Origin of the sequence: Marinospirillum minutulum DSM 6287 (genome assembly GCF_000422325.1) — a bacterium.
GTDB classification, from domain to species: Bacteria; Pseudomonadota; Gammaproteobacteria; order Pseudomonadales; family Halomonadaceae; genus Marinospirillum; species Marinospirillum minutulum.
Map to the genome: position 1 here is coordinate 288358 of NZ_AULO01000008.1, position 87931 is coordinate 376288.

The 87931-nt window shown below is 43.3% G+C and carries 87 protein-coding genes, 1 tRNA gene and 1 riboswitch (1 of these 89 cut by a window edge); of the genes, 29 read left to right on the forward strand and 59 right to left on the reverse strand.

Annotation, left to right across the window (positions count from 1 at the left end; genetic code table 11):
- A protein-coding gene (locus H571_RS0101385; protein ID WP_027847734.1) for an ABC transporter substrate-binding protein crosses the window boundary here: on the reverse strand, positions 1–661 show its 5' portion. 494 nt of this gene lie to the left of the window's left edge; 661 of the gene's 1155 nt are visible here — the first part of the coding sequence; it begins with the start codon at positions 659–661; its stop codon lies off the left edge, out of view.
- A 398-nt stretch (positions 662–1059) separates the two neighbouring features.
- On the opposite strand from H571_RS0101385, the gene paaX reads away from it, so the two are divergent.
- Together paaX and H571_RS0101395 are read left to right on the forward strand one after the other, a co-directional pair.
- A complete protein-coding gene (gene paaX, locus H571_RS0101390) occupies positions 1060–1983 on the forward strand; it encodes a phenylacetic acid degradation operon negative regulatory protein PaaX (protein WP_027847735.1) in 924 nt (307 codons plus the stop codon).
- Between the two features lie 150 nt (positions 1984–2133).
- The gene (locus H571_RS0101395) at positions 2134–4074 is read left to right on the forward strand and encodes a methyl-accepting chemotaxis protein (RefSeq protein WP_027847736.1); all 1941 of its coding nucleotides are present in this window, start codon (positions 2134–2136) and stop codon (positions 4072–4074) included.
- A gap of 77 nt (positions 4075–4151) precedes the next feature.
- Here the strand turns inward: H571_RS0101395 and fghA are convergent, their stop codons facing one another.
- From fghA to H571_RS0101420, 5 genes are all read right to left on the reverse strand, one after another.
- Positions 4152–4994, reverse strand: coding sequence for an S-formylglutathione hydrolase (gene fghA / locus H571_RS0101400; RefSeq protein WP_036217066.1), 843 nt, complete (start codon positions 4992–4994; stop codon positions 4152–4154).
- Positions 4995–5020: 26 nt separating this feature from the next.
- Positions 5021–6145: an S-(hydroxymethyl)glutathione dehydrogenase/class III alcohol dehydrogenase gene (locus tag H571_RS0101405; RefSeq protein ID WP_027847738.1), complete on the reverse strand. Its 1125-nt coding sequence runs from the start codon at positions 6143–6145 to the stop codon at positions 5021–5023.
- A 313-nt stretch (positions 6146–6458) separates the two neighbouring features.
- Positions 6459–6546, reverse strand: a tRNA-Ser gene (locus tag H571_RS0101410).
- Between the two features lie 75 nt (positions 6547–6621).
- The gene (locus H571_RS0101415; RefSeq protein ID WP_027847739.1) at positions 6622–7074 is read right to left on the reverse strand and encodes a YiiD C-terminal domain-containing protein; all 453 of its coding nucleotides are present in this window, start codon (positions 7072–7074) and stop codon (positions 6622–6624) included.
- The gene (locus tag H571_RS0101420; protein ID WP_027847740.1) at positions 7075–7632 is read right to left on the reverse strand and encodes a nitroreductase family protein; all 558 of its coding nucleotides are present in this window, start codon (positions 7630–7632) and stop codon (positions 7075–7077) included. It lies immediately after the preceding gene.
- Positions 7633–7744: 112 nt separating this feature from the next.
- On the opposite strand from H571_RS0101420, the gene H571_RS0101425 reads away from it, so the two are divergent.
- Entirely contained in the window at positions 7745–8350 is a 606-nt protein-coding gene (locus H571_RS0101425; protein WP_027847741.1) for a hypothetical protein, read from the forward strand.
- 4 nt (positions 8351–8354) lie between these two features.
- Here the strand turns inward: H571_RS0101425 and H571_RS0101430 are convergent, their stop codons facing one another.
- From H571_RS0101430 to rarD, 3 genes are read right to left on the reverse strand one after another with little or no spacing between them, the layout of a single operon-like run.
- Positions 8355–9131 (reverse strand): ABC transporter permease, encoded by a 777-nt coding sequence (locus H571_RS0101430; RefSeq protein WP_027847742.1) that lies wholly within the window; start codon positions 9129–9131, stop codon positions 8355–8357.
- Positions 9131–10090, reverse strand: a complete 960-nt coding sequence (locus H571_RS0101435; protein WP_027847743.1) for an ABC transporter ATP-binding protein — start codon at positions 10088–10090, stop codon at positions 9131–9133. The genes H571_RS0101430 and H571_RS0101435 overlap by 1 nt, the downstream gene beginning before the upstream one ends.
- A gap of 55 nt (positions 10091–10145) precedes the next feature.
- Complete coding sequence (rarD, locus tag H571_RS0101440; protein ID WP_245562302.1) at positions 10146–11066, reverse strand: EamA family transporter RarD; 921 nt, start codon at positions 11064–11066, stop codon at positions 10146–10148.
- Between the two features lie 92 nt (positions 11067–11158).
- On the opposite strand from rarD, the gene H571_RS0101445 reads away from it, so the two are divergent.
- Positions 11159–12370, forward strand: coding sequence for a YbfB/YjiJ family MFS transporter (locus tag H571_RS0101445; RefSeq protein ID WP_027847745.1), 1212 nt, complete (start codon positions 11159–11161; stop codon positions 12368–12370).
- Position 12371: 1 nt separating this feature from the next.
- On the opposite strand, the gene H571_RS15390 is transcribed toward H571_RS0101445, so the two are convergent.
- From H571_RS15390 to H571_RS0101485, 8 genes are all read right to left on the reverse strand, one after another.
- On the reverse strand, positions 12372–14864 hold the full coding sequence (locus H571_RS15390; RefSeq protein ID WP_051168057.1) for a bifunctional diguanylate cyclase/phosphodiesterase: 2493 nt from the start codon (positions 14862–14864) through the stop codon (positions 12372–12374).
- Positions 14865–14882: 18 nt separating this feature from the next.
- Positions 14883–17120, reverse strand: coding sequence for a bifunctional prephenate dehydrogenase/3-phosphoshikimate 1-carboxyvinyltransferase (locus H571_RS0101455; protein WP_027847746.1), 2238 nt, complete (start codon positions 17118–17120; stop codon positions 14883–14885).
- 3 nt (positions 17121–17123) lie between these two features.
- Positions 17124–18224 (reverse strand): histidinol-phosphate transaminase, encoded by a 1101-nt coding sequence (gene hisC / locus H571_RS0101460; RefSeq protein WP_027847747.1) that lies wholly within the window; start codon positions 18222–18224, stop codon positions 17124–17126.
- Between the two features lie 33 nt (positions 18225–18257).
- Positions 18258–19358: a prephenate dehydratase gene (pheA, locus tag H571_RS0101465; protein WP_027847748.1), complete on the reverse strand. Its 1101-nt coding sequence runs from the start codon at positions 19356–19358 to the stop codon at positions 18258–18260.
- 6 nt (positions 19359–19364) lie between these two features.
- Positions 19365–20450 carry a 3-phosphoserine/phosphohydroxythreonine transaminase gene (serC, locus tag H571_RS0101470; RefSeq protein ID WP_027847749.1) on the reverse strand — a complete coding sequence of 362 codons (1086 nt, stop codon included), beginning with the start codon at positions 20448–20450 and terminating at the stop codon, positions 19365–19367.
- Positions 20451–20554: 104 nt separating this feature from the next.
- Positions 20555–21172: an ATP-binding cassette domain-containing protein gene (locus H571_RS0101475; protein ID WP_027847750.1), complete on the reverse strand. Its 618-nt coding sequence runs from the start codon at positions 21170–21172 to the stop codon at positions 20555–20557.
- A 22-nt stretch (positions 21173–21194) separates the two neighbouring features.
- Positions 21195–22511 (reverse strand): type II toxin-antitoxin system HipA family toxin, encoded by a 1317-nt coding sequence (locus H571_RS0101480; RefSeq protein ID WP_027847751.1) that lies wholly within the window; start codon positions 22509–22511, stop codon positions 21195–21197.
- Entirely contained in the window at positions 22505–22819 is a 315-nt protein-coding gene (locus H571_RS0101485; protein WP_245562307.1) for a helix-turn-helix transcriptional regulator, read from the reverse strand. The genes H571_RS0101480 and H571_RS0101485 overlap by 7 nt, the downstream gene beginning before the upstream one ends.
- 262 nt (positions 22820–23081) lie before the next feature.
- Between H571_RS0101485 and yafN the strand changes: the two genes are divergently transcribed.
- Positions 23082–23384 (forward strand): type I toxin-antitoxin system antitoxin YafN, encoded by a 303-nt coding sequence (yafN, locus tag H571_RS0101490; protein WP_027847753.1) that lies wholly within the window; start codon positions 23082–23084, stop codon positions 23382–23384.
- Positions 23385–23457: 73 nt separating this feature from the next.
- Complete coding sequence (locus tag H571_RS0101495) at positions 23458–23673, forward strand: hypothetical protein (protein ID WP_027847754.1); 216 nt, start codon at positions 23458–23460, stop codon at positions 23671–23673.
- Between the two features lie 81 nt (positions 23674–23754).
- Here H571_RS0101495 and H571_RS0101500 read toward each other — a convergent pair whose 3' ends face one another.
- Both H571_RS0101500 and thiB read right to left on the reverse strand, forming a co-directional pair.
- A complete protein-coding gene (locus H571_RS0101500) occupies positions 23755–25362 on the reverse strand; it encodes an ABC transporter permease family protein (protein WP_169445754.1) in 1608 nt (535 codons plus the stop codon).
- Positions 25363–25379: 17 nt separating this feature from the next.
- Positions 25380–26402 carry a thiamine ABC transporter substrate binding subunit gene (gene thiB, locus H571_RS0101505; protein WP_245562303.1) on the reverse strand — a complete coding sequence of 341 codons (1023 nt, stop codon included), beginning with the start codon at positions 26400–26402 and terminating at the stop codon, positions 25380–25382.
- Positions 26391–26496: riboswitch (TPP riboswitch) on the reverse strand. Its footprint overlaps the gene before it by 12 nt.
- Between thiB and H571_RS0101510 the strand changes: the two genes are divergently transcribed.
- On the forward strand, positions 26487–27251 hold the full coding sequence (locus H571_RS0101510) for a phosphotransferase (protein WP_027847757.1): 765 nt from the start codon (positions 26487–26489) through the stop codon (positions 27249–27251). Its footprint overlaps the riboswitch before it by 10 nt.
- Here the strand turns inward: H571_RS0101510 and rlmKL are convergent.
- A complete protein-coding gene (gene rlmKL, locus H571_RS0101515; RefSeq protein ID WP_027847758.1) occupies positions 27238–29472 on the reverse strand; it encodes a bifunctional 23S rRNA (guanine(2069)-N(7))-methyltransferase RlmK/23S rRNA (guanine(2445)-N(2))-methyltransferase RlmL in 2235 nt (744 codons plus the stop codon). The two genes, H571_RS0101510 and rlmKL, sit on opposite strands and share 14 nt — an antisense overlap.
- Before the next feature lie 172 nt (positions 29473–29644).
- Here rlmKL and rmf point away from each other — a divergent pair, with 172 nt between their 5' ends.
- The 5 genes from rmf to gloA all read left to right on the forward strand — a co-directional run bounded on the left by rmf (position 29645) and on the right by gloA (position 33763).
- Positions 29645–29863: a ribosome modulation factor gene (rmf, locus tag H571_RS0101520; RefSeq protein WP_027847759.1), complete on the forward strand. Its 219-nt coding sequence runs from the start codon at positions 29645–29647 to the stop codon at positions 29861–29863.
- Between the two features lie 167 nt (positions 29864–30030).
- Entirely contained in the window at positions 30031–30948 is a 918-nt protein-coding gene (locus H571_RS13830) for a recombination-associated protein RdgC (protein WP_051168059.1), read from the forward strand.
- A 22-nt stretch (positions 30949–30970) separates the two neighbouring features.
- Complete coding sequence (locus H571_RS0101530; protein WP_027847760.1) at positions 30971–32128, forward strand: 1-acyl-sn-glycerol-3-phosphate acyltransferase; 1158 nt, start codon at positions 30971–30973, stop codon at positions 32126–32128.
- A gap of 12 nt (positions 32129–32140) precedes the next feature.
- Positions 32141–33352: a cation diffusion facilitator family transporter gene (locus H571_RS13835; RefSeq protein ID WP_084482586.1), complete on the forward strand. Its 1212-nt coding sequence runs from the start codon at positions 32141–32143 to the stop codon at positions 33350–33352.
- Positions 33353–33355: 3 nt separating this feature from the next.
- Positions 33356–33763, forward strand: a complete 408-nt coding sequence (gloA, locus tag H571_RS0101540; protein ID WP_027847761.1) for a lactoylglutathione lyase — start codon at positions 33356–33358, stop codon at positions 33761–33763.
- Between the two features lie 64 nt (positions 33764–33827).
- On the opposite strand, the gene H571_RS0101545 is transcribed toward gloA, so the two are convergent.
- The 13 genes from H571_RS0101545 to H571_RS0101605 all read right to left on the reverse strand — a co-directional run bounded on the left by H571_RS0101545 (position 33828) and on the right by H571_RS0101605 (position 46939).
- Positions 33828–35783 (reverse strand): methyl-accepting chemotaxis protein, encoded by a 1956-nt coding sequence (locus tag H571_RS0101545; protein WP_027847762.1) that lies wholly within the window; start codon positions 35781–35783, stop codon positions 33828–33830.
- Between the two features lie 241 nt (positions 35784–36024).
- Positions 36025–36990, reverse strand: a complete 966-nt coding sequence (lipA, locus tag H571_RS0101550; RefSeq protein WP_027847763.1) for a lipoyl synthase — start codon at positions 36988–36990, stop codon at positions 36025–36027.
- A gap of 2 nt (positions 36991–36992) precedes the next feature.
- The gene (gene lipB / locus H571_RS0101555; RefSeq protein ID WP_027847764.1) at positions 36993–37646 is read right to left on the reverse strand and encodes a lipoyl(octanoyl) transferase LipB; all 654 of its coding nucleotides are present in this window, start codon (positions 37644–37646) and stop codon (positions 36993–36995) included.
- Complete coding sequence (locus H571_RS0101560) at positions 37646–37933, reverse strand: HP0495 family protein (RefSeq protein ID WP_027847765.1); 288 nt, start codon at positions 37931–37933, stop codon at positions 37646–37648. Before H571_RS0101560 ends, lipB begins: the two co-directional genes overlap by 1 nt.
- A gap of 78 nt (positions 37934–38011) precedes the next feature.
- Positions 38012–39190, reverse strand: coding sequence for a D-alanyl-D-alanine carboxypeptidase family protein (locus H571_RS0101565; RefSeq protein ID WP_036217070.1), 1179 nt, complete (start codon positions 39188–39190; stop codon positions 38012–38014).
- Positions 39191–39250: 60 nt separating this feature from the next.
- Entirely contained in the window at positions 39251–40150 is a 900-nt protein-coding gene (locus H571_RS0101570) for a septal ring lytic transglycosylase RlpA family protein (RefSeq protein ID WP_027847767.1), read from the reverse strand.
- A gap of 3 nt (positions 40151–40153) precedes the next feature.
- The gene (gene mltB, locus H571_RS0101575) at positions 40154–41137 is read right to left on the reverse strand and encodes a lytic murein transglycosylase B (RefSeq protein WP_051168060.1); all 984 of its coding nucleotides are present in this window, start codon (positions 41135–41137) and stop codon (positions 40154–40156) included.
- Positions 41138–41163: 26 nt separating this feature from the next.
- A complete protein-coding gene (rodA, locus tag H571_RS0101580; protein WP_027847769.1) occupies positions 41164–42306 on the reverse strand; it encodes a rod shape-determining protein RodA in 1143 nt (380 codons plus the stop codon).
- Complete coding sequence (gene mrdA / locus H571_RS13840; RefSeq protein WP_051168061.1) at positions 42293–44167, reverse strand: penicillin-binding protein 2; 1875 nt, start codon at positions 44165–44167, stop codon at positions 42293–42295. The genes rodA and mrdA overlap by 14 nt, the downstream gene beginning before the upstream one ends.
- Before the next feature lie 6 nt (positions 44168–44173).
- A complete protein-coding gene (gene rlmH, locus H571_RS0101590; RefSeq protein ID WP_027847770.1) occupies positions 44174–44644 on the reverse strand; it encodes a 23S rRNA (pseudouridine(1915)-N(3))-methyltransferase RlmH in 471 nt (156 codons plus the stop codon).
- Between the two features lie 3 nt (positions 44645–44647).
- On the reverse strand, positions 44648–44995 hold the full coding sequence (rsfS, locus tag H571_RS0101595) for a ribosome silencing factor (RefSeq protein WP_027847771.1): 348 nt from the start codon (positions 44993–44995) through the stop codon (positions 44648–44650).
- Positions 44996–44997: 2 nt separating this feature from the next.
- Entirely contained in the window at positions 44998–45702 is a 705-nt protein-coding gene (nadD, locus tag H571_RS0101600; RefSeq protein ID WP_027847772.1) for a nicotinate-nucleotide adenylyltransferase, read from the reverse strand.
- Positions 45683–46939, reverse strand: a complete 1257-nt coding sequence (locus H571_RS0101605) for a glutamate-5-semialdehyde dehydrogenase (RefSeq protein WP_027847773.1) — start codon at positions 46937–46939, stop codon at positions 45683–45685. The genes nadD and H571_RS0101605 overlap by 20 nt, the downstream gene beginning before the upstream one ends.
- Before the next feature lie 238 nt (positions 46940–47177).
- Between H571_RS0101605 and H571_RS0101610 the strand changes: the two genes are divergently transcribed.
- Together H571_RS0101610 and H571_RS0101615 are read left to right on the forward strand one after the other, a co-directional pair.
- Complete coding sequence (locus H571_RS0101610) at positions 47178–48053, forward strand: hypothetical protein (RefSeq protein ID WP_156887822.1); 876 nt, start codon at positions 47178–47180, stop codon at positions 48051–48053.
- Entirely contained in the window at positions 48050–49033 is a 984-nt protein-coding gene (locus H571_RS0101615) for a GGDEF domain-containing protein (RefSeq protein WP_027847775.1), read from the forward strand. Before H571_RS0101610 ends, H571_RS0101615 begins: the two co-directional genes overlap by 4 nt.
- A 3-nt stretch (positions 49034–49036) precedes the next feature.
- On the opposite strand, the gene H571_RS0101620 is transcribed toward H571_RS0101615, so the two are convergent.
- Both H571_RS0101620 and mpl read right to left on the reverse strand, forming a co-directional pair.
- A complete protein-coding gene (locus H571_RS0101620) occupies positions 49037–49657 on the reverse strand; it encodes a flavin prenyltransferase UbiX (protein ID WP_027847776.1) in 621 nt (206 codons plus the stop codon).
- Positions 49654–51048 carry a UDP-N-acetylmuramate:L-alanyl-gamma-D-glutamyl-meso-diaminopimelate ligase gene (gene mpl / locus H571_RS0101625; protein WP_027847777.1) on the reverse strand — a complete coding sequence of 465 codons (1395 nt, stop codon included), beginning with the start codon at positions 51046–51048 and terminating at the stop codon, positions 49654–49656. Before mpl ends, H571_RS0101620 begins: the two co-directional genes overlap by 4 nt.
- 218 nt (positions 51049–51266) lie before the next feature.
- Here mpl and H571_RS0101630 point away from each other — a divergent pair, with 218 nt between their 5' ends.
- On the forward strand, positions 51267–52526 hold the full coding sequence (locus H571_RS0101630) for a 6-phosphofructokinase (protein ID WP_027847778.1): 1260 nt from the start codon (positions 51267–51269) through the stop codon (positions 52524–52526).
- 84 nt (positions 52527–52610) lie between these two features.
- Here the strand turns inward: H571_RS0101630 and H571_RS0101635 are convergent, their stop codons facing one another.
- Both H571_RS0101635 and H571_RS0101640 read right to left on the reverse strand, forming a co-directional pair.
- A complete protein-coding gene (locus tag H571_RS0101635; protein WP_027847779.1) occupies positions 52611–52988 on the reverse strand; it encodes a holo-ACP synthase in 378 nt (125 codons plus the stop codon).
- Complete coding sequence (locus tag H571_RS0101640; protein WP_027847780.1) at positions 52988–53473, reverse strand: YajQ family cyclic di-GMP-binding protein; 486 nt, start codon at positions 53471–53473, stop codon at positions 52988–52990. The genes H571_RS0101635 and H571_RS0101640 overlap by 1 nt, the downstream gene beginning before the upstream one ends.
- 127 nt (positions 53474–53600) lie before the next feature.
- Here H571_RS0101640 and rfaH point away from each other — a divergent pair, with 127 nt between their 5' ends.
- A complete protein-coding gene (gene rfaH, locus H571_RS0101645) occupies positions 53601–54089 on the forward strand; it encodes a transcription/translation regulatory transformer protein RfaH (RefSeq protein WP_027847781.1) in 489 nt (162 codons plus the stop codon).
- On the opposite strand, the gene H571_RS13845 is transcribed toward rfaH, so the two are convergent.
- The 13 genes from H571_RS13845 to rpoE form a co-directional block, all read right to left on the reverse strand.
- Complete coding sequence (locus H571_RS13845) at positions 54064–54984, reverse strand: ketopantoate reductase family protein (RefSeq protein WP_051168063.1); 921 nt, start codon at positions 54982–54984, stop codon at positions 54064–54066. The genes rfaH and H571_RS13845 overlap by 26 nt on opposite strands.
- A gap of 2 nt (positions 54985–54986) precedes the next feature.
- Positions 54987–56894, reverse strand: coding sequence for a hypothetical protein (locus tag H571_RS0101655; protein ID WP_051168064.1), 1908 nt, complete (start codon positions 56892–56894; stop codon positions 54987–54989).
- Positions 56894–58300, reverse strand: a complete 1407-nt coding sequence (locus H571_RS0101660) for an AmpG family muropeptide MFS transporter (protein WP_084482588.1) — start codon at positions 58298–58300, stop codon at positions 56894–56896. The genes H571_RS0101655 and H571_RS0101660 overlap by 1 nt, the downstream gene beginning before the upstream one ends.
- Complete coding sequence (gene pdxJ / locus H571_RS0101665; RefSeq protein WP_027847784.1) at positions 58294–59034, reverse strand: pyridoxine 5'-phosphate synthase; 741 nt, start codon at positions 59032–59034, stop codon at positions 58294–58296. Before pdxJ ends, H571_RS0101660 begins: the two co-directional genes overlap by 7 nt.
- Positions 59035–59058: 24 nt before the next feature.
- Positions 59059–59781: a DNA repair protein RecO gene (recO, locus tag H571_RS0101670; protein ID WP_027847785.1), complete on the reverse strand. Its 723-nt coding sequence runs from the start codon at positions 59779–59781 to the stop codon at positions 59059–59061.
- Positions 59782–59786: 5 nt separating this feature from the next.
- On the reverse strand, positions 59787–60692 hold the full coding sequence (gene era / locus H571_RS0101675; RefSeq protein WP_027847786.1) for a GTPase Era: 906 nt from the start codon (positions 60690–60692) through the stop codon (positions 59787–59789).
- Entirely contained in the window at positions 60689–61372 is a 684-nt protein-coding gene (gene rnc, locus H571_RS0101680) for a ribonuclease III (RefSeq protein WP_027847787.1), read from the reverse strand. Before rnc ends, era begins: the two co-directional genes overlap by 4 nt.
- A gap of 5 nt (positions 61373–61377) precedes the next feature.
- Positions 61378–62217 carry a signal peptidase I gene (lepB, locus tag H571_RS0101685; protein ID WP_027847788.1) on the reverse strand — a complete coding sequence of 280 codons (840 nt, stop codon included), beginning with the start codon at positions 62215–62217 and terminating at the stop codon, positions 61378–61380.
- Between the two features lie 20 nt (positions 62218–62237).
- Positions 62238–64037 (reverse strand): translation elongation factor 4, encoded by a 1800-nt coding sequence (gene lepA / locus H571_RS0101690; RefSeq protein ID WP_027847789.1) that lies wholly within the window; start codon positions 64035–64037, stop codon positions 62238–62240.
- A gap of 137 nt (positions 64038–64174) precedes the next feature.
- The gene (locus H571_RS0101695; protein ID WP_027847790.1) at positions 64175–65578 is read right to left on the reverse strand and encodes a DegQ family serine endoprotease; all 1404 of its coding nucleotides are present in this window, start codon (positions 65576–65578) and stop codon (positions 64175–64177) included.
- Complete coding sequence (locus H571_RS15395; protein ID WP_051168066.1) at positions 65568–66044, reverse strand: SoxR reducing system RseC family protein; 477 nt, start codon at positions 66042–66044, stop codon at positions 65568–65570. Before H571_RS15395 ends, H571_RS0101695 begins: the two co-directional genes overlap by 11 nt.
- A 17-nt stretch (positions 66045–66061) precedes the next feature.
- Positions 66062–66760 carry a sigma-E factor negative regulatory protein gene (locus tag H571_RS0101705; protein WP_027847791.1) on the reverse strand — a complete coding sequence of 233 codons (699 nt, stop codon included), beginning with the start codon at positions 66758–66760 and terminating at the stop codon, positions 66062–66064.
- Positions 66761–66886: 126 nt separating this feature from the next.
- Entirely contained in the window at positions 66887–67483 is a 597-nt protein-coding gene (rpoE, locus tag H571_RS0101710) for an RNA polymerase sigma factor RpoE (protein WP_027847792.1), read from the reverse strand.
- A gap of 152 nt (positions 67484–67635) precedes the next feature.
- Here rpoE and nadB point away from each other — a divergent pair, with 152 nt between their 5' ends.
- Complete coding sequence (gene nadB, locus H571_RS0101715; protein ID WP_027847793.1) at positions 67636–69261, forward strand: L-aspartate oxidase; 1626 nt, start codon at positions 67636–67638, stop codon at positions 69259–69261.
- An 8-nt stretch (positions 69262–69269) separates the two neighbouring features.
- Here nadB and H571_RS0101720 read toward each other — a convergent pair whose 3' ends face one another.
- Together H571_RS0101720 and H571_RS0101725 are read right to left on the reverse strand one after the other, a co-directional pair.
- Complete coding sequence (locus H571_RS0101720) at positions 69270–69668, reverse strand: protein YgfX (RefSeq protein WP_156887823.1); 399 nt, start codon at positions 69666–69668, stop codon at positions 69270–69272.
- Positions 69628–69939, reverse strand: coding sequence for an FAD assembly factor SdhE (locus H571_RS0101725; RefSeq protein WP_036217078.1), 312 nt, complete (start codon positions 69937–69939; stop codon positions 69628–69630). Before H571_RS0101725 ends, H571_RS0101720 begins: the two co-directional genes overlap by 41 nt.
- A gap of 190 nt (positions 69940–70129) precedes the next feature.
- Between H571_RS0101725 and H571_RS0101730 the strand changes: the two genes are divergently transcribed.
- Genes H571_RS0101730 through lapB form a run of 3 tightly spaced genes read left to right on the forward strand, consistent with a single transcriptional unit; the run spans position 70130 to position 71949 of the window.
- Positions 70130–70411 carry an integration host factor subunit beta gene (locus H571_RS0101730; RefSeq protein WP_027847796.1) on the forward strand — a complete coding sequence of 94 codons (282 nt, stop codon included), beginning with the start codon at positions 70130–70132 and terminating at the stop codon, positions 70409–70411.
- 23 nt (positions 70412–70434) lie between these two features.
- Entirely contained in the window at positions 70435–70740 is a 306-nt protein-coding gene (locus H571_RS0101735) for a LapA family protein (protein WP_027847797.1), read from the forward strand.
- 27 nt (positions 70741–70767) lie between these two features.
- Complete coding sequence (lapB, locus tag H571_RS0101740; protein ID WP_027847798.1) at positions 70768–71949, forward strand: lipopolysaccharide assembly protein LapB; 1182 nt, start codon at positions 70768–70770, stop codon at positions 71947–71949.
- Here lapB and pyrF read toward each other — a convergent pair.
- Positions 71927–72616 (reverse strand): orotidine-5'-phosphate decarboxylase, encoded by a 690-nt coding sequence (gene pyrF, locus H571_RS0101745; RefSeq protein ID WP_245562304.1) that lies wholly within the window; start codon positions 72614–72616, stop codon positions 71927–71929. The genes lapB and pyrF overlap by 23 nt on opposite strands.
- 188 nt (positions 72617–72804) lie before the next feature.
- On the opposite strand from pyrF, the gene H571_RS0101750 reads away from it, so the two are divergent.
- Positions 72805–73131, forward strand: coding sequence for a ComEA family DNA-binding protein (locus H571_RS0101750; protein ID WP_036217082.1), 327 nt, complete (start codon positions 72805–72807; stop codon positions 73129–73131).
- A gap of 58 nt (positions 73132–73189) precedes the next feature.
- Here H571_RS0101750 and H571_RS0101755 read toward each other — a convergent pair whose 3' ends face one another.
- Positions 73190–73951, reverse strand: coding sequence for an SDR family oxidoreductase (locus tag H571_RS0101755; protein ID WP_027847801.1), 762 nt, complete (start codon positions 73949–73951; stop codon positions 73190–73192).
- A gap of 220 nt (positions 73952–74171) precedes the next feature.
- On the opposite strand from H571_RS0101755, the gene H571_RS13855 reads away from it, so the two are divergent.
- The 6 genes from H571_RS13855 to parE all read left to right on the forward strand — a co-directional run bounded on the left by H571_RS13855 (position 74172) and on the right by parE (position 80258).
- Positions 74172–74648 carry an FxsA family protein gene (locus tag H571_RS13855; RefSeq protein WP_051168067.1) on the forward strand — a complete coding sequence of 159 codons (477 nt, stop codon included), beginning with the start codon at positions 74172–74174 and terminating at the stop codon, positions 74646–74648.
- A 146-nt stretch (positions 74649–74794) separates the two neighbouring features.
- Entirely contained in the window at positions 74795–75082 is a 288-nt protein-coding gene (locus H571_RS0101765; protein ID WP_027847802.1) for a co-chaperone GroES, read from the forward strand.
- A gap of 60 nt (positions 75083–75142) precedes the next feature.
- Positions 75143–76798 carry a chaperonin GroEL gene (gene groL / locus H571_RS0101770; protein WP_027847803.1) on the forward strand — a complete coding sequence of 552 codons (1656 nt, stop codon included), beginning with the start codon at positions 75143–75145 and terminating at the stop codon, positions 76796–76798.
- Positions 76799–76948: 150 nt separating this feature from the next.
- Entirely contained in the window at positions 76949–77407 is a 459-nt protein-coding gene (locus tag H571_RS0101775) for an NfeD family protein (RefSeq protein ID WP_027847804.1), read from the forward strand.
- A 19-nt stretch (positions 77408–77426) separates the two neighbouring features.
- The gene (locus tag H571_RS0101780; protein WP_027847805.1) at positions 77427–78356 is read left to right on the forward strand and encodes an SPFH domain-containing protein; all 930 of its coding nucleotides are present in this window, start codon (positions 77427–77429) and stop codon (positions 78354–78356) included.
- Between the two features lie 3 nt (positions 78357–78359).
- Positions 78360–80258, forward strand: a complete 1899-nt coding sequence (gene parE, locus H571_RS0101785; RefSeq protein ID WP_027847806.1) for a DNA topoisomerase IV subunit B — start codon at positions 78360–78362, stop codon at positions 80256–80258.
- 14 nt (positions 80259–80272) lie between these two features.
- Here the strand turns inward: parE and H571_RS0101790 are convergent, their stop codons facing one another.
- Complete coding sequence (locus H571_RS0101790; RefSeq protein WP_027847807.1) at positions 80273–81073, reverse strand: nuclease-related domain-containing protein; 801 nt, start codon at positions 81071–81073, stop codon at positions 80273–80275.
- 210 nt (positions 81074–81283) lie between these two features.
- On the opposite strand from H571_RS0101790, the gene parC reads away from it, so the two are divergent.
- Positions 81284–83545, forward strand: coding sequence for a DNA topoisomerase IV subunit A (parC, locus tag H571_RS0101795; protein ID WP_027847808.1), 2262 nt, complete (start codon positions 81284–81286; stop codon positions 83543–83545).
- Here the strand turns inward: parC and H571_RS0101800 are convergent.
- On the reverse strand, positions 83542–83745 hold the full coding sequence (locus H571_RS0101800; RefSeq protein ID WP_027847809.1) for a hypothetical protein: 204 nt from the start codon (positions 83743–83745) through the stop codon (positions 83542–83544). The two genes, parC and H571_RS0101800, sit on opposite strands and share 4 nt — an antisense overlap.
- A 91-nt stretch (positions 83746–83836) precedes the next feature.
- Between H571_RS0101800 and H571_RS0101805 the strand changes: the two genes are divergently transcribed.
- A complete protein-coding gene (locus tag H571_RS0101805; protein ID WP_281167260.1) occupies positions 83837–85687 on the forward strand; it encodes an ABC transporter ATP-binding protein in 1851 nt (616 codons plus the stop codon).
- Positions 85688–85971: 284 nt separating this feature from the next.
- Here H571_RS0101805 and H571_RS0101810 read toward each other — a convergent pair whose 3' ends face one another.
- The 3 genes from H571_RS0101810 to H571_RS13860 all read right to left on the reverse strand — a co-directional run.
- Positions 85972–86625, reverse strand: coding sequence for a competence protein CoiA family protein (locus tag H571_RS0101810; protein ID WP_027847811.1), 654 nt, complete (start codon positions 86623–86625; stop codon positions 85972–85974).
- A gap of 98 nt (positions 86626–86723) precedes the next feature.
- Positions 86724–87452, reverse strand: a complete 729-nt coding sequence (locus H571_RS0101815; protein WP_027847812.1) for a hypothetical protein — start codon at positions 87450–87452, stop codon at positions 86724–86726.
- Positions 87453–87670: 218 nt separating this feature from the next.
- The coding region (locus H571_RS13860) for a transposase (RefSeq protein WP_036217217.1) at positions 87671–87931 on the reverse strand (261 nt) is incomplete at its 5' end.

Here is an 87931-nt window from a genome sequence, read left to right on the forward strand (position 1 = left end):
CACCTGGAGTGTTACGAATACGCGTTAACTGGGCAGTCATATCGGTATCAGAAGGGCTGTAGGTTACATCGGCCACAACTTCCATACCCATTTTACCAACCATGGCTAGGGTTTGCTCACGACCCGAACGGCCAAAACCACCCGTTCCTGAAATTAAGCCAACCTTAGTAATACCACGGCTTTTCATGTCTTGTAAGACACGTTCTGCTGCTGCACGGTCAGACTGAGGCGTTTTAAATACCCACTTTTTAACTGGGTCAGTAATTACTACAGCACCCGCTAAAGAGATAAAAGGCATACGCGCCTGCTCAATTAAAGGCACAGCAGCCATGGTTGCACCTGTAGTACTACCACCAACAATGATATCAACACGGTCTGAACGAACTAGGCGACTAGCAAAGTTACGCGCAGCCGATGCATCACCAGCATCATCGTAGTGAACTAATTCTAAAGGACGACCAATAACACCACCCGCAGCATTAATACGTTCTACGTACAATTCTAGGGTTTTTAGTTCAGGGTCACCTAAGAAAGAAGCAGGGCCAGTTACAGATAGGAAGGATCCAATTTTAATTGGCTCAGCAGCTTGAGCACCAGTAAAGATACTTGCTGCCAAGGTTGCGGCTAGAAAGCCCGCACGACGTAAGATTTTCTTACTCATTATTTTTATTCTCCAAGATTGGGGTAGTGACTACCCTCATTTATTTTTGTTTCCAAATACAGCTTACAGCAATTATTTTTTAAACATGTATCACTTAGCTCTAACACTAAAAGTAACTGACTTAGGTACCTAGCCAGCTGATATTTAGAATCAGAACCACTCCCGGCTCATTTAGCCATCAAATGAATCAAAAAAAGTGACACATTTGATGAGCTATATCAAAAACTATTGTATCACGACCTGCATGTCAACCAGTTTTGCCGCTAAAAATCAGCCCACAAAACCTAACATATGTCATGAAAATAGCTTAAGGCTTGATATATAAAGGTTTACCTCTTGTTAAAGCGCGGCATAATAGGCCAACCCTCTTTTTCCCTTTGTATAGAATTTTTGAGTGTATGACTGCAAAAAACCAACTGGACTTATTAGTCCATAATTTTCAGCAAAAGCGCCCCTTACGTGCTGGTTCATTAATTATTACTCTCTACGGTGATGCTATTGTTCCTCGCGGCGGCACTGTTTGGTTAGGTAGTTTAATGAAGCTGCTAGAACCTATGGGCATTAGTGAGCGCCTAGTTCGCACTTCAATATTTCGCTTAACCAAAGAGTCTTGGGTTCAAGCTGACAAAGTTGGCCGCCGCAGCTATTACAGTCTTACCGGCCCAGGGTTAAGGCGTTTTGAACAAGCTTTTAAACAGGTTTACAACACGAATAGTGAGCAGTGGGTAGGTCGCTGGTGTTTAGTCTTTTTATCTCAGCTTGAAAACAATAAACGCCGTATCATAAAAGAAGAATTAGAGTGGATGGGGTTTGGTTGTCTAGCACCCAATGTTATGGCACACCCTCGTTTAGAACGCGCTGAAATTTTACCGCTACTTCAAGAGCGTGAAGCGATAGATGACACCATAGTAATGCAGTGCGAACCACAAGAACTTTTAACCTCACGCGCACTACGTTTGCAGGTAAAAGAAAGCTGGAACTTAGAACACCTAGCCAAAAGTTATGCCAAGTTTATCAATCAGTTTCGTCCTCTCTGGCAAGAGCTTAGCAATAAAAACACCCTAACCCCTGAAGAATGCTTTATTACGCGCACCCTACTTATTCATGAATACCGCAAGGTGCTTTTGCGTGATCCTCAATTACCCGATGAGCTACTACCAGGCGACTGGGAAGGCCGCAGTGCTAAACAGCTTTGCCGTAATCTTTACCGTATTATTTATCAGTGTGCTGAACTTTGGTTAGATGAAAACCTAGAAAATGCTTCTGGTCCTCTACCCTCACCTAATGCCAACTTTTTTCAGCGTTTTGGTGGACTAAAATAACGTCAGCAAGAAGCGATACAGAAAAAACCATAAAGAACACAAAAAGCTATCACTTATTGGTAGCTTTTTTTTGACTTTAGTCTAGTATTCAACCTCGAAAATAGGACATTCCTCCCGGCTCCCAATAATAATTATCAGAGGAAAGTCGCTATGCTAACGCTAGTGCGTAACTTATCTGTTCGCATCAAACTCTTATTAATGGTCGTTCCGCCACTACTTGGCATGTTGGTTTATGCTGGGTTAAGTACGCGTAATGACTTGCAACTTTATACTGACTTGCAGTTTCAACAGCAGTTGGTTAATGCCCGTGTGCAACTTAATTTAACGGCGAGTGAATACCAAAAACTACGTACTACTTTAATGCTAGAAGGCACAACTTCAGATCAACAGCTGCAAACGAGTTTAGCCAAGCTAGGTGATTTAACTAAAAATTTACCTGAGGAGCTGCACCCTTACCTAAATGGCCTAGACCTTTTAGCTAAGCAAGCCAGCCAGCAAAAACTAGATTTAACTGCTTTGCTAAATTCTAGTTCTGCTTTAGCTACGCTTGGTTTGCGTTTAGAGCTTTACTCTAACCAGTTAGCAGGCTATTCCAACGGTCTAACAACGCGTTCGCATTCTGCACATCATGCCTTAATGTTAGCGGTAAGCCGTTTACATGAAGAACAGCTAATTATGGCGCAAGCTTTTGCCGCCAGTTATTTTCCTACGGGGGCTTATCCACGTTTTGTACGTTTGCTAAGTGAACAAAGCGTATTTTTTGCTAACTACAATAATAACCTGCCCGCAACTTCTGATTTGGGGTTAAAAGAATGGCAACAAAGCGATGATTACCAGCAGCTAACACGGGTAAGAGCAACTGCTGAACAAATTTACCTAGATGGTAACTTTGGTTTAAGCACTTCTACCCAAGAGTGGATGACGCTAACCAACAGGCTACTGAAAAACCCAATTGAGCAGCAAGAAAAACTGCTTCAACAATTAAGTGCACGCGTAGATGATCAGCTGAACTCTGCTTGGCAGCGTTTATTGGTTATTGGTTTATCTAACCTCTTGTTGGTTTTAACGGGTGCGCTAATTACTTGGTTTATTTACCGACAAATTAGCCTTCCCATGTTGCAGCTAACTCGCACCATGGAAAAGGTTGCTGAAGATTTAAACCTAACTCGAAAAATGGCTTTAGTGGGAGAAGATGAAACAGCTCAAGCAGCTCGTGCTTTTGACCGAATGCTTGAACAAGTAAGACTCTTATTGCAACAGGTTATTAGTGCCACCAACGAGGTGTCGTCTAGCTCTAGTTTAGGTAAGCGTGTTGCTTCAAATTTAGAAGGTCAGGTTCAACAAGGCCAGCAACGTTTAAGTGAAATGCTTACAAGTGTTGAAGAGCTGCATCAGGCCATTCATGGTATAGCAGCCAACGCAGAAACCAGCCAAGATGCTTCACTAAATGCTAGCCAACTTGCCGCCCAAGGTAAGCAGCTAATTCAACATTTAGAAGAAAACAACGCTGCTTTATCAACTAGCCTGCAAAACTCTGGCAATAAGGTCAATGAGTTAGCAGAACACAGTGCCAAGATAGACAGTATTTTAGAGGTAATTAATGCCATAGCGGAACAGACCAACCTTTTGGCATTAAATGCTGCCATAGAAGCCGCTAGAGCAGGAGAAGCTGGCAGGGGTTTTGCTGTGGTAGCCGATGAGGTTAGGTCACTGGCGGGGCGTTCTCGTGAAGCTACAGTAGAAATCAGCCGTTTACTCGACAGTAACCGCTTGGCAGCTACAGATGCTGTAGAGCAGATGAATACTAGCTTGAAACAGGCCGATCAAGTGAGTCAGCAGCTAAAGCAGGCAGATTTATCTTTACAGCAAATTAACACAGCAGTCGAAGGCATTCATTCAGCTAATGTAGAAACAGCTGCCGCAGCGAACCAACAGCGTGCAACTGCGGACCAGTTAAGCAGTAATGCCACTGCAATGAATAGTCTCTACCAAGAAACAACAGATGTGGTTACAGAGCTTGAAAATAATAGCCAAGGACTAGAAAGTTTACTTACTAGGTTAGAGCAACAGCTTAAACGCTTTAAAACTTAAACTAAGGTTATCATTTTTCTTGCCAAACTCAGCCCCAAAAGCCTAGCTTTTGGGGCTTTATTAATCACCTACTAAAACTAATCAGCAATTAAAAAAGATTGATGAAATTTTAAATGTTCATCTATAAAACTAGCTATAAAGTAATAGCTATGATCATAGCCTTCTTGCATTCGTAGCTTTAATGGATAACCCACTTCTTTAGCCGCTGCCACTAAATTTTCTGGTTTTAACTGCTCAGCTAAAAAGTTATCACCTTCACCTTGGTCAATTAACATAGGTAAATGCACCTTAGCTTTAGCGATTAACTCGCAGCTATCGTAGGCTTTCCAAGCTTCACGGTTATCACCTAAATAGGCAGTAAAGGCTTTTTCACCCCAAGGCACCTTGATAGGATTAACAATTGGGCTAAAAGCCGAAACCGAGGTAAAGCGCTCAGGGTTTTTAAGTGCCAAGGTTAAAGCGCCATGACCACCCATAGAGTGCCCACTAATCGCACGTTTATCCGTTACTGGAAAAACGGACTCTATTAGTTCAGGCAGTTCATTTAATACATAATCTTCCATTTGGTAATGCTTAGCCCAAGGTTCTTGAGTAGCATTCAAATAAAAACCAGCACCCTGCCCTAAATCATAAGCAGCATCATTGGCGACCCCTTCACCCCTTGGGCTAGTATCTGGCGCAACAATGGCAATGCCTAATTCTGCAGCCATGCGATGTGCACCGGCTTTTTGCATAAAGTTTTCATCAGTACAGGTTAAGCCCGAAAGCCAATAAAGCACAGGCACCGACTGAGTGGCTGCCTGCGGTGGTAAATAAATAGCAAAACGCATATCACAGCCTAAAACTGTCGAAGCATGGCTGTATTGCTTGTGCCAACCGCCAAAGCTACGGTTCTGACTAATGTTTTTTAAACGATCCATAAGCACCTCTCTTAAATAGATACCACTTAAAAATGAATCACACTACGTATGGATTTACCTTCGTGCATTAAATCAAACGCTTCATTAATTTTTTCAAGCGGCAAGGTGTAGCTAATAAAATCATTCAGCGCAAACTTACCCGCCATGTAATCTTCAACAATGCCTGGTAATTCTGAGCGGCCTTTTACTCCACCAAAAGCCGAGCCACGCCAAACTCTGCCGGTAACCAACTGGAAAGGACGAGTAGTAATTTCTTGCCCAGCACCTGCGACACCAATAATCACCGACTCGCCCCAACCCTTATGGCAGCACTCAAGCGCAGAACGCATCACATCAACATTACCTATGCACTCAAAAGAATAATCGACACCGCCATCGGTCAACTCAACAATTACTTCCTGAATGGGCTTGTCGTAATCCTTGGGGTTAATGCAATCGGTAGCACCCAGTTTTTTAGCCAGCTCAAACTTAGACTCATTAATATCCACAGCAATAATTCGGCTAGCTTTGGCCATCACTGCACCAATAATCGCTGACAAACCAATACCGCCAATACCAAAGATAGCCACGGTTGAACCTTCTTCTACCTTGGCGGTATTTAATACCGCACCCATGCCAGTAGTTACGCCACAACCTAAGAGGCAAATTTCTTCTAAAGGTGCTTCTTTATTCACCTTGGCTAAAGAGATTTCTGGTAAAACCGTGTATTCAGAAAAAGTTGAACAACCCATGTAGTGATAAATAGGCTGACCATCTTTATAAAAACGCGTTGTGCCATCGGGCATTAAACCCTTACCTTGGGTTTCACGGATTTTCTGACACAGGTTAGTTTTGCCCGATAGACAAAACTTACACTCACCACACTCAGGGGTATAAAGCGGAATAACATGATCGCCCACTGCAACACTGGTAACACCCTCGCCAATTGCTTCAACAATACCGCCACCTTCATGCCCTAAAATGGCAGGAAAAACACCTTCGGGGTCTTCACCCGATAAAGTGAAAGCATCAGTATGACAAACACCCGTGGCAATAATTTTCACTAACACTTCGCCAGCTTGTGGCGGCATTACATCCACTTCTTCAATAGAAAGCGGTTGGCCAGGGCCCCAAGCAATCGCGGCACGGGATTTAATCATGGGTTGAGTCATAAATTTCTCCAAAATAAATTAGCAGGCTAGGCCTGAACCTTTTAAGCATAGCTATTACTGTAGAAAGGGTAATAGATAAAATATAAAATAAATTTTGCTGACTGGTAACAATCAAGTGGAAACGATAAGGAAAGGTAAATGAATTGAGAGGGCGTAAATGAATTTGTTGCAGTTTATGGAGGTATTTGAGCACTCTACCCACAAAACCGACTTTTATCACCCAAAGTACGCCTGCTAGTCGACTATTTGAAAAAAGAACTGGATGGTTACAAATAAAAAAGCCCCTGATAAATCAAGGGCTTAAAAGATTTTGTGGCGGAGAAGAAGAGATTCGAACTCTTGATACGTTGCCGTATATCCGCTTTCCAGGCGAACGCCTTCGACCACTCGGCCACTTCTCCGCATACTTAGTTACAAGCCATTAAGCTTGAACCAGTGGCGCGTATAATACTGATAGATAAGACTTATTGCAAGCTTCAGCCCTTACCTAAAGCAACGTAAGTGCCTTCATAACTAAAAGTGGTCACCCCCTCTTGCTCAACCCAAACCTTAAGCTTCAATCTGGCACGGCCTTTTTGGTTAAACTCTTGCAAAAAATCCTCTTTAAAATTGGAATCAACGGCTTCGCAATACATAACAAAATTGTTAGTAATAGGTGCAGTAAAAGCATTACTAGAATCTCTAACAACTACCGGACAGCGCTGTTGAGTTTCATCTAACAAAAGAGTTACAAAACACCAGCCTAGCAGGGTTGCCAAGCCAGCTACACCACCACCAAAGCCTGTACCTTTGTCATTCACTAAAGGTGCTAAAGCTAAATTAAATACTAATTGATCACCTTTCCAGTCTAGGGACTGAATACCCAGATGCTCAACTAGGGGTATTGCTTCTTTTAACCAAGGCAAAAAAGCCTCATTAACTGGCTGCATTTATTTCCACTTCTCTACAAAATCGGTTGTTTTATATTCTGGTAAAGTTTTACGTCGACCGACAGGGCTACCCATATAAATAAAGCCTAACAACTCATCCGCTTGTTGCATTTTTAAGGCTTGTTTTACTTGCGGATCAAAGCACAAAGAACCTGAACGCCACATGGCAGCAAAACCTTCAGCTTCAGCAGCTAAGAGTAAGCCATGCGCTACACAAGCTGCTGAAAGAAGCTGCTCACTTGCTGGCACTTTAGGGTGCGTTTGCATTTTGGCTATCACTGCAATGACTAAAGGAGCACGGTGGGTCATAGTACGTAAGCGGTTTAAATCTTCAATACTAGCACCTGGGTCTTCATGCAGTTTTGCTTGAGCAAATATTTCACCTAGCTCATTTAAACCTTCACCCCGAAACTCAATGAGTCGCCAAGGTGTTAACCTTGCATGGTCTGGTGCTCTTAAAGAAGCTTGATAAATTCGCTGCATCACCTGCCCTTCTGGAGCAGGCTCTATTAGCCTAGGATGGGAGTTTCTACCTAACAACAGCTCCATAGCTTGCATAAATTAACCTCTGAGTTGCAAAATTTAATGACTCGGTGGTTGCTAGTAACTCTATAGAAGCTTAATCTTTATAGAATTTCTACTAACATCAGCACTTTGAGGACAGCTTACCATGGCGTTATCACCCTTGGCAGTCATGTTACTAGCCCAACTAGGATTAGTGATGTTGGCAGTTATTTTTTTTCAGAAGCTACAAAAACGCCGCCTAATCAAAGAGATTGAAAATCTTAAATCACCTAGCCGCCCCTTTTTTGCCAAAGAAAAAGATAACCAAGCTGACGGTTTTGACCAAGCCCAAGTCGAACTGTTAATGAATCGTATTTTTCAAAAGGCTCAACTTATTATTTCTGAAGCACCAGCAGCTAAAGCCCTTTCCTTAGAACAGCAAGAATTATTACACACCCTTGGTGAAACTTTAGGTGTTACTTTAGATTCTTCAAAAGATAAAAACACCATTAATCCAGCATTAAATGAAAATGAAGATATTATTACTCAGCAAGAAATAGACTCTGCGCTAGGCAGAGAGGAAGCATTGGAAGAGTTTGAAATGGATGATTTTGAAGACTTGGAAACCAGTGCTGATGCTACAGAAACAAATGTCGATTTAACCGAAGAGGAATATGAGCTACCCGAAGACAGTGTTCAGGTAGCTCTAGATAACCTAGATGACTTAGATATGGATGACTTTGAAAATGAACTTAATAAAATTGATAGCTAAGCATCTATTGGCGCAGGCCACGTCCTCTCTCTAAAAGCCACAAAGCCAAACTAAACAAAAGAACAATAAACACACAAATAGCTGCCAAGGCTGTCCACTGGTTTATATCGGAAACACCCAAAATACCAAAACGGAAGGTATTAACCATATAAAGCACAGGGTTGAATAAAGAAACCTTCTGCCAAAACTCAGGTAATAACTGAATAGAGTAGAACACCCCACCCAAGTAAGTTAGCGGTGTTAAAATAAATGTTGGAATAATAGAAACATCATCAAAACTACGTGCAAATAGGGCATTAATAAAACCACCCGTTGCAAAGAGTACAGCAGTTAAAAACACCACTGTAATAGTCACAAATAAGTTGTGAACAGTTAGTTCAGTAAAAAATAACGCTAAAATAGTTACTATTAAACCAACCAGCAAGCCACGCGCTACTCCCCCCAAAACAAAACCAGTTAAAATAACCCAGCTAGGTACAGGTGCCACCAGCATTTCTTCTATGGATTTTTGAAACTTACTACTAAAAAAGGATGAAGTAACATTAGAATAACTGTTAGTAATAACAGACATCATAATTAAACCTGGCATAATAAATTGCATATAGTTAAAGCCACCCATTTCACCAATTCGGCTGCCAATTAAGTTACCAAAAATCACAAAATAAAGTGCCATAGTAATAGCAGGGGGTAAAAGTGTTTGCGCCCAAATACGCGTAAAGCGACGCACTTCTTTAATTAAAATGGTAGTAAAAGCAACCCAGTAAATACGAACAGAATTCATCAGACACTCACTTCAGTAGTAATTTTTTCAGCTTTAAAGCCACTTGCAGCCGTTTTATCAACCAGAGAAACAAACAGCTCTTCAAGGCGGTTTGCCTTATTACGTAGACTTAGTACTTCTATTTTATGCTCTAACAAGAGTGCAAAAACCTGGCTAACGCTTTGGCCTTTTTGAATTTCAATTTCTAAGGTAGTGGCATCTTCTAACCGTGTTACAAAGCCTGCCAATTGAGGTGTTTCTTTTAAGGGTTGAACCAAGTCTAATACAAAGGTTTCACTACTAAGCTCACCGAGTAAAGACTTCATACTGGTGTTTTTAATGATTTCACCCTTATCAATAATAGCGATATTTCGACACAGGCTTTCTGCTTCTTCTAAATAGTGAGTTGTTAAAATAATAGTGGTGCCTTGGCGGTTAATTTCCTGCATAAAACTCCACATAGAACGGCGCAGTTCTATATCAACACCGGCAGTTGGCTCATCTAAAATAAGCAGTTTAGGCCGGTGCACTAGCGCTCTTGCAATCATTAAGCGGCGTTTCATACCACCCGATAACATACGCGCTTGGGCATGGCGTTTATCCCACAAGCCTAAATCACGCAATAGCTGTTCAGCGCGTGGACGGGCTTCTTTCTGAGTTAACCCTTGATAACCAGCAGAAGTTAAAACGATGTCTTCAACCTTTTCAAACACACCAAAATTAAATTCTTGAGGCACTACACCAATAAGTTGTTTAGCTTTGGCAAAATCTTCGTCTATATCTACGCCAAAAATACTCACTTTACCGCTGGTTTTGCGAATCAAGGAGCAAACAATACCTAAAGTGGTCGATTTACCCGCACCATTAGGACCAAGCAAAGCAAAAAAATCGCCCTCTTTTACATCTAGGCTAATGCCTTTTAAAGCTTCAAAACCATTGCCATAGGTTTTTTGTAAATTTTGTATCGAAAGTGCTTTCATACTGAATTCTTTTCCTCCGAACTCGCACAGGGTTAATTAGTTGAGATGAAGGGTATTAGTTAGTTTGCTGCTCTGCTAAGCGCTGCTGTTTTAATAGCCGTCTTGCTTGCCACAAACCCCACATAAACAGCAACATAGCCGCCCAAATTAATGCAAAAGTAATTAAACGCTCTGGTGGGTAGTCTTCTTTAAGAATAACCACCGCAGAAATAAACTGCATGGTGGGGTTGATATACATGATAAAGCCGACAACTGATAAATCCAATCGCTGGGCTGCTGCTGCAAAAAGTAACAAGGGTGCAGCTGTCATAATGCCAGAAGCCATTAGTAGCAGGCTTATTTGCCAAGAACTGCCATAACCAACTGGTGCTTGACTAATAAAAGCCCAGCCCAACCAAAGAAAAGCTAAAGGCAGCATCCAGAGGGTTTCTGCGGTTAAGCCATGTAAAGCATCAACAGGGTGTTGTTTACGTACCAAACCATAAAAACCAAAGGTTAAGGCTAAAGAAAGTGGTATCCAAGGCAAGCTACCAAGACTAACCAGCTCCCAAGCCACTGCTATGCCAGCTAACCAGCCCGCTGCAGCCTGCCAAAAATGAAGTTTTTCTTTTAAGAAAATACGCGCCAGTACCAAGCTAACTAAAGGTGTTAAAAAATAGCCTAAGCTGGCTTCCATAACGCGTTGCTGACCAACTGCCCAAATAAAAATAAGCCAGTTGGTGGCAATAAGCAGGGAAGACAAGGCTAGCCAGCTTAAAGCAACCCGCTGTTTAAACAAGGCTAATAAGCCTCTACCTCGCTTGAAAAGCAAGCTTATTAATAGCGTAGCAACTAACGACCAGATGACTCGATGCACCAAAACTTCACTAGCAGTTACCGAGCTAAGCAAACTAAAAAACAGCGGAAAACAACCCCAAATCATATAGGCTGCAAGTGCTAACCCAAGACCCTGCATAATTTTTCTCACTCGGTTCATTAAATAAAACTAATAAGTCATCTAAGCTTCTTGCCTTTTAACTTAGCTGCTTTAAAGTGTAGACGCAGCAGTCTAACAAAAAGGATAATAACATGCTCACGTCCCAACGCATTAGGGTTCTTTTGGCCGGTATTTTTAGTCAAATTTTATGTGTCGGCGTTGCTCGCTTTGCCTACACTCCCTTACTACCCATTATGCAAGAACAAACCTGGATGGGCGATGCCGCCGGAGGTTGGTTAGCGGCTGTTAACTATCTAGGTTACATAAGTGGCGCACTTATTGCCGCTTCTATAAATGATCTCAAGCTTAAAGATACGCTTTACCGTATTGGCTTGATTTTAGCGGTAACAACTACCGCTGCCATGGCCATGACTGAAAACCTTACGCTATGGATGCTACTCCGTTATCTATCAGGTTTAGCGAGTGCTGGCTCTATGCTGATAGCTTCAGGCTTAATTTTAAACTGGCTAATTCGCCACGATCACCGTGGCGAGCTAGGCATTCACTTTGCAGGTATTGGTTTAGGTATTGCTATAGCTGCTTTAGCGGTAGAGCTAATGATGTACCTAAGGCAAGGCTGGGCTGAACAGTGGTTGTGGTTATCCCTGCTAGGCTTAATTTTAGCTATTCCTGCTTGGTCCTGGTTGCCGCGTCCAGAAGTTGGGAACACTACTTCAAGCGGCACAACCCTAGTGGATAACCCACCGACTAACCGCTTTATGTGGTTAATGCTGGCGGCCTATTTTTGTGCTGGCTATGGCTATGTTATTACCGCCACCTTTATTGTGGCTTTTGTAGAACGCCAACCAGAGCTTGTTGGCATGGGTCCTATGGCTTTTGTACTAGTAGGTTTGGCAGCTGCTCCAGCCGTTATGCTGTGGGATATAATTGCTAGGCACACAGGCTACCTTAATGCCTTGTTGCTTACTTTGGTGTTGCAGGTAGGTGGTATTCTCTTACCTGTTGTTTTCCCCACCCTATCCGTAGTTTTCCTTAGTGCCATGTTGTTCGGCGGTACTTTTATTGGTTCGGTTAGCTTGGTTTTAACCATGGCAGGTCGCCTCTATCCAACCAAACCCGCCAAGTTAATGGGTAAAATGACCATTTCTTATGGCTCTGCACAGGTAATTGCACCAGCACTCACAGGTATGCTTGCCGCTAAACTAGGTAATTACGACTTAGGCTTGTGGATAGCCGGTGGATTTGTAGTTGTTGGCCTACTGCTTGTGCTTTGGTTGAAGTTTACTGACCAAACAGCCCAGCAATTAGATGCTTCAGCCAAACTAAGCAACGCAACTAGGTAACCTATTCGCTTCTTGCCTGTAGATAGTTTACTAACTCATCTGCAGGCATAGGCTTAGCAAAATAATAGCCCTGAAACTCATCACATTTTAGCTCTGCTAACATCTGCATTTGCTGTTCTGTTTCTACACCCTCTGCCGTTACCCTTAAACCTAGGCTATGGGCTAACTGAATTATGGCTGTTACTAGGGCGTAATCATCTGTGTCATTTTCCATATCACGCACAAAAGACTGGTCTACCTTTAATTTATCAACTGCAAAGCGTTTTAAGTAAGAGAGGTTAGAATAACCCGTACCAAAGTCATCAATAGACAACTTCACTCCTAAAGCTTTTAGTTGCTGTAGCATTTCAAGTAAATAGTGTTGGTCTTTAAGTAGTAGACTTTCTGTTAGTTCTAAATCTAGGTAATTAGGGTCTAGGCCACTCGTTTTTAATGCATTTTTAACAACAGCTACTAAATTACCTTTGCGGAACTGTATAGCAGAAATATTCACCGACATAACAAAGGGTTCTATACCTAGCTGCTGCATTTTAACGGCCTGTACACAAGCTTGATTAAGCACCCACTCGCCTATAGATATAATTAACCCACTATCTTCTGCTAAAGGAATAAAACGGGCAGGTGAAACAAAACCGAGTTCTGGGTGATTCCAGCGTAACAGAGCTTCAGCACCTATCATTTTAGTACCGGTATAATCGTATTGTGGCTGATAATTAAGGCTTAACTCTTGGTTATCTAAAGCTACCCTCAACTTATTAAGTAGACTAATACGTTCTTGTACCTCTACTTGCATACCCGCTTCAAAAAACTGATAGCTATTACGGCCATCGGCTTTTACTGCGTACATAGCCGAGCTTGCATTGCGAAACAGCGTTTTAAAGTCTTGGCCATCATTGGGATAAACAGAGATACCCACGGACGAGGTGGTAACCAAATCATAAGAGTCAATGTTAACCGGATGAGCTAAATGCTGCTGCAAGTTTTTTACAAAGTCAGCAAGAAAAGTTCTGCTTGGTATATCTTTAACTAATACTAAAAACTCATCACCACTGTACCGACAGAGCAAACCTTCATTGGCAACAAGTAGTTCTAATTTTTTTGCTAACACACAAAGAAACTTATCGCCCATCTCATGGCCAAGCGAGTCGTTAACATCTTTAAAGTGGTCTAGGTCGATATAAACTAAAGCACAATTACAGGTCTTATTCTGGCAATGTTCTAAAAGCTCTTGTGCTTGCTGCATAAAGTAAGTTTTATTAGGCAGCCCTGTCAGTGGGTCGTAGTGAGCCAAATGTTCTATGTGTTCGCGGCTAACTTTTTGCTCGGTAACATCAGTCACTATAGTGCCACTACCCAATAATCGTCCTTCTGGGTCAGTAACTGGAAAGTGAATCATTTCAAAGTGATGCAGTTGATTATTAAACACTTCTTCTTCATTAGATAGAAATGGAAGACCAACTTCTTTTACCCGTCTGACATTTTCTGCCATTCTTTGCGCAAGTTTCTTAGGTAAAACTTCACAAATAGTTTTACCTAAGATACTACTTTTTGTTTTATTAACTAGGTGCTCAAAAGCTGGATTAATTAGGGTGTATTGATTATTAAGGTCTTTAACTGAAATAACAGAGGGGATATTATCTATAAAAGCTGTATTTAGTGCTTGAGATTCACGTAGTTTAGCCGTGCGTTCTGCTACTAGGCTTTCTAGGCGCTGTTCATTCTTTTTTAAATCTAAAAATAGTAGTTCATAAGGCGTTAATAAGCCTGTAACTAAAATAGCCCGATAAATTAAGTAGGTAGATATTAGTAATAAGTGATGACCAAGCTGGTTAGCAAAATCGAAGACCCCTACATATTGAGTAAAAGCAAAACTACTTAAGGCATTACAAAAGATAGAGGCGGCTAATAGCCAGCGCACCTCTTTTTCTAGGTGTTGTTTGTCTTGTAATAGCCACAGCATACTGACCATAAAGACCAGAATCATCACCCATTCGCTGTAGATTTTAAAAGCCGTTAAACCTTCCCCTTCAACAAAAGCATCGGGGAAGTCACCTGTAAAAATGGTGATACAAAAAAGGGAGGTTAAAATTCCAAAAACCAAGAAGTTAAAGCCTATATTAACTTTTTTACCCAAAGATAAAACGGCAATTAATATTGCTAAAGCTTCTAAAAAACGAAAGCTTAACCATAGCTGGGTAGGTATATTAGGGTCTTCAACAGTTAATACGCCCATACCTTTATAGGTTAAGGCATGGAGTAATTCTAAAACTCCAATAAAAGCAGCGCCTAGTGCAAAAATTAGTAGGGCGCTACTTTCAACCCAACGACGTGTATGCCAACCTAAAACAAAAATACTGCCTAAAACCACAACCCTTAATAGCTCGGCTAGGGTATGGTAAAAAAGAAAGTTAAAACTAGCTAAAAGACTTAAAGCTATAAGGGTAACTAGCAGTACACCTGCTTGACGCCAACCAAATAGAAGTTTGCGAATCATGCCCTAGCCTCGGTATTTTTATTTTTGCTCAACGAGTAGCTTACCACCCACACTGGTTAACAGCTCTGCAAAACCTGGAAAAGAAGTATTTACTACCGCGCAGTCTTTAATAAGGATATTACCACTAGCACGCAAACCAGCCACAGCAAAACTCATGGCAATACGGTGGTCGTGGTGGCAAATAATTTCTGCTGAACCAAACACTTCTGCTTGTTCACCTTTACCAATGATTTGAATACCATCATCTAAAACCGTGCATTCCACACCTAAATCTAGCAGACCGTCGGCCATCACTTGAATGCGGTCTGACTCTTTAACCCTTAACTCTTCTGCACCACTTAAAGTGGTTACACCATCGGCACAAGCAGCAGCAATAAATAGCGCTGGAAACTCATCAATGGCTAAAGGCACTTGGTCTTCTGGAATGGCAATGCCTTTTAAGGGTGCATAACGCACACGAATATCGGCTACGGGTTCACCGCCAACTTCTCGCTGGTTAATTAGCTCTAAGTTAGCACCCATTAAACGTAAAATATTAATCACGCCATCACGCGTGGGATTAATGCCAACGTGTTCTAGGGTTAAATCGCTGCCTGGCATAATGGCTGCGGCAACCATAAAAAAGGTCGCTGAAGAAATATCCGCTGGAATATCAATTTCTGTGGCGGTTAGCTTGCCACCACCGGTTAAGCTTGCCGTTGCACCTTCTTGGCGCACTTGATAGCCAAAGCCATTTAACATGCGTTCAGTATGGTCACGTGTTGGTGCTGGTTCGGTTACTTGCGTTTCACCTTCTGCCCACAAACCGGCTAAGAGCAAACAAGACTTAACCTGCGCTGAAGCCATAGGCAAATCGTAGCTGATGCCTTTTAAAGGCTTACCGCCAGTAATTTTTAACGGTGGGCGACCATTTTCTGCAGTGGCAATTTGTGCACCCATTAAACGTAAAGGGTCGGCAACACGATTCATCGGGCGTTTGCTTAAGGAGGCATCGCCAGTTAGTTCGGTGTCAAAGGGTTGTGCAGCTAACAAACCCGCTAACAAGCGCATAGTGGTGCCAGAATTACCTAAATAAAGCGGTCCTTGGGGCTTTTTCAAACCGTTCATACCCACGCCATGAATGGTAACTTGGCCGTTATGCGGGCCTTCAATTAATACGCCCATATCACGGAAAGTTTGCAGTGTAGCCAGCGCATCTTCACCTTCTAAAAAGCCTTTAACCTGGGTAACACCTTCGGCTAAAGAACCAAGCATAATGGAACGGTGTGAAATGGATTTATCGCCCGGCACACGAATTTTGCCTTTAATGGTTTTAGCGCCTGGCTGAGTTATAAAATTAAGTGTTGTTGTTTGCATGGTTTGATAGCCCGTTTCATTCAGCAGAGCGGTAAAATAATCACGTGCCGATTTTGCCTTAGTAAAAGTACTGACAAGTGCTTCAGCATCCTGAGATTCAACAGCCGTTTTTAGCCGTTGCACCCCTTCCAAAAATTCATCCAATGCCTCGAGAGTGGCATCACGATTGGCTAGAAAAATATCCCGCCACATAACAGGGTCGCTGGCGGCGACTCGAGTAAAATCACGAAAACCACCGGCGGCATAACGAAAAATTTCTAAACGCTCATCTTTACGCGCCAGCGTTTCGACTAAAGAAAAAGCTAATAGATGGGGTAAATGGCTAGTACGTGCCAATACCTGATCGTGTTTAATCACGTCCATTTCGATGACTTCAGCACCACAAGCCTGCCAAAGCTGAGTTACCAAGGCTAGCGCTTCTGGGTCGTTATTAGCAGTCGGTGTTAAAATAACTTTGCGGCCTGCAAATAAATCAACCTGCGAGGCAAGTACACCGCTTTTTTCAGCGCCTGCGATAGGGTGGCCTAAAATTAAGCGAGGTGGCAATTTGTTAAAAACTTTTTTGGCGGCTTCAAGCACTACCGCTTTGGCTGAACCTACGTCAGTCACTACAGCAGTGGGTTTTAGATGGGGTTTTAAAGCCGTTAGCACAGGTTCCATAGCTAAAACTGGCACGGCTAACAGAATAAAATCAGCATCAGGCACTAACTCTGCTAAAGAGGCGCTGACTTGATCAACTACACCTAACGAAATAGCGCCTTGGCGTTCTTCATAAGCTAGATCGACACCCAAATAGGTATTGGCAAAACCAGCACGTCTAGCGGCTAGGGCAACCGATCCGCCGATTAACCCTAGTCCAACAATTAGCAGCTTATTAACGGCTTGGTTAGCTTCTAGCACGAATTAAATTACCTTACGCAGTGCATCAATAAAGCGTTGGTTTTCTTCAGGCAAGCCAATACTTACACGCAGATGTTCATTCATGCGGTAAGGACGTAGCGGGCGCACAATAATGCCTTCTTTTAACAAAGCATTATTCACCGCTTCAGCATCACCTACTTCGACACAAATAAAATTGCCCACTGATGGAATATAAGACAGACCTAGCTCACGAAAAGCGGTTTCTAACTGCAACATACCGGCTTGGTTAGTCACAATTGATTGCTGTAAATATTCATCATCATGTAATGCAGCTAAAGACGCTTCAAGAGCTAGGGAATTAACATTAAACGGCTGGCGAATACGGTTGAGGGTTTCAGCAATGGCAACCGAAGAAACACTGTAACCCACACGTAAAGCAGCCAAACCATAGGCTTTAGAAAAAGTACGGCAAACAACAATGTTAGCAAAGTCGTTCAACAGCTTTAAGGTATCAGGGTAGGCTTGCTCATCCACGTATTCAGAATAGGCTTCATCTAAAACCACCAGTACGTTTTCTGGTACACGCTGCATAAATTCACGCAGTTCTTTTTCTGCTAACCAAGTACCCGTTGGGTTATTAGGGTTGGCGATAAAGACTAGACTGGTGTTTTCATCAATGGCTGCTGCCATAGCAGGCAAGTCGTGCCCCCAGTTTTTAGCCGGAACCACTTTATGCTCAGCGCCCATGGCTTGGGTAGTAATAGGGTAAACGGCAAAGCTATATTCACTGTAAACAGCATTGCGCCCCGGTGCTAACCAGCAGCGACCAATTAAATCTAACAAGTCATTAGAGCCATTACCCAAGGTAATTTGGCGAGTGCTTAGATCAAACTTTTTAGCCAAAGCAGCTTTTAAACGGTAGCCACTGCCATCGGGGTAACGGGTTAACTCTGCTAATTCTTGCTGAATCGCCGCTAAGGCTTTTGGGCTAGGGCCCTGCGGGTTTTCGTTACTGGCAAGTTTAACTATGCTGTTGGGGTCTAGGTTTAACTCTCGGGCTACTTCATCAACCGGCTTACCTGGCTGATAAGGCATAAGACCTTGCACACCTGCATTGGCTAGTTTAAAAAAATCGCAGCTCATTACTTTGTCTCTTTTAAGTCGATAATAGGTGTTTTATAAAACGCCTTTAGGGTAAGAACCAAGTACTTTCATATCAGCGGCTCCTTCGGCAATTTCTTTTAATACAGGCTGAACCCTTGGCTCATCAATATGCCCATCAAAGTCGATAAAGAACACATAATTCCAAGCTCCTGAGCGGCTAGGACGACTTTCGACTCGTGTCATATCTATATTATAGGTATTAAATGGCTCTAGAATTTGGTGCAGCGCACCCGGCTGATTACGCATAGAAACCATGAGTGAGGTTTTATCATCGCCAGAAGCGGGTACTTTTTCACGGCCAATAATTAAAAAGCGTGTTGAATTATCAGGCGTATCTTCAATGTTTTCGGCAAGGCGTTTTAAGCCATACAACTCTGCTGCCATATCACCAGCAATCGCTGCCGAATGCCATTCACTTTTTACTTTGCGAGCGGCTTCAGCATTGGAAGGCATCGCTACCCGCTCAATACCTGGGTAATGGGCATCGAGCCATTTGCGGCATTGGGCTAAAGATGAGGTGTGCGAATAGATAGTCGAGATTTTATCGGGGCGGGTATTTTCGCCTAACAATAAATGCTGGTGAATACGCAGCACCACTTCGCCACTAATTTGTAAGCCAGAATCCATAAAGCTATCAAGCGTGTGGCTAATCACCCCTTCAGTGGAGTTTTCAATCGGCACTACACCGTAATCAACAGCACCCGCTTCCACTTCACGAAACACTTCATCAATGGCAGCAAAGGGCACACATATTGCTGAATGACCAAAATGCTTGATAGTTGCTTGCTGAGTAAAGGTACCTTCTGGCCCTAAATAAGCCACTTTTAAGGGACGCTCTAAAGCCAAACAAGCTGACATGATTTCACGGAACAAACGGGCAATTTCTTCATTCGACAAAGGCCCTTGGTTGCGTTCCATGACCGCACGTAAAACTTGCGCTTCACGTTCGGGGCGATAAAAAACTGCATCTTTACCATCTTCTGCCACTTTAACTTGGGCAACCTGTTGTGCGCACTTGGCACGTTGGTTAATTAACTGATGGAGCTGTTGGTCTATCGCATCAATTTCTTTTCTAACTTCCGCCAAATCTGGCAGTGATTTATCCTGAGTCATTCAGGCTTAACCTCTATTTTTAGCAAAGTCATTCATAAATTCGATAAGCGCATCCACCGCTGCTTCGGGCACGGCATTATAAATACTGGCACGCATACCACCCACACTGCGGTGACCAGCAAGGTTTAATAAGCCCGCTTTATCGGCTTCTTCTAAGAAAAGCTTATCTAAACTAGGGTCGGCTAAACGAAAAGGTACGTTCATAATGGAACGGTTTTCTAAGGCATTAGGGTTGCTGTAAAAATCGTTACCATCTATAGCAGCATAAAGCTTGGCGGCTTTACGGCGGTTAATGGTGGCCATATTTTCCAAGCCACCTACTTCTGTTTTTAACCAATCAAAGACCAAGCCCGACAAGTACCAAGCAAAGGTGGGCGGCGTGTTGTACATAGAGGCATTTTCAGCACACACCTTATAATTAAACATGGTGGGTATTTCAGCTTTGGCTTGGTCGAGCAAATCATCACGCACTATCACTAGTGTTAAACCGGCAGGACCAATGTTCTTTTGAGCGCCAGCATAAATAAGCCCAAACTGGCTGACATCCATAGGCGTGCTAAGAATATCCGATGACATATCGCACACTAGCGGCACATCAGTCGTTGGCACGTAATCGAACTCTAAACCGCCGATAGTTTCGTTGCTGGTGTAGTGCAAATAAGCAGCATCTTGGCTGGTTTGAATTTCAAACTGACGCGGCACACGGCTTAAACCATCTACCCTGCTACTGCTAGCCGCTAGGTGAATGGGCAAATAACGCTTGCCTTCTTGGATGGCTTTTTCGCCCCAAATACCGGTATTAATGTAGTTAGCTGTACCGCCTTTACCACCTAGATTTAAAGGCACCATAGCAAACTGGCTAGAAGCACCGCCCTGCATAAATAACACTTTATAGTTAGCAGGAATGTTTAGCAGATCACGCAGATCAGCTTCGGCTTTTTCGGCAATGCTTACAAACTCATCGCTGCGGTGGCTCATTTCCATGACTGACAGGCCCTTGCCCTGCCAATCGAGCATTTCGTCACGGGCTTTTTGTAATACTGCTTCAGGTAAGGCCGCTGGCCCAGCACAAAAATTGAATTTACGGCTCATCAGATTGCACTCTCAGTCTAAAATCTTGTGTAAAACACCTAAATTAATTGGCTGTAATGATACAGTAAAATACACCTTGTCGCTGCTAGGCGTTAATAGAAGAGCTAACTACCTTCTAAAATCAATAGCTGATCTGCCAAGGCATCGGCATCGGCTTGCCTGTGGGTTACAAGAAGCGCCACCCGACCGGAGTTTTTTATTTCATCTTGCAGCCACTTGCCTGCCACTTGGCGCAAACCATCATCGAGCGCACTAAAAGGTTCATCTAATAACACCACGGGCATCGGCCTAAGCACACTGCGAATTAAAGCTAAACGCTGTTGTTGCCCGCCCGAAAGCTTGCTAGGTAAACGCTTTAACAAGGGGGTAACTTCTAATAAATCACAAGCTTTAAGTACCTGCTGCCACTCTGCTTGGCTGGGTTTTCCTTTAGCAAAACCCAGTTTTAAATTGGTTTCTATACTGAGGTGTTCAAAAAAATTCTGCTGTTGAAATAAATAAGACACGGGGCGCTCTTCTGGCGGCAAGTCCTGAATAGCCTGCCCCTTAACCAAAATACTGCCTGATGCAACGGGTAAAAAACCAGCAATTGCATTCAACAGGGTACTTTTACCACTACCACTACCACCCATAATCACCACCAGCTCACCCGCTTCCACCTGCAAATGGTGCTGCCAAGTTTGCTCGCCTAGCTTTAATTCAAGGTGATTAATTTTTAGCATTTAACTTCACTCTGAACTTCTCCTAAATTCTCAACCTAAGATTATGAGCCACTTCAGCAATCAAGAGTTTTGGAACCTGAACATCAGCTGCAAGTTTTTCCCAGCTAGCTACTTTTTCGATAGTTTCGTCAATAACACTATTAATAAAGTTCCGATTGAAAAGCGAACTCATCCTTTCTAGTGAATAAAAATCTTCGCGCACAAAATCATCGCGTTTACCGTTCAGGCTCATCCAGTGGCTATTTACCCACTTGCTACCAGGTTTATAGCTGTAAGCTAAATCATAAGCAGGTGCTAAAACCCACTTGTTTTCTTGCAACATAAAGCCAAAGTTTTTTGCATGGTCATCATGGTTGCGAGCCACAATATTGAATACCATACGCCGAAATAGCTGTTCAGCATCAACAGCAGATAATTTTAGCTTTCTCAACACACTAAACAGCTCAGCGTAAGAAAAAGAACCTGGTTTTTTGTAATCAACATGTGCAAGACCATTTAACGTTTGCACATGAACTTTCTCATTACCCGTACGATCAAAACGCTGAGTAACAAAGTGTCTGCGGTGACCTTCAGGCAGTAAATGGCAGGGCATCATGTCGATACCACAGTCTTTAGCCATCAAATAATAGACAAACTCCATCGCACCAAAACCAAGTGGATCACCAAAAGTTTCTTGGTTTTTATTCTGCTCACTAACACCATCAAACTTCATTAAATAATGTGTAAAGCCTTCAGGTGCGGCTGCTTGTCCAGAACGAGCCTGAGTGAAGTCAGTATTAAATGCCAGCACCGCTTTTGGTCTTGCTCCGCCTGCGCTCATGCCTACAGATAGCAGTGAAAGCATTGCTTCTCGGTCATCTTGATTGTTTTTATTAAGTTCTACAGAAAAATCACTACGGGTATTTAAAATGTCTTGGGCAATTAAAACTAAGGAATTAACTTCCACTTGCTGTGACGCATTAAGACTTTGAATCTGCGTAGCTGGTACATATTCAAGCGCGCCCATACCACGCGTTCCGGTGTATTGTAGACGTTGCAAAGGCGTAATATCATTTGGCGATTTACCACGCATTGCCACCCAAGCATTCAGCACGGCATTACCAAAATCATCCGGCAGGGAATCGGCAATCAAACCAGGCAGGCCTTTAAAGGTATTAAAGTCTAATTCAGGAAAGCTATAAATACGCTGTGCTAAAGGCATTTTTAATGGCGATAATTCAATACCTGTTTTAATAAAGCTTGGCTCATACTCAAAAGCACCTAAGCCTGTCTGGGTATCGAAGCTGACAGCACCCACATCCTGCTGCTTAAAACGCACCTTGATAACTTCCATTACCATTCAGACTTATCCTCTTCATCAGATTTTTTTTGACCTGAAGCACGTTGCCGCTGACGACCTTGCAACCGAGCAAGCTGGATAGGAGATATTTGCTGTTTAGGTAGAAAAAGTTCTAAATGACTGGTTAAATTTAATGCCGCTAAAATAGCCACAAACACCTCAAGATGGGCTTTGCCTTTTTCTGCATTCATCACCAACCTACGATTTATGCCTACAGATTCAGCTACTTCAGCCTGAGTCATATTTTGATTCAACCGCGCTTGCTTTAAGCGCTCGCCTAGCTCTTCTGTAATTGCAGACACCGACATTCCTGAGAGGCTCATAAGGTACCTTTAAACACACTTAATGACTCAATTTAACTATTTAAGTACAGAATATAGCACCTTATACAGACCGTCAAAGAGCTTATGTGAACTAGGTGTAAAATTGGTGTGAAACGAAACTTTCAGATTTTTGCGCTAAACTTAGATTAACTCACTTCTTTATAGCTAGTTTGCTCAAGTAGCCTAACAAGAATATAGTGCGTTATATTGTACTTAATTTTGTACAAATAATCATGCGAGGTTTACCATGAAAACCAATTTAATTTTAGCGGAAAAGTCAGTTAGCATTTCTGCGTTACGTAACAACCCAGCACAATACTTTGGAAATGAGCCAGTGGCGGTACTGAATCATAATAAACCAGCTGGCTACCTAGTGGGTGCAGCTTTATTTGAAGAGATGGTTAAAATGCTTAGTGCCTTGGAAGAGTCCCAAGCGGTTATAGGTCGCTTCCAGCCTAGGGGAGCAGACCTTGCTGAACTTTGCAAAAAGGGAGCAGATTTAATGCTAGAAGCAACCCAAGAAGAAATGAAACACTTTGCTGAATCGTGAAAAACACATAAACAGGTGAGGCTTTAAGGTTTTTTTACACTAAACTTAAATTAACTTTTGGTGAGGTAAAATTATGCAAACACTACTCTTAAGAGCAAATGAACAAGTCATTCAAAAGCTTATGTCAAGTATTAACAAACTGGCAAAAGAAGGTAATGATATCGAAATACTAGACAACCTAGTCTACGAAAAAGAAAAAAAACTAGTAGCAATTGCCTTAGAACAAGTTGAAAAAGGAGAAGTTTTTTCTCATGAAGAAGTATGGAAGGAGCTTCTACAAGCTTATTAAGCTTAATGAAAGCAAGCTACTAGAAAACCCTAGTAGTGAATAAAAGTTTTTTGAGCTGCTTAACAAAAATCTTGCTCCACCTCACTTCCTTTCCAGCAGCATTAAACCTATAAAAGCCAATCCTAATAACCATAAAGAAGCCAAAGCCGCTGCGGCTAGTTGATAACTGCCAGCTAGCTCGTAAATTAACCAAGGCAGGGTGGTGTAGTCTGGCTGTCCAAAAATCCCAAAAATAGCAAAGTCGCCTAGGGTTAATACCAAAGCAATGGCTGCGACTCTTTGCAAGGCGGGTTTTAAGTAAGGCAAGACAACGCGCCACCAATAAACACCTAAGGGCAAGGCTAAGCTGGCGGCTAATCGCTGGTAACTGGCTTGGTAGGTAAACACCGCAGGTTTAAGTTGCGAAAATGCAAAGGGCAAAGCTATTAAAGCATTCAGCCAAATAATCGCTAGCCAACCCCAGTCCATCCAGTTAATTAGCGGCATAAAGAAAATATACAAACCCACACTTAATACCATGCCGGGGATAATTAAATGGTGCAGTGCTGCTACAGGCACTAGGCGAGTTAACCCGCTTATTTTTTGTTGTGTTCCTACTTGCTGCTGATTGCTAGCCACCCAAGTTAACTGCAACGACATAAGCACCGCTAACAGGCTGGCAGTTAAAGCAAAAACCAACGACCAACCACTGGCTTTAAATAGCTTTAACCAAGGCAAACCAGCTAAGCCCTGACTAATTGCCGTCGGTAATAAACCTAATACTGGCAGGGTTAAATAAAGTGCTATCAATAAATAACTGATTCGACCCAACCAACAACTTGTTGTGCTTAACTCAGGTCGCCAAGTTTGACCAGCCGTTGCCGGTGCTAACCATTCTAACTTTCCCCAACGGCTAAACAGCCAAAAGCAACTACCCGCCACTAAGAGCTGAGTGACGGCTAAAAAAAGCGCTTCGGAGGGATTAAAGTTATATTTTAAGGCCTGAAAAATAGCCACTTCCAAAGTAGTTGCCGCAGGGCCACCACCTAAAGCTAAAACTACCGCAAAGCTGTTAAAACATAATAAAAAAATAAAACCTAATAAGGCAGGTAACACACTACGCAGGGCTGGCCATTCCACTAATAAAAATCGCTGCCAGCCTGTTAGATGTAACTGGGCGGCCATTTTCCAAACACTAGAAGGAATGCTGCCCCACTGAGACGTTAACACGCGAATCGCCAAGGGCAGGTTTAAAAATACGTGCGCCAGCAAAATACCGGTTAAACCATACAGCGACCAGCTCTCACCAAACACCCGATTCAAAAAAGGGGTTAGCCAGCCAGTAAAACCAAACATGACTACCAAGCCAGTAATTAAAATGAGGCTAGGCATCACAAAGCACAACAAACACCAGCGTAAAAAAGCGGCTTTGGCTGGTAGCTGTGCATCCATCACCAAAGCCCTAGCTAAAGGCAAAGCTAAGACCACCGAAAGCAAGCTGCTTAATACGGCTTGCCAAAGGGTGAATTTTAAAACCTGCCAAAACCAAGGGTCTTGCCATAGCTGAACTTCAGGCGCAGTTTGCCAGCCCGTTAGCGCCAGCAAAGCCAAACCACTACTGCCTAATAAAAGTGCCAGCAGCAGCCCTAAAGCTAAATAGCTTAAACTTTGACGACTTAAAGCCGCAGGTTTTAAAAATACAGTTTTCAAAGAAACTCTAGTAGGCATTAACGACTAACAGCAGTGCGCCAAGCTCTAATCCAAGCCTGTCTTTGCTGGTGGATTGCTTCGGGAGTAAAACCTATGGCTTCAGGCTGTATGAGCTGTGAAAAAGCTTCGGGTAATTCCACGCCTTCACGAGCGGGCAGCATCCAATTATTCACCGCAATAATTTGCTGTGCTTTTTCGCTTAGTAAAAAGGTTAAAAACTTTTGGCCCAGTTCAAGCTGTTTAGAAGACTGTACCAAAGCCGCCACTTCCACTTGTCTGGCATGGCCTTCACTAAATAAAGCTGCAGCATAACGGTCCGATTGCTCTGCAATTAAATGGTAAGCCGGTGAGCTGGAATAGCTAAGCACGTAGTCGGCTTCACCCTGCAAAAAAAGGTTATAGGCTTCTGACCAACCCTTGGTAACTGTAACAGTGCGTTGGCGCATTTTTTGCCAAGCTTGGTCGGCTTGTTCGCCATAAATCGCCTGCATCCAAATTAATAAACCCTGCCCCGGTGTGCTGGTGCGTGGGTCTTGGTAAATAATTCGTGCATCACTCGTTAATAGTTCTGCCATAGAGCTAACTGGCTGCGTTTTTTCAGCATCATAAACAAAGGCAAAATAGCCTAAATCGAAGGGTACAAAATCTGCGGCTTGCCAGTTGAGTTCTGGTTTTAGTTTTAAATCGGCTAAATCCAAACCATGCGGCTGCACTAAACCTAGGCTGCGTGTTTCGGTCATCAGTGCATCGTCTAGGCCAACCACCACATCTGCTTGGGTATTTTTGCCTTCCAAACGTAAACGATTAAGCAGGCTAACCCCATCATCACTGCTGATATACTTGAGTTCACAAGCACATTCTTCTTCAAAGGCCTTTTTTAACTTAGGTCCTGGCCCCCAATCGCTGGTAAAAGAAGAATAGGTATAAACATTTAAGGTGGCAGCCGATAAACTACCCACAAAGAAGAAGGGCAATAGCAAAAAGCTACGCCATAAAAAATAAGAGAAGTGTTGCTTCATGATTAGAATTACCTTGTCCATCCCACTCCCTACGCCGGTATTAGCCGGATCAGGTTCAGCGGGTAGATTTTCTCAGCCACACAAGTACAAACCGTGGGCACCCCGATGAGACAGACCCATTCTAACTCAAAAATAGTATTACAGCTGCCCGACTTGCCCGCTGATTATCGTCCTTTAAAAGAACCTGAGTTTTTTGCAGAAGGAACAGGCAATAGCCATTGGCTGATTACTAGCCCTGTGGGTAAGTTGGTGTGGCGGCAATTTGGGCAAGCGCCAGGCGTAGACCATCAGCGAGAAACAAAACTATTAACCTGTTTGCAAAACAAAGCTTGGGTGCCACGTTTATTACTGGTTGCGGGTGATCTAGGTGTGTTAATGCGTTTAGCTGAAGGTGAGCATCCTAAAACCACTCAATTAAGTAGTACTGCAAGGCAAAGGCTGATTAACCTAACCATTGAACTTTGGCAAAACCCTTGTCCTATTGCGCCACAAAATTACCCACAACTGCTGAATAGTTATTGGCAACTAGCTGGTAGCAAAACAGCCAACCGACCTCTGTTAGAGCAGCTGGTTTATGAAAGCTTACGCTGGCCTACCAGTTGTTATCGCTTAACCCACCATGACTTACACGCTGGCAACCTTTTGTTGAATAACGAAAGGTGGATACTGCTCGATTGGGAGTATGCAGCCCTAGGGAACCCTTGGCTAGATGCAGTTTCTTTAGACAGATTTATGAACTTAACTGCTGATGAAAAAGCGCAGCTAGAGGCAGCCTTGCCACCCCTAGCTGTTTACACTAATCCTTGGCGAAGTCTAGGCCGCTGGTTAACAGACCTAGATTTGCTATGGAAAAGTGCTATAGATGCCTAATTTCAAAACATTGGTGAATTTTGCTGTTGCGCTCAAAGTCAGGATCGAGCGTTTTACGGGTAATATCCACCACTTCATATTTTTCTAAAATTTCTGGACTAATTTTAAAGCCACGCAGGTTGTTAGAAAAAATCAATAAACCGTCGGTGCTTAAACGTGCCATGGCTAAATCAACCAATTCATCTTGGTCACGCTGAATATCTAAAGTACCCTGCATTCGCTTAGAGTTAGAAAAAGTGGGTGGATCCATAAAGATAAGGTCGTAAGCATTGCCTTCTTGCTTCAACCATTCACGGCAATCGGCTTGCACACGAGTGTGGCGTTTTAAATCCATACGGTTTAAACGCAAGTTTCTTTCTAACCAATCCAAATAGGTTTTAGATAAATCCACACTGGTGGTATGAATCGCGCCGCCCACTGCCGCATGAATCGTCGCCGCGCCGGTATAACAAAACAGGTTTAAAAAGCGCGTACCTTGGGCTTCTTTAGCAAGACGTAAACGTATGGGGCGGTGATCTAAAAACACGCCGGTATCTAGGTAGTCCGTTAGGTTAACTAACAACTCTACCTGCCCTTCACGCACTGGAAAAAACACCCCTTGACCAGCAAATTTTTCATACTGCCTTTTACCGGTTTGTTTACGGCGGGTTTTTAAATGGATTTTGTCAGCAGCCACATGCAACACACTAGGAATGGCTTGCAGCGCCTCCATTAAACGCCTTTGTGCCTTGCTTTCATCTATGCTGGCAGGTGGTGCATATTCTTGAACATGCACTTGGTCGCCATACACATCCACTGCCAAAGCGTATTCGGGCATATCAGCATCATAAACACGGTAGCAATCAATGTTTTCACGCTTCACCCAACGAGAAAACTTTTTCAAGTTTTTAGCCAAGCGGTTGGCAAACATTTGTGCACCTTCGCTTAAAGCCCTCGGGGCTACATTTACAACAGGGGCGACCTTGACAACTGGCTCAGCTGTTGCCTGATCAACACTGGTTTCTTCACTTGCATTAGAAGCTGATGAATTAATTGCACCACCCTTGGCTTCAGGCACTTCAAACAAGTACAAGCGGCAATCTAAGGTGGCATTGTTAATTGGGTAGCTTTTATAAGGGCGCAAAGGAATGCGGTAGGCCAATTCTTGGTTATTGGTATAAAGCGCAAATTTCCACTGGGCATAATCTTGGCAAACCTGCTGACCTAGTTCGGCATACAGCTTTGCTAGCTGGGGTAAGTTATCTAAACGCTCACCGTAAGGCGGATTGGTAATAACTAAGCCACGGAGCGCAAATGCAGGCGGTAATTCATTTAAAGGCCGTACCAATAAACGCACTCTGTCTAACAAGCCAGCACGTTCTAAGTTGTCTTTGGCCATTTGAATCACTCGGGCATCTTGGTCGCTGCCTTCAAAATTCAATACTTTACCTGCACCAGCAGTGCGCCTTGCTTCTGCTTCATCCACCAACGCTTGCCACACGCTAGGATGGTGGCCTAACCAAGTTTCTAAACCGTGCCAAGGGCGCAATAAACCCGGTGCAACGTCTAAAGCAATAAAAGCGGCTTCGGCTAACAAAGTACCCGAACCACAGAAAGGATCGAGCAATACCGCTGTTTCTGCTTCCGCCGCCATAGCAGGCCAACCGGCACGCAGCAATAAAGCAGCAGCTAGGTTTTCTTTTAAAGGGGCTAAACCTGCCTGTAAGCGATATCCCCGCTGGTGCAGGCTAACGCCGCTTAAATCTAGGCTTAAAACGGCTTTTTGGCCTTTATCAAAACGCAAGTGAAAACGCACATCAGGGCGCACTTTATCCACCGAAGGGCGGCGATCTTGCTGCTGCTTGAAGTAATCAACAACAGCATCTTTTACTCGCAAGGCAGTGTCGTGGCTGTTGCGTAAGTGGGGCGTTGTACCAGAAACTTCAACAAATAAAGTGCCATCACCTAGTAGGTGCTCGCTCCAATCAACCAAAGCTAACCAGTTGCTTAGCTCTTCTGCCGTTTCAACAAAGGCTTCATCTAGTTGTAATAAAACCCGATTAGCAAGGCGTGACCACAAGATAGCACGGTAAGCACTTTCTATCGTTGCTTCACCCGTTACCCGCCCTACCCTTGCACGAGGGTCTATAAAGCCCAGTGTTTCTAACTCTTCAGCCAGTAGCTGTTCAAGGCCACGAGAGCAGGTAACATGGACGGTGTAAGTAGCATTTAAAGATGTCATGGTAACGCCTTTTAAGGTGGAGCAATTATATTGAACAATTAGAAGTGCAATAACGATAAATAAATAAAGCTATCAATCTTAACGCATCTAGCCTATCAATAGGGGTGAGGCATTCAAGTGACCTGCCGTAGAAGAAAGCACTATCTTAACAATAAACAAGAGGCTGTACTCTATGAAGCGTCAAAAACGTGATCGTACCCATAGCGTTTATACTCGTGGTTATAAAGTTGGACTAGCAGGGCAATCAAGAGAAAAGTGCCCTAGTCAGCAAGAAGACCTACGCACTAGCTGGATGAATGGCTGGCGTGAAGGTAGAGAAGATAGATGGGCAGGAATGAGTGGTGTATCTGCTATTCATAAAAACCCAGCCGTTACCATCGGCAGCTCCTGAGACCCTCCTCTTTAGGTTTACTCCTATCAGATTCGATCACACTGTATCGAACAACCTAACTAAGGGCCCATGCTAAAGCGTGGGTCTTTTGCATTGCTAGCAACAGTGTAGCTTCATCCTTCAGGATCATGGATAATACCGCACTAATCGAATGAAGGATTTCTTGAATGTGGTTTAAAGCCTTACGTATATATCAGGCGCGTAGCAAGCAGCCTTGGAGCAGCGACTCCTTAGAAACAGCCCTAGCAACTAAACCCTTTCGTGCTTGCACTAGCACTGAAGAAAGTACTGCTGGCTGGGTTTCGCCATCGAATAGCTCCATGCTAGTGCATAGCCAAGGTGACCATTGGTTACTTAAGCTCAAAATAGAAGAAAAAATTCTTCCTGCCAGCGTTGTTCGTGAACAGTTAATAGAAGAAGTTGAAGCTTTAGAAGCCGCTGAAAACCGTCGTATAGGTCGAAAAGAACGTAAAGACCTAACAGACGAAGTGCGTTTAAGCCTTTTACCTAAAGCCTTTACTCGTTCACGTTATGTATGGGTTTGGCTCGATGGGCAAAACAATCGCGTTATGCTAGATACCACCACAGACAAGCAGGCAGACCTAGCTTTAAACTTGTTACGTGAAGGCTTAGGTAGCTTGCCAGTGATTCCTTTAAATACCCAGTTAGCACCCGTACAAGTAATGACTGAATGGGTTGCCAAACAGCCACCTAAGGGTATAGAACTACTTGATACTTGTGAGCTACGCGATGCCGAAGACGATAAATCCATTATGCGTTGCCGTGGGCAAGATTTAGCCAGCGATGAAATTCAGCAACTCCTAGCAGCAGATAAACGCGTAACCCAGCTAGGTTTAAACTGGCAAGAACAACTCAGCTTTACACTAACCGATACATTAATGTTAAAAAGCTTAAACTTTGCTGAGCAACTTTTAGAAGAAGCGGCTGACGTTAACCCAGATCAAGACCCTTTAGTTGCACTTGATGCTGAATTTATCTTAATGAGCAATACACTAGTCACGCTAATTGACCAACTGGTAAGTTACCACCAGGGTCTAAGCGATAATCTACAGTCAGACGAATAAAAACCTGAGGTTTGTTCTAACGATGGAAACCAGCTTAATGAATGCCTCACCTGAGGCTTTTGATGAAATACGCCCCTACCGCGATGAAGAAGTTCGTGAAGTTGTTGATCGTCTTGTTAAAGATACTGAATTTAAAAATATTATTTTACGTTTTAAATTTCCAAAACTAGCAAATTCCCTTTTAGCTTTGCCACTTGGTTGGCTAGTGGGTCGTGAACTAAAAAAACGCTTGGCAAAAATTAACTCCATTCACGATCTGCAAGTCTATGTTGAAAGCTATATGGCACAAATGATAGCCAATACCACCCAAGGCTTTACCGTAGAAGGCTTAGATAAACTCAAAGCAGATGAAAGCTATTTATTTATTAGCAACCACCGTGACATTGCCATGGACCCTGCTTTTGTAAACTATGCCTTGCACGTTAATGGTAGAAATACTGTACGCATTGCCATAGGCGATAACCTGCTAAAAAAGAATTACGTTAATGATTTAATGCGCCTAAATAAAAGCTTTATAGTGCAGCGTTCAGCCAAGGGCGTTAGGCAAATGATGGCTGCCTTTAATCTACTATCTCGTTACATTCACCACAGCATTAAAGAAGAAAATCAGTCCATTTGGATAGCACAAAAAGAAGGTCGTGCCAAAGATGGTATCGACAAAACCGATCCAGCCATTATTAAAATGTTTTGTATGGCAGAAAAAAAATCAGGCAAGCCTTTTGGTGAGACAATCGCCAGCTTAAAAATTGTACCCGTTGCACTTAGCTATGAATACGACCCGCTTGATATAGAAAAATCACGCGAAATGGTACAAAAAGAACAAGAAGGCCACTACGCTAAGGGTGAGTTTGAAGACATAACCAGCATTGCCCAGGGTATTGCTGGGTTTAAAGGCAAGGTGCAAGTAGCTTTTGGTGAGCCTCTTAGCAGTGATTATGCCGATGCTGATGCCGTAGCAGCAGAAGTCGACAAACAAATTCGCCAGCTTTACAAGCTTTACCCTAGTAACTACCTAGCCTTAGAAGCATTAAATGAAGCGGAAGATTTTACTATTCCTACTTTTGATGCACGCACTAAAGCTGAATTTACTCAACGCCTAGCTACCTGCCCTGAAGCTTATAAAGAACAGTGGCTAAGACTTTACGCTAATCCGGTAAAAAACCACCTAGGCCGACTCTAACAGGTAATAAAAATGCCTAACAATCGAGCAGCAGAAACACGCGCTGCCCACAAAGTTACTTTAATAGGCATGTTAGTTAATGCCCTTAATGCCCTAGCAAAATTGCTGGTTGGTTTTTGGGCTAACTCCAGTGCTTTAATAGCCGATGCCATCCACTCTTTATCTGATTTACTTAGTGACCTGCTCGTTTTAGCAGCGACTCATTTTGGGCGACGCAAGCCTGACGAAGATCACCCTTACGGTCATGACCGTTACGAAACCCTAGCAACCCTACTCCTAGGGACTATTTTAATTGCCGTTGCTGGTGCCTTGGTTTGGGATAGTATTGGCCGCCTACTCAAACCTGGCGAGCTAATTATTCCCAGCGCCTTAGCCTTACTTATTGCAGCAGCATCGGTATTAAGTAAAGAATGGATTTATCGCTACACCTTAAAAATAGCCAAAAAAATCAATTCCAAGCTATTAGAAGCCAACGCTTGGCACCACCGTACCGATGCACTCTCATCCATAGTGGTGTTTATAGCCATTCTAGGTAGCTTATTTGGCTTAACCTGGTTAGACCAACTAGCTGCAGTAATAGTTGGGGTGATGGTTGCTAAAATGGGTTCAGAGCTTATTTGGGAAAGCTTAAAAGAACTGGTTGATACCGCCTTACCGCCTGAAGAAACAGAACAAATTTATGCTGCCGCTAAAAGCATAGCGGGTGTGCGTGATGTTCACCACCTACGCACACGTACTATGGGTAGCCGTACTTTGCTTGATATTCACCTACAGGTTGCACCCTACCTTAGTGTTTCTGAAGGTCACGAAATTGGTGTTTGGGTAGCAAAAAAATTGCGTGATGAGTTCGAGCATATTTCTGATGTCACCTTTCATATAGACCCTGAAGATGATGAAGAAACTGATACACCAGACCCAGCCAACATGCTTCCACTACGCCCTACAATACTTGCCAAGCTAAAAGCGTGTTGGGAAGGTGATGAAGACTACGACCTACCACACAATACTACCTTGCATTACTTAGATTTAAGCATAGATGTCGACCTTTTCTTTTCTTTAGATCAAATAGATACAACCCAAATAAGAGATTTAGAAGAACGCCTTAAAGCTAAAGCAGCACACCTTCCTTGGTTAAGAGAAGTTAAGGTTTGGGTTGGCGAGTTAACAACCCGCAATTCAGCTAAAGGCCAGCAAATTTACTGTGTTAAAGAAATTAAGGAATAAACCATGAGATTACTCCACACCATGCTTCGCGTGGGCGATTTAGATAAATCGCTACATTTTTATACTGAAGTGATGGGCATGAAACTATTACGCACCAGTAAAAATGAAGAATACCGCTACACCCTAGCCTTTGTAGGTTACGGCGATGAAGCCAACACTACAGTGCTAGAACTTACCTACAACTGGGATACCGATAACTACGACCTAGGTACTGGCTACGGTCATATAGCTATTGAAGTCGAGGATGTTTATACCAGCTGCGACAAGCTGCGTGCTGCTGGCGCAAAAATTACCCGAGAACCTGGTCCAGTACTAGGTGGCACGACAGAAATAGCTTTTGTTGAAGACCCAGACGGCTACAAAATAGAATTGATAGCTAAGAAAGGTGCAGGCAAAGGTTTAGAAGGCTAAACAACTACCCCCCAAAAGCTAGCTTTTAGGGGGTAGTTAATTCAGCATGAATAAGTGTTATTTCTTAGATAGAACGGGCAACCTTTTCCATTTGCTGTCCAGCTTCTGCTACTGAAGCACTTTGCTGGGTAATTTCAGAGGTTTCGTTTTGCAAGATGGCCACAGCTTCAGCTAGGTGCCTAATGTTACTGTTCACTTCTTCCATAGTAGCCTGCTGCTGAACCGTAGTGCTAGCTATCTGCAAGTTCATCTGCTCTAACTGACTAACAGCCTGCTGAATATCCGTAAGGGCTTGCTCTGCTTCTTGAGAATACTCAACGGTTTCAGTTGCTTGTTTAGCACCAGCATCCATAGTACTGATGGCTTGCACAATTAAGCCCCGTAGATTTTGAATAACATCTTGGGTACGTTCTGTCGATTCTCTAGTTTGCTCTGCTAAGGTACGCACTTCATCGGCTACTACAGCAAAACCTCGCCCATGCTCACCTGCACGAGCCGCTTCTATGGCTGCGTTAAGTGCGAGTAAATTGGTTTGTTCTGCAATGTTTGTAATGCTATCAAGGACTTCACCTATCTGCTCACTTGAATGGTGTAGCTCTTGCAACTCTTTAGCCGCATCACTTATGCGATCTGACAAAGCGCTAATTTGCTTCTGATTATGAACCAAGGCTTCGTGGCCTCTATTGGCCTGTTCTTTCACACGAATGCTCTCATCAGAAGCTAATTTTGCATGTTGAGCCACTTCTTCAAAGGTGTGGGTCAACTCGCTTGCAGCAGAAGCAACTTGATCCATCTCTTGCGATTGCTTGCTAACCTGCTGACTAAGGGTTGTACCGGTACTTTCTAAGGTTTTTGAAGCCTGAGTTAAACCCTCTGCCACCTGAATAATACTATTCACTGATTGCCCTAACTTCTCCATAAAGAAATTGAAGTGAGTAGTCACTGCACGAATTTCTCTTGGACCTGAAGCAGCAAGACGAGCATTAATGCCATTATCATTACTGGCTAGGTTTTGCATTGCCTCAGCCAACTTAGCAATAGGCTTGGCCTGAGACAGACTTGATAAAACAACCAAAACAATAATAAGCCCTAAACCAAACAGCATAATAATAACCAAAGTACCTGAAAGTCGGGTAGCACTGGCATAAAGTTCAGCGGTAGGAACAGAAATACCAAAAGTCCAACCGGGTGTATTGGCAATTTGTGAAAAGATCATAGTGACCGATTCACCTTGAATATTAAGTATATCGCCCGTACCACTTTCACCTGCAATCATACGCTTGCCATGAAAATCTAAGCCTGTAAAACCACTTTTATCTGCATCGGTTACATTAATAGTCATACGTGCTTTTTCTGAAGGGTGGGCTACCAATAAGCCTGTACCATCAACTATCCAAGCATAACTACGGTCTGTTAATTTAATTTTGTCTGTAATTTCACTTAGCATTTCTAAAGTGACTGTTATAGCCAAAGCACCCACAATGTTACCTTGTTCATCTTTTACCACTTTTGCAATAACAGAAATAGGCTGCTTGGTGGCGGTAGATATAACGGGATTGGTTAAAACTTCAGTTAGGCGCCCACTAAGCAGGTCTTTAACATACTGGCGTTTACTCAGATTTGCCTGCCCCATTTTGCCGTCTCTTGTTACAAAAGTGGCATCATAGTTGGTATCAACAAAGAACAGCATTTCTGCCAACTTCAATTCAGCAATGTTACCTCTAAACCAAGCGGGTAATTCTGCATCTCTATTTTCTGAAGCTAGCAGTTGAGCTGTAGCTAAAACAGCGACTTCTTCTTGCAAACCAGACAGGATAGCAGCAACTTCAGCAGCATGCCCTTGAACGACCTGCTCACCTGAGTTCAGCATAATATCTGAGGTTTCAGATTTAATTTCGTTATAAATCCAGAAGGTTAGCGCACTCATCAAAACAATAATGGGCAGCATAACTGTCAAAAGCATTTGGGTTAAAAGCGGTGTACCAGACGTAGACGTTACAGCAGTGCTTTTGGTGGGCATATCAAACTATCTCCATGTTTACAGCTTCAAATTGTTGTTTTTTTCTTCTGCTTAGCTATTTAAAACCCATTAGTTAATGTTTGAAATCGTTTAGATAACTAATTGTTACATCTTATGGAAAAACCTTACACAAGTCGACTTGAATTCAGCTAAAAAAAGGTTAATTAAAACAAAAAAAGGTCAGACTTTTGTCTAAGCCTGACCTTTTGCCTTGTTCGCTAATGCTTACTTATTAAGTAAACTAGCTCACTTTTTCTCCACCTGCTTGTTTGTCTGCATGGTAAGAGGAACGCACTAGGGGGCCAGAGGCAACGTGTTTAAAGCCCATTTTATAGGCTTCTTCTCCTAACCAGTCAAACTCTTCTGGTGTTACCCAGCGGTCTATCGCTAGGTGATTTTTAGAAGGCTGCATATACTGACCTAAGGTTAGCATATCAACATCGTGAGCACGTAGATCACGCATTACTTCTAAAATTTCTTCATTGGTTTCGCCTATACCTAGCATTAAACCAGATTTGGTTCTTACCTCCGGGCAGCGTTCTTTGTAGCGTTTAAGTAGGGTTAAGGACCACTGATAATCTGCACCTGGACGCACCTTACGGTAAAGGCTAGCAACTGTTTCTAGGTTGTGGTTGAACACATCGGGCGGCGTGACTTCTAAAATATCGAGCGCAACATCCATACGACCACGGAAATCAGGTACTAGCACTTCAATTTCCAGTTCAGGCAAACGCTGACGAAGTTCGCTAATGCACTGGGCAAAGTGATCTGCCCCTCCATCACGTAAATCATCACGGTCAACTGAAGTGATAACCACGTACTTTAATTTCATTTCGGCTATGGCTTCAGCCATTTCTCTGGGTTCGTCAGCATTCAGCGGATTAGGACGCCCGGTGGCAACATCACAGAAGGGACAGCGGCGAGTGCAAATATCACCCATAATCATAAAGGTTGCTGTGCCACCGTGGAAACATTCACCTAAGTTGGGGCAAGAGGCTTCTTCACAAACCGTATTAAGTTTATGTTTACGCAGTGTTTCTTTAATACGTGCCACTTCAGGTGAGATGTGCATTCTAACCCTAAGCCAATCTGGCTTAGTAGGCAGGGTTTCAGTTGGAATCACTTTTACCGGGATACGATCAGTTTTATCAGCGCCCCGTAGCTTTTCACCTTGGACAACTTTCTTTTTCTGAGTGCTCGCGGTCATACCTACTCCTGCCCATTTAAATAAATAATTTGTGTGTGGCCTAAACGGCGAATAAGAATTGCTAAAAGGGCATCTTGTGCCTGTTGAAAAGTTACCTTAGGAACCAAGTCAATTAAACGTGCTACTGGCATTCCAGCGTAACCACAAGGGTTGATTCGTTGAAAGGGACTTAAATCGCAATTTATATTGAAGCTTAATCCATGAAAACTACATCCACGGCGTATTTTTAAGCCGAGTGCTGCAATTTTTGCTCCAGCTAGTGAACCTTCTTGAAGATAAACACCTGGAGCATCTGGCCTAGCTTCGGCAGCAACACCCAGACTCGCCAAGTATTCAATAAGGCTTTCTTCTATAAGATTAACCAGATGCCGCACACCATAGTTGATACGACGCACATCTAGCAGCAGGTAAATCACCAGTTGACCAGGACCATGCCAAGTTACCTGCCCGCCACGATCAACTTTTACAACGGGAATGTCACCTGGGTTAAGTAGGTGTTCTGCCTTACCTGCTTGACCCTGAGTGAATACTGAATCGTGCTGAACAACCCAGAGTTCATCGGTGGTTGTTTCATCACGATTAGCAGTAAAGTCTTGCATGGACTGCCACACAGGCAGGTAAGGCTGCTGACCTAATAACCGGATTTTTAATGGCATTAAAGAACCATTTGTACTCGACCCGTGTTTTTTAGGCATTGGTGCAAGCTAGATAAATGGTCTTCGCTTTGTGCCTTAATAGTTACACGAACTGATTGAAAACGACCATTACGGCTATCAACTACAGCAACGCTTTCACGCATAAAGCTAGTCTCTGATTCAACTAAAACATCTAAGATACAAGCTTTGAAATCAGGCGCTGCTGGACCCATCACTTTAATAGGGTATTCACAAGGAAACTCAATTTTGGGTGGGTTATCTAAAGGGCAAACACTTGGGTTTTGCATGGGATCACCATAATTCTGACTAATTTAATCAAGTATAACGCTTCTTAAGCTTTTAGTGCAGCTTAAGAAGCTTAGAAATTAACTAAAAAGGCTGATAAAAAACATAACTAGGCTATGCCAAAGGCTTTTAAAGAAGCCTGCCTTATCAACATTCTCTAAGGCAACTAAAGGCTTTTCAGTAATAATATCATCACCTAGGCGTATCACTAATCTACCTAACTGATCACCTGCACGAATAGGCGCTTGAATATTAGGGTTAATCTGCATATCAGCATTAAGGCTGTCAACATGGCCACGTGGCAAGGTTGCATAAAGGTCTTCTGTTACACCCAACTGTAAGGTATCTTCAACACCCTTCCAGAGTTTTACATTGTTTAGAACTTGGTACTGTTCGTACAAGCGGGTTGTTTCAAAGTACCTAAAACCATAGGTTAAAAGCTTTTGACTTTCTTGTGCTCTGCCCTCTTCACTACGTGCTCCCATAACAACAGAAATAAGGCGCATATCATCTCGTATTGCTGAAGCAGCTAAGCAATAACCAGCATCATCGGTATGGCCTGTTTTTAAGCCATCAACTGAGTTGTCGCGCCACAAGAGGCGATTGCGGTTAGATTGGGTAATATTGTTATAGGTGAATTCTCTCTCAGAGTAGATTGCATAGTGGTCTGGGTAATCTTGAATTTTAACCTTGGATAAAAGTGCTAAATCTCTTGCGCTAGAATAGTGATCTTTTTCTGGTAAGCCAGTGGCATTTCTAAACTGGGTATTTTTCATACCTAGTGCACGGGCATGTTGGTTCATCATATCCGCAAAGCTTTCTTCACTACCTGCTAGGTGTTCTGCTACTGCAACTGAGGCATCATTGCCGGATTGAATAATAACGCCTCTTAAAAGGTCGCTAATAGAAACAAAGGTTCCTTCCCTAATAAACATGCGTGAACCTGGCATACGCCAAGCTTTGACGCTAACCCGAACCATATCTTCTAAGCTCACATTGCCTTGCTTTAGCTCATATTCCAGCAGGTAGCTAGTCATCATTTTGGTTAGGCTAGCAGGAGGAATGCGCTTATCGGCATTGTGTTCAGCAATCACTTTACCACTATTAGCATCAATTAAAATCCAAGCAGTAGCAGATAATTGCGGTGCTGCCGGAATCATTACTTGTGCTTGAGCAAATGGAGTAGCAAGAAGCGCAACCAGTAAAGCCAAGGCGCTTAAGAAGGTAACAGGCAATCTTTTGAAACTTAAAACAAACATTTGACAATCAAACCTCTTTTGAAAAAGTCTTTCTTACTAACCTTTAACTTAATTATAAATTTAATGACGTACCATTAAAGGACGGCCTAAATCAGTTGCTTCTAGCTGCTGTATTGCAGTTTCTACTGAGGTTCCTTCTTGCAAGGGTCCTACCTGAACACGGTAGAGGGTAGGTACACCTTGAGACAAAACCCTTACGGGTGCTTGGGTAAGCTGACGAACACGGTGTTCTAACCGCTTGGCAGCTTGCGCATCACCTAGGGCAGCAACCTGTAGAAAAACACTTGTTGGTGAATTAGTAGAAGCCACTGCACGATTATTTCTTGCATTTTGAGCCTGCCATTGTACAGGATCTATAGCTTCTATTCTGACTCTAGCTGTGCCTGTTTTAATCATATCTAGGCGGTAGGCTGCAGCATAAGAAAGATCAATAATGCGGTTACCAACAAAAGGGCCACGATCATTTACTCGCACTATTACTTGGCGATTATTGTCTAAATTGGTTACTTTTACATAGGTCGGTAAAGGCAGACGAGTATGAGCCGCACTCATGGTGTACATATCATAAACTTCGCCATTGGAAGTTAGATGTCCATGAAATTTTTTACCATACCAAGAAGCCGTTCCTGTTTGGGTAAAACCACGACTAGAATTTAATACGCGGTAGGACTGACCAAAAACCACATAACTGGAGGCATTACCTCCCCTGCTTTTGGGTTCTGGTTTGGGTACTGCATCTGGAACGCGTGAAACATCGGGTGGGTTAGCAGGTAAGCTATCTGTACGCTGAGTATAACGGCCTTTGCCTGAACTGGTTATTCTATCTTGCAGAGTATAACCGCCCCGCTCTGTATTATAGGCACCGTAAACCCCGCCCCCCTTACCTACCGAACAGCCAGCTAGGAAGATGGAAGGAAGCAGCAAACAAAGCAAATATAAGTTAATACGTAACGCTTGCATGGTTTAGTTTCGCAAAGCCTCAGCTAGTTCATAAACAGCGAGAGCATACATTCGACTATGATTGTAGCGTGTTATGACATAAAAATTTTGCCTGCCCAACAAATAGAGTTCTTTGTCTTCTAGTGCAAAAGCCATAGGAATAACGTTTAAATCATCGGCAAGTTGCTGGTTAGTGGGTTCTATTCCTGCGGCTTTTGCCTCAGCTAAAGTTAGACGATTAAAGCGATTCAGCCTTAATTCAGTTAGGCTATTATCTTCTTTTAGCGTTTTAACTGCAGCTACAACTGGTTGATTTTTTTGCCAGCCATGAGCCACAAAATAATTTGCAACCGAGCCAATCGCATCAACGGGGTTAGTCCAAATATCAGCAAAACCATCACCGTCATAGTCCACCGCAAAATCACGGTAACTGGTTGGTATAAATTGCGGGTAACCCATTGCCCCAGCATAAGAACCCATGGGCAATAAAGGGTTTAAACCTTCTTTATTGGTTAGGTTTAAAAACTCTACTAATTGACCTCGAAAAAACTTAGCTCTGGGTGGGTAGTCAAATGATAAGGTTGCCAAGGCATCAATTACCCTGTGACGCCCCTTGTTGCCACCATAAAAAGTTTCTACACCAATAATGGAGGTAATAACTTCTGCAGGCACACCATACTCTTGCTCAGCACGCTTTAAAGCTTCTGCGTACTTAGCCATAAACTTTTTACCACCTTCAATACGATTTTGGGTAATAAATATTTTTCTGTACTCATGCCAAACCAACACCCTTTCTGCAGGGCGAGAAATTAAATCTAAAATATCTTGGCGTTTATTAACCTCTTTAAACAGTGCTTGTAAATGAGCTGCATCCATTTCATGCTCATTTACCATCTCATCAATAAACTCAGATACATCTTGCCTTAGTGCAGGATTATAATTACTAGCAGCCACCTGACTTAATGGCAGAAAACTCAATAGCACAAGACTTAAAAAACGCAAAAACATTTTCTCTACCCCTGAAAATCACTAACCTAGCCAACAGCCATACTCTTATGAGTATGAATTGACATTAAAATTCCAAAACCAGCCATTAAGGTGATACTTGATGTTCCCCCAAAGCTCACTAAAGGTAAGGGAACACCAACAACGGGCAGCAAACCGCTAACCATGCCTATATTAACAAAAACATACACAAAGAAGGTTAAAATTACAGCCGATGCCATAAGGCGGCTGAAAGTATCACTCACCGATAAGGCAATCAACATTCCTCGCCAAATAATTAACATATAAAGGGTAAGTAACAGCGTAACACCAACCAGCCCGGTTTCTTCTGCTAGAACTGCAATAATAAAGTCGGTATGCCTTTCAGGTAAAAACTCTAACCTAGATTGTGTTCCTTCTAACCAGCCTTTGCCGTGTAAACCACCTGAACCTATCGCTGTTTTAGACTGAATAATATTCCAACCTGTTCCTAGAGGATCACTTTCAGGATTTAAAAAGGTTTTAACGCGGTTCTTTTGATAATCATGCATCACCATCCACAAAGCAGGAAGTGCCGCTAAGGCCAAGGCAAAAAATGAGGCAATTAAGCGCCAGCTTAAGCCAGCTAAAAAAAGCACTACCAAGCCAGCCCCTGCAACAAGAATAGATGTACCTAAATCGGGTTGAACCGCAATTAAACCTATAGGAATAATCATTAGTGCTAGGGCTATAAATAGATTTTTCCAACGGGGTGGCAAGTGGCATTTAGATAAATAAGCAGCAAGCATTAGGGGTAAGGCCAGCTTCATTAATTCTGAAGGTTGAACTCTAAATGCACCAAAAGAAATCCAGCGCTGAGCACCTTTTGCATCTATACCTAAAATCAAAACGGCAAGCAGCATTAGTAGTGTAAAACCATAAATTGCAGGTGCCCAACGCTGCATATAGCGTGGAGGAATTTGGGCGATAACCACCATGCCTAGTAATGCCAAGCCAAAGCGTGAGGCTTGCCCAAGTGTTGCATCTAGACTACCACCTGTTGCACTGTAAAGAATAAACAACCCACTACCCATTAGAAGAAGTAGACCTAACAATAACCAGCCATCTAGGTGCACTCTAGCAAGCAAGCTTTCTTTACGGCGCAGGTCACGATGCCCGTCTGGCAAACTCCATAAAAAATCACGGGGCACGATGAGTCTCCTTCGCTGCTAGTCGCTCTGGGGTAAGATAAAAATCTAAAATTTGACGCGCCAAGGGTGCTGCTACTTTACTACCACCACCCGCATTTTCGACAACGATGGCTAGGGCTATTTGTGGGTTTTCTACGGGTGCAAAGCCAACAAATACAGCATGGTCTCTTAGGTGTTCTGGTAATTCCGTTTCCGTTGTATCTTTTTCTTGGCTTAGGCTATAAACCTGCGAGGTACCCGTTTTACCGGCAATACGATATTGCGCTCCACGCCCAGAAAAACGCGCTGTTCCTTCAAAGCCATGCATTACATCCGCCATAGCATCAAAAATATAATTCCAATTTTCATTATCTTTGAGTTGGATATCTTGTTTAGTTACTTTCTTGGGCAGTAACCCTGTCTCTGTTGCCCTACTTGCCAAAAATCTTGGTTGTACCCATTCACCACGATTAGCAAGTACAGCAGTGGCAGTAGCTAGCTGCAAGGGTGTGGTTAGCCAATAACCTTGCCCTATACCTGTACTTAGGGTTTCACCCGGAAACCAAGGTTGTTTTTGGGTTATTTTTTTCCATTCTCGGCTAGGCATTAACCCTTCACGAGCGCTATTAACATCTAGCGCAGTGCTTTCACCAAAACCAAAGCGGCGCATAAAGGCGGACATTTCATCTATACCCAAGTTATAAGCAAGGTTATAAAAAAAGGTATTGTTGGATACGGCTATGGCTCTGGCTAGGTCGACTGTGCCATGACCTGTTCTTTTCCAGTTACGGTACAAGCGATCATCGTTAGGCAGCTGAAAATAACCACGATCTAGCAGTTCGTAATCACGCGTTACTATGTCATTTTCAAGTGCAGCTATGCCCAGCATAGGCTTAATAGTTGAACCTGGAGCGTACTGACCTCGACTTGCCCTATCAAATAAAGGGAGTTTAGGGTCTCTACGTAAACCGTTAAATTCAGTTGAATCTAACATGCCAATAAATACATTGGGGTCATAGCCAGGTGAGCTAACTAAAGAAAGTATTCCACCTGTTTTAGGTTCTATCGCAACAACGGCTGCTTTTCGGTTATCAAGCAAAGCGTAAATTTTCTGCTGGAGTTCCGCATCTAAATAAAGAACCAAGTCTTCGCCGGGAATCGGCAGCTCTGATTCCACAACTTTAATAACTCGACCCCGCGCATTGGTTTCTACCTTGCGATAGCCTACCTTGCCATGCAGTTGATCTTCATAAAAACGCTCTACACCCGTTTTACCTAAATAGTGCGTGCCGCTATAAGCACGCCTATCTAGAGTCAACATATCTTCTTCACTAATTCGACCAACATAGCCGAGCGCATGCGATAGGGCTTCTCCGCCAGGGTAGTTTCTTAATAGTTGGGCTGAAATATCAACACCCGGTAAAAGGTGACGATTAACTGCAATGCGAGCAATTTGCTCTTCTGTTAGCTGATCTACCAGCAGGGCAGGTTCAAAGGGGCGGCGACGTTGGTAACTACGCTCAGTTAGTGTTTCTTGGCAGGCTGCATCCAGTTCTAGCAGCATACAAATGCGTGCGACTACCAGCTTTACGTCTTCGGTTAGTTCGCGGGTAAGGGTTAAACTGTGACTAGGTAAGTTATCTGCTAGCAGCTTACCTTGCCGGTCATAAATTAAACCTCGAGTTGGGGGAATGGCTTCTACACTAGTGCGATTGCGTTCCGATCTAAGGGTGTAAATATCGTATTGAAACACCTGGAGATAAGCCATTCGCCCTAGCAGCACAAACATTAGCAGTACGACAAAAAAAAGCAGTAGGCGTCCACGAAATAGAAAGATGCGGCTTTCTTTTTCAGGGTCTTTAATTTGGCGTCTAAATTCAGTCATGGTAACTCAGCGATGATAAGGATGACCCGAAAGTAGTGTCCAAGCACGGTAAAGCTGCTCTGCTAAAAGCACTCTTACTAATGGATGGGGTAGGGTTAATGCAGAAAGCGACCAGCGTTGCTCGGCTAGCTGTAGGCATTCATCAGACAGCCCATCTGGACCGCCAATAAGCAGGGCAATATCGCGCCCTTCCATCCGCCAGCCTTCAGCTGCTTTAGCTAAGGCTTCGCTACTCCATGCTTTGCCTAATACATCTAAGGCTATCACTTTTTCTTTGCTATTTTTTAATCGAGCTAAAACAGCAGCAGATTCTTGCTGCATGGCTTTTTTTAAATCGCTACCTGGCCGCCTTGCACCCAGTGGAATTTCTTCAAACTCAACTTTAAAGTCATGTGGCAGACGCTTGGTGTACTCAGCAACGCCTTGTTCCACCCACGCGGGCATTTTTTGCCCTACAGCAAGAATTCGTATTTTCAAAACCTAAGCCTGATGGTTAATGGGGTTAGCAAACTCGCCCCAAAGCTTTTCTAAATCATAAAGCTCTCGAATTTGAGGCTGCATTAGGTGAACGAGAATATCGCCTAAATCAACAAGCACCCATTCACCTGCATCTAACCCTTCCATACCGAGCAACTCAACATCTAACTCTTTTGCTGTACTTTGCACATTACGCGCTAAGGCCATGACTTGTCGTGATGAAGTACCACTAGCAATAATCATATAGTCGGTAACACTGGTTGCGGCTTTAACATCTAAAATAGTTAAATCTTGTGCTTTTAAATCTTCTAAGGCTGCGACTATTTTTTGCTTCAATTGTTCTATGTGCATTTCTACTCCGAAGAGAAAACAGCAGGTGAGTGCTTAGGTTGGTAAAGCTTCTGCTGATGAATAAAATCTAAAACCGTATCTGGCAATAAATAACGTGCTGATAAGTTGTTAGCTAAAAGTCTGCGTATGTGTGTTGCTGAAACCTCAAAGGCGCTGGGTAAGCTTAAACGTAAAATACGTCCCGCTGGACTAGCGTTTAGGTTTTCACCTGCGCTTAATTCATGTTTTTCTAAAAGCTGTAAAATTGCTTCTGCTGGTTCATGCATTTGCCCTGGACGCGCTAGCACAATTAAATGAGCTAGCTCTAATATTCGCTCATTCCGTGACCAGCTAGGTAAACCAAGAAAAGCATCCCAACCAAGAAGCATAGCTAAGGGTTGCGCTTCACCATAGTCTTGCCGCAAGCTTTCTAAAGTATCGACTGACCAAGAAGGCCCAGTTCTTTTCAGCTCTCGATCATCGCTATACAGCAAGGGTTCATGCTGAATTGCCAAATTCAACATAGCAAATCGCTGCGCTGCTGTAGCAGAAGGCTGACCACGATGCGCGGGTAGCTGGCAAGGCACTAGGTGTACTTTTTTTACTGGTAGCACTTGGGTTAACTCCAAAGCACTACGCAAATGCCCATGATGAATTGGGTCGAAAGTACCGCCAAACATTAACACTAAAGAAGGCATTTTGGCATCTTTAGCCACGTATTTGCCCATCACCTAGCACTATATATTTTTGTGAGGTCAGTCCGTTAAGCCCTACTGGGCCTCGTGCATGAATTTTATCTGTTGAAATGCCTACTTCTGCACCTAAACCGTATTCAAACCCATCTGCAAAACGTGTAGAGGCATTAACCATAACAGAGCTTGAATCTACAACAGCCATAAAGCGTCTGGCACGCGTATAGTTTTCAGTAATAATTGCATCGGTATGATGTGAACCGTAGGTATTGATATGAACCATGGCTTCATCTAAGCAGTCAACTAGCTTAACAGCCAAAATAGGGGCTAGGTATTCAGCAGTCCAGTCAGAATCTATCGCAGCCAACATGCCAGGTACTACCACTCGGCTGCGTGCGCAACCTCGCAGCTCTACACCCTTAGCTTCATAGGCTTCAGCTAAAGCAGGTAATAAACTTGCTGCTTGTGATTCATGCACTAAAAGCGTTTCCATGGTATTGCAAGTACCATAACGGTGCGTTTTAGCATTAATAGCAATAGCTAAAGCTTTTTCTCGATCAGCATAACGGTCGACATAAACGTGGCAAACACCATCTAGGTGTTTAATAACCGGTATTTTTGCATCGGCGGTTATCCGCTCTATTAACCCTTTACCACCTCTGGGTACTAGCACATCAATGTATTCACTTAGTGTAATCATTTGCGCTACCGCTTCACGGTCAATGGTTTCTACCACCTGCACCGAAGCTTCGGGTAAGCCAGCAGCTTTTAACCCCTGCATCAGACATTTAGCTATAGCTTGATTTGAGCCTATTGCTTCTGATCCACCACGTAAAATTGCTGCATTGCCTGCTTTTAAACAAAGACTAGCTGCCTCAACTGTAACATTAGGGCGTGACTCATAAATAATACCCACGACACCTAAAGGCACACGCATTTTACCTACCTGAATACCACTGGGGCGATAACTCATATCGGTTATTTCGCCAACTGGGTCAGGTAGACTTGCAACTTGGCGCAAACCTTCAATCATTGCATCTATGCGTTCATCATTTAGTTCTAAACGATCAAGTAGTGCTGCATCTAACTGGCGTGTAGCGCCAGCTTTCATGTCTTCATTGTTCGCAGCCAGCAAGGCTGCTCGCTGCTTATCTAATTCTTCAGCAGTTGCCAAGAGGGCAGCATTTTTAACTTCTGTTGCTGCTTGCGCTAGTTGACGAGAGGCTTCTCTAGCTTGCTTGCCTAAAGACTGCATATATTCAGCAATATTCATTTTTATGCTCTTTTTCTATTACCAGTTTGTTAACTTTCACACATTATACTCAAGGCTAAGAGGTTACCCTAGCCCTAGTAGTAATTCTTCCACATTCTGGTTTCCTAATAAGATAACATTGAGTTACAATAGTTCCGCCAGGGGATGGTTAGGTCAGCCGGAGAGGCATTACTTAAAGAAGTAAGACCGGGTACGCCGCGTCTCGGCGAAAGATATTTACTTAAGGTTTCACCAAGTTATGGGACTACTCGAGTCCATACGTTCGCTTGTATGGTGCCAATTTTTGGCCTGCGGCTTTTTTTTGCTGCTTTTTGGCTGGCATATTTTTCAGGGAGATGACCTAACTGCCTTGATGTACTTTAGTGGCTCTCTGGTTATAACTCTAGCGCTTTTAATTGGTCAAAACTCATCTCAGAATAACCTTCAACTGTTAAGTCGCTTGGTATTTGCAAGCTACACCTTGGTTTGTTTACTTCTACTACTCGTTGCGCCACATAAAAATAGCTACCTTCACCTAAGCTTATACCTTGCCTACCCTCTGCTAGCTTTCTACTTACTACCCTTTAGGACAGCTCTACTTTTTGTTATCGGCTTTTCTATATCTGCCAACCTTCTACTTATGCTACAGCTTGAAGGCACTTTTCGAGCCGTTTATATCATTACTTTTTGGTTAGTCACACTACTAACTAGCTTAAATCGCTTTGCCTACTTTTCACGGCAGGAAGCATTACAAAAACAGCTTAACCGTGATCCTAAAACCCAGCTAATGAACCAACAGCAACTTTTTATAGATTTACAAAAAGAACAGGAAAGAGCTCAGCGCGAAGCTACTTTTTTAGGTGTAGTTTTTATTACTAGCCTAGATAACTTTGACTCAGAAAATACTAAGGAACTAGGCTGCATCTTTGCGCCCTACGAAGGGGTTTATTCTGTTGCAGCTAATAAGCTGATAGCACTAATTCCTTTAGCAGTACCTAAAGACCTTCAAGCTCGAAAAAATAAGCTTCGCAAAGACTTGCCTCACTTAATGCTAGACTTCCAACTGACTAGCGCAGAAAAACCGCTAGCCAAAGATTTAACAGCCTTTGCAACTAAGTCTAGGCCAACAGCATGAGCAGTGAAATAAACGATAAGCTTCATAAATCCATGGCGAGCATCTACCTAGCCTTAGGTTTAGGGTTGGGTGCCTTTGCTTTGCAAGTTTATTTATCGGGTTATTATGAAGCCATTCTTTTACCTACCCTGCTAACACCTATTTTCTGTGCTCTGAGTATCTGGCGTTGGCATACAGCCAATCGCTACACTCATGACCCAGCAGCAATAACAGCCCTGTTAGCCTTGGGTTTATTTTTATTATTGCAGCCAGAAACCTCAGCGAATATTACCCAATGGCACTGGATAGCACTCAGTTACCCCTTATTAGCTTTTTACCTCTTACCTACTGCTTTTTCTTTAGCTTTTAGCCTCTTATTACTGGCTGGTTTACTCCACTTAAGACTGGATAATCACGCTTTTGAGCAGTTGTTAACTTTTTCTTGTCAGTTTTTATTGTTGATGTCGATTGCTTGTTTTTACACTATTTCTAACCGACTAAAAACCAAGCAGCTAGAACAGTTAGTAGGCATAGATAAAGTCACACATTTTTTTAATGCGCGTCATTTAAAAATAAGGCTAAATGCTGAAGTAAGCCGTGCAAGAGCCACACAAAAGCCCTTAGCTTTGCTTTTAGTTGAGTTACACCAGTATCCAGAAATACAAAAAGAATTAGGGCAATTAGTTGCCAATAATTTTATTCGTGAAGCCAGTAAAATATGCAAATTTAATTGCCGTACTGGTGATGAAGCCTACCGCTACGATGCGCAAACCCTACTACTATTAATTCCCAATACCACTATTAATGGTGCACTGGTACTTAGGTCTAGGCTTTACCAACATCTGCTGCAAGAACTGACTAATGATGTAGGCCCTCTTGATGTCAGCATTACACCCCTTGAGCTACAAATAGGAGAGCAGGTTGCTGATTTAGAAAGGCGCATTGCTAACAGTTGCTACCACTCTTTAAGTGAGCGAGTAGAAGATAATTTAAACAGCTAGCCTTTAAGACTCGCCCCATTTGGCAACCAGCTGCTGATCTAAACCTAAATGATCCATCACTCTAGCCACTACAAAATCAATTAAATCTTCAACGCTTTTAGGCTGGTGATAAAACCCTGGGCTGGCAGGCATAATCACTGCACCCATCTGCGCTAGTTTTAACATGTGTTCTAGATGAACCTGATGCAGCGGCATTTCTCGGGTAACTAAAATGAGTTGACGTTTTTCCTTTAAAGCCACATCACCAGCCCGTTCAATTAAGTTATTGCTAGCACCGGTTGCTAGGGCAGAAAGGGTGCCGCCAGAACAAGGGCAAACCACCATGCTAGAAGCTGCGCCTGAACCAGAAGCCGCTGGTGCAAACCAGTCTTCACGGCCATAGGCTTTAACTTTTCCTGCTAGGTGTGCATAACGCTCGCTGAGTTGCTCGGTTAGTTTGTCGGCATTAGCGGGTAGTTTTTCGGGTGTTTCTACTTCTATTACTAGGTGCGCAGCCTTAGAGATTAACAAATCAACAGCACAGTTTTGCGCTAACAAACACTCTAATAAGCGCAAACCGTACTGCACACCCGTTGCACCAGTAATGGCTAGAGTAACTCTTTTTTGCTGCTTGTCTGTGCTCATTCTTCTGCTGCCCTAATGGTTAATGCCTGCATTATTTCTTGGTGCAAACCGCCAAAACTACCGTTGCTCATTAAAACTACCCAATCTTTAGGTTTTACTTCGGCAAGCAAAGCGGCTTTAAGTTCGGCTAGTTCAGTAAAAGATTGGCCTACCTTTAGTTCGGCAGGTGACCAGCTCATTTTGGGCGATTGATACCAATAAACAGCATCGGCTAATTCAACACTGGCAGGTAAAGCGGCACGCAAAGTACCCAGCTGCATGGTATTGGAACGAGGTTCAATAACGGCAATTAATCGCCCTTTACAGCCTGGGCGTGCGCCTTCTAAGGTAGTGGCTATAGCGGTTGGGTGGTGGGCAAAATCATCATAAACCTGCACGTCTGCCACTTCACCTAATAATTCCATGCGGCGCTTAACACTTAAAAAGCTACCCAGTGACTCTAAGGCCTTGGCTGGCTCTACACCTACATGCCTAGCCGCAGCTAAAGCTGCTAAGGCATTATTAATATTGTGTTCACCTGTGAGTGTCCAATTAACTTCACCTAGGTACTCACCTTTTAAATAGACTTGAAAAGATGAACCAGCCGCATCTTTTTTAACTGCCTGCCAGTCCGCATTTTCACCACCTAGGGTTTCTTGTTCGCTCCAACAGCCTTTGGCAATCACCGTTTGTAATGCGCTATCAGCTTGTGGATAAATCACTCGCCCGTTGGCAGGCAATAAACGCATCACATGGTGAAACTGGGTTTGAATAGCTGCTAAGTCAGGAAAAATATCAGCATGATCAAACTCAAGGTTATTAAGCACTAGGGTACGTGGTTGGTAGTGCACAAATTTAGAACGCTTATCAAAAAAAGCCGTATCGTATTCATCGGCTTCAATAACAAAAAAATCCGTGCCGCCTAAACGTGCAGGTATGCCAAAGTTAGCCGGCACACCGCCAATTAAAAAACCTGGGTTCATACCGGCATCTTCTAATAACCAAGCTAGCATACTAGCTGTGGTGGTTTTGCCGTGTGTTCCGGCAACGGCTAACACCCAGCGCCAGCGTTCTTGGCCTTGGGCTAGTTCATCTTTGGGTGTTTTTCCACGTAGCAGATAATCATGCAGCCATTGGGGGCCGGAGGTATAAGGCAGTTTAGCTTCTAACAGGGCTTCAACACAGGGTTGACCACGGCTCATAACATTGCCAACGATTACTAAGTCTGGGTTAAAATCTTCAGGGTTATAATCAAAACCCTCGTGCAACTGAATGCCAGCCGCCTGCAACTGATCACTCATGGGCGGATAAACCTGTTGGTCTGAGCCACTCACGCTATAGCCCATTTCTCTAGCTAAAATAGCCAAAGATCCCATAAAAGTACCGCAAATACCTAAAAAGTGCAGGTGCATAATTGAGCTCGTTTTACCTAGTTATTAAAAAACTTTTAGAGTTTACCACTGCCACTATTAAAAGTGGTTCTATCAGGTGCAAGTCTTTATGCACAGACTAGTTAAATCCGTTAGAATAACACCAATTTTAAACCTTAATTATTTAAAGACCTCTGAATTGCGCTACCAACCTGCGTATTTAGTGGCTTCTTATTAACCTAGTAGGAGCTTTTCTGACAATGAGTAAGCAAAATGCTTTTTATGCCCAGTCTGGCGGTGTAACCGCTGTAATTAATGCAAGTGCCTGTGGTGTAATTCAAACTGCACGTAAGCACAGTGACTCTATTGGCACTGTTTATGCTGGTCGTAACGGTATTCTTGGCGCTTTAACAGAAGAGCTAATAGACACTTCAGCCTTATCTGACGAAACCGTTGCTGCTCTACGCCACACGCCAGGTGGTGCTTTTGGTTCTTGTCGTTATAAGCTAAAAGATGTTGATACCCACCGCGCACAATATGAGCGCTTAATTGAAGTGTTTAAAGCACACAATATTGGTTACTTCTTCTATAACGGTGGTAACGACTCCGCAGATACCTGCTTAAAAATTGCTCAACTTGCAGAATCCATTGGCTACCCTTTAAAAGCCGTCCACGTTCCTAAAACGGTTGATAACGACCTACCCATTACTGATAACTGCCCTGGCTTTGGTTCCGTTGCTAAATACATAGCGGTTTCTACTAAAGAAGCGGCTATGGATATCGAATCCATGAGCGCAACCTCTACCAAGGTTTTTATTCTTGAAGTAATGGGTCGTCATGCTGGTTGGATAGCCGGTGCAGGTGGCTTAGCTGGTGAAGGCGAAGGTTCAGCACCGCATTTAATTATCTTCCCTGAAATTCCTTTTGATCGTGGCACAGTCATGGCACGCATTGATGACTGTGTTAAAAAGTTTGGCTACTGCGTTATTGTTGTTTCTGAAGGTGCTCGTTATTCCGATGGTAGCTTCTTAGCCGATGCTGGCACAACAGATGCATTTGGTCATAAACAACTCGGTGGTGTTGCGCCTTCTTTGGCTGCCATGGTTAAAGAAGACTTAGGTTATAAATACCACTGGGCAGTTGCAGACTACTTACAACGCTCGGCACGTCACCTAGCTTCTGCAACTGACGTTGAACAAGCCTATGCTGTAGGTAAAGCAGCGGTTGAGTTTGCTCTGGCAGGTAAAACCTCGGTTATGCCAGCAATTATGCGTACCAGTGAAAGCCCTTACACTTGGGAAATTGGTGAAGCGCCTTTATCTAAAATTGCTAATGCTGAAAAGTTTATGCCGCGTGACTATATTACGCCCGATGGCTTTGGTATTAGTGATTTGGGTCGCAAATATTTCACACCACTAATTCAAGGTGAAGACTACCCTCCTTATAAAGATGGGATGCCTGTTTATGTGAAGTTGCAGCATAAGCTAGTTGAAAAAAAGCTAGGTGATTTTGAACCCTAGGTTATAGAGAAGGTAACACCTTAAGAAAAGCAAAAGGCCGCAAATATTTATTTAGCGGCCTTTTTTTATTAAGCATTTGGTTAACTAGCCTTCTAATACAACAAAGGCTAAAGCCATTTCTTTTTCATCGGTAATAGTAAGGTGAACAGTTTTTACACCCTTGGCACTGGCTAGCTCAGCAGCTTTACCAGTCAGTACCATAATAGGCTTGCCTAGTTCATCATTACTAACTTGCATGTCTTGCCAACTTAAACCACTTCGCAAACCCGTACCTAGTGCTTTAAGCAGGGCTTCTTTAGCTGCAAAACGCTTGGCTAAAAAAGCTGCTTGACTGGCTGCCTGCTGCATTGCTTCCTGCTCTTTAGTTGTAAGTAGCCGCTGCGTTATAGCAGTGGCTCGTCTTTGTAAAATTGCAGTAAAGCGTTCTATTTTGGCTAGATCGGTACCAATTCCAATAATCATTAGTCGCGAAAATTAATGTACTGAAGCGGCATATCTAACTCTGCACCACGTAACAAAGCCATTACCTGTTGCAAATCATCACGTTTTTTACCGGTGACTCTTACCTGTTCGCCTTGTATCTGGGCTTGTACTTTTATTTTGGAGTCTTTAATCATTTTAACAATTTTTTTGGCCAAGTCCGTTTCTATACCTTCACGCAACTTTACAGGCATACGTGCTTTTTTATTGGCTTCTTCTACCTTGCCTTCTTCCATACAAGCGGCATCTATACCCTTGCGTATCAATTCTGCTTGAAGTATTTCTAACAGCTGTTTTACTTGGAACTCTACTTCAGCATGTAAAATGACTTCATTGTTTCCTGTTAACTCAAAACGCGCATCAACACCTTTAAAGTCAAAGCGGTTTCCTACCAAGCGATTAGCTTGATCCACTGCGTTGGTTACTTGGTGTTTATCTAACTCAGAGACCACATCAAAGGATGGCATGACAACTCCTATAACTAAAAAATAATAATTATGCTACCTAGTATAACCCTAGTCGCATCAAAGCTGATAACTTGTTGCAGCTTAAGATGCTTGGCGGTAAGGTAGCGCCTCAAGTTTTGGAGTCGATATGGCAGAACGTAGTTGGTATGCAATTCAATGCAAGGCAAAAGAATCTTTTCGGGCCGCTGAGAATTTACATAATCAGGGTTTTGAAGTTTTTCACCCTTTTATTGAAGTTGAAAAAATACGCGCAGGCAAGTTAAAGCTAATAGAGGAACCTTTATTTCCCTATTATTTGTTTATTTATTTAAGTGATGCAACAGATAACTGGCGGCCTATACGTTCAACACGCGGGGTGCTTAAAATGCTGGCCTTTGGAAGTACACCAGTAAAAATTCCTGAAAGCCTAATTGAACAGCTAAAAAAACGCATTCAGCCCACACCTGAAAAGGTATTTAAAGCAGGCGATCAAGTATTAATAGAAGAAGGGCCTTTTAAAGGCTTGCAAGCTATTTTTGCAACCAAAAAAGGTGACGAAAGGGTAATTCTGCTGCTTAATCTACTACAAAAACAACAGCGTATAGAAATGGCTACTCGCGCTGTTCGGCCTCTTTAATTGCTAAATAAAGGGCTTGATGCGCTTTAAGTTCTAACTTAAGTGCTTTCGCCGCTTTTAAAAGCGTGCCTGTTATATAATCGATTTCTGTTTTTTTGCCCGCAGTTATATCTTGCAACATGGATGAACGATTCGCTGCGGTTGATAAAATCACCTGCTCCACTCTATTCACCAATCCACCTGTGGGCTCTTCTATTCCTAGGCGCTTAAATACTTGCAGAATTTCGGCACATAAAGCATCAACCTGTGGTTTGTTTTCTCGGCTAGCAAGCGCACCATTTTCTACACCCTTGAGCGCAGTTAAAGGGTTTATCACTGCATTAACGGCTAACTTATGCCATAAAACTGGGCGAAGGGGTTCAACAACCTCTGCGGTTAAGCCTGCTATTGTTAGGCGGCTAGCCCAACGTGCAGCAGCTTCTTTTGCTACACCACACCACCGACCAAGCTGTGTATTACCCTTGGCGGCATGAACTACACCCCCTGATTTTTCTAGGTAAGCACCTTCTGTCACACTAGCGGCTAACAAGGTTTGTTTGGGTGTTAATAAATCGGCAACCTCTGCCTGACTACCCATGCCATTTTGTAGCATTAAAATTTCTGCATCTTCAACTAGGCAGCTTTGCCAGTTTTTTAAGGCTGTAGCTGCCTGCCCTGCTTTAGTGGCTAAAATTAGCTGTTGAATTTTAATTTCACTGGTCGGTTCGCTTCTAACTCTAACAAACACCCGCTTAGCTAAAGCTGCTTCACCTTCGCGCAGTGTAACTCCTAGGTTTAAAGCTGAAGCTTGGCTAGGTTTTACTAATAAACAAACCGTTTTACCAGTGCGTGCTAGCCGAGTGGCATAAAGTAAACCTAAAGCGCCTGCGCCTAGAACATAGGTAACCTGTTCCATCTTTAACTTAACTCCTGCCTTGCTTTAATTAGTGCTCTATACCAGTCGCGCTTGGGTGCAACTACCAGTGGTGGACGTAAACTTAAAAAACTAACTGGGGTGTTTACCGTGTTGGTTTCATAATTAGATAACATTTCTAGCATCTGCGGTCTTGCACCATAGGCATCAACCAAGAAGTCACGTGCTTCTTCGGTTAAATCGACTCGGTAGTGCTTTACTAAGGCTACCGCTAGTCTTTCTGCCGCATGACTCATATCTTGTTGCACTTCACGTGCCATAGCAGAGCCTAAAGCAGCTTTTTCTGCTGCACTCATATCCGGTTCTAAACCACCTAAGTAAGAAGCATTGGTGGCATTTAGGCCTCTTTGGATAGCCGGTCGGGATAGATGAATATAAGGCTCTAAAGCAAGTGCGACTTCAACCGCTAATTGTCGAGCGCCTTCAAGTGTTAAAGGGCGTGAACGCCCATCGCGGCGAGTAAAAAAGCGCCGCCCTCGTTTTTCAAGTTGTTCACCATGTAAATATTCTACTAGGTGCTGACACACAGCGACTTTTTGTTCATCCGACAAAGACACTATACGCTCGATAATGCGCAAACCACTGCGGCCTGGCCCTAACCTTAACTGGCTTTCTTCATCACTAAACCGATCGGCTAGTTTATTCCAGTTTTTAGAAGCATCCAACAAGCCAACATGGGCTCGACCTAATTGCTGATAGCCCAAGCGTGCCGCTTTATATAGGTTTAATGATTTGGCTAATACTTCTGCTTTACTACGTAATTCTGAGGGGCTAGCTAGCTTTCCTTGATTAGAGAGTTCAACTAGTTCTAATACATCACTAGCTATTTGGTCCATGATTTCTTCAATGCCGCCAATAAGTTCATGGGCAGACGTTCCATAGGGCAGTTGTTCGTGTGTTGCTTCATCGGTTTCTACCAAAAAGCCTGCTAAAGCACGAATACGGTTACTACCACTGGCTTGAGCAATGCGGTAATGACTGCGTTTTTCTTCTAGCTGATCAATGGCTCTGGCTAGCTTCCATTTACCTGAATAGCTAAAGATCAACATAGGAATTTCACGGCCATTAATTAACTCAAAGGCCAAAATTAGCATTTCTTCGACATCCTGCAGGGTCATTAACAGCAGGTTATCTTCTTCAATTGCCGCTAGCACACGCTCGATAAAGTACTCATCACGTGGCACACCTTTTTCTAACTGGGGGGCTTCGCCGCTAAAGCGCTCTCTTAATACACTGGTTGCTTCGGGTGAAGCTTCATTTAGCCATTGTAGTGCTGTTTCTATACGTTCACGGTGTTGGCGATTTAAGTCTCTAACGCGGGAATATAAGCCAGCTCGGCGGTAGGTTTCAATACGCCCTAGAATTTTTGCTAACTCACTATCGCCTGTTAATTCTTGGGCAGCAAAGGCAACCCCATCAGGCGTTAACTCGATACGCCGCAAAAGCTGCAAGGCTGCTTCTCTCGGTCTTACTTCTTCTTCGTGGCTTTCAACAATTAAATCCCTTACCGCTAAAATAAGGTCTGCCAGCTTGTCGATAACTTCTGTTACATCCTGTTGTGCTTGTTCAGCAACATGACCGCGTGTCATGTCATAAACAACCTTGGCAAAAAAGGCAATTAAACCCGACAAAACCGTAAAGGTGAAAAAATAAAGCAGGGTTTGTACTGGCGGTACCTTGCCATAGGCTAGGTAAAAACCACCCAAGAGTCCCAACATGGTAACTGGGCCGGCAGTCCACATAATGCCTAAAATAGTGCGTGTCCAGTGTATTCTATGCACTACCTGACTAATGCGCTCTATCTGTTCATTACCTTCACGCTCAAGCGAAACCCTAGCTCTTAAATCACTAAGATCATTCTTATTGCGTGACCCAAACAGGCGTTTAATCATTAACTAACAACCTCATTTCCTTTTTCTGTATCCTTCCTAACCTTAGATGTAACAACTGGAAACCTACGCATTATTACCCACAAGAGTGGTAAACCAATTAAGGCAATAACAGCAGTTAAAACAAAAAAGAGTGTCCAGTCACCTTCTAGCTTGTCAATCATCCAGCCACTTGAGGCCGATAACCAGATTCTGGCTAAATTGCCCAAGGATGCCAAGAGTGCATATTGAGTTGCCGTGTAAGCTGAATTACATAGACTAGAAAGGTAAGCCACAAAAGCAACCGTTACTAAGCCTGTAGTGAAGTTATCACTGACGAGTGCAACAACAAAAACTAAATAAGATTGCCCAGAAGCAGCCAACCAAGCATAGGTAAGGTTAGTCGTTGCCGTGGCTAACCCAGAAATAAATAAGGCTTTAAGCATACCCACTCTGGCCACTAAAATTCCGCCCAAAAGAATACCTAGAATATTGGCTGCAAAACCATAGAGCTTAGAAACTTCGGCTATTTCTAATAAAGAAAACCCCATTTCTCTATAAAAAACACCCGACATACGTCCTAACAGTGCATCCCCTAGTTTAAATACAAAAATAAAAACCAGTATCCATAACCAGCCACGGCGCCGGGTAAATTCAACAAAGGGAGCCAATAGGCTGACATAGAGCCAACCCATAGCATTGCGAAGGTGTTTAGGTAGCTCTTTAAAACCTTCTAGCTGGGCTAGCACACGAGACTCTTCTGCCAGCGTTTCTGCTGAAATGGCTTGCTGGGGTTCAGGGCTCATTAATATTGCTAGCATACCAATAAAAATACCTGCCGCTAAAACCATATAGGCAGTATTCCAACCATAGTATTCAGCAAGAAATAATCCTCCTGCAGCACCAACCAAAGTGCCACCTAGGTGCCAACCCCAAATAGCCGCAGCTGAGCCTGCGCCGTAGAGGTGAGGCTCTAATAGCTCAATTCGGTAGGCATCTATTACGATATCTTGTGTTGCAGACATGAAAGTAACAAAGAGTACAGCAGCCGCAACCAGCAATAAGTTTTCTGCTGGATTTGTCAGGGATAATAAGAGAATAGCTAGTATTAATAGGCTTTGAGTAAACAAAGCCCAACCGCGTCGCCGCCCAAAACGCGCAGAAAGCCAGGGTATTCTTAATCTATCAACCAAGGGTGCCCAAAGAAAGTTAATAGCGTAGGGGGTAGCGGCTAAGGCAAAAAGGCCTATATCAGTACGGCTAACCCCTAAATCACGTAACCAAATAGAGAGGTTAGAAAACACTAGAGGTGCAGGTAAACCACTAGAAAAACCTAGTAGTAAAAGAGTTAACATGCGCCTATCTTGATAAGGTGCAAAGGTTTTAGCCAGCCGCTCCCTTACTGGCCTTAAACCGAGTTGAGCTAGCATGAAGCCCTAGTTGCCTGCAAGATGGCTTTCATTTCTTTAATTGCTTCGACTAGCCCTGTAAATACAGCACGGGCAATAATTGCATGACCAATATTGAGTTCATTGATACCAGGAATAGCCGCTATGGCTTGCACATTATGGTAGTGCAAACCGTGTCCAGCATTAACAATTAATCCCTTGCTAAGCGCATAGGCAGCGCCTTCTTGAATGCGCTTTAGCTCTTCTTCAACTAGTTGTGGGTCTTGAGCTTCGGCGTAAGCACCTGTATGCAACTCTATGGCAGGCGCACCCGCAGCAACGGCAGCATCTATTTGCTTAGGATCGGCATCTATAAACAGAGAAACTTCACTACCTAAGGCTGCTAAACGTTGGCAGGCAGCGGTTATTTTATCTAGCTGTCCTGCAACGTCTAAACCACCTTCGGTTGTTAGTTCTTCTCTGCGCTCAGGCACTAAGCACACATGTTCGGGCTTAATTTTTTCAGCATAACTTAGCATAAACTCAGTCACCGCCATTTCAAAGTTCATAGGGGTGTGCATTACCTGTTTTATTAGCTCGACATCGCGCTCTTGAATATGGCGACGATCTTCACGCAAGTGCAAGGTAATACCATCTGCTCCAGCTTGTTCTGCGAGTTGGGCGGCGAGTACTGGGTCGGGGTAAGTTGTACCTCTTGCTTGGCGCAAAGTAGCAATATGATCAATATTAACGCCAAGCAATAAACGCTGGTTCATTTTTAAGCTCCAATCAGAGAAAAGTTATTTAAGGCTTGGCTTTTTCATTTGTAAAAAAAGCTGCCGACTGAGTAAGGGTTTAGTGCCTAACAAGGGTGCTAAAAGTTGCCGTGTTAAGGCTTTTGCTGTTTGACGCGTTAGCTTTAACTGCCAGTTATCATCTGCTATTGCAAGCAAACTTGCACCTGTGTAAGTCACACTTGTGGGCTCAGTAACCCCTTTAATGGCTAAAAATCCCTGCTCGGGTAACCAGCGGTACAAACCCTCTTCGAGTAAAGGCTGCCCTAGGTTATCAGTAAATATTAATGGGTAGCCTAGGTGATCTAAGAGGCTTAACTCAAATCGCCGCAGAGCAGGTTCACGTTGATCCGCATTACTAAGTAGTTGTAACAATAGGGAATAATCACGAAAAAGAACAGGGCAAGCTTGACTTGTTAAGAGTAAACGACTTAATAGTTCATTAGCATAAAGCCCACAAACTAAAGCTTCGCCATTTAACCAGTGGGGTGCTGAAGTAGCTTCTAGCCCCACTAGGGTTTTTAAATCCTGCTTGCCGCTAAGTCTAACCAGCAAGGGAGTAAAAGGTTGTAGTAAAGGGCGGTAACGGCTTTTTTTGGTTCTTACGCCCCTAACTACAGCATTTATACGGCCATCTTCTAGGGTTAACAACCAAGCCAAAGCACTGGTTTCCCGATAAGGGCGGGAATGCAATAGCCAGGCGGGTTGATAATCACTGGCTTGCGACATAAGGTTTAATCTAATCCAGTATAGCCTAGGCTTTTTAAGGCACGAGCATCATCTGACCAGTTACTTTTGACCTTAACCCAGAGATTAAGCATGACCTTGCTATCAAAGGCTTTTTCCATATCTAGGCGTGCATCTCTGCCTATCAGTTTTAACTGACTGCCTTTATCGCCAATAATTATTTTTTTCTGACCTTCACGCTCAACCATAATTAAGGCATGAATATGCAATACAGCGCCCTGCTGTTTAAATTGTTCAATTTCAACTGTTGCTGAGTAGGGAAGTTCTTCTCCCAGCTGGCGCATAATTTTTTCTCTAACCAGTTCTGCAGCTAAAAAACGTAAGCTGCGATCAGTCACCTGATCTTCAGGATAAAAATGCTCGCCTTCAGGAAGGCGTTGCTCTATTTCTTTAACCAAAGAATCAACCTGCTTACCATTTAAAGCAGAGATAGGTAGGATCAATTCAAAATTTCGTTTTTTGCTAACTTCTTCAATAAAAGGCAAAAGGGTATTTTTATCTTCTAACCAATCAACTTTGTTAATCGCTAAAATTACAGGGCACTTTAAGTGAGTTAAGCGCTCTAGTACCAAGTCATCTTCTGGTGTCCACTTGGTGCGATCAACTAAAAAAACCACCAAGTCAACATCGCGTACTGCCTGCTTGGCTGCATCATTCATATAGTGGTTAATGGCTTTATCTCGCGAACCTTCCGCTAGGTGCATACCAGGCGTATCTACATAGATTGTCTGCACTTCGCCTTCGGTATGGATACCCATAATTTGATGGCGAGTAGTTTGTGGTTTTTTACAGGTAATACTTATCTTTTGCCCTAAAATACGATTAAGTAGGGTGGATTTACCCACATTTGGGCGGCCTACTAGGGCGACATAACCACAACGGCTGTTACTCATTTAACCTTAACCTCCAATGCCTGCAAAACCTTTTCAGCGGCTTCTTGCTCGGCGAATCGACGACTAGAACCTATGCCTAATGGTCGATAATCTAACTGTTCTATCACGCATTCAACTGTAAAAAGTTGTGCGTGGGCTTCACCTTCAACATGAATTACATCATATTGCGGCAGGGGTTGTTGACGTGACTGAAGGTATTCTTGCAAACGCGTTTTTGGATCTTTCTGAGTGTCATTTAAACTCATGGCATCTAGGCGTGCTGCAAACCAACTTAAAACCCTAGTTTTAGCTGCATCCATTCCTGCATCTAAATAAATTGCACCTATGACCGCTTCTAGTGCATCGGCAAGAATAGACTCTCGGCGATAACCACCACTTTTAAGTTCACCTGAACCCATTTGTAAGTAGTCACCTAATTTAAACTCTCTGGCAACCTCAGCTAAAGTAGTGCCTTTTACTTGACGCGCTCTAAGGCGCGATAGCTGCCCTTCACGAGCTTGTGGAAACCGCAGGTAGAGGTCTTCTGCAATAATAAAATTAACAATGGAGTCACCTAAAAACTCTAGGCGCTCATTATTATTATTACCAAAGCTGCGGTGTGTTAGCGCCAGCACTAACAAACTAGGGTCGTTAAAGGTGTGGCCTAAGGCTTTGGTTAGTGGTGTTAGATTATCTTTCACTCAGCTCACTCTATTGTACGAAGATCACCAAACTTGGGTAAGCTTAGTAATTTCGGCCAGTGCATCCACACGGCAAAAGCACGCCCCACTAGATTTTCTTCAGGAACAAACCCCATAACCAGTGGCGCACCACGATCATTGACATAACCAGGAATAATGAGGCAGCCAGTTTCATTATGTGGCTGACCTTGGCACCAAAAGCGGCTGTCATTACTATGGTCACGATTATCACCCATTACAAAATAATAGCCTTCGGGTACGGTTATTTCTGGAAAGTTAAAAGTAGGTTGTAGGTAGTTATAAACTGAATAACTCGCATCTGCCAAAGTTTCTTGCCACAGTTCTTCTTTTGGTGATTCAACCGGGTTCTTTTCTAGTAGCTGGCGACCAACTGGTTGCCCATTAATTACTAGCTGGCTATTGGTATAACTAATTTTATCTCCGGCAACACCAATAACGCGCTTAATATAGTTTAGACGCTCATCTAGAGGATAGCGAAAAACCACCACGTCGCCAGGTGACGGATTATCTACTTCAATAATTCGCTTATTCACAACCGGCAAACGCACGCCATAGCTGAATTTATTCACTAGAATAAAATCACCTATTTTTAGCGTAGGTAGCATGGAGCCAGAGGGTATTTGAAAAGGTTCAAATAAAAACGAGCGCAGCACCAGCACCAGAGCCAAGACAGGGAAGAAGGAGTTGGAGTATTCCACCAACAAACCTGGCTTTTTGTCTTGAAAGCGGTTAGCCGCACGGCGTTTTTTTAATACTAGTTTGTCTAGCAGCCAAACAAGCCCTGTCACTAAGCTTGCTAAGACTAGGATAAGAGAGAAATCCAGATGCATAAGTGATTTAGTTCCTAGTTATCTACTTGCAGTACAGCAAGGAAAGCATCCTGTGGAATTTCCACCCGACCCACTTGCTTCATACGTTTTTTACCAGCTTTTTGTTTTTCTAAAAGTTTCTTTTTACGGCTAGCATCACCACCATAACACTTAGCCAGTACGTTTTTACGCATAGCTTTTACAGTTGAGCGTGCAACAATTTGTCCACCCAAGGCCGCCTGAATTGCCACATCAAACATTTGCCTTGGTATAAGTTCTTTCATTTTTTCTACTAGGCTACGACCCTTGCTTACAGCTAGGTCGCTATGCACTATAAGTGCCAAAGCGTCGACTTTTTCACCGTTAATTAATACATCTAAACGGGCTAGCTTGGCTGCTTCAAAACGATTAAAGCTATATTCTAAGGATGCAAAGCCACGCGAAGCAGATTTTAAACGGTCGAAGAAATCAAGCACTACTTCAGCAAGCGGTATGTCATACACTAATTGTACTTGGCTGCCTAAATAGACCATATCGACTTGCATACCACGCTTTTCTGTACAAAGCGTTATGCAAGAACCCACCATTTCTTGCGGGGTAAGAATAGTACAACGTGCTATAGGCTCTCGCATTTCAGCAATAGCCGCTGGGTCTGGCATGTGCGTAGGGTTATCTACTTTTAGCACATCGCCGTTTTTCATTACGACTTCGTAGCTAACTGTTGGAGCAGTGGTCAGTAGGTCTAGGTTATATTCACGCTCTAAGCGTTCTTGAATAATTTCCATGTGCAGCATACCTAAGAAGCCACAACGGAAACCAAAGCCTAGTGCTTCTGAGCTGTCTGGTTCAAAAAACAGAGAAGCATCATTGAGCGATAGTTTATCTAGCGCATCACGAAACTCTTCAAAATCCTCTGCAGAAACGGGAAATAAACCCGCATAAACTTGGGGAGAAACCCTTTTAAAGCCAGGCAGGTTTTCTACTTCGGGCGTTTTAGCATGGGTTATGGTGTCACCTACAGGCGCACCATGAATTTCTTTAATGCCTGAAACCAAATAACCCACTTCACCCGCTTTTAGGCTACCAGTTTCAATTCGTTTAGGTGTAAAGATACCAACACCTGTGGCATCCCAAGTTCTACCAGTTGATTTAATTAAAATCTTGTCGCCTTTCTTTAGCGTACCGTTTTTAATACGCAGCAGTGAAACCACACCTAGGTAGTTATCAAACCAAGAGTCAACAATTAGTGCCTGCAAGGGTGCATCTATATCGCCTTCAGGTGGTGGTATTTGAGTTATTAAACGCTCAACCACGTCTTGAATACCTAAACCGCTTTTAGCGGAACAGCGTACTGCATCGGTGGCATCTATACCTATAACGTCTTCAATTTCTTGAGCAACACGTTCTGGATCTGCTTGAGGCAAATCCATTTTGTTTAAGACAGGCACTACTTCTAAGCCTTGCTCTATGGCTGTATAGCAGTTAGCAACCGATTGAGCTTCTACGCCCTGCCCTGCATCAACGACAAGCAAAGCACCTTCACAAGCCGCTAAAGAGCGGGAGACTTCATAAGAGAAGTCAACGTGGCCGGGTGTATCAATAAAGTTAAGCTGGTAAAGATCACCTGCTAAGGAGGTGTAATTAAGCGTTACACTCTGCGCTTTAATAGTAATACCGCGTTCGCGCTCAAGATCCATAGAATCGAGCACTTGCATTTTCATTTCCCGGTCGCTTAAACCTTCACAAAATTGAATAAAGCGATCTGCTAGGGTGGATTTACCATGATCGATGTGGGCGATGATGGAAAAGTTACGAATATGTTTAAGGCGCTTCACGTTCACCTGCATCGAAATTCAGATAAAAAACAGAGGAGGTAATACGACTAGCAGTGCTAAGGCGTATTACCCGAAAAAAGTGCGCTAAAGTTTACCTGATAAGCGCTAGCAAAGAAATGCTATCAAAAAAGTGATCGCTATTCATTTACACGTAAAGCAACAAAAAGTGGGCTGCCTCGTCTTACTAACCTAACGGCGACTGTTTGCTCAGCGGCTAATTCTTCTACTAGCTTAGCAAATTGTTTAGGGCTAACGATGTCTTTTGATGCAATAGAAACCAACACATCACCACGCCGAATACCGGCCGCAGCGGCGGCGCTTTCAGGGCTAACTTCCGCCACTTGCACACCATTAGTCACTGACCATTTTTCTTTTAAACCCGCGGGAATCACTTCAACTTTTAAGCCTAGTCTATCAGCTAGCACAGGTGCCGATTGTGTAGCGCCGCCTTTACTTAGCTGCATTTCATCTGGGCGCTCCCCTACTTTAATTGTTAATGTTTTTCGAGAGCCATCACGCAGCACTAAAAACTTGCCTTTGGCATTGGGGCGAATGCGGCCTACTGCGGGTGGTAAATCTGAGGAAGTATTAATGGTTTGCTCGTTAACCTGCAAAATAATGTCCCCAGCCATTAATCCACCTTTAGCACCGGGTCCTTCAGGGTCTACATTTGCGACCAATGCACCCTGAGGTTTCTTTAAACCAAAAGATTCTGCCAAGTCACGGTTTACATCTTGAATAGCTACGCCCAACCAACCACGGCTGACTCTGCCTTGGTCTTTAAGTTGCTCTGCTACTTCTAAAGCGACTTGCATAGGGATAGCAAAAGATAAACCCATAAACCCACCAGAACGGGTGTAAATTTGTGAGTTAATACCCACCACTTCACCCTCTAGGTTAAATAAAGGTCCACCTGAGTTACCGGGGTTAATGGCTACATCGGTTTGAATAAAAGGCACGTAGGTTTCATTAGGTAAAGAGCGCCCTTTAGCACTAACAATGCCCGCAGTAACTGAATGATCAAAACCAAAGGGTGAACCTATGGCTAGCACCCACTCACCTACTTTTAACTTATCTGAATTACCTACAGTCACAACGGGCAAGCCTTTAGCGTCAATTTTTAAAAGGGCTAAATCACTTGAAGCATCGCTACCAATCAATTCTGCTATTAACTCGCGGCGATCACTTAAACGCACAACAATTTCGTCAGCATTTTCGATTACATGGTTATTGGTTAAAATGTAGCCATCATCAGAAATAATAAAGCCTGAACCTAGTGATTGACGCTGTTGCTGCGAAGGTTCCTGCTCAAACCCTTCTGGCAGCTCCCCAAAAAAGTGCCTAAATATTTCTGGAACTTCTTGAGGAATACGTGAAGAACGTTTTTGAACTGTTTGCGTGGTACTAATATTAACAACAGCAGGCGCAGCCCTTTCTACCAACTGGGTAAAGTCAGGTAAATTAGCTGCTGATACAAAAAAAGAGCAAGCAAGTAATAAGGCTAGTAGCACAGCTTGTAAAGAAGCTCTTTTACTCAACATGAGTTAACTCCAAGTTGTTATTCGCTTTGGTTGTAGGGGAAGGGGTTAATTGTCTTAATAATTCAAGCTGATTAGCTAGGGCAAGTTTTCTTGCTATAAGCAAACCACTAGCCAAGCCAATCAAGGCTATTAAAAAGAGTAATAGCCCAGAAGTAATGCCTATAAACTCAGCTAGTAAAGCTGCTGCCAACAAGGTTATTAAGGGTAATAAAAATTGTAACACTGCTGCACGGTTTAATTTATTTGCGTTTATACCTAGTAAAATTCGATCACCAGCTTGTAGCGGTGTTTCTGTATGCAAGGTAAGGCTAGGCGAACGACGCATAAGCCAGCGCGACAAAATTCCTTGCCCGCAACCGCCTGCCAAACTGCATGAACCACAGCCTTGAGAAGCGCAAGCTTTAACCTGAACTTGTCCTTGATTTTGCTCTGCTATTACTTCTGCTTCTTGAGTTACCCAAGTCATGCTTCACTTCCTAGTTATTAACGCGAAGAAACAGGCGTAAAGTTTTGCTGCCTAGACGGTGGTGAACTAACAAGTGGTGAATAGGCTTGAACTTTATCGCTACAGGGTTTGCGTTGCAGTATTTCTACTGGAAAATCTATGGCTGTCACACCTGAAAAAATGGATGTTTGGCAGTCTGATGCAACCTGGCTGGCTTGCATTATTGGGCTAGTAATCGGGGGGGCTGCTTCTTGCGTAGCAAAAGAGTTAACAGAAGCATCACTCTCTTGGCTAAGATTGTATATTTGTGTACCCGTTATAACGAGTAGCGCAACCGATGCAGCTAAAGCGCCGCCACGTAGCCACTGACCAGGTTCTTGGCGCTTCTGGCTAGTGGAGGGTGTAATTGAACCAGCAACTAAGGTAGGTTCTTCTTTCTGGCTTGAAGTCTGGTTAAGCTCACTGGCTGCACCAGTATCAGTAAAACTAATACTTTCATCTTCTAACTGCTGCATAACAGCGGCAGAAATATCGACTTGTGCAGTTTTTGGGTTTTGCATACTGCGTAATTCGCCACGCAAAACGCCTTGTGCTAGATGATAGCGCCGCCACTTTTCACTCAACGCTTGGCTAGTTGTTGGTGAAGCCTGCATAGCATTAAGCAGGCGGGGCAGTTCTAAGTCATCACCTGCGCCATCCATAATTGAAGAAAGAGACTGGTGCAGCTTATCTGTCATGCCAGATACCTCATAAATAATAAACAATCACGCTTCCGGTTCTATCCTAGACAGTGAGTAATCCATTTGGTTTTACTTCATCACAAAAAATTCCATATATTTTTTGTGATTACTTTTCTGCCGTTGCTATTCTGCTACAGCATTTGGGTTTAATAAGGGTGCTATGGCTTTATCTATTGCTTCACGAGCACGAAAAATACGCGATCTAACAGTACCTACAGGGCACTGCATTACTTCTGCAATTTCTTCATAACTTAAACCTTCAAATTCACGCAGACTTATGGCCGTTTTTAAGTCATCAGCTAGTCGGTCGATAGTGCTAAAAATGCGTTCCTCTAACTCATCACGCATTAAATTAGATTCGGGTGAATCGTTATCTCTCATACTAGCTACTAGGCTAAAGTTTTCAGCATCTTCTACATCAACGTCTGTTCCGGGTGGGCGGCGACCCCTAGAAACCAAATGGTTTTTAGCAGTATTAATAGCAATACGGTACATCCAAGTATAAAAAGCACTTTCAGCCCGAAAATTACTGAGCGCACGATAAGCCTTAATAAAAGCTTCCTGTGCAACATCTTGCTGCTCATGGTGGTCGTTTACATACCGCCCTATCAGCGCAATAATTTTATGCTGATATTTTTTCACTAGAAGATCAAAAGCACGTTTATCGCCCTTTTGCACTCGTTCGACCAATCGCTGGTCTGTTTCCCTTGCGCTCGTCATTCAGGAACTCCAAGTTATTACGCAAACCAATCGAAGGATCAAGACTTGCCAGACAGGCTAAAATAGATATACCTTAGCACGGCTAAGCCTTACCAAGAAGCCCGAAGGCTATTGATCAACAAGCATTTATTTAAATTTAGGACCTCTACCTTATGCCTGCTTCTCAACATTATGATGTTGTTATTATTGGTAGTGGCGCAGCAGGCATGACTGCTGCACTACATCTGGCCAACACACATAAAGTTGCACTTCTCAGTAAGGCCAGCCTTAACCAGGGTTCAACACGCTGGGCACAGGGTGGCATAGCAACCGTTGTCGACCCAGAAGACTCTTTAGAAGCGCACATAGAAGACACGTTAATTGCTGGTGCGGGGCTTTGTCACCGTGACACAGTTGAGCTGGTAGTGAAAGAAAGCCGTAAAAGTATTCAATGGCTTATAGATCAAGGCGTTCCCTTTACTCCAGCTGAAGAAACAGCCGATACACTTCACAAATCAGAGCCATCACCCCTGCCCTACCATTTAACTCGAGAAGGTGGCCATAGTTTCCGGCGCATTCTACACGCAGATGACGCTACAGGTTTAGCAATTTCTGAAACCTTAACCGCTAGAGTGTTACAGCATTCCAACATTAGTATTTTTGAAGACCACCTAGCAGTCGATTTAATTACCCGTCACAAGCTAGGTTTAGCAGATCAAGCCTGTGTCGGTGTATATGCCTTAGACATTAAACTGGGCAAGGTACAAGCCCTAGCTGCTAAGGCGGTTATTCTTGCAACAGGCGGTGCTAGTAAGGTTTACCTTTACACTTCTAACCCTGACGGTAGTTCTGGTGATGGTATTGCTATGGCTTGGCGAGCTGGCTGTCCTGTTGCCAATATGGAGTTCAATCAGTTCCACCCCACTTGCCTTTATCACCCTAATGCTAAAAGCTTTTTAATTAGCGAAGCCTTGCGTGGAGAGGGTGCAAAGTTGACGCTACCCAACGGTGAACCTTTTATGCAGCGTTTTGACGCTCGCTGCGAGCTAGCACCTAGAGATGTAGTAGCTAGGGCCATAGACCATGAAATGAAACGCCTAGGCTTAGACCATGTTTGCTTAGATATTTCACACCAAGATGCTGATTTTATTCGTGGGCATTTTCCAACCATTTACCAGCGTTGTTTAGAGCTAGGCATAGATATTACTCAAGAGCCACTTCCTGTTGTACCAGCCGCCCATTACACCTGCGGAGGCATAGTAACCAATCATAAAGGCCAAACAAACATTCCTGGCCTTTATGCTATAGGTGAATGCGCTTTTACTGGTTTGCATGGCGCTAACCGCATGGCAAGCAACTCGCTTTTAGAGTGTGTGGTTTATGGACGACTAGCAGCAGAAGATTTATTAGACAAACTTGCCAGCTTTAAAGAAGCACCAGAACTAGAGGATTGGGACGAAAGCCAGGTTACTGATTCTGACGAAGACGTGGTTATTAGCCATAACTGGGATGAAATTCGCCGCTTCATGTGGGATTACGTAGGCATAGTTAGAACAGATAAACGGCTAGAAAGGGCGCAGCACCGTATTAAGCTCTTACAGTCTGAAATACATGATTACTACTCTAACTACCGTATTTCTAGCGACCTATTAGAACTACGCAACCTAGCAACCGTGGCAGAACTTATTATTCGCTCAGCGCAATTACGTCAAGAAAGCCGTGGCCTGCACTACACTTTGAACTACCCAGAAACTGCCGCAGAAGCACGCGACACTTTACTCACACCCGACCGCTGGTAACTAAAAACCTAATGCCAAGTACGTAAAAAACAACGTAGCTGATGATGCTCACTTGAACTCACTGCATCGGGCCAAAGCAACCAGGGCCAAGCGAGTGAACCAACAGGTTTAAAAACTAAAATAAAACGGCTAAATAAAACAGCAGGCGGCTGTAAAAGTTGCCGCTGCCCCCTAGCCAACTGCCAATAAAGCTTATTATCCTTTAGTAGTAGAGCAACAGGAGCAGCCGCCCCAAAAGCTTGGCGCCAACTCCACCAAGCGTGTACTAATAGCGGCGCTATAAGCCAGTTGGCTAGCCAGGAAGCGTGAGACAAAAGAATGGCGACTAGCCCCATATAAATGAGCAGGAAAAATATTCGCCCTAGTTTAGAGACCTTTATATTGATCCAAACTGCCATTTTCTGCATGATCAATAATTGCTTGAATAATAGGCTGCAAGCTAGGGTCGGTAGCTGGTTCGCGCCGCATTAACCAAAGAAACAAGTCTTGATCTTCCTCCTTTAGAAGCCGTTTATAATCAGACTGCAACGCCTCAGAAAGCTGATTTAAACACCCATCTAAAAAAGGCACTAGCATTAAATCTAGTTCCCACATGCCACGGCGACTTTGCCAATACATGCGGTTACGCTCAGTTATTGCAGCAGTTGATTCAGTAGAAGCAGGGGTGGTATCTGTCATATTGGCCTCAAAAGTCACTTTTACTATAAATTAAGCAAGCGCCAAGTCTAAGCGCAAACACTCAGTAAACCAAACACTTGTAGTTCTAACTCGCTAAATGCTTGTTTATAAGCTAGTTATTGTGTATTAAGTAAAAGGTAACTATGCTAGTTAAATCAAAAACCTAACACCCTAAAACGGAGTGAAAGGCGTGACTAAATCAGAACTTGTCGATCAAATTGCACTACGTAAAAACAACCTCAGCCTAAAACAGGTTGAATCAAGCGTTAAACTACTACTCGATTATATGACTGATACCCTAGCAACGGGTGGCCGTATAGAAATTAGGGGTTTTGGTAGTTTTTCTCTACACTACCGCGAGCCACGCAAAGGACGTAATCCAAAAACAGGTGAAAACGTACACCTTGCTGGTAAGTATGTGCCTCATTTCAAACCTGGCAAAGAGTTACGTGAGCAAGTCAATGCAGGCTAGCAACTTCATAACTAGGAAAAAGTATGAAACTCATTAAATCGCTTTTTAGCCTAGTACTGCTTTTAGCCATTTTGCTACTAGGTATTTGGTTTACCCTACGCAATCAGCAACCTGTTCCCTTAGACTTGCTTTTTATAAAGCTGCCAGAAAACAGCCTTGCACTCTGGTTAATTCTTAGTCTAATCACTGGGCTCTCCTTAGGACTAGTACTTATGCTACCTTGGTTAGCCCGTTATAAAGCAAAGCTACTCAGCAACGAACGTCTGCTCAAGCAGCAAAAAGAAGAGCTGCATAAGCTACGCACGCTTACTTTCAAAGCACCTGAATAACACCCTCTTACTAACGACAGACTGTTTATGCCACTGGAAATACTGCTATTTGCTTTACTGTTTATGGCACTCGCCTTAGGTTGGTGGCTAGGCCGTAAAGAGCGCCGTCGCCGTTCTCCACCGCCAGGCACTCTAGGCGAGCTAAGCCAAGATTATTTTGTTGGCCTAAATTACCTGCTTAATGAGCAGCCTGATGCGGCAATAGAAACCTTTATTAAAGCACTGGAAGTAAACTCAGACACCATAGAAACCCACATTGCCTTAGGCAACCTGTTTCGTTCACGCGGTGAGTCAGATAAAGCCGTACGCGTACACCAAAACCTCTTTGCCCGCCCCAGCCTTACTAAAGAACAAGCTGCTAGAGTGCAATTAGAACTGGCTAGGGACTTTATGGCAGCAGGTTTACTTGACCGAGCCGAACGGCTGTTAAGTGAGCTAACAAGCTTAAATAATGCTACTGGTAAAGCCAGTCAGCTATTACTGGTTGATTTATACGAAAGAGAAAAAGAATGGCAAAAGGCAATCCACACCATTTCTCCTTCTATGCTGAAAGAAAATCTGCACCTAAAAAAAGCCGCTGCCCACTATGCTTGCGAACTAGCAGCAATACAGCTGGGTAAGAAAAACTTTGTACCGGCTCGCAAGCTTCTAAAACAAGCTGCAGCTTTTGATGCTGCCTGCATTAGAGCAACCTTGCTTATGGCGCAGCTAGAATTACAAAGTGGCAGTGCCAAAGCCGCTATACGCATTTTATTACGCATACCTGAGCAAGACCCCAATTACATTCCAGTAATGCTGCAAACGTTGGTAGATGCCTACCAACTACTCGATCAACCCAAAGAGCTAGCCACCACCCTAGAAAAAATTCTCGTCGAGCATAACTACACCTCGGTACTTATTCACCTAGCAGAAGTGTTAAGAAAAAAAGGCAGGCACCAAGAGGCGCTAGAAAAAGTTGACCATTACATGCTTAGGCAGGGTTCACTTAAAGGCGTTGATTACTTAATTAATCTTTACTTAGATCAGGCTAGAGGCGATGAACGCGCCCACCTGCTAACCCTTAGAAACTTAACGTTTCAACTACTCGAGAAAAAGCCAGAGCACCAGTGCAGTAGCTGTGGCTTTACAAGTAAACAGCTTTATTGGCAATGCCCCAAATGCAGGGAATGGGGCAGTATTAAGCCAATTATTGGGGTAGAAGGCGAGTAATGGCTTCTAAAGCTTGGTTAGGGTTAGCTGCTTGGGTTATTGGGCGACCTATAACTAAGTGAGTGCTACCCGCTACCATTGCTGCTTCAGGTGTCATAATGCGCTGCTGATCATCGGTACTACTGCTTGCCGGTCTTATTCCAGGCGTCACCTTCAAGAACTCTTTACCTAACTTGGCTTCAAGCAAACTTGCTTCCTGCGCCGAACAAACCACACCATCTAACCCAGCCTGCTGAGTCAGTTGAGCCAAACTTAATACCTGTTCTTCTAGCGAACGCGCAATTCCTAGCTCCTGTAAATCAGCCTGCGACATACTGGTTAAAACCGTAACAGCAATTAACTGAGTTTTTAAGTTGTGTTTAACTAAGGTCTCTTTTGCTGCCTGCATCATGCGTAAACCACCACTAGCATGAACATTGACCATCCACACACCCTGCTCTGCCGCTGCTAACACTGCTTGAGCACAGGTGTTAGGAATATCGTGATATTTCAAATCTAAAAAAACCTCAAACCCACGCTGGTGTAGCCTTGTTAAAATTTCTGGTCCAGCTCGAGTAAATAATTCCTTACCCACCTTGACTCGACAAAGCTTAGAGTCTAGTTGATCTGCCAAAGCCAAAGCCTGCTCGGCAGAAGGAAAGTCGAGTGCAACAATAATTGGGCTCACACAGGCCTCCAATAAATCTGTCAAAAAAGGTAGTTAACCTACTAGTAGATTAACTCTTGAGTCGTATCAATAAACAAGGTGCTTCAGCAACATTTTTCTACTGGCTGAAGCGGCTCTCGGCTTCTAGGCTAAAACTGTCAGTTTAGCAAAGACTGATAATTTCAAAAACGAATCAAGAGGAATTAAAGATGCAGGGAAATTCTATCAAATTCAAAGGGCTAATTTGTGCTTTATTGCTACTTCTAGCCTTTAGTGGTGTTAGTTTTGCTGCTAGCCAACCCACTCCAGACAACCAAGAACAAAAGACCCTTCAACAATCAGCCGCTCGCATTAACATTAACCAAGCAACGGCAGAGCAGTTAAGTAGCCTACCGGGCATAGGCCCAGCAAAAGCAGAGGCCATTATTACTGCTCGAAAACAACAGGGTAATTTTACCAACTCAGCAGACTTACAAGCAGTAAAAGGAATAGGTAAAAAAACCGCAGCACGCCTAGAGCCTTTAATTAGCTTTTAGTCAAAAAAAAAGCTCACTTCAGGATAGAAGTGAGCTTTTGAAGCCTAGCTAAAAAATCTTAAATACGTAAAGCACCATCACACTCTACAACACGGCCTGAGAAGTAATCATTCTCTACTATGTAACGTACAGTATGCGCAATTTCATCTGGCTGGCCTAAACGCTTCAAAGGAATACCTGCAGTAATTTTACCTAGCACTTCTTCTGGCATAGCCGAAACCATATCCGTAGCAACAAAACCTGGCGCAATGGCACCCGTACGAATACCGTAACGAGACAACTCTTTAGCCCAAGCAACTGTCATGGCAACAACACCTGCTTTAGCAGCTGCATAGTTGGTTTGACCCATGTTACCAGCACGAGAAATAGAAGAGATATTAATAATAACGCCCTGGCTACCTAGCTTAATCATTTGGGCTGCCGCTTCACGACCACAAAGAAAAACGCCTGTTAGGTTAACATCCATTACCTGCTGCCAGTTAGCTAGGCTCATTTTGCCTGTAACTTCGCCATTTTTAGCTTTTACTAGCAAACCATCACGCGTAATACCCGCATTGTTCACTAGCACATCCAGCGAGCCAAAATCTTTAGCTATCTGCTCAAATGTACTCTCAACTACTGCTTCGTCAGCAACGTTAGCTAGGTAATAATGACCATCACCGCCAGCCTCTTTAACCAAAGCAAGTGTTGCTTTTAGCTTATCTTCATCCAAGTCAATCAGTGCAAGCCTTGCACCCTGCGCAGCTAAATTAAGCGCCATTGCTTGACCTAAGCCCTGTGCTCCACCAGTAATTGCAATGACTGCGTTCTTAACTTGCATAAATCACCTCGATCTTTTTTAGAATAATAAAAAACTTAGCTTATACTTACTTGTCCTAGTCAATATAACGCATCATCTCGCAGTTGCGAAACAGAAAAGTAAAACTTAACGAAAATAGTTGACCCAAGCGTCACCAACAACAAAATTTATTCGTGCACTTGAAGAAGCACACAAGCGTCACCACCTCTAATTTACAACCTTTCAAAACAAGGCTTAAAAAATGCCACTACTCTTCTTTTTATTAGTCTGGCCGTTAGCAGAAATTTGGTTAATGATCCAAGTAGGCCAGCAAACAGGCGCTTTTTCTACAGTATTACTGATTGTTGCTACTGCAGTACTAGGCCTAGTATTAGTACAACTTGAATGGCAACGCTTAATGCTGGTTATGCGAGAAAAAATAAACCAAGGTGAAGCAACCCTTGGTATTCTTCTAGAAACAGCCGCAGTAGGTTTAGCCGGTGTACTACTATTCATACCTGGTTTTATTTCAGATTTTTTAGGGCTACTTCTTCTACTTCCGTTTACACGTCAATTACTACTTCGCCCCTTGAAAAACAGAGGTCAAGGCACCACCTACCAAGAGCAGCAGAGTTATTACTACAAATCTAGGAGTAAAACTCAGCAGCAAGACAACCTAGAAGGTTCAGGACAAATTCTTGAAGGGGAATATCAAAGAAAAGATGACAAGGAACCTTGAAATTTTTTTCTTCATCCCCATTTAAGACCTGCAACATAATTTCTGCCTGTTCTAAAAAAGAGCAGGCAATCCGGCTAGCCGGAAAGGCAAGTAAAAACAAGCACAATGCTTAAACAACAAGTTGACCAATCAGGAGACATTCAGCAATGAAAATCCGTCCTTTGCACGATCGCGTAGTCGTTCGTCGTATGGAAGAAGAAACCACCACCCCTGGCGGCATTGTTTTGCCAGGCAGTGCAAAAGAAAAGCCTCAGCAAGGTGAAGTTGTTGCTATAGGTGAAGGTCGCTTTGTTGATGGTCAGCTGCGTCCACTGTCAGTCAAGGCCGGTGATAAGGTCATTTTTGGCAGCTACGCAGGCAGCACTATCAAAATTGATGGTGAAGAACTACTGATCCTGAACGAAAGCGAAATTTTCGGTGTACTAGAAAGCTAAGTGCTTTTTACCCCACACCCCTCTCTATCCAATACAGTTATTTAAGAACAGGAAACGAAAATGGCAGCTAAAGATGTACGTTTCGGTGATGACGCTCGTAAGCGCATGGTTACCGGTGTAAATATTCTAGCCGATGCAGTAAAAACCACCCTAGGTCCTAAGGGTCGTAATGTTGTACTAGACAAGTCTTATGGTTCACCTACCGTTACTAAAGATGGTGTATCCGTTGCGCGTGAAATCGAACTAAAAGACAAGTTCGAAAACATGGGCGCACAAATGGTTAAAGAAGTAGCCTCCAAAGCCTCTGATGAAGCGGGTGACGGTACTACGACTGCAACCGTTTTGGCACAAGCCATCGTTAACGAAGGCTTTAAGGTTGTTACTGCGGGTATGAACCCAATGGACCTTAAGCGCGGTATCGACAAAGCGGTAACCGTAGCCGTTGAAGAAATTAAAAAATTAGCTAAGCCTTGCTCAGACACCAAGTCTATTGCCCAAGTAGGTACTATCTCTGCGAATGGTGATACACGTATTGGTGAAATCATTGCTAATGCAATGGAAAGAGTCGGCAAAGAAGGCGTAATCACCGTTGATGAAGGCCGTGGCTTTGAAGACGAGCTAGAAGTGGTTGAAGGTATGCAGTTCGACCGTGGTTATATCTCACCTTACTTTGTAAACAATCAGGATAATATGTCTGCCGAAATGGAAGACCCCTACATCCTGCTAGTTGACAAAAAAATCTCTAACATCCGTGAGCTATTGCCAGTATTAGAAGCAACTGCTAAAAGCGGCAAGCCTTTGCTAATTATTGCTGAAGATATCGAAGGCGAAGCAATGGCAACGCTGGTTGTTAACAACATGCGCGGCATTGTTAAAGTTGCTGCAGCTAAAGCGCCTGGTTTTGGTGATCGTCGTAAAGCAATGCTACAAGACATCGCTATCTTAACTAACGCTACCGTTATTTCTGAAGAAGTTGGCCTAAACCTAGAAGAAGCAACTATCGAACACCTAGGTACAGCTAAGCGCGCAGTGCTAACCAAAGAATCAACCACCATTATTGATGGTGCGGGTAGCCAAGATGATATCGAATCACGCGTTAAGCAAATTCGTGCACAAATGGAAGACACTACTTCTGACTACGACCGTGAAAAACTACAAGAGCGCCTAGCTAAATTAGCTGGTGGTGTTGCTGTTATTCGCATCGGTGCTGCTTCTGAAATGGAAATGAAAGAGAAGAAAGCCCGCGTTGAAGATGCGCTTCACTCTACCCGTGCAGCAGTTGAAGAAGGTGTTGTACCTGGCGGTGGTACTGCTTTAATTCGTATTCTTGAAGCAGTTAAAGCAGTTAAAGGCGACAACGAAGACCAGAACCACGGTATTGCAATTGCTCTCCGTGCAATGGAAGCACCCCTACGTCAAATCGTTACTAACGCTGGCGAAGAAGCGTCTGTTGTGGTTGCTAAGGTTAAAGAAGGCACAGGTAACTTTGGTTACAATGCCCAAACCGGTATTTACGGTGACCTAGTAGAAATGGGTGTACTTGACCCAGCTAAAGTTACACGTACTGCACTACAGTCTGCAGCCTCGGTTGGTGGTCTAATGATTACTACCCAGTGCATGGTTGCAGATCACCCTGAAGAAAACCCAGCTGCTGGCGGTGGCATGGGCGATATGGGTGGCATGGGCGGTATGGGTGGCATGGGCGGTATGATGTAACCCCTAGCAACCCTAAGCTTTACCAGCGCTAAGCGCTAAACAAAACCCCGATGTAAAAATCGGGGTTTTTTATTTGAATGCAAGTCTCAGCAACTAATGCCTAGCTGTGGCAGAATAGACAGCTCCTTCCCTAGCTTTATAGAGGCCTTAATGACACCATCTCTCGTTTGGATAATTTTAGGTATCTTTTTAATTCTGTCTGAACTCGTTGCTACCAGCATAGTGGCTGTGTTTCTTGGCTTAGGTGCCCTAGCAACCGGCGCTTTACTTTACCTAGGTATTATTAACAGCCTAACACTACAACTGTTAGTATTCAGTGGTATTAGTCTACTTAGCCTAGTGATTGCACGTCGTCGACTTAAAACACTTTTTGTCGGCGACACTATCCAAAAAAACCAACACTCAGACTTTTTACAACAAGCCATAGGTCAGCGCGTTAAAGTTGTGACTAGCTTTGAGCAGGGCGCAGGTCGAGTAGAGCTAAATGGCGTACAATGGACAGCTTACAGTGAAGAAGCTTTAAGTTCCGGCGATACCGCTTGGATTACCCACAATGAAGGTATAGCGCTTTACGTTACCCGCAAAAAAAGCACCAGCCCTTCAAATTAAAGCTTAATAAGGATTTTTTATGAATTTCGATTTCGGTACAATTTTAGCCTTAGGTATTGCACTCTTTGTCATAATCACCATCTTAAAAACGGCACGTATTGTTCCTCAGCGCAGTAATTTTGTAATAGAAAGATTAGGTAAATTCAGTCGCACCCTAGATTCTGGCTTCCATCTACTCGTCCCTTTTATTGACAAGGTAGCCTACCAACACACGCTAAAAGAAGAAGTTATAGATGTTGAGCGTCAGGCTTGTGTGACCAAAGACAACATTCAAGTGGGCATTAACGGCGTGATGTACATTCAAGTGATTGATGCCCATAAAGCCAGCTACGGTATTAATAATTACCGTTATGCAGCCTCTCAGCTAGCGCAAACAACCATGCGTTCTGTTATAGGCCAAACCGACCTAGATAAAACCTTTGAAGAACGCAGCAAAATTAACGAAGAAGTGGTTAGAGCACTCGATGAAGCTGCGGCACCTTGGGGTATAAAAGTATTACGTTACGAAATTTCTGATATAGAACTACCTGCCAGCATTAAAGATGCCCTAGAGCAGCAAATGCGTGCCGAACGAGAAAGGCGTGCCGCCATCGCCAAATCAGAGGGTGAGCGCCAATCTATGATTAACGTTTCTGAAGGTCACAAACAAGAAGTTATTAATATGTCAGAGGCAGAAAAACAAAAGCAAATTAATGAAGCCGAAGGGCGTGCTAAAGAAATTGAATTGATTGCCAGTGCTACCGCAGAAGGTCTGCAAAAAATAGCCCTAGCCATTAAAGAAGAAGGTGGGCATGAAGCCATGAACCTACGCATTGCCGAACAATACGTAAAAGAGTTTGGCAACCTAGCCAAAACAAACAACACCATGATTATCCCTGCTGAGCTGGCCAATATTGGTGGTGCAGTAGCTGGTTTAAATACAATTCTTCAAGCAAAAGCCACAAAATAAGCCATGACACAATACGATGCTCGCGCAATAGAAGTGCTTACCGGCCTAGACCCAGTTCGCAAACGTCCAGGCATGTACACAGATACCACTCGCCCTAATCACCTAGCGCAAGAAGTGATAGACAACAGTATTGATGAAGCCCTAGCAGGCCATGCCAACCTAGTTACTGTTACCCTGCACGCTGATAACGCTATCAGTGTACGAGACAATGGTCGGGGTATGCCCATAGATCTTCACCCAGAACATGGTGTTTCAGGTGTTGAGCTAATTCTTACCCAGCTACATGCAGGCGGTAAATTTTCTAACAGCAACTATGAGTTTTCGGGTGGTTTGCATGGTGTTGGTGTTTCGGTAGTAAACGCCCTATCAGAAAACCTTGAAGTGATTGTTCGCCGTGATGGCAAAATTAGCCGCATTACCTTTGCTAAAGGCGAAAAAACCAGTGAGCTTGAAGTGATAGGCAACTGCGCTAAAAAAGACACAGGCACAGAAGTTAGGTTTACTGCCGAAGCCAAGTATTTTGATAGCCCTCGCTATGCAACAACACGGCTCAAGCACCTACTAAGAGCCAAGGCTGTTCTTTGCCCTGGCCTTACTGTTATTTTTATTAACGAACAAGAAAAAGACCCAAAAACTGGCGAAAGCTTAAAGCTAGAATGGTTGTACAGCGACGGTTTAAGTGATTATTTACAGCAGGCTTGCCACGGTTGGGAAACCCTACCCGCCACCCCTTTTCAGGGTAGTTTTAAAGCCAAGCATGAAGCGGTTGACTGGGCGATAGTTTGGTATCCAGAAGGCGGCGAGCTAACCCAAGAAAGCTATGTCAACTTAATCCCCACAGCCCAAGGCGGAACTCATGTTAATGGTCTACGCAGTGGCTTATTAGATGCCTTGCGTGATTTTTGTGAATACCGCAACCTACTGCCACGGGGCGTTAAACTTGCACCCGAAGACTTGTGGCACGACTGTAGCTATGTTTTGTCACTAAAAATGCAAGACCCGCAATTTTCTGGGCAAACCAAAGAACGCTTATCGTCTCGCCAAAGTGCAACCTTTATTAGTGGCGTTATCAAAGATGCCTTCTCACTCTGGCTGAATCAGCACACCTTAGATGCCGAACGCCTTGCCGAACTGGTACTTAGCCGTACTAATCAACGTTTAAGAGCGGCTAAAAAAGTAGTCCGTAAAAAAATTACTCAAGGCCCAGCCTTGCCCGGCAAACTAGCCGATTGTACCGGTCCTGACACAGCCCGTAGTGAACTATTTTTAGTGGAAGGCGATTCCGCTGGTGGTTCAGCCAAGCAAGCAAGAGATAGAATCTTTCAGGCTATCTTGCCGTTAAGAGGTAAAATTCTTAACACCTGGGAAGTTGATTCATCAGAAATTCTAGCCTCACAAGAAGTACATGACATAGCCGTTGCTATTGGCATGGACCCAGGTTCAGAAGATTTAAGCGGTTTACGCTATGGTAAAATTTGTATTCTTGCCGATGCTGACTCAGACGGCCTGCACATAGCCACGCTAATTTGTGCTTTATTTTTACGTCACTTCCCTGCTTTAGTTGATAACGGCCATGTCTTTGTTGCCATGCCACCCCTCTACCGCATTGATTGCGGTAAAGAGGTGTTTTATGCGCTAGATGAGAGTGAAAAAGATGCAGTTTTAGATCGTTTAAGTGGCCGTAAAGCCAAAATAAACGTACAGCGTTTTAAAGGCTTGGGTGAAATGAACCCTTCGCAATTACGTGAAACAACCATGGCACCAGAAACTCGCCGTTTAGTACAGCTGGTGCGTGAAGAGGGTGACCAAGCAATGGAACTGCTCGATATGCTTTTAGCTAAAAAGCGCTCTCCTGATCGTAAAAACTGGTTGGAATCAAAAGGTGACCTAGCTGAGGTATAAACCTCAGCTAGTTGTTATTCTGACGTTGGCTGCTGTTGCGACTTTTTACCTGGCTTAATGTCTCTGCCTTTAATTATTTTTACAGGCAAAGTGCTATACGCACGAATAATGCCGGGGCGACCAACAGTTGCAGGCACACTCACTTGGTTGGAAGTTTGCTCATCAGAATCTGGGTAGCTACTACGGTCAATTTCATTACCCATCAAGAAGTTGGCTATAGCGTACATATCTGACTGAGAAATTTTAAACGTATCTAAACCACCGTACATTTGAAACTCACGCTTTTTATAAGCCACAAAAGTACGGTTAATGCTTTGCGTTAAAGCTTCTACAAAAATAATATTCGACTGATTAATGCCCGTACCAATAATGGTGCTTTTAAGTGCCTGAATAAACAACACATCAATGGGCATATTTTCGAAGGTACGCTGACTTCCTTTGCTACGTGTCAGTAGAATGTCTAAATTTTGACTTAAATCATCTCGTAAATTTTTACTAAGGTGCTTGTAGAGTTCCACAGGGTTTTGCATGGCAATTTCTCTACCCTTAACATTCCTGCTCCACTCACCTCGGTAGTTAACCTCAATTTTGCCATAAATTGCCCGACTACTAATCAGCGTAATGCCATAGCTATGCAAAACAACATGGTCAACATTGATGGTGCGTTCTTCATCAAAAGGCATACGAATATCATTTAACAACAATACATCTTCATTGTTTTTAAAGGCATTACGTAGGCGTGTTGCTGCTTCCGCACAGGTTTCTTCTGAGCGAGAATCAGCATCTGGGCGGTGCACATAGTCTTTTAAAATCATTACAAGTCTCCCTGACTGCAGGTTTAGCAACCAATATTGAACTGATTATAACCAGTGACCTAGCTAACCGATAGCCACTGCAACAGAAGGAAACAATCTTTACTCCAGCTATCGACTAAAGATCTGTATATTTAATCAGCTTATTATTTTGCACTCCTCCCGCTTCGGGTTACACTAGCGCTCCAATTTGGATAGAAGGACTAATACTTAATGACTAGCTATAGCGAGTTTGTCGATGACAACTTTGAGCGCCAGAGTCTGAGTCAGTACACGGAAAAAGCCTACTTAGACTACTCCATGTATGTCATTCTCGACCGCGCTTTACCTCATATTGGCGATGGCCTAAAGCCAGTGCAACGGCGCATTGTTTATGCCATGAGTGAATTAGGGCTATCCGCTACTGCTAAGTATAAAAAATCCGCTCGTACCGTGGGTGATGTACTAGGTAAGTTTCACCCTCACGGTGACTCAGCCTGTTACGAGGCCATGGTGCTTATGGCGCAGGACTTTAGTTACCGCTATCCGTTGGTTGATGGGCAAGGCAACTGGGGTAGCCCTGATGACCCTAAATCTTTTGCCGCCATGCGTTATACCGAATCACGTTTAGCACGTTTTTCTGAAGTGCTCTTAAAAGAGTTAGGTCAGGGTACGGTTAATTGGGTTCCTAACTTTGATGGCACTATGGATGAGCCAGAAGTTTTACCTGCACGCCTACCACATATTTTATTAAACGGTGGTAGCGGTATAGCGGTGGGTATGGCAACCGATATGCCGCCTCACAACGTAAAAGAAGTGGTTCAAGCAACCCTTCATCTGTTAAAAAACCCTAAGGCAAGCATTAGTGACTTAATGCAGTTTATTCCAGCACCCGACTTTCCTACCGGTGCCGATATAATTACCTCAGCAGAAGACCTGCATAAAATCTATGCTACTGGGCGTGGTACAGTTAAAAGCCGTGCAACTTGGCATTTAGAAGAAGGCGAAATTGTTATTCAAGCCTTGCCGCATCAAGTTTCACCCAGCAAAGTATTGGAACAAATAGCCGCCCAAATGCAGGCCAAAAAATTACCACTGCTAGCCGACCTGCGTGATGAATCAGATCACGAAAATGCCGTTCGCCTAGTGTTAGTACCTCGCTCTAATCGGGTTGATATAGAGCCACTAATGGCACACCTTTTTGCTACCACTGACCTTGAAAAAAACCACCGTGTTAACTTCAACATTATTGGTTTAGATGGTCGCCCACAGGTTAAACCCTTAAATACACTACTTAATGAGTGGTTGGTATTCCGTCGTACAACGGTTATTAATCGCCTACAAAGTCGCCTTAATAAGGTAGAAGATCGTCTACACCTCTTGGCTGGTTTGTTAATTGCTTACCTTAACCTAGATGAAGTTATTCGTATTATTCGTGAAGAAGACGAGCCTAAAAAAGAACTAATCCAAAGCTTTGGGTTAAGTGATCGTCAAGCAGATGCCATTCTAGATTTAAAGCTACGCCATTTAGCTCGTTTAGAAGAACAAAAAATTAGAGGCGAAGAAAGCGAGCTAGAAGCTGAGCGCAAAAAATTAAACGAGCTTTTAGGTAGCGATAAAAAACTGAGTAACTTAATTGCTAAAGAGTTAAAAGATGATGCAGAAACCTTTGGTGACGAGCGACGCTGCAAACTAGTTGAACGCAAGGAAGCCAAAGCTTTTTCAGAATTAGATTTAATCGGCTCTGAAGCTGTCACCCTAGTCCTTTCTCGTATGGGCTGGATACGCTCTGCCAAAGGCCATGAAGTTGACCCAACCAGTTTAAGTTATAAAAGTGGCGACCAGTTCTTTTTAGCAGCCAGAGGTAAGTCTAACCAGCAGCTAGTCGTAATGGATGACACGGGGCGAAGCTATGCAGTTACTGCCCATGATCTACCTTCGGCACGTGGTCAAGGTGAGCCCTTAAGTAGCCGCATTAACCCGCCAGCGGGTTCAGAGTTTAGGGGTATGCTAATAGGACAGGAAGAACAGCAAGTGCTTGTAGCCTCTGATGCTGGTTATGGGTTTATAACCACCCTTGGCGATATGGCCAGCAAGAATAAAGCAGGTAAAGGCTTGTTGAATGTTCCAACAGGAACCGAAGTAATGCAACCTCAACTGCTGCCAGCTGCACCTTTAGATGAACTAAAAATTGCGGCCGTTTCTAATGAAGGGCGCTTATTGGTTTTTCCACTAAGTGAGCTACCCCAACTAAGCAAGGGTAAGGGCAACAAAATACTCGATATTCCTTTTCGCCGTTCAGCGAGTCGGGAAGAATATGTTAAAGCTTTGGTGGTTTTAACTGCAGAAGATCGCTTAAAAATCACTTCGGGTAAGCGAACCTTAACTTTGAAAGCTGCTGATTTAGATCATTACTTAGGTGAGAGAGGTCGCCGCGGTAGTAAACTACCTCGCGGCTTCCAAAAGGTTGATCTAATGGAAAAAGACGCGTCTTAAATCATTAAATCTACATTGTTCCCCAAACTGCCATCGGGTTGCGGCGCGGGGACAGATGCAATTAAAGACATAATGGCATTACTTTGTGTTTCGTGAGCATCTTTAAGCAAACCCACCTGAGCCTCTAAATGAGCTTGGGTGTCACGCTGCTGCAAAGTGGCTCTAACTAATAGTTCTGGACTTACACCTGAAATATCCATACTGACTCCGCTCTTGTTTAACTATTTATACTACTCTAACAAGCCCAAGGTATTTTATATACTAGGCTTTAATATTTTTTGAGGTTTTTGAGTGTTAGCTTCCAGCAATTCTTCTGACAAAACTAAAGAACAAGGCGAATTACAGCACTTCTTAGGTGTGTTTCGTTATACCCGTCGTGCAATTAACCTGGTTTGGTTAACCTCACAACGCCTTACCCTTGGTCTAATGCTTCTGACCGTTTTAGTTGGTGGTCTGCCAGCGGTTGCCGCCTATTTAGGCAAGCTAATTGTTGATGCAGTGCTAATGGCCATGCAGGTTTACCAAACCACTGGCCTAGTTGAATACCAACCACTACTTAACTACGTGCTTTTAGAAGCACTCATTCTTACTTGTTTAAGTGCAGCGCAAAGGGCCATAACAGCTCACCAAGCCTTATTAAGGGGTTTATTAGGGCAAAAGGTGAATGTAATGATTCTTGAAAAAGCGCAAACCCTCGCTTTAGACCAGTTTGAAGATTCAGAGTTTTATGACAAGCTCACCCGCGCTAGACGCGAAGCTTCTACCCGCCCTTTAGCTTTGGTGAACAAAACCTTTAGCCTGTTACAAAACGGCATTGCTCTAATGGGCTTTGCCTTCTTGCTTATTCAGTTTTCGCCTTGGGTAATGTTGCTACTTTTTATTGGAGCACTCCCTGTCTTTATTGCTGAAACTAAATTCTCTGGCGATGCATTTCAAATTTTTCGTTTTCGCTCCCAAGAAACCCGCACTCAGTTGTATTTAGAAACGCTTCTTGCAAGGGAAGACACCATTAAAGAAGTGAAACTATTTCAATTAGGTGATCTATTATTAGGTCGCTATAAAACTATTTTTGACAAGCTCTTTATAGAAAACCGCCTACTTATTCTTCGCCGTGAAACTTGGGGCTTTATTCTAGGCTTGTTGGGTACACTTACCTTTTATGCTGCCTATGCTTGGGTTATTTTTGAAACGGTAATAGGCAAAATTACCCTAGGTGATATGACCATGTACCTGCTAGTTTTTAAGCAGGGGCAAACAGCGGTTAGCGCCAGCTTAACTTCGGTAAGCGGCATGTATGAGGACAACCTCTACCTTTCTAATTTATATGAATACTTAGAACAACCCGTTCCTAATGAATCAGGTGACCTTACAGTGGGCGCTCTGCCAGGTGATGGTTTACGTTTTGAAGGCGTAAGCTTTACCTACCCAGGTGCGACTAAAGCTGCTTTAGAAAATATTAACCTGCATATAAAGCCTGGTGAAAGTCTTGCTTTGGTAGGCGAAAATGGTTCAGGAAAAACCACCTTAATTAAATTACTGACCCGTTTGTATGATCCTAACCAAGGGCGTGTCTTGCTCGATGGCAGTGACCTTAAAGACTGGAATCCCCAAATACTTCGCCAAAGGGTAGGTGTTATTTTTCAAGATTTTGTTCGCTACCAATTTCTTGTGGGTGAAAATATTGGCATAGGGGACATTAGTGCTTTTGAAGATGAACAACGCTGGCATAAAGCAGCCAAAGCAGGCATGGCAGATGATTTTATTCAACGTATACCAGAGGGTTACCAAACTCAGCTAGGTCGCTGGTTTAAAGGTGGGCAAGAGCTTTCCGGTGGACAGTGGCAAAAAATAGCTTTATCACGGGCTTTTATGCGTGAAAAAGCCGATATTCTAGTCTTAGATGAACCCACCTCAGCGATGGATGCCGAAGCCGAAGCCCAAATGTTTGATTACTTTAGAAGCCACACACTGAATAAAATGGCGATTTTAATTTCGCACCGTTTTTCTACAGTGCGTATGGCAGACCAAATTGTGCTGATTAACCAAGGGAAAATTTTAGAAGAAGGTAACCACCAAGAGCTGATGCAATTAAACCAACGCTACGCCCAGCTATTTAACCTACAAGCCAGTGGTTACCGTTAAATTTTAAGAGGCACACAAAGTAGATAACTTGTTCTGGTCTAATTCAAAAGTGCCAAGCTGAAGCTGTTCCAGATAATTAATCAACACCATCGTCAGCTGGTTATAGTCGTAATGCTTGAATCGAGCCATCCTAATGCCCTCATTATCTGAAAATCCAATCAAACCATAATTAAAGAGGTTTTTCTACAACCTGAACGCCCGCAGCACAGGCCGGAAAACCGCGCAGCGATTTGGAGGTCCAGCTCACGAAGTGGGCGGTTGTGCCTGCGCTGTTGTTAGGGAGATTAAGATAATAGCTCATGAACTCTCTTCATATACCATGGTTCTGGTGTTTCAAGCTTAATTTCATGGTGGGCTACATCTTTACTTGGAAGTGTTATTTCCCAGATATACCGTTTTTGTAGGCCTTCAGAATTCCAAAACTCATTACTCTCGGGTGATGGCTCAAGAACAAAAAAGCAGGATTTTGTTCTACCAAACTTTTTATTTGCTTCGAATTTCGTTGTGCAGGTTAATAAAACATAAGGAATGTAATCATGAGGCATACCTTTTAGCGACCAAATATCTTCACGTCGCGCTGTCTCAAGTAAAGAGTGCAACTCTAGCCATGTGAGAGCTTTGACAAATTTCTTTAGCTTTTCGTATATGCTTTCAATATTTTGAAATGTCCACTCTTTTGCTGATTCTGCTAGGGCAGGATCTCTCGGAAGATTCTTAAAGTGATCATATGGCTTATGGTTCTCTACAACAGTTGGACAACCAGAGTCTCTGTAGTGTGCAAAGTGCGTCTGTTTTTGTGACTTATCGCCCTTAACATAAACTTCTGTGCCACATATGCGGCAGCAACCATCAGTATTTGTGCCGTATTCAACTACCCAATTATCAATATGTACTGGTTTTTTTGTCGGGTCATTTGGATGGTAAGCATATACATTCATTTGCAGGGTCTCCTACCCCTAACGCTGCAAATCACCGGAGGAAAAAAGCAGAGCGACGAAGGAGCGGCGCTTTTTGCCGTCCGAGTGAATTTGCCTTGTTATGTGTCAATTAACAACTCCTCGATGCCTGACTCTCTGATTATAAAATTAGCTGCATCTTCTACATCTATTGACTGAGTACCAAAAACCAAGTCACGGCTTTCGATTGGATAGTACCCAGAATATTCATAACCGTCATTATTTGCTACAGCACCACTAACTTGGTGTTTGAGTGCATTTTTTACATCTGATTTTAATGGCAATTGACCTTTCGCAGCTTGCTCAAAGAATTCGTTTATTTTATTTCTACAACGTTCTATCGCTTTTCCCACCAAAAAGGTGTTTGCACCAAAATCAATTGCCCAACCGTGGTGAGATTTATAAATTCTTTCCGCATGCTTTGGTGCATGCACTGGGCCAGATGGATGACCTATCCACCAAGCTGTATTCCTTATAAAACTCTCAGCAATTGCTAAAGGTATGGTTTCCTCTCTCTTCAACCAGGGCGATTGTCTTTTTAGCTTATTTACAACCAAACTTTGTTTCTTTGCCAATCGCCTTCTAAGCTCAACCAATTCTTCAATGAAAGCTTCTTCGACCTCTGCGGTTAAAAAATTGTGATCACAGCTTAAACAAGTTCTTCCTCTTCGAAACCAAGCTATATCTCTATAATCAGTCCGGGTCCATCGTTGAGCTTTCGGTTTCCCTATTTTAGTAGGTGATACCGCCTTACATACAGCAAAGGAGTTGCAACGTGGGCAATATATTTTTGTTCCACCTGCCGCCATTAGTCACCTCCTATTCAGAACACATAACGAGGCTGTAGAAAAACCTGTTTTCAGCCAGCTTTTCCCACCAACAGCTCGTTTTCTGTTATTTATATTTTGTTGCCAATTTTAGTAGACAACTTATTTATTCCATGTATTTCTAGCTTTTTGCTGCTGGCTTCTAATAACTTTCTACTTATACGTTGTTCTAGGCTCATTCTATGGGCTAATCAGCCCTTTTATTGACTCAGCTTGCCATAACGTGCCAGTTTCTCAACATTGTGTACCAAGCAAAAGAGTTGCCACTGGCCTTGTACCTTAGTTTTCCCCCTCAGGCTAAAGCGGTTCAACCGTTTATTGGTACCGATATTGCCAAACACTGGTTCAACAACGGACATGCGGTGAGCATAAACGGCTTTTCCTAGGGGGTTATCCACACGGTGTTTCATCCAGTCAGTGTAGTTGGCTGCTCTTTTTCCATTTAATGGGAAGCTGACTTG

What these genes read in the sequence shown, in the direction of transcription:
- paaX (WP_027847735.1), top strand. Translation starts at nt 1,060, where the DNA reads ATGACTGCAAAAAACCAACTGGACTTATTAGTCCATAATTTTCAGCAA.
- H571_RS0101395 (WP_027847736.1), top strand. Translation starts at nt 2,134, where the DNA reads ATGCTAACGCTAGTGCGTAACTTATCTGTTCGCATCAAACTCTTATTA.
- fghA (WP_036217066.1), bottom strand. Translation starts at nt 4,994, where the DNA reads ATGGATCGTTTAAAAAACATTAGTCAGAACCGTAGCTTTGGCGGTTGG.
- H571_RS0101405 (WP_027847738.1), bottom strand. Translation starts at nt 6,145, where the DNA reads ATGACTCAACCCATGATTAAATCCCGTGCCGCGATTGCTTGGGGCCCT.
- H571_RS0101415 (WP_027847739.1), bottom strand. Translation starts at nt 7,074, where the DNA reads ATGCAGCCAGTTAATGAGGCTTTTTTGCCTTGGTTAAAAGAAGCAATA.
- H571_RS0101420 (WP_027847740.1), bottom strand. Translation starts at nt 7,632, where the DNA reads ATGCAAGCTATGGAGCTGTTGTTAGGTAGAAACTCCCATCCTAGGCTA.
- H571_RS0101425 (WP_027847741.1), top strand. Translation starts at nt 7,745, where the DNA reads ATGGCGTTATCACCCTTGGCAGTCATGTTACTAGCCCAACTAGGATTA.
- H571_RS0101430 (WP_027847742.1), bottom strand. Translation starts at nt 9,131, where the DNA reads ATGAATTCTGTTCGTATTTACTGGGTTGCTTTTACTACCATTTTAATT.
- H571_RS0101435 (WP_027847743.1), bottom strand. Translation starts at nt 10,090, where the DNA reads ATGAAAGCACTTTCGATACAAAATTTACAAAAAACCTATGGCAATGGT.
- rarD (WP_245562302.1), bottom strand. Translation starts at nt 11,066, where the DNA reads ATGAACCGAGTGAGAAAAATTATGCAGGGTCTTGGGTTAGCACTTGCA.
- H571_RS0101445 (WP_027847745.1), top strand. Translation starts at nt 11,159, where the DNA reads ATGCTCACGTCCCAACGCATTAGGGTTCTTTTGGCCGGTATTTTTAGT.
- H571_RS15390 (WP_051168057.1), bottom strand. Translation starts at nt 14,864, where the DNA reads ATGATTCGCAAACTTCTATTTGGTTGGCGTCAAGCAGGTGTACTGCTA.
- hisC (WP_027847747.1), bottom strand. Translation starts at nt 18,224, where the DNA reads ATGAGCTGCGATTTTTTTAAACTAGCCAATGCAGGTGTGCAAGGTCTT.
- pheA (WP_027847748.1), bottom strand. Translation starts at nt 19,358, where the DNA reads ATGACTCAGGATAAATCACTGCCAGATTTGGCGGAAGTTAGAAAAGAA.
- serC (WP_027847749.1), bottom strand. Translation starts at nt 20,450, where the DNA reads ATGAGCCGTAAATTCAATTTTTGTGCTGGGCCAGCGGCCTTACCTGAA.
- H571_RS0101475 (WP_027847750.1), bottom strand. Translation starts at nt 21,172, where the DNA reads ATGCTAAAAATTAATCACCTTGAATTAAAGCTAGGCGAGCAAACTTGG.
- H571_RS0101480 (WP_027847751.1), bottom strand. Translation starts at nt 22,511, where the DNA reads ATGGTAATGGAAGTTATCAAGGTGCGTTTTAAGCAGCAGGATGTGGGT.
- H571_RS0101485 (WP_245562307.1), bottom strand. Translation starts at nt 22,819, where the DNA reads ATGTCGGTGTCTGCAATTACAGAAGAGCTAGGCGAGCGCTTAAAGCAA.
- yafN (WP_027847753.1), top strand. Translation starts at nt 23,082, where the DNA reads ATGAAAACCAATTTAATTTTAGCGGAAAAGTCAGTTAGCATTTCTGCG.
- H571_RS0101495 (WP_027847754.1), top strand. Translation starts at nt 23,458, where the DNA reads ATGCAAACACTACTCTTAAGAGCAAATGAACAAGTCATTCAAAAGCTT.
- thiB (WP_245562303.1), bottom strand. Translation starts at nt 26,402, where the DNA reads ATGGACAAGGTAATTCTAATCATGAAGCAACACTTCTCTTATTTTTTA.
- H571_RS0101510 (WP_027847757.1), top strand. Translation starts at nt 26,487, where the DNA reads ATGAGACAGACCCATTCTAACTCAAAAATAGTATTACAGCTGCCCGAC.
- rlmKL (WP_027847758.1), bottom strand. Translation starts at nt 29,472, where the DNA reads ATGACATCTTTAAATGCTACTTACACCGTCCATGTTACCTGCTCTCGT.
- rmf (WP_027847759.1), top strand. Translation starts at nt 29,645, where the DNA reads ATGAAGCGTCAAAAACGTGATCGTACCCATAGCGTTTATACTCGTGGT.
- H571_RS13830 (WP_051168059.1), top strand. Translation starts at nt 30,031, where the DNA reads ATGTGGTTTAAAGCCTTACGTATATATCAGGCGCGTAGCAAGCAGCCT.
- H571_RS0101530 (WP_027847760.1), top strand. Translation starts at nt 30,971, where the DNA reads ATGGAAACCAGCTTAATGAATGCCTCACCTGAGGCTTTTGATGAAATA.
- H571_RS13835 (WP_084482586.1), top strand. Translation starts at nt 32,141, where the DNA reads ATGCCTAACAATCGAGCAGCAGAAACACGCGCTGCCCACAAAGTTACT.
- gloA (WP_027847761.1), top strand. Translation starts at nt 33,356, where the DNA reads ATGAGATTACTCCACACCATGCTTCGCGTGGGCGATTTAGATAAATCG.
- H571_RS0101545 (WP_027847762.1), bottom strand. Translation starts at nt 35,783, where the DNA reads ATGCCCACCAAAAGCACTGCTGTAACGTCTACGTCTGGTACACCGCTT.
- lipA (WP_027847763.1), bottom strand. Translation starts at nt 36,990, where the DNA reads ATGACCGCGAGCACTCAGAAAAAGAAAGTTGTCCAAGGTGAAAAGCTA.
- lipB (WP_027847764.1), bottom strand. Translation starts at nt 37,646, where the DNA reads ATGCCATTAAAAATCCGGTTATTAGGTCAGCAGCCTTACCTGCCTGTG.
- H571_RS0101560 (WP_027847765.1), bottom strand. Translation starts at nt 37,933, where the DNA reads ATGCAAAACCCAAGTGTTTGCCCTTTAGATAACCCACCCAAAATTGAG.
- H571_RS0101565 (WP_036217070.1), bottom strand. Translation starts at nt 39,190, where the DNA reads ATGTTTGTTTTAAGTTTCAAAAGATTGCCTGTTACCTTCTTAAGCGCC.
- H571_RS0101570 (WP_027847767.1), bottom strand. Translation starts at nt 40,150, where the DNA reads ATGCAAGCGTTACGTATTAACTTATATTTGCTTTGTTTGCTGCTTCCT.
- mltB (WP_051168060.1), bottom strand. Translation starts at nt 41,137, where the DNA reads ATGTTTTTGCGTTTTTTAAGTCTTGTGCTATTGAGTTTTCTGCCATTA.
- mrdA (WP_051168061.1), bottom strand. Translation starts at nt 44,167, where the DNA reads ATGACTGAATTTAGACGCCAAATTAAAGACCCTGAAAAAGAAAGCCGC.
- rsfS (WP_027847771.1), bottom strand. Translation starts at nt 44,995, where the DNA reads ATGCACATAGAACAATTGAAGCAAAAAATAGTCGCAGCCTTAGAAGAT.
- nadD (WP_027847772.1), bottom strand. Translation starts at nt 45,702, where the DNA reads ATGGGCAAATACGTGGCTAAAGATGCCAAAATGCCTTCTTTAGTGTTA.
- H571_RS0101605 (WP_027847773.1), bottom strand. Translation starts at nt 46,939, where the DNA reads ATGAATATTGCTGAATATATGCAGTCTTTAGGCAAGCAAGCTAGAGAA.
- H571_RS0101610 (WP_156887822.1), top strand. Translation starts at nt 47,178, where the DNA reads ATGGGACTACTCGAGTCCATACGTTCGCTTGTATGGTGCCAATTTTTG.
- H571_RS0101615 (WP_027847775.1), top strand. Translation starts at nt 48,050, where the DNA reads ATGAGCAGTGAAATAAACGATAAGCTTCATAAATCCATGGCGAGCATC.
- H571_RS0101620 (WP_027847776.1), bottom strand. Translation starts at nt 49,657, where the DNA reads ATGAGCACAGACAAGCAGCAAAAAAGAGTTACTCTAGCCATTACTGGT.
- mpl (WP_027847777.1), bottom strand. Translation starts at nt 51,048, where the DNA reads ATGCACCTGCACTTTTTAGGTATTTGCGGTACTTTTATGGGATCTTTG.
- H571_RS0101630 (WP_027847778.1), top strand. Translation starts at nt 51,267, where the DNA reads ATGAGTAAGCAAAATGCTTTTTATGCCCAGTCTGGCGGTGTAACCGCT.
- H571_RS0101635 (WP_027847779.1), bottom strand. Translation starts at nt 52,988, where the DNA reads ATGATTATTGGAATTGGTACCGATCTAGCCAAAATAGAACGCTTTACT.
- H571_RS0101640 (WP_027847780.1), bottom strand. Translation starts at nt 53,473, where the DNA reads ATGCCATCCTTTGATGTGGTCTCTGAGTTAGATAAACACCAAGTAACC.
- rfaH (WP_027847781.1), top strand. Translation starts at nt 53,601, where the DNA reads ATGGCAGAACGTAGTTGGTATGCAATTCAATGCAAGGCAAAAGAATCT.
- H571_RS13845 (WP_051168063.1), bottom strand. Translation starts at nt 54,984, where the DNA reads ATGGAACAGGTTACCTATGTTCTAGGCGCAGGCGCTTTAGGTTTACTT.
- H571_RS0101655 (WP_051168064.1), bottom strand. Translation starts at nt 56,894, where the DNA reads ATGATTAAACGCCTGTTTGGGTCACGCAATAAGAATGATCTTAGTGAT.
- H571_RS0101660 (WP_084482588.1), bottom strand. Translation starts at nt 58,300, where the DNA reads ATGCTAGCTCAACTCGGTTTAAGGCCAGTAAGGGAGCGGCTGGCTAAA.
- pdxJ (WP_027847784.1), bottom strand. Translation starts at nt 59,034, where the DNA reads ATGAACCAGCGTTTATTGCTTGGCGTTAATATTGATCATATTGCTACT.
- recO (WP_027847785.1), bottom strand. Translation starts at nt 59,781, where the DNA reads ATGTCGCAAGCCAGTGATTATCAACCCGCCTGGCTATTGCATTCCCGC.
- era (WP_027847786.1), bottom strand. Translation starts at nt 60,692, where the DNA reads ATGAGTAACAGCCGTTGTGGTTATGTCGCCCTAGTAGGCCGCCCAAAT.
- H571_RS0101695 (WP_027847790.1), bottom strand. Translation starts at nt 65,578, where the DNA reads ATGTTGAGTAAAAGAGCTTCTTTACAAGCTGTGCTACTAGCCTTATTA.
- H571_RS15395 (WP_051168066.1), bottom strand. Translation starts at nt 66,044, where the DNA reads ATGACTTGGGTAACTCAAGAAGCAGAAGTAATAGCAGAGCAAAATCAA.
- H571_RS0101705 (WP_027847791.1), bottom strand. Translation starts at nt 66,760, where the DNA reads ATGACAGATAAGCTGCACCAGTCTCTTTCTTCAATTATGGATGGCGCA.
- rpoE (WP_027847792.1), bottom strand. Translation starts at nt 67,483, where the DNA reads ATGACGAGCGCAAGGGAAACAGACCAGCGATTGGTCGAACGAGTGCAA.
- nadB (WP_027847793.1), top strand. Translation starts at nt 67,636, where the DNA reads ATGCCTGCTTCTCAACATTATGATGTTGTTATTATTGGTAGTGGCGCA.
- H571_RS0101720 (WP_156887823.1), bottom strand. Translation starts at nt 69,668, where the DNA reads ATGCAGAAAATGGCAGTTTGGATCAATATAAAGGTCTCTAAACTAGGG.
- H571_RS0101725 (WP_036217078.1), bottom strand. Translation starts at nt 69,939, where the DNA reads ATGACAGATACCACCCCTGCTTCTACTGAATCAACTGCTGCAATAACT.
- H571_RS0101735 (WP_027847797.1), top strand. Translation starts at nt 70,435, where the DNA reads ATGAAACTCATTAAATCGCTTTTTAGCCTAGTACTGCTTTTAGCCATT.
- lapB (WP_027847798.1), top strand. Translation starts at nt 70,768, where the DNA reads ATGCCACTGGAAATACTGCTATTTGCTTTACTGTTTATGGCACTCGCC.
- H571_RS0101750 (WP_036217082.1), top strand. Translation starts at nt 72,805, where the DNA reads ATGCAGGGAAATTCTATCAAATTCAAAGGGCTAATTTGTGCTTTATTG.
- H571_RS0101755 (WP_027847801.1), bottom strand. Translation starts at nt 73,951, where the DNA reads ATGCAAGTTAAGAACGCAGTCATTGCAATTACTGGTGGAGCACAGGGC.
- H571_RS13855 (WP_051168067.1), top strand. Translation starts at nt 74,172, where the DNA reads ATGCCACTACTCTTCTTTTTATTAGTCTGGCCGTTAGCAGAAATTTGG.
- H571_RS0101765 (WP_027847802.1), top strand. Translation starts at nt 74,795, where the DNA reads ATGAAAATCCGTCCTTTGCACGATCGCGTAGTCGTTCGTCGTATGGAA.
- groL (WP_027847803.1), top strand. Translation starts at nt 75,143, where the DNA reads ATGGCAGCTAAAGATGTACGTTTCGGTGATGACGCTCGTAAGCGCATG.
- H571_RS0101775 (WP_027847804.1), top strand. Translation starts at nt 76,949, where the DNA reads ATGACACCATCTCTCGTTTGGATAATTTTAGGTATCTTTTTAATTCTG.
- H571_RS0101780 (WP_027847805.1), top strand. Translation starts at nt 77,427, where the DNA reads ATGAATTTCGATTTCGGTACAATTTTAGCCTTAGGTATTGCACTCTTT.
- parE (WP_027847806.1), top strand. Translation starts at nt 78,360, where the DNA reads ATGACACAATACGATGCTCGCGCAATAGAAGTGCTTACCGGCCTAGAC.
- H571_RS0101790 (WP_027847807.1), bottom strand. Translation starts at nt 81,073, where the DNA reads ATGATTTTAAAAGACTATGTGCACCGCCCAGATGCTGATTCTCGCTCA.
- parC (WP_027847808.1), top strand. Translation starts at nt 81,284, where the DNA reads ATGACTAGCTATAGCGAGTTTGTCGATGACAACTTTGAGCGCCAGAGT.
- H571_RS0101800 (WP_027847809.1), bottom strand. Translation starts at nt 83,745, where the DNA reads ATGGATATTTCAGGTGTAAGTCCAGAACTATTAGTTAGAGCCACTTTG.
- H571_RS0101810 (WP_027847811.1), bottom strand. Translation starts at nt 86,625, where the DNA reads ATGAATGTATATGCTTACCATCCAAATGACCCGACAAAAAAACCAGTA.
- H571_RS0101815 (WP_027847812.1), bottom strand. Translation starts at nt 87,452, where the DNA reads ATGGCGGCAGGTGGAACAAAAATATATTGCCCACGTTGCAACTCCTTT.